This is a genomic window from Aestuariibaculum sp. M13 (genome assembly GCF_024723255.1).
GTDB classification, from domain to species: Bacteria; Bacteroidota; Bacteroidia; order Flavobacteriales; family Flavobacteriaceae; genus Aestuariibaculum; species Aestuariibaculum lutulentum.
The window spans coordinates 807,401-922,743 of record NZ_JANIAC010000002.1; the positions used below are offsets into that span (position 1 = coordinate 807,401).

Here is a 115,343-nt window from a genome sequence, read left to right on the forward strand (position 1 = left end):
ATTTCGAACAATCGATAAAATCGTAGAACGTATTTAACTTGGTTAACAGTTTTCCGTTTTCGTACCAGTCGCGTCCTAAATATTCTCCACCTCGAATATGCGCAATGGCATAAATAAATCCGCGATCTAACAAACTTAATCGTACCGATGAAAACGACGGATCAATAGTATGCCCATAAGAACCGTAGGCGTATTGTAATAAAGGACTTGTGCCATCTAACTTGGTCCCTTTTTTATAAACTAAAGAGATAGGTACTTTTACCCCGTCGCGTGCCGCAGCCCAGACACGCTTAGATTCGTAGTTTTCTTTATTGAACTTTCCGCCTAGAACTTCCTGTTCTTTTTTAATGTCTTTGGTTTTTGTTATAAAGTTATAATCAACCACCGAACTTGGCGAGGTTAAAGAATTATAACCATAACGTAACACATCACTATCAAAATCAGGATTATTACCTATATATGTTGTATACGCTTCGCTTTCGAATGGCAGATTGTAATCTTCACTTCCATCCCAACTGATTATTCTAAGATTATTTAATCCGTTTTCGCGTTCGTTAACGACTAAATAATCTTTAAAAATTTCAATATCTTCTAATAAAACATCTTTACGATGCGGAATAACCTCTTCCCAGTTTTCAATGCTTGTGGCATCTTCATGTGCTTTTAAAAGTTTGAAATTGGTCGCTCCATCATTATTTGCGATGATATAAAAATGATCATTGTAGTGTGCAATGCTGTATTCCAAATCACGCTGACGTTCCTGAAACATTCTAAATTCGCCATCGGGTGTATCGGCATTTAAAATACGATATTCTGTTGTTAAAGTACTTGAAGACCCTATAACAATAAATTTCTTAGACTTGGTTTTATAAACAAACGTATTAAAAGTATCATCGGCTTCATAAAACACCTCTACATCATCTTTAGCCTCTGCTCCTAATTTATGCTTCATAATTTTACTAGAACGCAACGTCACCTCATCTTTCACGCAATAAAACAAAGTCTTATTATCGCTTGCCCACGTACTGCTACTGGTTGTGTTTTCGATTTTATCTGGGTAAATTTCACCGGTAACCAAATTTTTAATTTGAATTGTGTATTGACGTCTTCCAACAGTATCTAATGAAAAACTCGCCATGGTGTTGTCCGGACTAATAGAAATGCTCCCTAAATTGAAAAACGAGTATCCTTCCGCCATAGCATTACAATCAAACAAAATCTCTTCAGGTGCCTCTAGTGTTTCTTTCTTTCTGGCATAAACAGGGTAATCTTTTCCCTTTTCGTAACGTGTAATATACCAGTAACCGTTTAGCTTGTAAGGAACCGTTGTATCATCTTCTTTAATTCGGCCTTTCATTTCTTCAAACAACTCCTTTTGGAATCCTTCGGTATGCTCCATAACCGATTTGGTATACGCATTCTCAGCATTTAAATAATCAATTACTTCAGGATTTTCTCTTTCATTTAACCAATAGTATTTGTCAATCCTTACATCGCCATGCATAGTAAGTTCTTTTGGTTTTTCGGTTGCCACAGGAGGCGTTGCTAAAACTTTGTTTTCTGTCATTTCGCTTCTTTTTTACACGAGTTTGCAAAATTAATGCTAATGATTAATATAATGTTGATGTTTTTCATTTTTCAGGAAATTTAATTTCAAATTGCTCTTGAATACCTAAATTTGTAACAAAAAATTACATACTATGTTTGGAGATATGATGAATATGATGGGGAAACTTAAAGAAACCCAACAAAAAGTTGAAGATACAAAAAAACGCTTAGACACCGTTTTAATTGACGAATCAAGCAGTGATAAAAAACTAAAAATCACGCTTACAGCTAATAGAACAATTAAAACCATTGACATAGACGACGAGCTTTTAGAAGACAAAGAACAACTTGAAGACTATTTAATTCTAACGCTTAACAAAGCCATTGAAAAAGCGACTAAGGTAAACGAAGCCGAGTTAGCCGCTGTAGCTAAAGAAGGCATGCCAAGCATTCCTGGCATGGATTTCTTTAAATAAAAAAAACCTCTAAAAGGTTTCAAGACATTCCAAAACCTTTTCATGCATAATATTGGTATAATCGAGGTGAGTTACCATGCGTAGCTTACCTCCTCCCATACCGATAATATGGATATTATTTTCCTCTAATTTATTTAGAAAAGCCTTTTCATTTACGTCTTTATTCAATTCGAAAATCACAATATTTGTTTCGATAGGCTCTACCAACTTAACTATTGATAATTTAGAAAGTGCTTCACCCAATTCCTTGGCCTTTTTATGATCTTCCGCTAAGCGGTTAATATTGTTTTCTAAAGCGTACAATCCGGCTGCTGCCAGATACCCCACCTGACGCATATTTCCGCCAAAAACTTTACGAACTCTTAAAGCTTCCTTCATAATATCGGAATCACCAACCAAAACAGAACCAACAGGACACCCCAATCCTTTACTTAAACACACAGAAATCGTATCGAACAAATCACCGTGCTGTTTAGGTGTTTCATTTTTCACTACCAGTGCGTGCCATAAACGCGCTCCATCCAGATGAAACCCTAAATTATGTGTTTTGCAAACCTGCATTATCTTTTTTAACGCAGCGTAATCCCAGCACGCACCCCCACCTTTATTCGTTGTATTTTCTACTTCTACCAAAGAGGTTTTAGCATAATAATAAGCATCCGGATTTATAGCTTCAAGAACTTGTTCGGCCGTAAACATCCCCTGATGTCCATCTAATAACCTGCACGACACACCACTATTAAAAGACGCTCCTCCCGATTCATAATTATAAATATGAGCATACTTATCGCAAATAACCTGCTCACCAGGATTGGTATGTAATTTTATTGCGGTTTGATTCGCCATGGTGCCACTAGGAAAAAACAATGCCGATTCCTTTCCGAACATATCTGCTATCCTTTTTTCCAGGACATTCATGGTCTCGTCTTCCCGAAATACATCATCGCCTACCTGAGCTTGCATCATAGCTTCAAGCATGTCTTTACTTGGTTTTGTAACGGTATCGCTTCGTAAATCTATTTTCATTTAATGGCTGTTTAAATCTCGAATATCGAGTAAATCTATAAAATTATCACTACAATACTTTTCTGCTCTTTCTTTAAATTTTATTTTTGTTGAAAATAAAAGCCAATAATTGGTAAACAATATAAAATTGACATATGATAACTCTTGATCAAATTAAAGATCTTAATACCCGCCTTGACAAACTAAGGCACTATCTTTGACGTAGATAAAAAACTTATTGAAATACAAAACGAAGAAGAAAAAACCTTCGACCCAAATTTCTGGAACGACCCAAAAACTGCCGAAACGATTATGAAATCGCTTCGTGTGAAGAAAAAATGGGTTGAAGATTACAATACCATCAAAACCCTTATTGAAGATTTAGATGTTCTTTATGAATTTTATAAAGAAGGGGAATCTACTGAAGAAGATGTACAAAATCAGTACAACAAAGCTGCTACTTTATTAGAAGATACTGAGTTTAAAAACATGCTTTCTGATGAAGGTGATAGCTTAAGTGCTGTACTACAAATTACCGCTGGTGCCGGTGGTACCGAAAGTTGCGATTGGGCAAGTATGCTGATGCGTATGTACTTAATGTATGCCGAAAAAAGCGGCTTTAAGGTTAAAGAATTAAACTTTCAGGAAGGTGACGTTGCCGGAATTAAAACGGTGACTTTAGAAATTGAAGGCGATTTTGCTTTTGGATGGCTTAAAGGTGAAAACGGGGTACATCGTTTGGTTCGTATTTCTCCGTTTGATAGTAATGCGAAACGACACACAAGTTTTGCTTCAGTTTATGTGTATCCTTTAGTTGACGATACGATTGAAATTGAAATCAATCCCGCCGATATTGAAATTACAACCGCAAGATCAAGTGGTGCTGGTGGGCAAAATGTAAATAAGGTAGAAACCAAAGTACAATTAACCCACAAACCTACAGGGATCCAGATTTCATGTTCAGAAACGCGTTCACAACACGATAACCGTGCAAGAGCTTTACAAATGCTTAAATCTCAACTTTATGAAATTGAGTTGCAAAAACAAATGGCACAACGTGAAGATATTGAAGCTGGCAAAATGAAAATTGAATGGGGAAGTCAGATTCGTAACTATGTGATGCAACCTTACAAATTAGTTAAAGATGTTCGCACCGGACACGAAACCAGTAACGTAGATGGCGTAATGGACGGCAACATTGGTCCGTTTTTAAAAGCCTATCTCATGATGATGGGACAAAAAGTTGAAGAAGATAATACACTATGATAAATACTATAATTTTCGATTTAGGCGGTGTGCTAATTGACTGGAATCCGGAGTATGTTTTTCTTGATGCTTTTAACGGCGATAAAGAAAAGTCAAAGTGGTTTTTAGAAAACATTTGTACCAGCGACTGGAATGAAAATCAGGATGCAGGCTATCCCTTAGCACAAGCCACCGAAGGTTTAGTCACTAAGTTTCCAGAGTACGAATCTTATATCCGTATGTTTTATGGTGATTGGGAAAAGATGCTGGGCGGGGCCATTGAAGGAACTGTAACTATTTTAGAAGAATTGATAAAATCTAAAAATCATAAATTGGTGGCTTTAACCAATTGGAGCAGCGAAACCTTCCCTATTGCACAAAAGCGTTTTGAATTTTTAAATTGGTTTGAAGGCATTGTCGTTTCTGGTGATGAAAAAACCAGAAAACCATTTAAAGATATTTATGAAATCACTTTGAAACGTTTCAATATCACTCCGGAAAACGCTCTTTTTATTGACGATAACCTTCGAAATATTGAAGCTGCAAAAGCTTTAAATATTAACAGTATTCATTTTAAAAGTCCAGAACAGTTAATTGAAGATTTAAAAACTTATAATATTCACATCTCATGATAAAAATATATCACAACAACCGATGCAGTAAATCGCGTTTAGGCCTTCAGTTTTTAGAAGACGCCGGTAAAGACTTCGAAGTTGTAAAATACCTTGAAGACGTTCCAACCGAAGCCGAATTAACCGAAATTATCAAGCTTTTAGGAATTTCTCCAATAGAATTGGTTAGAACAAATGAAGCCATCTGGAAATCGGATTATAAAGGTAAAGATCTTACCGATGCAGAAATCATTAAGGCCATGGTTGAAAATCCGAAGTTGATTGAGCGCCCTATCGTTATTAACGGAAATAAAGCCGTTATAGGCAGACCAACTGAAAAAATTGCTGAAATTTTTTAAATTCAGAAATCATATTTAGGAAGGTTTTTATTTATATTTATTTTTTAAATCAGACCTTCCTAAACATGAAAAAAGTACTGGCTTATATCCTCCCTTTGGTAATGCTAACGGCATTACTTTTTTTTACCTTAACTTCATATTCTAAAACAACCACAGTACCTGTTACTAAAATAGAAAATACAGAACAACTAGGCGGACGAGAGTTAGCAAAAAGATACTGCACAATGTGTCACCTTTTCCCTGAACCTAGCTTATTAGACAAAACTACATGGACAGAAAAGGTCTTACCTAATATGGGGCTTCGTTTAGGCGTTAAAGATCCTAAAACAAATCCTTATAAAGATTTAGATCCTAAAGAAATTCAAATTATAAAAAGCCTGAATATTTTCCCAAACAATCAAATTATTCTTGATGACGACTGGGAAAAAATCATAAAATACTACAAAACAGAAGCGCCTTCAAAACTTCCGATTGCCAAAAACAATACGCCTGTAAATAATAAATTAATGCCTTTTGAAGCCCAGTATATCACGGTAGGCGATAACAAAATGCCAATGGTTACCATGTTAGAATACAATAAAAAAACTTCAGAGTTATATATTGGAGATTTCAACAACCTTTATGCTGTTAAAAACACAGGAGAGCTAACCGGACACTGGAAATTAAACAGTCCGGCAACACACGCCGAATTTCGAGATAATAAATCTCCTTTAATTTTAGGTATTGGAAATTTTGCGCCGTCAGACCAAGAAAAGGGAATGCTTGCCAGTCTGTATGCATCGCCAAATGAAAAAGACAATATTTTTATTCAAAACCTAAAACGACCTGTATTTTTTGTTTCCGGCGATTTAAACAACGATAACAAAAAAGATGTGGTTGTTTGCAACTTCGGAAATTACACTGGAAAATTGTCTTGGTTTGATGGTTTCGATCCAAATAAAGAACATGTTTTAAGTTACCTTCCTGGCGCTCGTGTAGCATACATAAAAGACATGAATAAAGACGGAAAACCCGATGTGGTTGCTTTAATGGCACAAGCCTTTGAAAGAGTATCTATTTTTTACAATCAAGGGAATAATATTTTTGAAGAAGAAAAAATAGTTGAATTCCCTCCTGTTTATGGTGTTAGCTACCTGGAAGTTGTAGATATTAATAAAGACGGCTATAACGACCTAATAGTTAGTAATGGTGATAACTGGGATTTATCTCCTATCGAAAAGCCATATCATGGGTTTAGAATTTATTTAAACGACGGGAAAAATCATTTTAAAGAAAGTTACTTCTTCCCTCTTAGCGGTTGTAGTAAAGTAATGACGGGTGATTTTGATGGTGATAACGATTTAGATATTGTAGCAATTTCATTTTATTCGCAATTAGACAAGCCCAGCGAGAGCTTTGTTTATCTTCAAAACGATGGTAAAATGAATTTTACGGCTTCCTATTTACCACAAGCTAAAGACGGAAAATGGCTTACTATGGAAATAGCAGACTTTAACAATGATAAAAAGGATGATGTTCTGCTTGGCTCCTTTATCTATAACATTACAGAAATGGGAAAAGCGGCAACTTCAGCAGGTCATACCAATTTTTCACAAGTTTTATTATTAACTCAGAAAAAATAGCAAAACCCTGTAACACCAAGTTAACCTGCTAATTAACTTTATTTTAACAAAACCCTACTAAACTTATATGTTTTTTTGAAGTCTAACACTTTAAAAAACAACTATGACCAAATATCTACTAACTGCCTTTGCTCTTTTTGGCGCCGTATTATCGGCTTTAGCACAACCAAAAAGTACTGATCCAGTTGCCGAAAAAAACATCATTATAACCGGAAAGGTAATCGACAAAGACATGAATATGCCTTTAGAATACGCTACCGTTGCCTTTTTTAGTAAAGCTGAAAACAAAATAGTCGATGGCTGTATAACAGATACTAATGGTAATTTTAGCATTCCAGTTGCAAAAGGCATTTACGATATTTCAATTGAATATATTTCCTATAAAAAAATTACACTTAGCAATAAGAACCTCACAAAAAACGAAGATTTAGGAACCATAGGTTTAACCGAAGACCTTGCTACACTGGATGAAGTTGAAGTTATTGCTGAAAAAACCACCGTTGAAATAAAACTTGACAAAAAGATTTACAACATCGGAAAGGATTTAACTACTGCCGGAGGGACAGTAAGTGATGCTTTAAATAATGTGCCATCGGTTTCTGTAGATGTTGAAGGCGCTATTAGTTTAAGAGGAAATGAAAATGTAAAGATTCTAATTAACGGAAAGCCTTCAGCTATGGCAGGATTCTCCGACTCAAATATCTTCAGTCAATTACCTGCTTCAGCTATAGAACGTGTTGAAGTTATTACATCGCCTTCAGCGCGATATGATGCCGAAGGTACCGCCGGAATTTTAAACATCATTTTACGACAAAAAGAAACTTTAGGTTTTAATGGCTCATTCAATTTAACATTGGGAAATCCGGATAACGTAGGTGTTTCCGCTAACTTAAATTATCGTACAGAAAAATTCAACTTATTCTCTAATTTAGGATTTAGATACGCTGCTCCGCCAAGAAACAGTTTTAACGATAGTAAATATTCGGCAACTACAGTTGATGGCGTTACAACATTACCGGAGTACGAAAGAATTATTGAAGACCAGAATGTAGATCGTATAAACAGAAACTATAATGCTAATACTGGTATTGAATACTTTTTATCAGATAAAACTTCCATAACCGGTAGTGTATTTTACAACTTTGGTAATGACGACGATTTATCCCTTAACACCAGTGACCGCTATAACAGCGGAAGTATAGTCGAGCGAACGCTTAGAAGCGAACAAGAAAGTGAAGACGATAACAAATATCAATTTGCATTAAATTATATTACAAAATTTAATGATGAGGGGCATGAATTAACAGCTGATTTCCAATATGAAAATGGGTCTGAAGATAAATCAACCCGCATTAACGAAGACTATATTTTTACTGACAAAACTAATCCCGATGCCTTTCAGAATGAAAATATATTTTCGGTTGAAGATGAAAAAGAATACTTGTTACAAGCCGATTACGTTTTACCTATAAACGACAAATCTCGTTTTGAAGCAGGATATCGTGGAAACTTCAAAAACAAATCAACAGATTATGTTTTAGAGCAAGAAAACATTAATGATGGTAGTTTCTTTGTAAACGACACGCTTACAAATATTTTTGATTACACAGAAAACATAAATGCTGTGTACTCTCAATACGGGACTAAATTTGGTGAATTCTCATTCCTTTTAGGATTACGTTTAGAAAACACACAACTTAAGGGAAATATAGATTCTAGATTAACCGAAGAAGAATTACAAACAGCTTTTGGATATCCAATAGACACCGATTTTAACAACAACTATTTAGGTCTATTTCCTACTGTAAATTTAATTTACAATTTAGCAGGTAATAGTGACGATTCTGAAGAGAACATCTCTTTTGGGTACAATAGGCGTATAAACAGACCAAGAGGATTTTTCATTAACCCGTTCCCTTCTCGTTCAAGTAGAACAACTGTTTTTCAAGGAAATCCAAACTTAAGTCCTGCTTTTGCAAGTGCTTTTGATATTGGTTACTTAAAACGTTGGGATAAATTAACCTTAACTTCTTCTATCTATTATCAGTACGAAACTGATTCTTTCGAATTTATTCAGGAAAATACAGGTTACTATACTTCAGACGGCATTCAAATTACCAGAAGAATGCCAATAAACTTATCGAATAACACTAGAACAGGTGGAGAAATTGGCATCATGTATAATCCTGAAAAATGGTTGAGAATTAATTCCAGCTTTAACTTTTTCCAGTTTGAAAAAGAAGGTGAATTTAACGGAATAGATTACGGAACGAAAAATACCAGTTGGTTTGCACGTTTTAGTAGTAAAGTAAGCTTACCTTCAAATATAGATTGGCAAACTAATATGCATTATATGGGACCAAGCGCAAATGCTCAAGGCGAAACCGAAGGTATGTTCTCTATAGACTTAGCTTTTAGTAAAGACATCTTTAAAAACAATGCAACGATTTCATTAAATGCACAAGATTTATTGAACTCTAGAAAACGCCGTTCAACAAGATCCACAGAAGGTATTGAAACCTACAGCGAACACCAATGGAGACAACGTCAGGTAAATTTATCTTTAATCTACAGATTCAACCAACAAAAGAAACGTGAACGTCCTAACACCGGATTTGGTGGTGGCGATGACGATATGGGAGGTTTCTAAGACAAACCTCCCCAAACAAAAAAAGGGAAGCTAAATTTAGCTTCCCTTTTTTTATTAATATATTATCAAAAAAATGTTAGGCGTTTTGACGCTTAGCTTTTTTCTCTTCTCTAATTTCTTTCATTCTTTCAATTAAAGCGCCTCCAATCCAGTAAGGAATAACAAAGGTCATTAAGAAAATCATTAACCAAAACCCTATGGTTAAGATGGTTAAAAAAGCTAAAAATCCTAAATATTGGTCAAAATCGAACATAATTGTTAAGTGTCTTTAAAAAATATGAAGCAAAGATAATATAAAGCTTTTTGTAATACAATATGAAACTAAAATTTATTAACAGAGTTTTTAAGATTTTAAAAGATTACTGAACAGACTAACTATAAATTCTCAGACAATTCTTTTACTATTTGAAGTGCCTTAGGAAATGTTTTTTCAAAATACGATTGATATTCTTCAGCCGAATCCATGCCAACCTCAAGCGTTGTTATGCCATTTTCCTCTGTTAATGTATAATCTTCTTTAGCTCCAACCCAGTCTTTTGTTTTTTCATCTGGAGGTAACTCAACACCTTTTTCAAGCATACCTAAATGTTCAATTCCCATAAACTCATTGGTAATACGTTTATAAATTCGGCTAACCATACCGCTTCCCTCTCCATTTGTAAACAGCGCTTTACTGCCTTCTTCCCAATCGGTTTCTACCTGAGAATCTTCACTAAAAATCTTCGTCCATTTCGGATAAGTTTCTTTTCCCCAAAGCACGTCCCAAACTTTGGAATTTGCGGCATCAATATCAATCTTAAAATACACTCTATATAACATGGCTAAATTTTATAAAATGATGTTCTTAAAATTACCAATTAATTTAATTCTTAAAAACAAAAAGCATCAACTTTTAATGTCGATGCTTTACAATTTAAGTGTTAATCTAAATTGGGTTGTGGCGTCATCCTTAGATAAGGCTTAATTTCTTTATGTCCTTTAGGGAATAAACTCGGAATTTCCTCATTGGTAATCGCCGGAGAGATGACCACATCTTCACCACTCTTCCAGTTGGCTGGTGTGGCTACTTTATGGTAAGCCGTTAACTGTAAACTATCAATTACCCGTAATAATTCTTCAAAATTTCTTCCTGTTGAAGCCGGATAGGTTATAATCAGTTTTACTTTTTTATCGTCACCAATTACAAAAACCGAACGTACAGTAAATTTTTCACTGGCATTCGGGTGAATCATATCATAAAGTTCAGATACCTTTCGATCTTCATCTGCTATAATCGGAAAATTTACAGTTGTATTTTGTGTTTCGTTAATATCATTAACCCAGCCTTGGTGCGACTCTAAACCATCAACACTTAAAGCTACTACTTTAACGTTACGCTTTGCAAATTCATCTTTATATTTTGCTACAGTACCTAATTCAGTAGTACAAACAGGAGTGTAATCGGCTGGATGCGAAAACAAAATTCCCCAACTACCGCCTAACCATTCATGAAAATTAATATCGCCTTCGGTAGACTTTGCTGTAAAATTAGGGGCTGTATCTCCTAATCTAATTGTTGCCATAATTCTTCTTTTTTAAAATTTAATTCCTACTAAATTAATCAATTTACTAGAATTAATGTGATAAAATTTACTTTTAATTTTTAAGTTCAAAAAAAATAATAAAACTAACTTTTATCATGCCTTAAAACTTAGTAAAAAACTTAACTTTGTTACTTTAATTAAATCATTATTACGATGAGTTTTAGAATAGAAAAAGATACCATGGGCGAGGTAAAAGTGCCTGCCGATAAACTTTGGGGCGCACAAACCGAGCGTTCAAGAAACAATTTTAAAATAGGGCCTTCTGCTTCTATGCCTTTAGAAATTGTTTACGGATTTGCTTACCTAAAAAAAGCTGCCGCATTTACAAACTGTGAATTAGGGGTTTTACCTATTGAAAAGCGCGATTTAATCGCTGCTGTTTGTGATGAAATTTTAGAAGGAAAACACGACAATCAGTTTCCTTTAGTTATCTGGCAAACAGGTTCAGGAACCCAAAGTAATATGAATGTTAACGAAGTTATCGCTAATCGTGCTCAGCAATTAGCAGGTAAAGTAATTGGTGAAGGCGATAAAGCAATCCAGCCAAACGACGACGTTAATAAATCACAATCGTCTAACGATACCTTCCCTACAGGTATGCATATTGCTGCTTACAAGAAAATTGTAGAAGTAACATTACCAGGTGTAAAACAGTTACGCGATACACTTCAAAAAAAATCTGACGCCTTTAAAAATGTTGTGAAAATTGGTCGTACCCACTTAATGGATGCGACGCCTTTAACCTTAGGACAAGAGCTTTCTGGTTACGTGGCGCAATTAAACTACGGAATTAAAGCTTTAGAAAATACCTTACCTCACTTAAGTGAATTAGCTTTAGGAGGAACAGCTGTTGGTACTGGGTTAAATACACCAAAAGGTTACAGTAAGCGTGTTGCCGAATATATTGCTCAGTTTACTAAATTACCTTTTGTTACGGCTCCTAATAAATTTGAAGCACTAGCTGCACACGACGCTTTAGTTGAAACACACGGTGCTTTAAAACAATTAGCGGTTTCTTTAAACAAAATAGCTAACGATATTAGAATGATGGCTTCTGGACCAAGAAGTGGTATTGGAGAAATTATTATCCCTGCTAACGAGCCAGGAAGTTCTATTATGCCAGGAAAAGTAAACCCTACTCAATGTGAGGCTTTAACAATGGTTTGTGCTCAGGTTATGGGTAACGACGTAGCAGTTTCTGTTGGTGGTTTACAAGGACACTACGAGCTTAACGTATTTAAACCAGTTATGGCTGCTAATGTTTTACAATCTGCTCAGTTAATTGGTGATGCTTGTGTAAGTTTCGATGAAAACTGTGCGATTGGTATCGAACCAAACCACGAAGTGATTACAAAATTACTTAACAACTCTTTAATGCTTGTAACGGCTTTAAATACCAAAATCGGATATTATAAAGCTGCTGAAATTGCCAACACAGCACACAAAAACGGAACAACCTTAAAAGAAGAGGCTGTTAATTTAGGCTATGTTACAGCCGAAGATTACGACGCTTGGGTTAAACCAGAAGATATGGTTGGAAGCTTAAAATAAGCCATAAATCAAAATCTATAAAAACAAAAATCAGGTCATTAAAATGACCTGATTTTTTTTGTTGGTTGGTTAGCTATTAATCTTTCCTTGTTAGTTAATTAGGTATACTTAAGAAAGGAATTCCTGCCAAATATATTACTTAACAGCTTTCAATCAATTAACAAATGTTAATTGATTTCACTTTTTTTTCTAATGCGACTTAACTGAACTGGTGTAATTCCTAGATAGGAAGCTATGTGATATTGTGGAATAATCTTATCGACATCAGGAATTTGTTTCTGCAATTCTACATATCTATCTTTAGCTTCAAGCGATATTAAATCCACCAAACGCTTTTCATATAACACGTAAAACGATTGAAGTACTTTATTATATAATTTACTAACAGACAAATTTGTTTCAGCAAGTTCCATGACCTTCTTAAAATCGACTTCGTGAATTTCACAATCGGTAAGTGTTTCAAAAACAAATTGTGAAGGCTCGTTTTTCATTAAAGCCGTTAGAGAACCAAAAAAGCTATTCGACAGGTAAAAGCTTTTATTAAACTCCTTACCAGATTCTGTACATATATAACACCTAACAACACCTGATAACAACAGGTAAACCTTGTTAGGAATTTCGTTTATTTTAACCAGTTGTGTCCCTGGTTTCAATGTTTTTAACTCCGATACTTTTAAAAGTTCTTCAAATGTTTCATTAGAAATATTTGAAAAAGAATTTAGAATTTCTTCTTCTAATTGCATTCTATTAGTAAATTTTCAAGCATTAGTAAATGCCTATTTGGTATTAGTTAGTAATAACAGATGCATTATTAAACAAAAAGGGATGAGTTGCTATTAATCTCCTAAGTCATACAAATGCAGTGTATCATACCAAATGTAAAAGTTATGCTCATATATCACAACATTTCAATTAAAATTCGAGTAAGAGCAAATTAATTTCCTTCAAACGAAACAATATTGTATGAAAAAACCTCAAGATTTCACTTGAGGTTTTTATAATCTTGGGTATATACGTTTACTTAAGTGTAAATTCTGATGTAGATACTAAATCTTTTTCATTAAAAACATTCACAATGTAGCGTCCTTCATCGAAATCCTCATCACCGCGAGGCGCAATAAATTCACATACATTTAAGTTTGCATTTTCGTAATTAAACTTACTAATTAAACTGTAATTTAAAGTTACTTCATCAAACTGTACTTGCTCGTTTAAACCAATAATATTGTTTTTTGGGTCGATAACCTGAATATATAATTCCTGATCTCCAGCTTGTACTAATTTATTTTTAGCTACAATAAAACATACTCTAATTTTATCACTACGTCCGGCACGCTCGGTTGGAATTACCTTTCCTGAGGTTCTTACAATTACTCCTGAAGCTTTTAAATCTACTGCAGAAAGCACTGCTGCATTAGAAACCACTTCAGCCAAAGCTGTATTTTGAAGTAATAACGAATCGTTGAACATCGTGCGCTCTTCCAAACGAACACGAGTACTATCTAAAGACGTTGCTAAATAAGCATTGCTCACTTTTAACGAATCGTTTTGTGCTAACAACACATCCATCTCCTTTTGTAAAGACGCATACTTTTGTTTGTATCTCCATAAGCTTTTCACGTTGGTTTCTGAGATTTTTAGTGAATCCATTAACCCTTGAATACGTGCTCGAGCTTCAATTAAATTTTGGTTAGCCACTTCATTTTCACCTATGGCTTCGTCATACTGACTTGCCATTAGGCTTAACTCATCCATTACTTTTTGTTTTTCCTCAGTTAAGTCCTGCTGAACTTTGTTACTTTCTTGATACAAGTTCATTGAATAGAATGCCATGCCTAAAAATAGGACCACTGCAATCCCCAACGCAACCTTCAGACCGATACTGCTTTTGTTGTTTTCCATAATTGCTTGTTTTTAATGATTAAAATCTACGTTGTTTAATATTTTTTATTTTTATAATGCCACAAATAAATAATGATGTAATTTCGTTTCAAAATTTATTTACTCACATGGATAAACTTTCTTTATTCGATAAAAATAGTTTAAATAAACTATTAAACAAACGTTCCGGTGAATCCAAGTTCGGTCAGGAGATTAAGCTCTTAACCAGCATTTCAAATATATACGACCAACTTAAAAGTTTGGATGTCAAGTACGTAATTATTGGTTTACCAGAGGATGTAGGAGTGTTCGCAAACTACGGTAAAATTGGCACTTCCAAAACGTGGGAAATTACCTTAAAAACCCTGCTAAACATACAGAGTAACGAGTTTACAACGCCTCAAAACGTTTTAATTTTAGGGCATTTAAATTTTTCTGAAGAATTACAAAAATTATCACTTTTAAATCCTGATAAGAAGAAAAGTTTTATAAAAGCACGAGACATTGTAAAAGAAATTGATACCCATGTCGCTTACATAATTAATCAAATTGTTTTAGCTGGAAAAAAACCTATAATTATTGGCGGAGGACATAATAATGCCTACGGAAATATAAAAGGAACAAGTTTGGCTTTAGGCAAACCTATTAACGTGGTGAACATGGATGCGCATTCCGATTTTAGACCAGAAGAAGGTCGACACAGCGGGAACGGTTTTAGTTATGCCTATTCTGAAGGATTCCTGAAAAACTACAGCATTTTCGGATTACAAAGAAATTACACATCAAGAGCTTTATTTAAAACCCTGAAAAAGTTAGATAATATCCAGTACACAACCTTTGAAGATATTGAAGTGACGCATAAGGTAAAATTTTCAACTGCCATGAAAACTGCTTTAGATTTTGTTGGAGCAAGCCCTTATGGCATTGAGGTAGATTGTGATACTATTGAAAATATACCTAGTAGTGCCATGACCCCCAGTGGTTTTTCTGTAAACAATGCCAGACGATTTGTTAGCCATTTTGCCGAAAACCCAAATGCAAGTTATTTGCATATTTGTGAGGCTGCACCAACCGAAGAAACGGCATCGCAAGTTGGAAAACTTATAACCTATTTAATAACAGACTTTATAAGTGCACAAAACAACCTTTAGTTGTTTTGTGCTTCCATAAGTTTATGTATTAAAGCGTATTGTAGTAAGACTATGGTTCTGGTATCATGAATTTTTCCTGAGTTCAGCATATCGATGGCCTCGGAAAATGGTAATTCCAACACTTCGATATCTTCATGTTCATTCTCTAAGCCTCCGCCTTCATTCACTTTCATATCATCGGTATATTCTCCAATAAAAAAATGCATTTTCTCTGTCATAACACCTGGAGATGAATAGGCTTCATAGACTTTTTTTACTTCTTTTAATCGGTAACCTACCTCCTCCTCTGTTTCTCTAATAATACAGGCTTCGGGATTATCCTTATCTAACATACCCGCGCAAATTTCTACCAGATAACCATCAGTGTTATCATTTAAAAAGGTTGGCATTCTAAACTGTTTGGTTAAAATAACGGTTTGTTTTTCGGCATTATACAACAAAATGCCGGCACCATCTCCTCGATCGTAAACCTCTCGCATTTGAGTAACCCACTCACCGTTACTCATTAAATATTTAAAAGTTAATTTATTAAGTGTATAATAATTATCAGATAACAACTGGGTATTTATGTCCTTTACACGAATGTCTTTCATTACTAAAATAGGTTCTAAATGTTTTGAAAAGATAATACTTTTAAAAAAAATTCACGCCTTTAAAATCTGCCTAAATAATTGAAACCTCTTTAAAAATAAGGGATTCACAAGAAATACAAATAATACACTTCCTACAAAAAATAATCTAACAACATCATTTTTAATTATTTAATCAACAAAATATATTATATTTGATTAGCTATTAAATCATTCTAAAGCATCTGCTATGCTACCTATTAAACTATCGGCGTCTTGGCTTTTACTAAGCCAAATAGACATTGTAACTGTACTTGTTATAGTTGTTGTATTCTTTTCAATACTTCTTGTTTTAGGTATTAGAAAATCATACAAATTAAAAAAGGAAAATGAACGCCTCGACAAAATAAGCGAGGAAATGGCCCGAAAGGAAGAAAAATATAGAGATTTTACTGAAGGCCATATGTATAACAACAATTAAACTAATACCCCAAATAATTTATTATCATGAAGAATATTGCTACTTACATTTTTTTGTTCTTTCAAAATAATTCGGAATCTTTAGAACATACTAAACACTTATCAAATTTGGGAAAATTAATTAGTATATTATCCGTTGGTATTATTACTATATTATGTCTTTTAATAATAAACTTAATAAAAGTTTACAAACAAAATAAACTAATTAAAGAATTAAAAAGCCAATTGAATAAATTTTAATAAATAAAAAAGCCAGCTAAAAGCTGGCTTTTTTATTTCAGATGACTCTACTAAATTAGCGAACCAATTTTTTGTACTTAATACGTTTCGGTGTTAAATCACCTCCTAAACGTTTCTTTTTATTTTCTTCGTATTCACTAAAACTTCCTTCAAAGAAATACACTTGTGAATCGCCTTCAAAAGCCAAAATATGTGTACAAATACGATCTAAGAACCAACGGTCGTGAGAAATCACTACGGCACATCCAGCAAAGTTTTCTAAACCTTCTTCGAGTGCTCTTAAGGTATTAACATCAAGGTCGTTGGTAGGCTCATCCAGTAATAATACGTTACCTTCTTCCTTAAGAGTCATCGCTAAATGTAAACGGTTTCGCTCTCCACCTGAAAGCAACTTCACTTTCTTATTCTGTTCACCGCCTGAAAAGTTAAAACGACTTAAATACGCTCTTGAGTTCACCTCTTTTCCTCCCATTAAAACCAATTCCTGCTCATCACTAAAGTTTTGCCAGATGGTTTTCTCAGGATCTATATTCGAGTGACTTTGGTCTACGTAAGCAATCTTAGCCGTGTCTCCAACTTTAAACTCTCCTTTATCTGGTGTTTCTTCTCCCATAATCATTCTGAAGATGGTTGTTTTACCAGCACCATTCGGACCAATAACCCCTACAATCCCAGCTTGAGGTAAGTTAAAGTTTAAGTCTTCGTAAAGTAACTTGTCATCATAACCTTTACTTACACCAACCGCTTCAATAACATTGGTTCCTAAACGTGGTCCGTTAGGGATATAAATCTCTAACTTCTCGTCCAGTTGTTTTTGATCCTGACTTAATAATTTATCGTAGTTCTTTAAACGCGCCTTTTGTTTGGTTTGACGTCCCTTTGCTCCTTGACGTACCCACTCCAACTCACGCTCTAATGTTTTCTGGCGCTTAGAAGCCGATTTACTTTCTTGTGCTAAACGCTTCGCTTTCTGGTCTAACCAAGACGAGTAGTTTCCTTTCCACGGAATTCCCTCTCCTCTGTCTAACTCTAAAATCCAGCCAGCTACGTTATCTAAAAAGTATCTATCGTGCGTTACGGCGATTACGGTTCCTTTATATTGCGCTAAATGCTGCTCTAACCAGTGTACCGACTCAGCATCTAAGTGGTTGGTAGGCTCATCCAGTAATAACACATCCGGTTCCTGTAATAATAAACGACATAAAGCTACGCGTCGACGCTCCCCTCCAGAAAGTACACTAATCTTTTTATCCCCATCTGGCGTGCGCAACGCGTCCATAGCGATTTCTAATTTGGTGTCCAGTTCCCAGGCGTTAGAAGCATCAATCTGGTCTTGAAGTGCCGCTTGGCGGTTCATTAGCTTTTCCATTTTGTCCGGATCGCTATACACTTCCTCTAAACCAAACATATCGTTAATCTTATTGTATTCATCAAGAATGGCTACAGTTTCAGCGGCACCTTCTTTTACAATTTCCATAACGGTTTTATCCTCATCTAACTTCGGTTCCTGCTCTAAATAACCTACTGAATAGTCTTGTAAAAAGGTCACATCGCCTTGATAATTCTTATCTAATCCAGCAATAATTTTAAGCAAAGTCGACTTACCAGAACCATTTAAACCAAGGATTCCGATTTTAGCTCCGTAAAAAAAGCTTAAATAAATGTTTTTTAAAACAGGTGTATTAGCACCTTGAAATGTCTTGGTAACACCAGACATTGAGAAGATAACTTTCTTGTCGTCACTCATTATACTCTACCTTTTAAAGCATTAAAAACCCAAGCAACTGCAAAAAATCCAATACCAACGGCTGCAAAGCCCCAACCTGCTACGTCATCGTATCTAAAAGCACCAAGTGCGATTAAACTTAAACCTACAAAAATCATAATCCAAGTTGCCCATGATAACACGGTATTTTTATTCATTGCCATAATTAATTTTATTTTTTTAGTCTTAGGGTGCATCCTTGCCAAGCAAGGTCAGGTTTTACGCTGTATCTTTTAATTTGTTAATTAAAAGGATGCCGCTTCAACCCTTTGCGCAAAATTTTAAAGGACAAATATCGCACTTTTAACAGGAATTGGAAAACATATAAATTAATATTATTTCTATGTTATTTTTAATTATAGATTCTCTCTCCTTTTGTGCTTAATTTTCAAATCAATAAATCCTTCATTTCTTTATTTTGTTTCCTAGGAAACTATTTTTTAAGAATACATTAATTTTCCTAGGGAAATATCTAATTAAAATGAATAGAATCTACTTTAAATTCAATACTTTTTAATTAACATTTTTTTTACCATTTACAATGCTTTATCACCAGTAATTACAACTACTTTTGTCCCTTGGTTTACGCCAGAAACAAATTAAAATATCATTTTTTATGAATAAATCCTTATTGTCTTTAGCTATTGGTGGATTTGGAATCGGACTTACAGAATTTGTTATTATGGGAATTCTTCCTGATGTAGCTTCTGCCTTTTCTATTAGTATTCCGCAAGCAGGACATTTTATATCAGCCTACGCTTTGGGTGTGGTTGTTGGTGCTCCCCTTTTAACTGGGTTAGGTAGTAAATGGCCGGCAAACAAAGTATTGTTAGGTTTAATGCTATGGTTTACGGTATTTAATACCTTATCGGCTTTTGCTAAAGGCTATACGTCTTTCTTGATTCTAAGATTTCTATCTGGATTACCTCATGGCGCATTCTTTGGTATTGGCGCCGTAGTTGCCGGAAAGCTGTCAAAACCAGGAAAAGAAGCTCAGGGTATTGCTATTATGTTTAGCGGCTTAACCATCGCTAATTTGTTAGGAGTGCCGTTAGGAACCTATTTAGGAAAGCATTTTAGCTGGAACATCTCATTCCTTATGGTTGGTGTTGTTGGTATATTAGCAGTCACGGGTGTAAAACTTTGGATGCCGGCATTAAAACAATCTTCAGAAAATAGCTTTATTAGTGAATTTAAAATATTTAAGCGCGTTGAACTTTGGCTAATTATCCTTTTAACCACCATTGGTACCGGAGGATTCTTTGCCTGGTATAGCTATATTGCTCCTTTAATTACAGAAGTAGCAGGACATCCTGACCAAATGGTCTCTTTAGCAATGATTCTTGCCGGATTAGGTATGGTAATCGGTAATTTTATTGGCGCTAAAATGTCTGAAAAATTTGGTCCGATGCAGGCCATTATCATCACATTAGTGCTTATGGTAGTAGCATTAATTGCAAATACTTATTTAGCAACAGATAAAATTCTTGTTTTAGTGATGACCTTCTTAATAGGAACCATAACCTTTTGTATTTCAACACCAATTCAAGTCGCAATAATTAAAGTTTCTAAGGGTTCTGAAACTTTAGGATCGTCACTTAACCAAAGTGCTTTCAATATTGGTAATGCGTCAGGAGCCTATTTTGCAGGATTACCTATTGCTATGGGCTTTGGATATACCGCCGCCGATTGGGTAGGTGCAACCATGGCTGGAACAGGAATCATTATTGCTTTGGTTATTATGGCCATACGTCAAAAACAAACCAAACGTAAGAAAGCTTTGGAGGCTTGCTATTCATAATCTTAATAGACATAAATAAAAAAATCCCAACAATTTTGGTTGGGATTTTTTGCTATTAATCAACACCTTTAGAATTCCATAGGCACTTCAATAAATAAAATACTGGATTCTTCTTTGGCTTCAATATTAAAATCTAAAGTTTCCGAAACACCTATGGCATCTCTGGTTTCTAATGTTTTACCATCAACAAGAAATTCTCCGTAGATATTCATCACGTAAACACCGTGCTTATCACTTTTTAATTTATAGTTAAAGGTTTGGCCTTTATCTAAATCTATTCGAGATAATACCGCATCCTGATGAATTTTCAAACTACCTTCATGATTCTCATCAATGGAAGTCACTAAAGTTTGCAATTTGTTCTTTCTTTCTGTTGCATCAAATGATTTTTGATCGTATCGTGGCGCTACATTTTGTTTATCTGGAAAGACCCAGATTTGAAATAAGCCTAAATGTTCTTCAGCTGAACCGTTTATTTCAGAATGCTGAACGCCTGTTCCTGCTGACATTACCTGAACTTCTCCCGGTAAAACCGCCTGCCACTCATTATGCATAGAATCTCTGTGTTTCAACACGCCTTTTAATGGAATGGTAATGATTTCCATATTATCGTGAGGATGTGTTCCAAAACCCATACTTGGTGCAATCATATCATCATTTAACACACGTAAGGCTCCAAAATGTACTTTTTCCGGGTTATAAAAACCCGCAAAACTAAAGGAGTGGTTTGCCTGCAACCATCCGTGGTTGGCATACCCCCTGCTATCTGATCTATGAACTATTGTTTTCATCTTTTGTTTTCCTTTCTTTTTATCTCATTTTATCAAGCAGAAAACTTAATTGTTCTGCTTCTTCTTCAGTAAGATTTTTAATTAAATCTTTATTGAAATCATCCGGAACCGAAGCCAAAAGTTTCAATCCCTTTTCGGTTATTGCTATTTTCACTACACGTCTGTCGTGAGCGCAAGGCAATCGTTCTATAAATTCCTTAGCGCATAATTTATCCATTAATCGGGTGGCATTTGGTGCGCGTTCAATCATTCGGTCTTTTATCACCTGAACATTTAACGGTTCGCCAGCACCTCTTAAAATTCTTAAAATATTATACTGTTGCGGTGAAATACCATATGATTTGAAGAACTCGTTCTGACAGCTTGAAATCCAATTTCCTGTGTACATGATATTTACCAATGCTTTTTGCTTGTTATTGATAAATTTCGAGTTAATTTCTTTTGCTAAATCTCCCATAATTATTACGGATTTATTCGTTATTATACAGTCGCCTCTACCAATTTATTTTGAAACTGCTCTACTGCATTTTTTAACTGTGCACTATAATCTTCATTAGTGATTTTTCCTTCAGCAAAATTATTTCCGAAAAACGGCAAAGAAAATACCTCAACAATATCGGCATCATGATATGGAAATCTGCTTTTCGCAACATCTAATACCGATGCACCTCCTCGACCTCCTGGGGAAGTTGCCATTAACAACATAGGTTTATCGAAAAATGTTTTGCTTTCAATTCTTGACATCCAGTCAAATAAATTTTTAAACACCGTTGTATAAGCCCCGTTATGTTCGGCTAACGATAACAAAATACCATCTGAATTTTTAATGTATTCAATAAATTTATATGCGTTATCAGGAATACCGTGCTCTTGTTCGTAATCTACACCATAAAGTGGTAATTCAAAATCATTCAAGTCTAAAATGGTAACATCAGCACCTTCAACTAAACTTGCGGCATAGATTACTAATTCTTTATTAATGGATTGTTTACTATTAGTACCTGCAAATGCTATTATTTTTTTCATAACTATATTTTATATCTTAAATCTTAGTCAAAGATACAACAAATAAATTTATTTTCCAAGGAATATAATTCTAAGGAATATATTTTAATACAATCTTAACATTAAGATTTATATAATTTGAAACTTTTGTATTTTAGCCACAAAATACACATCAATGGATTTAAACTTCAATAAGAACGAAGATCACAATAAACTTTTAGTATCAGAACTTAACAAACGTTTGGCCAAAGTACATGTAGGCGGCGGAAAGAAAAGCATTGAAAAACTTCATGAAAAAGGTAAAATGACGGCACGTGAGCGTATTGATTATTTACTGGATGCTAAAGCTAAATCCATTGAAATCGGAGCCTTTGCCGGAGAAGATATGTATGAAGAGCACGGTGGTTGTCCGTCTGCAGGAGTGGTTGTTAAAATTGGCTATATAAAAGGTAAACAATGTATTGTTGTTGCTAATGATGCCACGGTGAAAGCCGGAGCCTGGTTTCCTATAACTGCTAAAAAGAATTTAAGGGCTCAGGAAATCGCTATTGAAAACCGATTACCTATTATTTATTTGGTAGATAGTGCTGGCGTGTATTTACCATTGCAAGATGAAATTTTTCCAGATAAAGAACACTTCGGACGTATATTTAGAAATAACGCCATTATGAGTAGCATGGGCATTACACAAATTGCTGCCGTTATGGGAAGCTGTGTGGCTGGTGGGGCTTATTTACCAATTATGAGTGATGAAGCTTTAATAGTAGATAAAACAGGTAGTATCTTTTTAGCTGGAAGCTATTTAGTGAAAGCAGCTATTGGAGAAACCATAGATAACGAAACCTTAGGCGGTGCTACAACACATTGCGAAATTTCGGGTGTTACAGACTATAAAGCGAAAGACGATAAAGATGCTTTAGATACCATAAAAAATATAGTTGATAAAATTGGGGATTACGATAAAGCCGGTTTTAACAGAGCAGAACCTAAAAAACCATTAGAAAACCAGGACGATATTTTTGGTATCCTTCCAAAATCGAGAGCCGATCAATACGATACCTATGAAATTATAAAGCGTTTGGTTGACAACTCGGAGTTTGATGAATATAAAGCAGGTTACGGAAAATCCATTATTACCTGCTACGCTCGTATTGATGGTTGGGCTGTGGGTATTGTAGCAAATCAGCGTAAACTAGTAAAAACCAAACAAGGCGAAATGCAGTTTGGTGGTGTTATTTATAACGACAGTGCCGATAAAGCAACCCGATTTATTGCGAATTGTAACCAAAAGAAAATCCCATTAGTCTTTTTACAGGATGTTACCGGATTTATGGTAGGTAGCAAAAGTGAACACGGCGGTATTATAAAAGATGGTGCTAAAATGGTAAATGCCGTTAGTAATTCTGTTGTGCCAAAATTCACGGTAATTATGGGAAATAGTTATGGTGCCGGAAATTATGCTATGTGCGGTAAAGCATACGATCCTAGATTAATTGTTGCCTGGCCAAGTGCGGAATTAGCAGTAATGAGTGGAAATTCGGCAGCCAAAGTATTACTTCAAATTGAAACAGCATCGCTTAAAAAGAAAGGAGAAACCATTACCCCTGAAAAAGAGGAAGCCCTTTACAACGAAATTAAATCGCGATATGATGCTCAGGTATCACCGTATTATGCTGCAGCTCGTATTTGGACCGATGCCATTATTAATCCGTTAGATACCAGAACATGGATTAGTATGGGTATTGAAGCTGCAAACCACGCCCCTATCGAGAAACCATTTAACCTGGGAGTGATACAAGTTTAATTGGCTTTTATGCTTTATTTTTCGTATCTTATTAGTTGAAAATCAATAAATTTCAATTATGGATACAATAAAAACACTTAATAAGTGGGCCAATGCGCATACTTATTTGCCTCTGGATTTATTACGTGTTGCTCTGGGTGTCTTTCTGTTTATTAAAGGCATTAGTTTTATGTCTGATAGCATGATGCTTACCGAATTATTTAAACCTATGCAGAACATGGCCGGCGGTATGATTGCCGTTCACTATGTGGCTCCTGCTCATTTTATTGGCGGTATGCTTATAGCTTTTGGGTTATTAACGCGATGGGCAATTATTGGACAGTTACCAATTTTAATAGGCGCCATACTCATTAATTTTGTCGGTGAAATGAGTTCCGGAAATTTAATGTTGGCTCTTGTTACGTTTGTAGTGTGTATGTTTTTCCTTTTCTACGGTTCTGGAAAACATTCCTTAGATTATTATTTTAAAATGCAACAATAAAAAAAGAGCGACCGTTAAGTCGCTCTTTTAGTTTAAAAGAAAATACACATTTCTCTATTTTATATCCAAACTATAAGGTACTAACAATTGAATCCCTTTACGCTGAGTCATAGTTTTAACCTGCTTTAATAAGGTATACGCATCTTCACCAAGTTCTTCTTTCATAATATCTTCTTTAGCTTCTGCTAACCCAAATTGTCTTAAGATTTTATCTAAATCTTTCTTATAAATAGGAAACTCTTTAATATTATACTCTGAAATGCCTGCTGCTTCAGCTGCATATTTAAGTGCTAAATCCAATCCTCCTAATTCATCTACCAAACCGATTTTTAAAGCATCTGTTCCTGTCCAAACGCGACCTTGAGCAATCTCTTTCACTGCATCTTGTTCCATACCACGACCTTCGGCCACACGGCCAGTAAACAATTCATAAATACTTATAATTTCTTCTTTAATAAAATCATGCTGCGCGTCATTTAAGGGCTCAAAGAAACTATAGGTTACCGAATTCTGATTTGTTGATACCTGTTCGGCATTAATCCCTATTTTACTTGCTAAAGCGTTTCCGTTTGGCAACATACCGAATACCCCAATACTACCAGTAATCGTTGTTGGTTCAGCAATGATTTTATCGGCATTACAGGCAATATAATACCCTCCTGAAGCCGCAACGTTACCCATTGATACAATAACAGGTTTTAGTTTCTTTGTCAATTCTATTTCACGCCAGATTAACTCACTTGCCAAGGCACTTCCTCCTGGTGAATTAATACGTAAAACCACGGCTTTAATTTTATCATTATTTCTGGCTTCAACCAATGATTTTGTCATGACGCCTTGCCCAACCGAGCCTTCGTCACCTTCACCGTAAATAATTTCACCTTCGGCATAGATAACAGCAATCTTATCTTTACTGTAATTGGTTAACATATTAGAAGCTGAATGTTCTGCATAATCAAAAATGGAAACCATCTCCAACTTTTTTGAAGCTTGAGTACCTGCCGCCGTTTTTAAACCCGCCAGATATTCATCATGATACGCAATTTTATCGATAAGCTTCGCTTGCTTTGCTAAGGGCGCATTACGTGCCAACAAACTATCTGCAATAATATTTAATTGTTCTGCAGAAACTCCTCTGCTCTCTGAAATCTCCGACTTAATTTCAGTCCAGATAGAGTTTAAAAATACTTCAACTTGTTCCCTGTTGGCTTCACTCATTTCATTTTCAAGAAAAGGTTCTACGGCACTTTTATATTTTCCAAAGCGCACAACTTCCATTTTCAATCCCGTTTTTTCCTGAAAATCTTTAAAATACAACTGCTCTGAAGACAAGCCTTTAAATTCCATCATTCCGGCAGGATTCATAAAAATCGTATCGGCAACAGAACTCAGGTAATAATCTTTTTGTGAATAAATATCGGCGTAAGCTGTAATGAACTTGCCAGATTCTTTAAACTTTATTAAAGCATCACGAATGGCTTTGGTTTGAGAAATTCCCGCATTAATAAAATTATTGTCGATGGAAATCCCTTTAATATTATCGTCGATAGCTGCATAATGAATAGCGTCGATAATATTGAATAACCCGTTTTTATCATCTTTATTTAAAAATTCGTAATGCTCAAATTCTGTTTTACCAGCATAATCTTTAATAGGAAAATCGAGTTTTAAATCGAGTACTGAATTCGGTTTTACTTTTACAATTTCCTCTGATGAAGACCCAAAAATTAGTCCGAAAACAATAAGTAATCCAAGACAAATACCTAAAAACACAAAGATGCCTGTAACGGTCGATAACACGCGTTTAATAAAGTTCATATAATATTTTTTCAATTATTTATAAAAGGTTGCTAATTGGTCTTAAAAAGAGACTTTTCGTTACAGAAAACTTATTTTTTTATTGACTGCAATGTCTTTTTTCGCTGAATTTTTCCTGAAGAAGTTTCTACAAATTCCTTTAAAGCATATACAGCTTTAGGTGTCTCGAATTTATCCAATTCTGAAAACACTTCAGAATTCAAATCATTTGTTTCACTTTCTACGACCAAAATAAGTTGTTCTCCTAAAACTTCGTTGGGCTCAGAGGTTATAAAAAATCTATCCTTTATTTTATTCTGAAGTTTAGCTTCTATTTGCTCCGGAAAAAGTTTAACGCCACCTGAATTAATCACATTATCGAAACGCCCTAACCATTCAAATTCTGATTTCGAATGAATTTTAACGATATCGTTAGTAATAATTTTTTCTTGGCATAACTTCGGAGCTTCAATCACCAAACAATCACGATCATCCTGAGAAATAGCAACTCCAGGTAACAGTTTAAAATTAGGCTTTGCAACTGAAGTATGATTAAATGGTTTTAAAGCGATATGCGTCACCGTTTCTGTCATACCATAAGTTTCAAAAACATGCGTTTTTAATTCCTGAATACTGGCTTTTAAATTATTGGAAGTCGGTGCTCCACCCACGATTAGGGTTTTAATATTATCAACTTTATCAAGTACCTTTTCCAACTGCATAGGAACCATAGCACAAAAATCGTAGACCTTATTACTGTCAAATTTTAAAGCAGAAGAAGGCTCCACAACATCCAGTTCCAAACCTAGAATTATAGATCTAACCAGCATCATTTTACCTGCAATATAAGTTGCCGGCAAACACATTAAAGCGGCATCACCTGGATTTAACTTAAAAAAATCACCCGTAGCTAAAGCAGAATTCACAATAGCCTGTTTCGATAATTCAACAACCTTTGGTGTTCCCGTTGAGCCTGAGGTTTTAACCTTTATAGTTTCGCTATGATCTAACCATTGAAACAAAAAATCACCAATTTCTCTTTCATAAGATTTGCCTTCCTTAACAAAATCGTATGCGAGTTCCAGCAGATATTCACTTGAATAGTGAAACCCATTAAACTTAAATTTCAGATGTACATTTTTATAAGTTGGTATCATTTCCGATGGCATCTATTTCTGATGTTAATAATACTGGTTCTTCAACTTTTCCGAATAGCTTTTCTTTCCAATCCGTCCATTTATAAATTTTAGATAGGATAAATAAAATGATTGGAAAGACTACAAATACCGGAACAAATATTTCGCTCAATGCCGTTTCTGAAGGATCGGACATATCTTTTAATATGGAATGCGTTTGGAATGCGGTCCAGTCCGCTGTCACTAAAAGAGCCGTGAATAAATTATTGGCAGCATGAAAGCCAAGCGACAATTCCATACCTTCATCCATAAGCGTCATAATTCCTAAAAACAATCCCGTACCAATGTAATAGATCATTATCATAGGCCCTAATTTTTCAACCTCCGGATTAGCTATGTGAAGCAATCCGAAAACACAGGATGTTATTATTAAAGGGGTTGATTTTCTTTTTACCACCTGATATAAAACATCATAACTTGATTGTTCTATTAACCTTTCTGATAATTCAGAGTTTAAAAATAATATTAGAATTATTGATGCTAAAACAAAAAAAACAAGCTTACCTAAAAAGCCTAATGAAAATATACTTGCTAATATTAAATAGCATAGTATTACTAACAACATATAAACTAATATAATTGGGAATTTTTTAGTTGTTACAGACACACCAATACCCTGCATTAAGTATCCTCTAAACATATACTCTTCAAAACTAGTTTGCAAAGGCACAAAAATGATCGCTATTACACAAAGTACGACAAACGGTTTAAGCTGAAAATTAAGCTGATAATGCTCTGGCGTCATGTAATAATCAGCTACAACCAATCCACTTGATATGATTCCCCAGAATAAAAAGATGAACCAAAAACGTTTCCAATCAATCTGTTTTCTTGACGTTGTTAATTCTGTAAAAGACTGTTTATGTAAATATTTTGCAACTAATAATAATGCTGCTAAACCAACTGCAAATGATAGTAACATCAGGAACAAATTCAGATTTGGTTCCAGATAACTCATCATTGCGGACTGATCTAATCCCGATGGGTTTTCACCATCTTTAAAAGCCTTCAACAATACGGCTGCTGTAAACGGTATCTGCCCTATGAAAACTCCAAATACAATTATAAATACACCTATAATGTAACGCCACCAATCGTGTAAGGTTTTAAATGCTTGTTCTATATACATCCTTTATATGTTAAAACTCCAATTTAGTGAATTATTATATTTCAACGCACCATTAATCACTTGTAAAGGCGAATCGAAATTATTAGTAAAAAGTCCACCTGTTCCCAGACCCTGAGGTAACGGACTTTGCTTCTGGTAAGTGTATTGCGCAATGGCGTTAAGCCCGATATTGCTTTCCAATGCACTCGTTATCCACCAGCCTATATTTTGGTTTTCAGCTATTGAAATCCACTCATCGCTACCTTTAAAACCACCAACTAAACTTGGTTTTAAAATAATGTACTGCGGCTTTATAGTTTGTAGTAATTTCTCTTTATCCGTTACATGAAAAACACCTATTAATTCTTCATCTAAAGCGATGGGTAATGGCGTTTGCTCACAAAGTCTTGTCATGTCTTCAATCTGACCCTGTTTAATAGGTTGCTCGATAGAATGCAGTTCTAAGTCCGATAAGATTTTTAGTTTTTCTAAAGCTTCTAAAGGTGAAAAAGCGCCATTAGCATCAACCCTTAATTCAATATCTTTTGCTGAAAAGTCCTTTCGAATAGATTTTAACAAATCGACTTCCGACTGAAAATCGATAGCGCCAATTTTCATTTTAATACAAGAAAAACCAGCTTTAAGTTTATCCTCTATCTGCTGTTTCATAAAAGCTTCAGATCCCATCCAGATTAATCCGTTAATGGCAATTGAATCTTGATCTTGAGTGAATTTTGAAGGAAATAATTCAAAACCATCTTGGCTTTCCAAAGATTTCAAAGCCATTTCTAAACCAAATTGAATACTTGGGTATTCTATTAATTCATAAAGTAAATCATCTAATCCTAAATGAATATTCTGGCAAGTCCATTTTAGTTTGCCTTCATAATCGGGCTTATCGTCTGCCGATAACCCTCTGAACACACCACATTCTCCTATTCCGGTTTTTCCGTTTTGGTCTAAAATAAGAAACCAAGTCTCCTTGGTTTTCAATATGCCTCTGGACGTCCCAGAGGCTTGTTTAAAATTTAAAATATATTTTTTGTACGAAGCGTTTATCATCTATAACTCTATACTTTCACCTATTTCTAATAACATTAAATCTTTGTCGTTATCAAAAAACTTACGTTTTGCCTCTTCGTGATCGATTTCAATATAACCAAAAGTGTCGAAATGATAACCTAAAACCTTATCGCACTCCACAAAATCACTTGCAGTAATAGCATCATCTACTCCCATTGTAAAATTATCTCCAATTGGAAGAATGGCTAAATCTAACTTGGTACGTAACGGAATTAACTGCATATCGTAAGTCAATGCCGTATCGCCTGCGATATAAATATTTTTATGTTCACCTTCGATAACAAAACCTCCCGGTTGCCCTCCATATGTCCCATCAGGGAACGATGATGAATGTAAAGCAACCACATATTTAACGGTTCCGAATTCAAAATCCCAGTGCCCACCGTGATTCATCGGGTGTGCTTCAAAACCCTTATTTTGGTAATAGGTTGCAATTTCAGCATTGGAAATAATAACAGCATTTGTACGTTTAGCAATAGCTTCAACATCTAGAATGTGATCCTGATGCGCATGGGTTACCAAAATATAATCGGCCTTTAACTCTTCGACATTGATATGAGAAGCTTTCTCGTTAGCCGAAATAAATGGATCGACAAGAATGTTCACATCGTTAACTTCTATTCCTAAACTGGCGTGACCGTAAAATGTAATTTTCATCTTTTATAATCTTAAAATTGAATAAAGAAAAATACGAAAAATCTATAACAAATGCCCTATCCCCATTAGAACAGCTAATAACACTGTTGTTAAAGCCACCTTCTTTAATTCCGGGTCTAATAATTTGGAATCTTTATTCATTACCACTTTTTTTATATGAAGGATTAACGGGATGTAAGCAACAAAAAACATCAAATTAAATATAGACGTATAATATAAAATCCCGAATAAAGCTGATAATACAATTGCTCCTCCAACAAGGAATAACTGATACTTTTTTGCATTCGAAATTCCAATTTTCACAGCCAAAGTAATTTTATTCGATTTCACATCAGATTCTATATCTCGCATGTTGTTTAAGTTCAATACCGCAGCACTAAGCATACCAACAGTAATTGCCGGTAAAAATACCACATGATCGATAGTTTTCGCGTACAGTACGTAACAACCAATAACACTAATTAATCCGAAAAAGATAAACACATAAACATCACCTAAACCCTTATATCCATAGGCATTATTTCCTACTGTATATTTAATAGCCGCAATAACACTCGCTATTCCTAACACAAAGAACAATAAGGTTAATAAAAAATGATTTACCCCAAACGATACAAAAATTAAAAAAAACGCTAATCCTATTGAAATTAACACATTTAATTTTATAGCATTAAACATTTGTTCTGGAGAAATATCACCAGATTGTATCGCACGATCTGGCCCTACTCGATCTTCATTATCGGTTCCTTTTACTCCATCGCCATAATCGTTAGCTAAGTTCGAAAGAATTTGAAAACTAAGCGTTGTTAAAATGGCCAAGGTAAAAATGAGCCAGTTAAAATATCCGTTGTAGGCTGCTAAACAAGAGGCTAAAATAATTCCAGAAATTGATAAAGGCAGCGTTCGTAAACGCATGGCTGAAATCCAAACAGAAACATTCTTCATATTATGGAATCCATTTTTTAGCAAAATTAGGCTTACGTTTTTCCAAGAAAGCATTTCGTCCTTCAATAGCTTCATCGGTCATATAAGCTAAACGTGTTGCTTCTCCGGCAAACACCTGCTGACCAACCATACCATCATCGGTTAAATTCATGGCGAACTTCAACATTTTAATAGATGTTGGTGATTTGGCTAATATTTCCTGAGCCCATTCGTATGCGGTTGCTTCCAATTCATCATGAGGAATTACGGCATTAACCATTCCCATTTCAAAAGCTTCCTGAGCAGAATAATTACGTCCTAAAAAGAAAATTTCACGCGCTTTTTTCTGTCCTACCATTTTTGCCAAATATGCAGAACCATATCCTCCATCAAAACTGGTTACATCAGCATCAGTTTGTTTAAAAATAGCATGTTCCTTGCTCGCTAAAGTTAAGTCGCAAACCACATGTAAACTGTGACCTCCACCTACGGCCCAACCTGGAACTACAGCAATTACAGCTTTAGGCATAAAACGGATTAATCGTTGAACTTCTAAAATATTCAAACGGTGATACCCATCTTCACCAACATAACCTTGATGTCCTCTTGCCTTTTGGTCGCCTCCTGAACAAAAGCTCCAAATTCCATCTTTAGTAGATGGCCCTTCGGCCGATAATAATACAACTCCGATATTTACATCTTCATTAGCGTCATAAAAGGCATCATATAATTCACTGGTTGTTTTAGGTCTGAAGGCATTACGAACATTAGGTCTGTTAAACGCTATTCTCGCAACTCCATTACATTTTTTATAGGTTATATCCTCGTATTCTTTAGCAACTTTCCAATTTATTTGCTCCATCATTTTATATTTTAGCCAAAAATAAATTATATTTCATTAATACCCTTGTTTCATTTTTAAAAATAACCTTTGGTTTTATAAATTGCTTTTATTTGATTCTCCATAAAATTTTTAAACTGTTGTTTTTCAAACAAAAAAGACAACAAATTTCACAAATAGCAATATAATTCGTCAAAATAACGATATTATTACTTACATTTTTATGTAAGAATAAAAAACATTTGAAAACATTTTTTTCTACAGATTAACAATATGAGTAAGAAAAAATTAAAAATTCCTTAATAAAAACAAAAAATAACAAAAATATTAACAGTAAATTCTGAAAATCAAAATAAGTACAACTGCGTATTGGTTTGTAGTCCTTTTATGAGTAAATTTGCTATAGTTTAACACTTAACGATTAAGTAATACCCTTTGAATATATTTTACTTATCTTGTCGTTAATCCAAACCACGTGCCTATGTTAGTGACTATTACTCTTTGTATTACTGCCCTTGTACTTGTAAATTTTTTACTTTTAAAATTTAGTTGCAACAAAACCCCAAAACCTACTAAAGCGAACAAAATGCCTGTTATTATTCGATCTGAAATTTCTTTAGCTCAAGATCAGGTATTAGCTCCGACAGGTAGCTAAACTCAGACGAGTTTTGTAAGTAACTTTATTATGGTTAAAAAAAACAAAAAGTGTAACTTTTATGAACTATCATGAAAGTTACACTTTTTTATTTCCTAAATAGCTTCTTAAAATTTTATTCAAAAATATTACCAGGTGATAACTTCTTTACCTAACTCTCGTAAAATTTCATTGGTCTTACTGAAATGTTTATTACCAAACCAATACCCTCTGTTTGCACTTAAAGGCGAAGGGTGTCCACTTATTAAAACATGATGTTTTTTTGAATCGATTAACTTCACCTTCTTTTTAGCATAACCTCCCCAAAGTAAAAACACTACATTATCTTTATAATCACTTATGGTTTTTATAACAACATCTGTAAAGGTTTCCCAGCCTTTCTTTTGATGACTTCCCGCCTGATGCGCTCTAACCGTTAAAGTTGCATTTAACAACAAAACACCCTGATCTGCCCAACGCTCCAGATTTCCACTTTCTGGATAAGCGACTTCCAAATCGGTTTCTATTTCCTTAAAAATATTGACTAAAGAAGGCGGATGTTTAATGCCGTCATTAACAGAAAAACACAAACCATTGGCTTGTCCCTCGTCATGATAAGGATCCTGACCAATTATAACCACTTTTACATTTTCAAAAGCACAATGGTTAAACGCATTAAAAATTTGATCTTTCGGAGGAAAGCATTCTGCCTCAGAATACTCTTTTTCAACAAACTCATTTAAAGCTTGAAAATAAGTTTTTTCAAATTCATCTTGTAAATAGGGCATCCAACTATTAAGCAATTGTGGTTTCATCATTTGATTTTATAATGCAAATAAAATAATACTATCTTTAATCCCAATAAATTCATACTAATTAACTGCTATAATTTATCTACCAGTCAATGAAAAAACTCAAATTCCCAACAGCACAAACCATTTTATTAATAATCGCAGCTTTAGTTGCCGGATTAACTTGGTTGGTTCCTTCAGGGAAATTTGATACATTAACCTATAATAAAGCCGAAAACACATTTACTAAAACAAGTTTAGGAGAAACTTCTAGTTTACCAGCGAATCAAAAAACGCTTGATGAATTGCAGGTAAAAATCCCTTTAGACAAATTTACTCATGGTGACATATGGAAACCTATTGGTATTCCTAATACTTACAAAGAGGTTGAAGCATCTCCTCAAGGTATTACAGCCTTCATCCAATCACCAATTAAAGGTATCATTGAAGCTTCAGATATTATCTTTTTAGTTCTTTTTATTGGTGGATTAATTGGTATTATGAATTTCACCGGAGCTTTTGATGCCGGAATCAACTGGTTGGCTCATGCTCTAAAAGGCAGAGAGTATCTATTAATTATTTTAGTCACAACCCTCATTGCCATTGGAGGAACCACTTTTGGACTAGCCGAAGAAACCATTGCCTTCTACCCCATCCTGATTCCTATTTTTCTAGCTGCTAAGTACGATGCCATGGTTGCTTTGGCGAGTATTTATATAGGATCATCCATCGGAACAATGTGTTCAACTGTTAATCCGTTTAGCGTAATTATTGCATCAGATGCTGCTGGAATAAACTGGACTACCGGACTAACTGCTCGTTTTGTTATTCTCTTAATAGGAACTCTTATTTGCATTCTATACATTATTCGATATGCCCAACGCGTAAAAAAAGACCCTTCAAAATCCATTATTTTCAATCAAAAAGAATCCATTGAAAAACTATTTGGAAATACAACAAACGCTACAGTGGTTTTAACTACGCGTCTTCGTTTCATTTTATTTGTTTTCGTAATGTGTTTTGTAGTTATGATTTTTGGCGTTTCTAATCTAAACTGGTGGTTTTTAGAAATGACAGTCGTCTTTCTTGTAGGTACGATAGTTATAGGTATTCTTGGAAAAATAAATGAGTCCACCTTAGTTGATACATTTGTAAAAGGTGCCAGTGATTTATTAGGTGTTGCTTTAATTATAGGTATCGCGAGAGGAATCACCGTTCTTATGGATGACGGTCAAATTAGTGACACGATGCTATACTATGCAAGTACAGCTACAAATGGCATGAACAAAGGACTATTTGTCAATGCGCTTCTTTATATTTTCGGTGGGCTATCATTCTTTATTCCTTCGTCTTCTGGAATGGCAGTACTAACTATGCCTATTATTTCACCGCTAGCTGATGGTGTAGGTATTGGTCGGGATTTGGTAGTGAATGCCTACCAATATGGTATGGGGCTTTTTGCTTTTATAAATCCAACAGGGTTAATTTTAGCTTCTTTAGCCATTGTAAAAGTTGGTTACGATAAATGGCTTAAGTTTGTTACTCCTTTAGTAATCATTCTAACCGTATTTATTATGATTGCCCTAAGCATTGCTGTTTACCTTTAAGAAAATATTTTCACCAACAATTCTTTAAGTAAATCGCCTTGTGATACAGAATTAGCTCCTACACCTTTACTTTTTACATCAAATTCGCGTAAGGTTGCTACCACCATACTAACCTGACGCATGGGGAAGTTTCTGGCAGCGGTAACATAATCGTTCACAAAATAAGGATTGACTTTTAATGCTGATGCTACATTTCGTGGAGATTTATCACTCAACCCGTGATAATGCAAAAGCTGAGAAAAGAAACTAAACAATAATGATACCGTCATCACCATTGGATTATCTTTCGGGTTATCTCCAAAATATTTCACGATTCGATGGGCTTTAACCACATCACGTTCGCCAATAGCTTTTCGCAACTCAAAATTATTAAAATCTTTACTAATACCAATGTTCTCTTCAATATGTTCTGGACTTATCTGACTTCCTTGAGGTAAAATAATTTTTAATTTTTCCAGCTCGTTATTAATCTTACTCAAATCGGTTCCTAAAAACTCAACAAGCATTTGTGCTGCCTTAGGTTCAATGCTATATTTTTGAGAAGCCAACACACGTCTAATCCAATCGGCAACCTGATTTTCATAAAGCTTTTTACTTTCGTAAATTACTCCCGAAGCTTTTAGCGTTTTATAAAGTGTTTTGCGCTTATCAATGGTTTTATATTTATAATTAATCACCAAAACCGTGGAAGGTTGCGGATTTTTAGCATAATCTGCCAGTTTTTCGATAGTTCGCGATAAATCCTGAGCTTCCTTAACAATCACCACCTGATACTCCGCCATCATAGGATAGCGCTTGGCGTTACTCACAATGTCTTCAATAGTAATGTCACGACCATAAAGCACCATTTGATTGAAGCCCCGCTCCTCTTCGGCTAACACATTATCTTCAATAAAATCTGAAATTCTATCAATATAATAAGGCTCTTCTCCCATTAAAAAATAAATAGGTTTCAGGTTACCATTCTTAATATCGCTTACTAATTGCTTTACTTCGTCCAAACTTGAAAAAATCGAAAATTATAAACACAAAACTCCAAAAACAGGCTTGGTAATTTGGTATTTGATTATTGTACATTAACTTTGAAATTATAAAAGAACAGCATTGCAAGACCTTAATTTTCCAAAGTTTTCGTTTCGATTCAAAAGTAGCGAAAATAAAATTTCTATATTCGATTGTATTCGTAAAAAGTTTGTGGTTTTACAGCCTGAAGAATGGGTAAGACAACATTGTCTTATGTATTTAATGGAAGTTAAAGGTTACCCTAAATCGTTAATAAATATAGAAAAAGAACTCATTGTTAACGACTTAAAAAAACGGTATGATATTGTTGTTTTTAACCCCGACGGCAGCATACATCTTATAGTAGAATGCAAAGCTCCGGCAATAACCATAAACCAACAAACCTTCGACCAGATTGCTCAATATAACCAGACGCTTAATGCTACATATTTAATGGTGACAAACGGTTTAAATCATTATTATTGCCAAATGGACTTTAAAAACGAACGTTACGATTTTTTAAGAGATATACCTGATTACAATTTATGAAACTAGCTATTGTTATATTAAACTGGAATGGAACAAAGCTATTAGAACAGTTTTTGCCCTCCGTTGTAGCTTTCTCAAAAGAGGCAGATATTTATGTTGCCGATAATGCTTCTACTGATGATTCTATTGCTTTTGTAAACAAGAATTATCCTGAAATTAAAATTGTAAGAAACGCCGAAAATGGAGGCTATGCAAAAGGTTATAACGATGCTTTAAAACATATCGATGCCGATATTTACTGTTTACTTAACAACGATATTGAAGTTACCGAGAACTGGCTCACTCCAATTATAGATACATTTCAAGCAGAACCCAACACAACCATTATTCAACCAAAAATTCTGGATTACAAAAACAAAAATCTGTTTGAATATGCCGGTGCAGCTGGTGGTTTTATAGATAAATATGGTTATCCCTATTGTCGTGGACGCATATTTAACACCATTGAAGCCGATGAAGGACAATATAATGACACCATTGAAATTTTCTGGGCATCGGGCGCATGCCTATTTATTAGACAAGATATTTTTAATGCTTTAGATGGTTTCGATGATTCCTTTTTTGCGCATATGGAAGAAATAGATTTGTGCTGGCGTGCTAAAAACCATGGCTACTCTATAAAGTACGTTGGAGCATCTACAGTTTATCATGTTGGTGGTGCTACACTGGAGACTATAAGCCCAAAAAAGACCTATCTAAACTTCAGAAACAGCCTCTTTACATTAACAAAAAATGCCACTGGACCAATTTTTACAAAAATTTTCATCAGATTGGTATTAGATGGCATTGCTGGCATAAAATTTGTGTGTGAGATTAAACCAAACCATACTTTGGCAGTCATAAAAGCACATTTCAGTTTTTATTACCACCTAATCAAGGTATTGAAACAACGAAAAAAATTAGAACAATTAAAAATTAAAACAAAATATTATGAGCGAACATCCATTGTTATGGATTATTTCGTAAATAGAAAAAGATACTTCAAGAATCTGGGAAAATAGTTGATAAAAGTTTGGTTAAAGTTGTTAAATCGGCCGTTTTTTACATATTTTTGTGGTAATAACTTAAAATATTAATCCTTAAATAATTATGAGAAAAGTCCTATTATTTGGCGCTTCTGCGATGCTTGTGCTAAGTTCATGTGTATCAAAAAAACAATTTACTGATCTTGAAGCAAAATACAAAGAGTCTCAAGATTTACTAAATTCTGCAACCGTAAAATTAAACTCTTGTTTAGAAGAAAGAGCTTCTGCATCTGCTAGAGCAAAAGCATTAGAAGAGCAAGTATCAGATTTAAGAAATTACAACGAAAACTTACAGGTATTATCTGCTAAAGGAGCTTCTAACATAGAGAAGACTCTTGAGAGTATGAAAGAGAAAGATTTAAAAATCACTCGTTTACAAGATGCTCTTACTAAAAAAGACAGTGTAACTTTAGCTTTAGTTACTAGCTTAAAACGTGAAGTTGGAATTAACGATCCAGACATTGAAGTAAATGTTGAAAAAGGTGTTGTTTACATTTCTATCGCTGACAAATTATTATTCAAGAGCGGTAGCTACAACGTAACTTCTCAAGCTAAAGATGTTTTAGCTAAAGTTGCTAAAGTTGTAAACAGCAAACCAGATTTCGAATGTATGGTTGAAGGACACACTGATAATGTACCTTACAAGAGTAATGGTGTAATCCTTGATAACTGGGATTTAAGTGTTAAACGTGCTACTTCTGTAGTAAGAGTTTTAGAAGACTTAGGTGTTAACCCAAGCCAACTTGTTGCCGCTGGACGTGCTGATTACGTGCCATTAGTAGAAAACAATACTTCTGAAAACAGAGCTAGAAACCGTCGTACTCGTATTTTAGTATTACCTAAAATTGATCAGTTCTACGACATGATCGAGAAAGAAATGAAAAACATGGAAGCTGGAAACTAATTAGCTTTCTAAAATAACATTGAAAAGCTCAACCATTTGGTTGGGCTTTTTTTGTTTCTAATACACGAATAATCAATTAAAAAACATCATGTTTTTTTATTATATTGAAAACCTAATCACAACATTTTCAATAATATGCCAACTAAAACCAACCGAGAAATTTATAACGAACGCATTCTTCAAGCCACATTAGACCGAGCTTACCACGCCTTTTCAAATCCGTCACACCTAAAAGAATGGTGGGGTCCTGAAGGTTTCACTAACACCATACATGAATTCGATTTACGTCCAGGAGGCAAATGGTTACTTACTATGCATGGACCCAATAATGTAAATTACGAAAACGCTTCGGTATTTAAAACTATCAAACCGCAACAGTTAGTTTCTTGGAGCAGAACTTCAAAACCATTATTTGATATGGAAGTTGAATTTATAGAACTTAATGATTCTGAAACTCAAATATCGTTTAGAATGATTTTTGAAACAGCGTCTGACTGTGAAAAACTTAGAACTTTTGTCGGTCCAAAAAACGAAGAAAATTTTGATCGCTTGGAAAAAGTACTTTTAAATGTAAGCGTATAAATTTAGTTTACAATACTTCTAAACTTCCTTTCCCCTCTCTAACTATAATTGCAGGATCTTCAGACATATCAATTACCGTAGACGGATTATTATCGCCATAACCTCCATCGATTACAATATCTACCAGATTATCCCATTTTTCCAGAATAAGTTCCGGGTCGGTAGTGTATTCTATCACCTCATCTTCATCACGAATAGAGGTAGAAATAATAGGATGGCCTAACTTTTTAACAATCTCTAAAGCAATCTTATTATCGGGTACACGAATACCTACTGTTTTCTTTTTCTTAAACGGATGTGGCAAATTCTTAGATCCCGGTAAAATAAAAGTATAAGGGCCTGGAAGCGCTCTTTTTAAAACCTTAAAAACAGAGGTATCTATCTGCTTCACATAATCACTCAAATGACTTAAATCGTGACAAATAAAAGAGAAATTAGACTTCTCAAGTTTCACTTGTTTAATACGAGCAACCTTTTCTAAAGCCTTAATATTACTTATATCACAGCCCAAACCATAAACGGTATCGGTTGGATAAATTATTAATCCTCCACGTTTTAAAACCTCAACAACTTTTTCAATTGCCTTTGGGTTTGGGTTTTCCTCATATATTTTTATAAACTCTGCCATAGATAGTGTATATTCACTTCACGGAACAAGTTAACGACATTTTTTGAATTGTAAAACAATATTTTCGTTTCTATATATCATCTATTCTGTAGAAATAAAAATCCTACAATTTATTTGTTTTTTCTCTTATTTGGGCAAGTTTCAAAAACATCATTTTCGTTAAAAAGACAATTATTTGATTTACTTATAGAGAGTGAAAAAGAAAAGAAAAAAAATAGTCTGCTTAATTACACAGGCTATTTTTTTACATCATTTATTATGGATTTAACCAATCACATCCAGTTTTGCAAAACGAAGTAATAGCTTTTTAACACCAACCTGCTGAAATTTAATTTCAGCTTTAACATCGGCACCTACGCCTTCAATTTTTAAAACTTCACCTTTGCCAAAACGCATATGGTTTACAATATTACCTGGCACCAATTTACCATCAAATAAATTAGCCTCTTGTCCTGCTGAACTTGAAGCTTCTACTTTGGTTAACTTCTTAGGCCCATTAGCCTGAAATTTAGGTTGTTCTTTTTGAGGCGTACCCTTTGTTAAGTTTACTTGTTTTGCCGGTTTAAAACGAATATTGTTATTAGATGTCACATGTTGTCTTGTATTCGGACTCACATCTCCAAAAATATCAGCATCCAGCATCGGGTTGATACGACGCTCCTCTATTGGTGTGGTAATATCTAAATATTGCTCATCAATTTCTGAAATAAATCGGCTTGGATCTGAATCCACCAATTTTCCCCAACGGTATCGAGACAGCGCATAGGTTAGATACGCCTGTTTTTCAGCACGCGTTAAGGCTACATAAAACAAACGACGCTCTTCTTCCAGTTCACTTCGGGTATTCATACTCATGGCACTTGGGAATAAATCTTCCTCTAACCCTACAATAAACACGTGTGGAAATTCCAATCCTTTCGCCAAGTGAATCGTCATTAACGCTACATGATCGACATCTTCTTTATCAGAATCTAGATCACTTGATAACGCCACATCTTCAAGAAATTCCGCTAAAGACGCTGTGGCATCAGCCACTTCCTTTTGTCCTTCAACGAAATCTTTCATACCATTAAGTAACTCCTCGATGTTTTCCATACGAGTCACTCCTTCAGGCGTAGCATCTTTCTTAAATTCCTTAATTAATCCACTGGTACGCGTCACATGCTCTGCCAATTCAAATACGTCGGCATTTTGATTCATAACCTGATAGCTTTCAATCATCGTTACAAAATCCAGAAGTTTTCCTCTAGTTCCTGAGTTTACTTTTATATCGGTTTTATCGATATTCTTCATCACCTCAAAAATCGAACGGTTATAACCATTGGCGGCAACTACCAATCTGTCTACAGTGGTGGCACCTATACCTCTTGGTGGGAAATTAATCACACGTTTTAAAGCTTCTTCATCAGCCGGATTGATAATCAAACGTAAATACGAAATCACATCTTTAATCTCTTTACGCTGATAAAACGATAAACCGCCGTAAATTTTATACGGAATATCACGTTTACGCAAAGCATCCTCTATCGCTCTTGACTGCGCATTGGTTCTATATAAAACCGCAAAATCTTTATTATCCAGCTGCTCGTTCATCTTGGTTTCCCAAATGGTACTGGCTACATAACGCCCCTCGTCTCCATCTGTTAATGAACGATTGACTACAATCTTTCCACCTTCATCGTTAGCCGTCCAAACCACCTTATCAAGCTTGGTCTGGTTTTTATCAATAATAGAATTGGCAGCGTTTACGATATTCTTTGTTGATCGATAATTCTGTTCTAATCGGAACAATTTTACATTATCGTAATCTTTCTGGAAATTTAAAATGTTATTGATGTTTGCACCACGGAAGGCATAAATACTCTGCGCATCATCCCCTACCACACAAATATTCTGAAACTTATCTGACAATGCACGTACAATTAAATACTGCGAGTGGTTGGTATCCTGATACTCGTCCACCAATATATATCTGAAACGATTCTGGTATTTCATCAACACCTCTGGGAATCGCGTTAACAGCTCGTTGGTTTTCAGTAATAAATCATCAAAATCCATTGCACCTGCCTTAAAGCATCTATCTACATAAGCTTTATAAATATCTCCCATACGTGGGCGTCTCGCCATGGCATCGGCTTCCTGCAATTCAGAATTCTGAAAATAAGCACGTACCGTTATCAAACTGTTTTTATACGACGATATTCTGGAACGAATGGATTTTGCCTTGTAAATATCTTTATCAAGCCCCATTTCACGAATAATGGAACCGATTAATTTATCAGAATCCTGTGAATCGTAAATCGTAAAATTGGTTGGGTAGCCTAATTTATCAGCTTCAATACGTAAAATCTTCGCAAAAATAGAGTGAAACGTCCCCATCCATAAATTTCTGGCTTCACTTTGTCCCACAATAGCAGCAATACGCTCCTTCATTTCACGAGCGGCCTTATTGGTAAAGGTTAACGATAGAATATTAAATGGGTCTATACCCTGACTCATTAAGTAGGCAATTCTAAAGGTTAACACACGCGTTTTTCCCGAACCCGCACCTGCAATCACAATCATCGGTCCATCTTTCTGTATGGTTGGTGCTAACTGCGCCTCGTTTAACTGACTTAAATACTTCTCCAAAACTAATTTCTATTTTAAAGGGTTAAAATTAAACATTGCCAACCGTTTAATTAAAAGGTTTTATTAATAATTATAAACAATTATAAATGCCCAAAGCATTTATTAAAATTTAAATATCTTTATCTTAAATTCTGAAAATTTATACAATTTATGTTCTCTTTTTTATCTGATATTTCTTGGTGGGGCTGGATTTTAATTATACTATTATTAGTTGCCATTCGCGATATTTTTATTCAAAAAGCACACACTATTAGCCATAACTACCCCATTATTGGTCATCTTAGGTATATGCTTGAAAAAATTGGACCCGAACTGCGCCAGTATTTAGTCGCTAACAACCGTGAGGAATTACCATTTAACCGTATTGAACGCGGCTGGATTTACGCCTCGGCTAAAAAAGAAAACAATTATGAAGGTTTCGGAACCGATACCGATATTTATGCACATCAGCATATTTTTATTAATAACGCGATGATGCCTTATAAGCCAAAAGAAAACCATCCTAACGAAATAGACAAAACCTTTTTACCATGTGCTAAAGTCATGGGATTACACAATAATAGAAAAAAACCATTTCGTCCGGCATCGGTTATTAATGTTTCGGCTATGAGTTTCGGTTCGCTTTCAGCAAAAGCAGTTGAGTCTTTAAATAAAGGCGTAAAAATGGCTGGCGCTTATCATAATACAGGTGAAGGCGGCCTGTCCCCTTACCACAGTCACGGCGGTGATGTTATTTTTCACTTCGGAACCGGTTATTTTGGTGTTCGAAATGAAGATGGGTCGTTTTCCTTAGACAAACTGGTAAAATTAGTAGAAGATAATCCATTTATTCGTGCTATTGAAGTAAAGCTATCTCAAGGTGCTAAACCGGGTAAAGGTGGTGTGTTACCAGCGTCAAAAATCACCAAAGAAATTGCAGCCATTCGTCATGTAGAATTAGGCAAAGATGTGTTGTCACCACCAAACCATTCTGCATTCTCAAATGTCGCTGAAATGGTAGATTTTATTGAAGAAATAGCTAAAGCTACCGGTTTACCTGTTGGCATCAAAGCTGCTATTGGTAAACTGGAACAATGGGAAGAGCTTGCCGATATCATGTTAAAAACAGGCAAAGGTCCAGATTTCATTACCGTTGATGGTGGCGAAGGCGGTACCGGTGCAGCTCCGCCAAGTTTTGCAGATCATGTGTCCCTGCCTTGGGTTTACGGGTTCAGCGACTTATACAAACTTTTTCAGCGTAAAGAACTCACCGAACGCATTGTCTTTATTGGTAGCGGTAAATTAGGATTCCCTGCCAAAGGCGCTATGGCTTTTGCCATGGGTGCCGACTGTATAAACGTGGCTCGAGAAGCTATGATGAGTATTGGCTGTATTCAGGCGCAAGTTTGTCACAACAACCGTTGCCCGAGTGGTGTTGCCACGCAAAGTAAATGGTTACAAAGTGGTATTGACCCGACGTTAAAATCGGCGAGACTGGCTCAGTATTTTAAAACCTTTAGAAAAGAATTTATTGAAATTACCCATGCGGCAGGTTACGAACACCCTTGCCAGTTTAAAATGAGTGATATCGAAATTAACGTAGATGATCACAATTTATCTAAAGAACTAAGCAAAACCTATATGTACAACAAAACACATGTACCATTTACAGGTATGCAGGATTTAAAAGATTGCATATATTTGGGAGGGAATAAATAAACTTAACACTACTTTTTATGGATTCGTCAAGAATTATCGATTTATTATTATTTGCTATTCCGTCCTTAATTACCGGACTTATAGCATATTATTTTTTTAAAGAACACACTAAAAATGAAGATGGTCGCAGACGCTTTTTACTACAAAAAGACCTGGAAGTAAGCGCCTTACCAACACGCCTGCAAGCCTACGAACGTATGACCTTGTTTTTAGAGCGCATTGCACCATCTAAACTTTTACTTCGAGTAGCACCAACCTCATCGGATAAAAACACCTATGAAGCCATGTTAATCCAAGCCATTGAGTCGGAATTTGAACATAATTTAGCACAGCAGATTTACGTAAGCGAACAGTGTTGGAGCATTATTAATACAGCTAAAAACGCCACCATACAACTGATAAGGAAAGCTAGTTTACTTGAAAAAGCTGATACCGCCGACAAACTACGCGAAGTGGTATTAACCGAAATGTTAGAACGCCGTGCCCCAAGCGATTTGGCCCTTTCGTTTATTAAAGATGAAGTGAAAAATATTTTATAAAACATGTACTCTTGAATATTAAAAAAGACAACCTCAATAGGTTGTCTTTTTTAATATTCAACATCACTTAATTCATTACCCCCCATATGCTTCTGCTTAGCATATTCAAAACCTTCTTCCCACCATTTGGTCATTAAGCGTTTACTAAATATTAATGAATTCTCGGTAAGCTGGGTTGGTGTATAGTATAAATTCAGTTTTACATTACGATGCTTTGCTGCGAGTTTACCAATAGCAATATCGGCCTTTTCGACCTGATCTAAAAGGTGACCAAACAAGTTAATCATCAAGGAAAAAGGATTTTTCCCTAACACTTTGTTGTATTCTAAATTTTCACTTTCCAAAACTATCGCATCAACTTCGGTAGCACCACGAAGAATGGCTTCACGAATAGGAATTACACATCCCAGTCCTCCATCGGCATACTCAAAGCCATCACGTTTTACCAAGGACATAAACGGAATGTAATTGCAGGAGATCCAAATCCAGTCGCAAAACTCTTCATAACTAAAATCGTTAATAGACTTATACTCCACCCGGTTTTTAGACAGGTTAGACACTGTAACCACTACATCTTCTTTCGTATCTCGAATTAAATTAAATTCTTCTTCACTAAAATGCTTTTTTATATGACGCCTTAAATTTTTACTTTCACCAAATGTACGTTTACGTTTTATAAATTGGAGAATGGAATTAAAGTAATTAATAGATACATACTCCCTGCCATCCTTTTTATGTTGCACAAACGGATTGATACTAAAAATGGTATTTTGCTTCACGTTGGTAAAAATCTCATGTAATTTACTCAGGCTATTGGTTGCTAAATGAGGTACCAGCAAACTACCTGTTGATGTACCGAGAAACATATCGTACTCTTTACCTTGTTCTTCCATTAAATATTGCGCTACACCACCAGCAAACGCACCTTTACTGCCACCTCCGGAAATTACTAATGCTTTCATATACTAATCTTCTAACGCGCTTACTTGTTTATTTTTAAACTTGGCAAAATTATAGCCACTTTGCCACCATTCGGTCATTTTTTCTTTGTTAAAGATTAATGAATTTGTGGTTAACACCGTTGGCGCGTAATAAAAATTAATAATGGCATTAGTATGGTTAGCCACATGTTTACCTATTTTTATATTTTGAGATTCGATTCTATCGAGCATAAATGTGAACATATTGGTCATTAAAGAAAAGGGGTTTTTTGACGGTAATCGGTTATATTGAGTCACTTCGGTTTGTAAAATTATAGCATCAACTTCGGTAGCGCCTCGATTTATAGCTTCCTCAATGGGCACCATATTTCCTAAACCGCCATCGGCATATTCGCAACCATCCTTTTTAACTAAAGTCATGAACGGTGTATAATTACTAGAAATCCAGATCCATTCACAAAATTCATCGTAATCAAAGTCTTTGATGCTTTTGTATTCCACCTGATTCAGTGAAATATTAGATACGGTAACTACAATGTCTTTGGCTGATTGCTTTAAAATTTCAAAATCTTCTGGTGTTAGTGTTCTTTTTATAAGGTCTTTCAAGTGATAGCTTTCACCAAAAGTCTTACTCCCGCGCAACATATTTAAAAGCACATTAAAATGATTAATAGCAATATTTTGATTGCCGTGTTTTTGTTTTACCACAAAAGGACACACGCTAAAAATATCGCTGTTTGTTACACTTGTATACACATGTTTTATACGTTCAATTTCCTTTAATGCCAGATGCGACACCAGTAAACTCCCGGTTGATGTTCCTATATAAATCTGGTAGTCCCGATTCATCTCTTCAATAAGATATTGTGCCACTCCACCAGCGAATGCCCCTTTACTACCGCCTCCTGAAATTACTAAAGCTTTCATTTTAATTTTGATTTAGGGCTTGTAACATCGATTTTGAAAATTTCGAAAATTGCCAGTTGTGATGCGTTGTAGCTTCCTTTAAATTTTCTCTGCATACTTCATTACAGGCTTGTATTTGCTGCAAAAACATAAACGCATTCTGTCGAATATCGAAACTGTATTTTGGAGATGTGTAGTCTGTTAATTCCTTGAAATATTCAGGCTTATTTTCCGGCTCAAAACCATCAGTAATCAATGCTAAAGTCAGCCACAACATCCTAACGTTTTTATCGTGAAACCCTACAATGCCTTTTGTTTGATTTAAATATTTATAGCGCTCTTGCGGAAAGTTTCGCCATAAATTCATTAAAGCGGCTTCAATAGTTACATACGATTCATCCTGTAATAATGATTCGTAATCCTGCTTTAATCGTTCAGGAATAATGGAGATCGATGTTGCAATGGCTTGACGCACTTTTATACTGGATTTAAAATTATCTGTTGTAATTTGATTTGGTATTTGCTCGATCACCTTAGCTTTAGCCTCATCTGAAATCCCTGAATTTAAATACTCGCCACATTTGGAGGTATACAATTCACAATCTACCATAAGATACTCTTGAATAAACACCGATTGTTTTAAACTTTCTAACATCAAGTTATAATTTAAATCTTTGTTTTCCAACCAAAGTGCCACAAACTTGCTTAAATCTTGTTTACTTGTCCGTTCAACCTCTGCTATAAAGTCTTTGGTTTTTACATTTTTAAAAGCATATTTATTTAAATAACTCTTTACTGCACTTTTAAAAGCATCATCTCCCACCTGTTCCCGAAGCAAATGCAAAACCCAGGCTCCCTTTTTATAAAATGTGGTACTACTAGACTTTGGGTTTAAAAGTGCCGTGCTTCCACCCGATTTATCCTGTACATCCAGCTCCTGTAAATATTCATATAAACGCCAGTAATAATAATTATCACCAAAAACATCGCGTTCAGCTAATAATGCATAATATGTTGCAAAACCTTCCTGCAACCAATGGTGTGTTCCTGAAGTTTCGGTTACCAAATCGCCAAACCACTGGTGAGCCAGCTCGTGCGCATTTACATTAACATAATTCTTATCTACAAAAGCCGTATCGTTAACCACAAAAGCATCAGAAAAAATAGTCGCACTGGTATTTTCCATGCCGGCATACAGAAAGTCTTTAACTGGTATTTGCTTATAATTCTGCCACGGATACGCTACCCCAATTTCCTCTTCTAAAAAATCGAACATCTGTTTTGTGTATCTATAAGTTGGTTCAAACTTTAAAGAATCTTCAGGATAGTAATACATCTCTAGAGTTATACCGCTTTCTGAATACTCGATTTGCTTATCATACTTTCCAATGGCTAAAGCCACTAAATAACTCGCCATAGGTTTTCGCATATCGTAATGCCAGGTCATTGTGGAATCGTTGATTTGCTTATCTATTAATTTTCCGTTGGCGATAACCTCGTAATTTTTATTAAAAGTAATGCTTAAATCGAACTCAATTTTATCATTCATATCGTCGATACTCGGCAACCAGTTACTCGTATATTTCCCCTGTCCCTGCGTCCAGATTTGCTTGTTTCCATCCGGATACTCCCAATCAATAAAATACAAGGCTTTCTTTGGTTGGGCTTTATATTCAAATTTTAATTCATAGGATTTCCCCTTTTTTAACTTACGCTTAATCCACAGTTTTTTTGAATCGCTTCGGAAGTCTACCGACTTTCCATTTAAAGACACCAGAGAGAATTCCATGTTTATGGCATCTAAAAAAATGGAGTCTCTAGATTTTAAAATATCTAATTTATAAGTCACCTCACCCAAAACCGTTTTCGCCTCAGGTTGAAATGTCACCCATACAGCTGCACTTTTAAAATCCACATAATCGGCTTGCTGGGCACACAAAAAACCAGTAATAAAAAAAATAAGGGCAAGTAGGTAGAATTTCATATTTATAGGGTTATAAATCCATGTCGGACAAGATTTTAAATAATTAAGCCATTTGACTCTAACAAGGATTAAGCCAAAATACGGAAATTTTCCATTTTTTGAATTGGTTGAAAAGGTTTAAATTCGTCCTGTTATGGCAATAAATCTACAAACTCCTATCGATTATTTAAAAGGCGTTGGCTCGAGCAGAGCCGATTTGCTTCGCAAAGAATTGGGTATTCATACCTATCAGGATTTGATGAATTTATTCCCAAACCGCTACATCGATCGTACGCAATATTACAAGATTAATGGATTGCCGCACAACAATGCCGATGTCCAGGTGATTGGTAAAATTATTTCATTTTCTGAAGTCGGACAAAACCGAGGCAAACGTTTGGTGGCAAAATTTCAGGACGACACCGGAACCATGGAACTGGTTTGGTTTCGAGGCCATAAATGGATAAAAGAAAGCTTAAAATTGAACACCCCTTACGTGGCGTTTGGGAAAACCAATTGGTTCAACAGCACCTTCTCCATGCCACATCCTGAACTGGAACCATTAGCTGAGCACGAAAAAAATTTAAGATCTGCTATGCAGGCTATTTATCCGTCAACTGAAAAGCTATCGAATCGAGGTATTTCTAATCGGGTAGTAAGTAAAATTATTCAGCAATTATTTATCGATGCCAACGGAAAATTTGACGAAACGCTTCCCGAATATTTGCGAAAAGAACTGCATTTAATTAATAAAAATGAAGCCCTTTTTAACATCCATTTTCCGAAGAGTCCGGAGCTGTTAACCAAGGCACAATTCCGATTAAAATTTGAAGAGCTTTTTTATATTCAGCTGCAGCTCATCATTAAAAATTTAGTTCACAAATCAAAAATTAAAGGCTTTCCTTTTGAACATATTGGCGAACATTTTAAAACCTTTTTTGAAGAACATTTACCCTTCGATTTAACTAATGCACAAAAACGCGTTCTAAAAGAAATACGTGCCGATTTAGGAAGCAATGCCCAAATGAATCGTTTGTTACAAGGTGATGTAGGTTCCGGAAAGACCATTGTAGCGCTAATGTCAATGTTAATGGCACTTGACAACGGTTTCCAGGCTTGTTTAATGGCTCCGACTGAAATTTTGTCAGTCCAACACTATAACGGATTACTTGAACTATGTAAAGAACTGAAAATCAGAATAAAACTTTTAACAGGTTCAACTAAAACTTCAGAACGAAGAGAAATTTTAGAATCTTTAAAAAATGGCGATTTAAACATCATTATCGGCACCCATGCGCTACTTGAAAACAAGGTAGAATTCCATAATTTAGGGCTCGCTATCATAGACGAGCAACATCGTTTTGGTGTCGCTCAAAGAAGTAAATTATGGCATAAAGGCCCACCTCAATCCTCCCAAAGGGAGGACGCTAAAAAGGTGCTTCAAAAATACATGACCGCCCGACCGTCAACGTATAAATTATTAAAAGAACTTCAGGCTGAAAATAAAAAAAGCAGCAGACAAGCCGAACAAATTTTATGGGAATCTTTGAGGAATAAAAATCTAAATCACAAATTTAGACGTCAACATATCATTGATGAATTTATTGTTGATTTTTTATGTTTGGAAAAGAAATTAGTTATTGAAGTTGATGGCGGTTATCATAATACCAAAGAACAAAAAGAAGCGGATAATTTAAGAACTCAAATTCTAAATGAAATCGGTTTTAAAGTCATTCGTTTTACCAATGAACAAGTTATAGTTGACACTGAAAATGTTTTAAAATATATTGAACAAACTTTAAAAAGCCTCCCCTCTGGGGAGGTTGGTGGGGCTCCTACCCCGCCACACATTTTAGTGATGACTGCAACTCCAATTCCACGTACGTTGGCGATGTCGGTTTATGGCGATCTTGACATCTCGATTATAGACGAATTACCAGCAGGAAGAAAGCCTATAAAAACGGTTCATCGCTATGATAAAAACAGACTGAATGTTTTTCGTTTTGTGAAGGAAGAAATTGCCAAAGGCAGACAGGTGTATATTGTGTATCCGTTAATTCAGGAAAGTGAAAAAATGGACTATAAAGATTTGATGGATGGCTATGAAAGTATCGCTCGAGATTTCCCAATGCCCAATTATCAAATTTCCATTGTTCACGGTAAAATGAAACCTGCCGATAAAGATTATGAGATGCAACGCTTTATAAAAGGCGAAACACAAATTATGGTCGCTACAACCGTTATCGAAGTTGGTGTAAATGTTCCTAACGCTTCGGTTATGATTATTGAAAGTGCCGAACGTTTTGGGCTGTCGCAACTTCATCAGTTACGTGGTCGTGTGGGGCGAGGTGCCGAACAGAGCTACTGTATTTTAATGACTGGACATAAACTAAGCAACGACAGTAAAACCCGTTTGGAAACTATGGTTAAAACCAGTGATGGTTTTGAAATTGCCGAAGTCGATTTAAAATTAAGAGGTCCCGGCGATTTAATGGGCACCCAGCAAAGTGGTGTGCTTAACCTTAAAATTGCCGATATCGTAAAGGACAAAGATTTATTACAACACGCCCGTTATCACGCAAAAAAGATCCTTAATGACGATCCGAAACTGGCTTCCACAGATAACGCAGTAGTTTTAGACACTTACAGAAAGCTTAGTAAATTTAAAAACATCTGGAATTATATTTCTTAGATTACCGAAAGCTTTATTTTTGTAAAAATTTAATTATGCTTCATTTACAACTGGAAACCGACCCGCGTTGGGCCAACCTGGCGGAATCAAATATAGAAGAAATCCTTACCGACCATGCCTGGTGTGAGCAAAAAGCAGCCACCAGCGCCATTACTTTAATTACTCAAAATCCGGAATACCCCGATATGGTAACCGAACTTCTAGAAATTGCGCAGGAAGAACTGGAACATTTTCAAATGGTTCACGACATCATTAAAGCCCGTGGGTACGAATTGGGCCCCGAGCGCAAAGACAGTTACGTTCATGAGCTTTTTAAATTTATGAATAAAGGCGGAAATCGCATTCAGCGTATGGTAGACAAATTGTTGCTTTCTGCTATGATTGAAGCCAGAAGCTGCGAACGATTCAAACTGTTATCAAACATCATAAAAGACGAAGAACTGGCTAAATTCTATTACGATTTAATGGTTAGTGAGGCGAGCCATTATACCACGTTCATAACCTTTGCCAGAAAATATGGTAAAGGGGTTGATGTAGAAAAGCGCTGGAAGCAATTAGTAGAGTTTGAAAGCTCTATTATAAAAAGCTACGGAACAGGCGAATCGCTTCATGGCTAAATCCAACTTTTAAAATCGATTATCAAGCAAAAATTGGGGCAAAACAAAGCTCAACCTAAACGAGTTGAGCTTTGCAAACTGTTCTATAGTTTGATTGATTGATGACGATTTTTTAAAACTTACACTTGTATTTTCAAACAGCATCTTCATACTCAACTTTGCAGTTGTAAGGTATTCACTATTTAAACACACCCTTGTTATTCTTTTGTTAAAGAATGAGTTACAAATGTTAATTAACATTTTTTAAGACAAGGAAATACCGCTATAAATTTACTTGCAGATTGTTTAACTTTGCCTCTTTCGTATTCATATTTAAAACAAAGAATGATTAACATTCACGACAAGACATTACAAGACTTAGAATTTCCAACCGTTTTACAACAAGTTAGCGAACATTGTATCACCCCACTTGGAAACGAAAGAGCTTTAGAAATAGCACCATACAGAGACAAAAAGGAACTGCTTAACAGTTTACAGTTAACTAACGAATATGTATCATCGTTTGCTAACGACAACCGTATTCCTAACCACAGTTTCGAGACCATATCTAAAGAAATTAAACTTTTAAATATTGAAAATGCTTTTTTAGAGGTCTTTAGTCTGAAAAAGATTGCGTCGATTTCAACCACATCAAACGAGATTGTGTTATTTCTTAATAAATTTGAAGAATACTATCCGAAACTTCATGAATACGCATCTCATATTGAAGTGACCAAAATAGTTATCGATAAAATTAACTCTATTATTGACCGTTTTGGGGATATTAAAGACAATGCTTCCGATAAACTTTACGAGTTGCGACAGTCTATCAATAAAGTAAAGGGGCAAATAAACAGCAGTTTCGTTACCGCATTAAACGCCTATCACAGTTCTGAGTATTTAGATGATATTCGCGAGTCTGTTCTGGAAAACCGACGTGTATTAGCTGTAAAAGCCATGTATCGCCGAAAGGTTAAAGGCACTATTTTAGGAAGTAGTAAAACGGGAAGTATTGTATACATGGAACCTGAGGCTACACAAAAATACACACGAGAACTTAATAATCTGGAATACGAAGAGAAAGAAGAAATTACACGTATTTTAAAAGAAGTTACTGAGTATATTCGTCCGTTTGTTGAGTTGTTTGCAAAGTATCAGGAGTTTTTAATAAACATCGATGTAATTTCGGCGAAAGCCAAATACGCACAATCATTAAACGCTATTCTTCCGGAAATTACAGAAGATCGCAGTATGTTTTTACGTGAAGCCTATCACCCGCTTCTATATCTTAACAATCTTAAAAAGAAAGCTAAAACCTTTCCGCAAACAGTAGAATTAAAACAGGACAGTCGCATTATCGTTATATCAGGACCAAATGCCGGCGGTAAAAGTATCACCTTAAAAACTGTTGGATTGTTGCAAGTTATGCTGCAAAGCGGTATGCTTATTCCTGTTCATGAGCGCAGTAAAGCCTGTTTGTTTGATCGCGTAATGAGTGATATTGGTGACAACCAGTCCATAGAAAACCATTTAAGCACGTACAGCTACCGATTAAAACAAATGAATTATTTCTTAAGGAAATGCAACAAAAACACCCTGTTTTTAATTGATGAGTTTGGTACAGGTAGTGACCCTGAATTAGGAGGCGCACTGGCGGAAACGTTTTTAGAGGAATTCTACCATCGGGAAGCCTTCGGAATTATCACCACACACTATTCCAACTTAAAAATATTGGCCAACGAACTACCAAACATGCTCAATGCCAATATGCTTTTTGACGAACGTACATTGGAACCGCTTTTTAAACTCGTAATTGGTCAGGCCGGAAGTAGTTTTACATTTGAAGTGGCTCAGAAAAATGGTATCCCTTTCGGATTAATAAACCGCGCTAAGAAGAAAATTGAGCGCAGTAAAGTCCGTTTTGATGCCACGATAGCAAAACTTCAAAAAGAACGCTCTAAACTTGAAAAAACAGGCGAATCTTTAAAACTGAATGAGAAGAAAAAAATTGAAGAAGCCGACAAACTCGAAGAAATCAATAATCGCATTCAAAAGAAACTGGAAAGCTATCAGGAACTTTACGACAGTAATCAGCGTTTAATTTATATCGGACAAAAAGTTGATGATTTAGCCGACAAATATTTCAACAACAAACAAAAACGCGCCTTAATGGATGAGTTATTCAAACTGGTTCAGGTTGAAAATTCAAAACGTCAAAAAGTTAGCAAGAAAGAAAAACAACAAATAAAAGCTAAAGAAAACAAGGTTAAAAAAGAAGTTGAGAAAAAGGTTGAAGTAATTCGTGAAAAGAAAAAAGAAGCGAAACAAAAAGCTATTGAAGCACCTAAACCAAAACCGATTCTAACCATTGGCGACCGCGTTCGACTGGAAGATGGTCGAGCGATTGGAACCATCGATAAAATAGAGAAAAACAAAGCTGTGGTTAACTATGGTATCTTTACAACCAATGTAAGCCTGGATCAGTTAGAACTTGTTGAACGCGTAAAGTAGTTCAACAAGTTTTATCTTTTTTATACCTTTAAAACATGAAGGTCGATTTACCAAAAAACAAACAACTTATTCTATTTGATGGGGTTTGCAACCTATGTAACTCGAGTGTTAACTTTGTTATAAAACACGACAATAAAAATAAATTCTTATTTACACCGCTACAAAGTGAATTAGCTAGTCAAATTGTAGAAGAATTTCAAATAGACAGAAAAAAAACTGATTCTATCCTACTCTACACCCCCGAAAAAGTCATCACCTATAAATCGACTGCTGCTTTAAAAATTGCATCTCATTTAGGCTTTCCAATTAATATCCTTTCTGTTTTTCTGATTATTCCTGCATTTATTAGAAACTGGATTTACGATTTTATTGCTAAAAACCGTTACAAATGGTTTGGAAAAAAAGAGGTTTGTATGATTCCTACTCCGGAATTAAAAAGTAAGTTTTTAGAGTAAATCTTAAAGTGTCCCCAAGATTTTAATCCTTTTAGATAAAGACATCCCGCCCGGATTACAACCTGGTTTACCTTCGGGAACTTCCATATTCAACTTCTTAAAATAGTCTTCCCATACTTTAAAATACGACTCCGAACCTGGTGCTTTGTATGTCATTGGAAACAACTTAAAAAATGGTTGTCCGTTTGCACTAAGAAAGCAATCGTAAATTAACTCGGAACAATAGTACTTGTCGTTATCGTATAAATAATTTACATCATAAGGTGTACCAAGTTGTTTTTTGCCAAAGTCAATAGCCTTTGCAATCAAGTTTCTATAACGTTTTTTTAAACGCCCAACATACATTGGATTTTTCGTCTTTAAAACAAAAGCATCATAAGGTGTTAAGGTCACTTCTGTTCCTGCAGCTTCCAAAATAAGTGTTTTATTATTTTGAATTACCACCATACCCATGTGATTAAAATCATGCCCTTTATAACCTTCTGTTACCTGATTAATTGCATCACATAACGGACCACAATCTATAGACTGAAATATTAAATCACCGTTTTGTAATTCAATATTTTGAGCATACCCAAAGCATACAAACAGAAAAACAGGTAAAAACAAAGACTTCATAAATTGTTTTTAATTGATTTTAGCTTTCGGTAAGACTTCCCCACTCTGTCCAAGAACCATCGTAAACCGAAATGTTTTTATAACCGGTCAGGTCTGCTCCCAAAGCCAGTACACAAGCTGTAATTCCTGAGCCGCAAGAAAAAATAATCGGATCCTCTTTATTCACCAATGAGGAAAACATCAATTCTATTTCTGCTTTCGATTTTAATTCGCCGTCTTTCAATAAATCTGTGAATGGTAAATTCACCGAATTCGGTATCGTCCCCATACGTAATCCTTCACGAGGTTCCGGTTCTTCGCAATTAAAACGCCCTCTGGAACGGGCATCAATAATAGTATGCGATTTAGTTGATGAAGCTTCCTGCATATCCTTAAAAAACTTCATTGTTTGCGGATTTAATTCAGCCTTAAAAGCTCCTGAATCTCCTTTAAATGGAGTCATCGCTTCAGTTGGGTAACCTGCTTTATTCCATGAAGGCAATCCTCCACTTAGCACTGCAATATTATGATGTCCGAAAGCTTTAAACAACCACCAAACACGTGCCGACGAATAAATACCTTTATCGTCGTAAACTACAATAGCACTATCTTTATCAATCCCTAAGGCTTGCGCTTCGGTTTCAAATTGTACTGCTGAAGGAAACGTACTTGGAAATGGAGCTCCCACTTCACTAAACTTGTTCTTTATATCAAAAAATCTTGTATTCGGAATTTGCTCCTTTGAAGCATCAAATACTTTATTAATGGTTCCGTCTAAAATCACCAGATTTTCAGCATCTAAATGATTGTAAAGCCAGTCGACTGTTACTGAAGACTCTTTTAATACAAGCTTAGCCATAATTAACTACTTTTTTAAATTATCGTCCCAGTTTTTAACATGAGGCTCGTGTAGTTTATCTAAAGATTTAGCGACCAACACCGATACTGTTGCATCGCCGGTTACGTTTACTACGGTTCTACACATATCTAATGGGCGATCTACCGCAAAAATAAGCGCTAAACCAATTGGTAATAATTCTGCCGGAAACCCGATAGATTCCAATACAATAACCAACATAACCATTCCCGCACTTGGTACCGCAGCACTTCCAATAGAGGCCAATAACGCCGTTAGCACAATCACTAACTGATTAGAAAATGTTAAACCTTCAGGCCAAATCACCTGCATAATAAAAACGGCAGCAATACCCTGATACAAACTGGTACCATCCATATTTACGGTGGCTCCAACAGGTAAAACAAAACCAGATACTTCTTTATCCACCCCAATATGTTCTTCAACACGCTCCATAGTTACCGGTAATGTTGCTGCACTGGAACTCGTTGAAAAAGCTAATAATTGTGCCGGACTAATTTGCTGTAAAAACCACAATGGAGATTTCTTAGCATAAATGCTAACCAGTAGCATATAGAATCCAATCATAATCACTAGACCACCAACGACACAGCCTGCGTAGTATAATAATTTAATTAAAATCTCAACATCATCGAAGGCTATAATCACGTTTGCCAGTAAGGCGAATACGGCGTAAGGCGCAAATAACATAATTAAGTCCACCATTTTCATAACGACTTCATTTAACGAATCGAAGAAGTTAATTAATGGCTTCGCTTTTTCCTCCGGAATTAATAACAAACAAATACCAACAAACATAGCAAAGAAAATAACCTGTAACATCGATGCCTCAGCAAAGGACTGGAAAATGTTACTTGGAAAAATATCGACTAAGGCTTGTAACGGTCCTGCATCTTTTTGAGCGCTGGCCTTGGCAAGTTTATCGACTACGCCAGCGTCATTTTCATATTTCGCTTTAATTTTTTCGATGGTATCCTGCGGCATACCAACACCTGGTCTCACCGTGTTTACAATACCTAAGCCAATAACAATAGCAACCAGCGTGGTGAAAATATAAATACTAATGGTACGTAAACCCATCGATTTAATTTTAGAAATATCTTTTAAATCTGAAATACCTTTGATTAAAGATGCCAGAATTAATGGAACTGCAATTAACTTTAGAAGATTGATAAAAATCGTTCCGAAAGGCGCAATCCAATCGGCTACAAAACCTTTACCACCATCGATACCGTTCATGATGAATCCGAAAATGATTCCCAGAACCATACCTATTATAATCTTCCAGTGTAATGCTAGTTTTTTCATATTGCTAAATAATTTCTTCTGTTTGGGATGAAGTTACTAAATATTATTAAAATGAATCGGAGCCTTAGCCCCGATTGAAGTGATATCCTTTTAATGCTTTAAGCAGAAAGGTTAAAGCATTAAAAGATTTAACGGAAAGCGGGAAACAGCTACAAATGCAAAGCTCTGTTCTGTAACCAGAAATCGGCAATTACCAATGCCGCCATGGCCTCAACAATAGGCACTGCACGTGGCACAACACATGGGTCGTGACGCCCTTTACCCTGCATTTCCACTGTGTTTCCGTCTTTATCTATGGTCTCGTATTTTTGAATTAAAGTCGCTACGGGTTTAAAGGCTACGTTAAAGTAGATATCCATACCGTTACTTATACCGCCCTGAATTCCTCCTGAATAGTTTGTTTTTGTAGAGCCATCGTTATTAAAGGCGTCGTTATGGTCGCTACCGTACATGGTGCTCCCTTCGAAACCACTACCGTACTCGAAACCTTTTACAGCGTTGATTGATAGCATGGCTTTACCTAATTCGGCGTGTAATTTATCGAAAACCGGTTCTCCTAAACCAATTGGCACGTTTTTAATCACACAGGTAACTACACCCCCAACCGTATCGCCTTTAGAGCGTACTTCTTTTATGTAGGCCTCCATTTTAGCAGCCATTTCGGCATCCGGACAACGAACAATGTTAGATTCTATTTGAGTTAAATCCAGTTCGGTGTATGGTTTATCTAATTTCATGGTACCAACGGCCGAAACGTAAGCAGTAAACTCAATGTTTTTCAACATTTGTTTTGCTACAGCACCTGCAACCACACGGCTTGCGGTTTCGCGCGCTGAACTGCGTCCACCTCCGCGATAGTCTCTAAACCCATATTTTTTATCGTAAACATAATCGGCGTGACTTGGACGATAACTATCTTTAATATGCGAGTAATCGTGAGATTTTTGATTGGTATTTTCAATCACAAAACCAATAGAGGTTCCTGTAGTTTTTCCTTCAAAAATTCCGGAATGAAACTTCACCGTATCCGGTTCTTTACGCTGTGTTACAATAGCCGATTGTCCTGGTTTTCTACGATCTAATTCATTTTGAATAGCTTCTAAATCTAACTCAATACCAGAAGGACAACCATCAATAACCCCGCCTAACGCAGGACCGTGAGATTCGCCATAAGTTGATAATGTAAATAGTTTTCCGAAGGAATTTCCCGCCATGTCTAAAAATTTTGTTTGCTAAAGTAAATTTATTCTAAGAGATACGAAAATGAAATTGCATGAAACACACACAAAAAGCACCAAAAACTGATAACACAGACTTAACAATAAACTGATATTTAAATAAATACTAGATAATGATTAGATAATATGTGTTCCCGTATTTTACATCAAACTTCCTCGTTAGCAACATTAAAGGCATTAAAAGACGCCAAAGTTCAATTTCGAGGCAAGCTTCGGAACATTTTAATCTCGATTATCGAGTAAACATTTTAAACACTTGAAGATTAAACGAAAAATAGAAATTGCCGTAATATCAGATGTACATTTGGGCACCTACGGATGCCACGCCAAACAGCTGTTAACCTATTTAAATAGCATTACTCCTAAAACGCTAATTTTAAACGGAGATATTATTGATGTATGGCAATTTAGCAAACGTTACTTTCCGAAATCACATTTAAAAGTTATAAAAAAGATTATGGATATGGCGGCCGATGGTGTTGAGATTATTTACATAACAGGTAACCACGACGAGATGTTACGTAAATTTAGTGGCACCTCTATCGGAAATATTTCCATTGTTGATAAACTGGTTTTAGACCTAAACGGAAAAAAAGCCTGGTTTTTTCATGGTGATGTGTTTGATGTTTCTATACAAAATGCGAAATGGTTGGCCAAATTAGGCGGCTATGGTTACGACTTATTAACCTTACTTAATCGTGGTGTAAACTGGTATTTAGAAAAACGCGGTAAGGAACGTTACTCGTTATCTAAAAAGGTTAAGAATGGTGTAAAAGGCGCCATAAAATATATTGATGACTACGAAAAAACCATTTCAGATTTAGCTATTGAAAATGGTTATGATTATGTGGTTTGCGGACATATACACCAACCAAAAATGGAGTATATTGAAAACAAACACGGAAAAACCATGTACCTAAATTCCGGCGATTGGGTTGAAAATTTTACGGCTTTAGAATACCAGTTTAAACGATGGAAAATCTACAATTACAGCAGCGACAAATTAGCTCCGTTTTATCCTGACGAAGAGTTTGAAGACAAGGAAATTAAAGACTTAATTGCGGCTATTACCATTGTGGAACAGCAAAAAAAGAAATCTTAGATTAACGCTTCACGCAAAATGGTTATTGGATGCTTTGCCTCACGATTTGTTCCATCTTTTATTTGATGTCTGCAACTGGTTCCGTTTGCCGAAATAATGGTCTCCATCGATGCTTTTCTAACAGCTGGAAATAAGGTTTGTTTACCAACGTTCATACTTACTTCGTAATGCTCCTTTTCATAACCAAAACTTCCAGCCATCCCACAACAACCACTCGGAATTATAGTGACTTTATAGTTTTTTGGTAAATTCAACACATCGAAACTGGATAACTGATTTCCAATAGATTTTTGATGACAATGCCCATGAAATTTAATGGTTTTAGATTCTGATGTAAACTGTTCCGACTTAATATTACCTGATTTTATTTCCATCTGAATAAATTCCTCAATTAAAAACACATGTTTGGCAATGGCTTCGGCCGAAGTTTTATCGTCTGCTAACTTTAAATATTCATCTTTAAAACTTAAAATCGCTGAAGGTTCAATACCTATTAATGGTGTTTCAGAAGAAATTAAACCTTTAAAAACAGTTACATTTTCATTCGCCACTTTTTTAGCCTTTTCTAACAATCCTTTTGATAAAAAAGTTCGTCCGGATTCGGCGTGATTAATCACTTTAACCTCATAATTTAAAGCGGTCAACAACTCGAAGGCATCTATTCCGATTGGTGTATCTAAATAATTTAAAAACTCGTCGTTAAACAGATAAACTGTTTTTATAGGCTTATTTATATAAGTTTTATCGTCAAGTTTTTTAAACACTTTTTTAAAACTTTTCTTCGAAATTAAAGGCAATTGACGCTCTTTAGCTATACCAAAAGTATTTTTTAACACAGAAGACGTCCATCCGTTTGAAAACATAAAATTTGTGAACGCAGGTGACACACTTCCAAAACGATTCAACTTATTATTATAGGCAAACAATTTGGTTCGCCACGATACACCATTAGCTTTTTGATACTGATACAAAAACTCTGCCTTTAAGGTTGCCACATCTACACTGCTTGGGCATTCGCTGGCACAGGCCTTACAGCTTAAACACAAATCGAATACAGTTTTTAACTCGTCGTAATCAAATTTATTTTCCTTATCTGAATTGGTTAAAAACTCACGTAAGGCATTCGCTCTGGCTCTGGTAGTATCTTTTTCATGTCGTGTAGCTCTGTAACTCGGACACATAACGCCACCAAACTCCGGAAGTTTTCTACAATCTCCGGAACCATTACATTTCTCGGTTTCTCTCAGAATACCTTGTGATCCCGAGAAATCCATTAAGGTTTTTATTTCCGGCTCTTTACGGTCGGGTTGATAACGCAAACTTTTATCCATAGGTAAAGCGTCGACAATCTTTCCGGGATTAAAAATATTATCAGGATCGAAAGCGTCTTTTATCCGTTTTAATATCTGATAATTGATATCGCCTATCATTAACGGAATAAACTCGGCACGCACGATACCATCACCATGTTCACCACTCATTGAGCCACCATATTTTTTAACTAAATGCGCCACATCGGTTGTGATTTTTCGAAACAACCCAACATCTTCCGATGTCTTTAAATTCAAAATGGGACGTAAATGCAACTCCCCCGCTCCGGCATGTGCGTAATAAATAGCTTCCTGATTATAGCCTTTCATTAAAGCCGTAAATTCTGAAATATAATTTGCTAAATCCGGCAATGCCACGGCGGTATCTTCAATACAAGCCGCCGATTTTTTATCGCCCACAATATTTCCCAACAAGCCCAATCCGGCACTGCGTAAAGTATTGGCACGATTAATATCTTCGCCAACCAATTTCGGGAAGGCATAACTTAATCCTGAAGCTTTAATACTCGCTTCTAATTTTTCGGCTAAAACATCAACTTCTTCTTTGGTGTTCGCACGAACCTCGCACATTAAAATGGCTTTTGGATCGCCTTCAATAAACCTGCGATTCTCCTTCTGAGTTCTGTTATTTTTTGTACAATCCAAAATGGTTTTATCCATCATTTCACAGGTGTACAAATTATGCGCCATGGTTAACTCCACGGCATTTAAACAGTTTTCTATACTACCAAAATGCGCCGCCACCATCACACTCTCCTGTGGAGGTAATTCGTCTAATTTAAGCGTAATCTGCGTTGAAAAAGCTAATGTTCCTTCACTTCCAGCCAGTAACTGACACATGTTAAAGTTTTCATCAGACTCGCTAAAAATATTCGATTTAATCAATTCATCAATCGCATAACCTGTGTTCCGTCTGTGAATCTCCGGTTTTGGAAACTTCTCTTTAATTTCCTGCTGTACACCTTTGGAATTTAACGCGCTAAACACACTTCTGTAAATATGCCCTTCCAATGAATGCTCTTTGGCTTTTTTATGAAAAACTTCAGGAGTTACTTCATGAAATATAGCTTCACTTCCATCACTTAAAACGGCCTGAACCTCGATAACTTTATCACGCGTAACACCATATTGAATAGATGTTGTTCCGGAGGAATTATTTCCAACCATACCGCCTATCATAGCGCGATTAGAAGTTGATGTTACCGGACTAAAAAACAAACCGAATGGCTTTAAATACTTATTAAGTTCATCGCGAATAACACCAGGTTGTACTGTTACGGTTTTAGCCTGTTCATCAAAACTTAAAATTTTGGTAAAATGACGCGACACATCAACGATAATCCCCTTTCCTACACATTGTCCCGCCAACGATGTTCCAGCTGTCCTGGGTATTAAAGATGTATCATGCGTTTTTGCAAATGCAATTAACAACTTTATATCCTCTTTATTTTTTGGATAAGCAACCGCTTCAGGTAACATACGATATACCGATGCATCGGTAGCATAAATCGCTTTTATTAAATCGTCAAAATATAATTCGCCTGATAACTTTTCGCTTAGTGTCTGTAAATGTGTCGTTAAGATCATTTGGAAGGTTTCATTTTCAATAATTCCTAAAAAAGATAAATATAATTACAATTTTCATCATATTTTTACAATTAGTTGTGGAGTACGAAAATTATAATCTTTTTATTAGAAATCTTCGTATATTCATTTAATAAACAAAACTTAAAACTTTATGAAAAAATTATTTTTAGTAACATTTGCAGTATTAGGATTTGTATTTGTCTCGAATGCACAAGACATTTCAAAACACGCTTTAGGTTTAAGACTTGGTGACAGCGATGGTTTCGGAGCTGAAATTTCTTATCAACATGCTTTAGGTACAGCTAACCGTTTAGAAGCTGACTTAGGCTGGAGAAGTGGAAACAACTGGGATGGTTTTAAACTTACAGGTTTATACCAATGGGTATTCCCTTTACAAAACCGTTTTAACTGGTATGTTGGTGCCGGTGGTGGTTTAGGGTCTTATAGCTGGGACGATGATGTACCTGGACACGATGGAGATAACGACACTTTTGTTTTTATCGCAGGTGACTTAGGTATTGAGTACAGTTTTGACATTCCGTTAATGTTATCTTTAGATTTCAGACCTGAATTAGGTTTTGGAGATTACCACGATGATTTAGATTTTGATATCGCTTTAGGTATTAGATACCAATTCTAATCGAAACAATATATTATTTTAAAAGCGCCAGAATTGGCGCTTTTTTTTGCCCTTATATCTCTTAAATTACATAGTTTAAAACCTTATTCCTATCTTTATAAGGTTAACTATAAATACTTTACTATGAATTTAGGAGCCTTCTCTGTAAGTTTAAATGTAAAAGATATAAAAGCTTCAAAACACTTTTATGAAACTTTAGGATTTTCTGTTTTTGCAGGAGATATGGATAAAAAGTATCTTATTATGAAAAACGGAAATGCCTTAATCGGTTTATTTGAGGGTATGTTTGAAAACAACATACTAACCTTTAATCCGGGGTGGGATGAAAATGCTAATACCCTTGATACTTTTGATGATGTTAGAACCATTCAAAAACATTTGAAAGCTTCAGGTATTTTATTAAAAAGTGAAGCAGACGAAACAACATCCGGTCCCGCAAGTTGTATACTAATGGATCCGGATGGTAATGCTATTTTAATCGACCAACATGTCTAGTTTATAACACTAAACACTTAGCTAAAGTATCTTCGTAAATTTTCTCGTATTGAGGAACAATGGTATGCACATCGAATTGCGCAGCGGTTTTGCGAGCGTTTTCCTTGAAAGTTTTTAATCGTTCTTCATCGCTTAAAATATAAAGTGCATTTTTAGTCATATCAGCTACATCGCCTACATCACTTAAAAACCCTGAAACTCCTTGAATATTTACTTCAGGTATTCCTCCAGTATTACTTGAAATTACAGGAACACCAGAGGCCATAGCTTCTAAAGCCGCTAAACCAAAACTTTCGGTTTGAGATGGTAGTAAGAATAAATCACTAAACCAAAGAATCTTATCTATCTCGTTACTTTTTCCTAAGAATACCACCTTATTATAAATACCTAATTCAACACAACGTGCTTCTATTTTTTCACGCTCTGGTCCTTCTCCAACTAACATTAATTTTGCTGGCATTTCCTTTTGAATGTTATAAAAGACATCAATAACATCTTCAACACGTTTCACCGGACGAAGATTACTTATGTGAGTTATAATTTTCTCATCGTCTTTCGCCATGATACTTCTTTGGCAATCCGAGAATAAGACATTGTGCTTATCTAAATCAATAAAGTTTGTTACGACATTAATTTCATTCTTAATATCGAACAAGCGTAAGGTATCATCTTTTAAACTTTGAGAAACTGCAGTTACGGCATCAGACTTATTGATACTAAAGGTTACTGCTGGTTTATAAAACGGATGACTTCCCACCAAAGTAATATCGGTACCATGCAACGTAGTTACGATAGGTACATAGATATTCTCTTCTATAAGCATTTTCTTTGCCATATAAGCCGCATAAGCATGTGGAATAGCATAATGCACATGTAAAATTTCTATACCATGAAGTTTCACCATATCTACCAACTTACTTGATAAAGCTAACTCGTATGGCTGATAATGAAACAACGGATATTCAGGCACATTCACTTCGTGATAATGCACATTATTGCTCAACAATTCCAACCTAACCGGTTGATTATAGGTTATAAAATGAATTTCATGACCACGTTTAGAAAGCTCTAAACCTAACTCTGTAGCAACAACACCACTACCTCCAAACGTTGGGTAACAAACAATACCTATTTTCATTTTTCTTGTATAACTACTTTAACTAATCGATAATCGCCTTATATATTAAGCTCTGAATATCGGTTCTAATATTTTCTTTTAACAACAGATTGTGATCTGCATTAGGGTAAGTTCTATTTGCCAAAAATACGTAAACTATTTCTTTTTCCGGGTCTGCCCATGCGTAAGTTCCTGTAAACCCCGAATGACCAAAACTAGACAAAGACACACATCCACAAGTTGGACCATCTCCGCTTAACTGTGGTTTATCGAAACCTACACCTCGTCTGTTATCTTTAGAACTATAATAACTCGTATTAAAACGATCTACTGTTTCTGACATTAAAAACTGCTTTCCACCATAATACCCCTTCTGCAAATACATTTGCATAATCTTAGCGACATCGTTAGCATTACTAAAAATTCCGGCATGACCACCAATACCATTTTGCATGGCTGCCCCCATATCGTGAACATATCCGTGCACCTCTCTGTAGCGGTAATAATTGTCGACCTCGGTAGGCACAATCTTCTTATTACTTATTTTATGATACGGATTGTACAACGTATAATTCGCTCCTAACGGTTCATAAAAATGACTTTGTACTAACTGTTCTAAGGTTCTGTCGTAATAGGTCTCAATAAATTTCTTTAAAATGTAATAAGGAAAGTCGCTATAGCGATATTTTAACTTTGGAAGTAACTCTGACTCTCTGATAATCTTCTGAATAGAATCAGGATAATCGGACCGTAAATACATATTTTTAGCGACCTCTACATCAAATTCCTTGCTGCGTTCCGTTCTGTAATATGTGTCACTTGGGCGTCCGGTTTCAGCATCTAAAGTTTTGTAATAAAACGGTTCCCAAGGTCTTAATCGCGCATAATGAGACAACATTTGCTTTATAGTAACATGTTCCTTATTTGAACCTTTGTATTCCGGAAGTAATTCACCTAATTCTGAATCTAATGAAATAATACCTTCTTCCTCCATTTCCATAACCAAAGGCAATGTTGCTAATATTTTTGTGAGCGAAGCCACGTCGTAAATATCATCCCAGGCCACTTTTTCCTTTCCATCGTAAGTGTGTTTTCCAAAGTTTTTACTGTAAATTACTTTTCCTTTTCTGGCAACCAATAACTGAATTCCAGGGGTCATTTTTCCATTTATCGCTTTAAAAGCTATAGAATCAATTTTATTTAATTTCTCAGAATCGACACCAACACGCTCAGGAATAGTATAACCTAAACGCTTAATCGCATGTCTGTGAATACCATGCCCCTGAGGGAAAGTTTGCCCTATAGAAACCGGTAGCACTCCCACTGCATCAATTGCTCCAAAAATTAATTGTGCTGATTTTTGCTGAGCAATTTCACTATTCTGATAGCTTACAATTATGCTTTCAATATTGGTAACAGACTTTAAGCTTGATAAGGCATAAGGCTTAACAAAAGCATCTAATACCACCGTATGCGATTTAGCAATGCTATCAATCCAGTTTAATTCGTCTTCAGTAAACTCGTAGCTTTTCCAAGGATTCGCATTCGAACGATGAAAGCCAATAATAACCGTATTGTAATCCTGAAGCTTAGCCGTTAATCCATCCAAAGTTGGTGCTTCAATATGATGTACTTTAGTATATTTCTTTAATTCATTAAAAAACGGCGTTCCATCGTCATCTCCTAAACCAACATAAGCAATAGTCTTGGTTTCCAATTGTTGAAATGGCAACAAATCTCTTTCGTTTTGCACTATGGTAATGGCATTTTCTAAAAGTTCTTCATAAAGGATATCATCTTTAAGTCGGTTTAAATCTTCAACCAAATGCTTAACTTCAATCGGCTTGTATTTGTTTAATCCAACTTTATATTTTGCCTTTAAAATTTTCTTTACCGAATAAGCTAAACGTTCCTCTGAAATTTCACCAGCGTAATACGCCTCAGTAATTTTAGCCACGCCAATGCCCACATCTTCCGACATTAACATCACATCGTTTCCTGCTTTGAATGCTGCCAAATCAATATCACCGGTTTCACTAAAATTAGCAGCTCCTTTCATTGTTAAAGCATCGGTGAATGTCAGACCTTGAAACTGTAATTTCTCTTTTAAAATATCGGTAACAATATGTTTTGATAAGGATGATGGATAGCCTTCTCGAGGTTCTAAACTGGGAACATTTAAATGAGCTACCATCACACTGGACAATCCTTCTTTTATGAGTTTTTTATACGGATACAACTCGATTGAATCGATACGTTTTTCATCAAAACTAACCGTTGGAAGGGTTTTATGAGAATCCTGATCGGTATCGCCATGTCCGGGAAAATGCTTGGCATTGGCCAAAACTCCTGCACTTTGCATCCCTTTCATGAAAGCTAGGGCTTTTTCGGTTACATTATTACGGTCTTCACCAAACGAACGATTTCCTATAATTGGATTTTTAGGATTGGTATTAATATCTACCACCGGTGCAAAGTTAAAATGTACACCTAATCGTTTGCAGTGCTCTCCTATTTGTCTTCCGGTTTGTTCAACCAATTTATTGTCCTTAATTGCCCCTAGCGTCATATTCCATGGAAAGGCATAGGTCGAATCTAAGCGCATGCTTAATCCCCATTCAGCATCCATACCCACTAACATCGGGACTTTCGATAAGGCTTGCAATTCATTATCTAATTTAGCCTGACGAACTGGACCTCCCAGAGAATAAATAACACCACCAATCTGATATTCCTTAATCAAATCGACGATTTTATTTTTGGTTGCCTGATCCTGATTAGACATAACCTGAACCATATACAACTGCCCTATTTTTTCTTTTAAGGACATACTATCGTATATACTATCTACCCATCTTTGCTGGGCATGACCATCTGGTGTTAGTAATGGGTTAATCGCATTTTGAGCAAAAATAGTGGCTGTTATGAATAGGGTATTAATTACAAAAAAGATTTGACGCATAAAAGTGGATTAATTTAGATGTTATTACTTGCATTAATATGCCGTAATAATCATGCCAAAATAACACTTTTAGTAGTAAAATCGAAGCTTTTTAATATAGATTTATAAAAGCTTATAAACAGACTAATCCATAATAAATTTAAACCCTGCCGAGACAATATTAGCTTTCAATCCTGTATTTCTTTTATAATTATTGTATTTTAAATCGATACTCTTTAAACCAAACTTCCAGATATGTGCTTTTGCAAAAATATCGGTATAGTTTACCCCAAAACCATATTGGTTGGCATTAAACTCCGATAAATCATAATCGGAAGTATAAAACTCGCTCGTTGATAAGTTCATTTCATAAGGCGCAAAATAATCGGCTGCTGTTTGTGTATAATATCGATATGATGGATACAAAGTGAATTTACTTGAAATCTTAATCGGCACTTCTACTTCGGCTGTATGCGAGGTAATGCCCCAATCATCTGAATAATATCGGTAATATGTTCGCAACACAAACATTTCATTCAAATAATAGTTAAGACGCATGCCTACCGGAATTTTAAATCGGCTATCCGGAAGACGTTCAATATCATCAGCTAATTGAAAGACATCTTTATTCGTTGTAGAGGTATAGTTTGGAATACTTGACGGATTTCCCATATAGAAATTACCGACATCACCGAAATAGACCCGTTGCATCGGGTTTGATAACCAGCCTTTTTGCTGTACCAAATCAAAAAACAATGAGAATTGCATATTTCTACTCAATATTTGAGAAAAACTTACCGAAACCGAATATGAATTTCTTGATTTATCTTCAATAAACGGTGACATAACTGGTTTCCAAGCAACAACTCCATTTTTGTTTATTTCGTTTCCTAGCTGATCATATATAGGTACATTTTGAAAAAAGCCATTATTCAAATTCCCGTTAGACTCATAATACGAATCCAACTCTGTAGGATAGCGTGGTCTCCAAGAATCTAAATACACCTTCCCACTAACGTTTAGGGTTGTATTTTTATCATTAAATAATTTAGTAATGCCACCTCCAAAACCAATAGAAGAATAATCGAACTCTGATGCAAAGGAAGCGTCTACGTTTAAAATAGTATTTCTATCATCCGAACTATGGCTATAATCTATCGTTACACTCCCCCACACATCACTTTGTGAAGCTCCTGACGAGGCCACCCAAGGAGAACCAATAGGCCCATTTGTATTGAAAACATCGTCATCTTCAAGATCATCTCCTCCTCCTGCTGAAGCCCCCGAACTACTGTCAAAAGGATTCAAATTACTCGATGACGCTGAAGAATACGCCGAAATACCGGCATCAACAGTTAAAACATCGTCTGCGTTTAAAGGCACACTTACCACAATAGTTGGTGTAAAATCGGTTAATTTTTCCGTTCCAATACCACCGGTAACCGAGGCATTGTTTCCATCCTGAGTATAATAACTCGTTAAGAAATCGACTTCGGTCGATTCTAAAACACGCTTTTTATAAACCGCTGTGGAGTCTTGAGCAAAAGCATTTACTGCAAAACAAAATACGGCTATAACTAATATCTTTTTCATCTTCTTATTCCTTTAGTTACAACCACATCCTCCTCCAGACTTCCCCCCGTTAGCACCCGAAGCTGCCTCACGATAGACCTGAAAATTTGTTATAAAACGATCTGACGGCTTTTTTGACAAAACCATATCAGGGTCGTTTAAATTCACCTTTTCGTATTCCTTCACCACCGTACACGAGGTAAACGTCACGCCCATAACAACCGATATTAATAGGAATTTCATATTATTGGGTTTGCTTTAAATTTATATTTTTTGAGGTTATGAGTTTATTATCCTTATCGACAATAATACACTCCACTCCTTTTAGTTGATTCACAAAATCAAGTCCTACATCAACACCCATAACAAAAACCGAAGTCGCCAAGGCATCTGCTAATTCGGCGTTCGCGGTAAAGATACTTACACTCAAAATCCCCGTACTCGGATATCCTGTTCTGGGATCTATAATATGGGTATACAACGTGTTATTGAAGCTTACATACTTTTCATAATTTCCTGAAGTCACCACGGCACTATTATGTACTGGTAACCAGGAAAACACTTTACCTTTATTCAACGGATTAACAATCGCGACCATCCAGTCCTTACCATCCGGTTGTGTTCCCCAGGCATTCAAATCGCCGGAAGCATTAATAATTCCTGCCGTAACGCCTTTATTCATTAGAAGCGCCTTAGCTTTATCTGCCGCATAACCTTTACCAATGGCTCCAAAGCCAATTTTCATTCCTTTATTTTTTAAAAACACGGAATGATCAGCCTCGTTCAAAATAATATTTTTATACCCTACTTTAGCTACCGATTGTTTTATCGCTTCCGCGGAAGGCATCTCGGTCATGCTCCCATCGAACTTCCAGATTTTATCCATGGATGCATAACTAATATCGAAAGCCCCATTAGTTAAATCTGAAATTTTAAGAGCACGTTTTATAAGTTGAAACAATTCATCATCAACTTGAACCGGTTGAATTCCGGCGTTTTTAATAATTTCTGAAGTTTGAGAATTGGCGTCCCATGAAGAAATAAGCTTTTCAATTCTGGAAATCTCATGAACAGCTAAATCTATATAAGTGTCGCCCTCTTGCTGGCTATTCGCTACCACCGAGATATCGAAACGACTTCCCATTAACTTTAGTGTTCTTTGATACACATGCTGCGCATAACAGAGTGTATTCATGAAAAACATAAGCATAAAACCGATGCCGATTTTACTTTTCAAAAGACGCTAATTTATTGTAATACTCAGTTGGAGACATTTTTTCGTAACCTGCATTACCCAAAACTTTTCCTTCTGGGTTTAACACGACAACAAAAGGGAAATACCCTTGCTGATTGTATTTTTCAGCAAGCATGCCATTTTGTTCCGCTATATCTTCGGGTAATTTATTGGCTTTTTTCCTTGGAAAATCGGCCTGCATCATGACAAAATGGTCTTTGGCTAATTCCTGAAATTCTGCGGTACTCCAGATTTCCTTATCCAGTTTAATACAAGGTGTACACCAATCGGAGCCCTGAAAAACCAATATAATATTGTGATGTGATTGAGATGCTTCTTGTTTGGCCTTATCAAAATTAGTAAACCAATCTTGAGCAAAACCACTAAAACCAAATGCTATAAAAAAAACACTTGCTATAAATACTTTTTTCATTAGTATGTTCTTTGAGAGAAGATGAAATTACAGTTTACATCTCTAATAAACTGTAACCTAAGTTACAATTATAAACGCTACTAAAAACAATATATTACAGCAAGTGTTAATTTAGAATTATTTTAAAAAACGGCTATGCCAGCTTTCGCTTGCAGGCACTTCCCAGTTTTCATTAAAATCGGCAATATTTGCCACCAGATTATTGAAAACTATGGTGTTTTTAGACACCGCCTTATCTTTAGCCATCTGTTTAAAATCGGTAAGCGATTTATAAGCAACATATTCACCTTGCTTATAAGACACGTTCATCTTATCCATTAAATCGACTTTATAATCTTGTTCTAACTCCTGAATAAAACGAACCGATGCATCTATTGAGCAGCCAGTCGCTTTGTTTAAATTCTGATTTAAACCTATAATGATAAAGCGTTTGTATTTTATAAGATAGCCGGCATTTAAATCACTGCCATGAGCGGTCCAGTTCTCTAAGAATACATTTAATTTTTCTTCTATTTCTGAAACCTCTTCGTCGGTAAACGAACGATTAGCCTGATATATCCAAACTCGGGATTCTTCTGGTAATGTATTAAAATCTACTAGCATTTTTTTCTTTTTAAGACGCTTAGCCTGCGCTCAGCTTACATATTTTTATTCTCCTTGTGCATTGGCAATTAATTCTGCCACATCTAATACCGATATCTCGGCTTCTTTTTCCTTTATTTTAACACCGTCGGTCATCATAGTATTACAATACGGACAACCGGTAGCAATAATATTAGGGTTGGTTTCAAGAGCATCTTCAGTTCTTAAAACGTTAATATCTTTATCGCCTTTTTCAGGTTCTTTAAACATTTGTGCTCCTCCTGCTCCACAACATAATGCCGTTTTACGGTGGCGTTTCATTTCAACCAATTCTACACCTAAAGTTTGTAGCAGAGCTCTTGGCGCTTCATACACATCATTAGCGCGACCTAGGTAGCAAGGATCGTGAAATGTGATGCGCTTTCCTTTAAAAGTATTTTCGCGTTCAACCTTTAAGCGCCCTGAAGTAATAAGTTCATTTATAAATTGGGTATGATGCAACACTTCATAAGTTCCACCTAACTGAGGATATTCATTTTTTAAAGTATTATATGAATGCGGACACGCTGTTACAATGCGCTTAACTTCGTAGGCATTTAAAATTTCGATGTTGGTTACCGCCTGCATTTGGAACAAAAACTCATTTCCGGCCCGCTTAGCAACATCTCCTGTACAACTTTCCTCGGTTCCTAATACTGCAAAATCAACATTGGCTTTATTAAGAATTTTAACGAATGCTCTGGTTATTTTTTTAGCCCTATCGTCATAACTTCCAGCTGAACCTACCCAAAATAAAATTTCAGGTTGTCTACCTTCCGCCATACATTCTGCCATGGTTGGCACCTTAAGTACTTCGCTCATTAGTTATTCCTTTTAATAAAGATTATGTCTTTAGTTTTGTTGTTCGTTTATCGTTAAAACAGAATCCTGCATCATATTATCTTCTCGTAATCTTGCAAAATCTCTTTTTGCTATTCTTATGTAAAGCGCGTGACGAAAAACACCCGTTGGCATTCTGAATTTCTTATCGTTTCTAACGAAGTAAGTTCGCCTAAGCGCCTCGTTGCCAATTTGTTCCTTTTGAAATTCTGTGCAATAATCACAAAATACCTTCTTCACTCTTATATCCTGAGCCCAATAATTCTGATATTCGACCTCTGTATACACCTTAATTTGTAAAGAATCCTTCTGATATCCAACCTGTGCAGAAACGTTTTTCAATGAAAACATAAAAATAAACGTTAATATGGCGGTTGAATATTTCATGTGTTCATCTATTCGTCTTTCCAATTTAAACGGTCCATTTGGCTATATGGCCATGGTGCACCATTATTTTCTATATTGGTCATCATGTTATTTAACTCGGTTGGTGCAGCACTTTGCTCCATTACTAAATAACGACGCATTTCTAAAATTATTGACAACGGATCGATGCTTACCGGACAGGCTTCAACACAGGCATTACATGTTGTACACGCCCACAATTCTTCGGTTGAAATATAATCACCTAATAATTGCTTGCCGTCATCTTTAAATTCACCATTATTGGCATCAATATTTTTTCCTACTTCCTCTAAACGGTCGCGGGTATCCATCATGATTTTACGAGGCGATAATTTCTTTCCTGTTAAGTTTGCGGGACACTCGCTTGTACATCGACCACACTCGGTACAGGTATAGGCATTTAATAACTGTACCCAACTTAAATCCTGAACATCACTGGCTCCGAATTTCTCCGGCATCGCCGCTTCAGCTCCTTCTGCAGGTGCTGCAAACGGATCGACATTCGGATCCATCATCATTTTCACTTCATTGGTAACAGATTCCAAATTATTCAATTGCCCTTTTGGCGCTAACTTACCGTAATACGTATTTGGGAACGCCAGAAGAATATGTAAATGCTTTGAAAAGTATAAGTAGTTTAGGAAAACTAAAATCCCTACAATGTGCAGCCACCAAGCACCACGTTCTATAACATGAAGCGCGCCTTCGGATAATCCGCTAAACCAAGGAGCTATAAACTGACTGATGACATTTCCTGAGTTCATAGCCTGAAAATGCACATCGGTAGCATTCATAACCAAAAACAAGGTCATTAATACTATTTCGAAGTACAAAATGAAATTACCATCGTTTTTAGGCCAGCTGGTCATTTCGGCTTTCCAGAAACGTTTCAGTTTAATAATATTTCTACGAATCCAGAATACCGTTACCGATACCAACACTAATAAAGCTAAAACTTCAAAAGCACCGATTAAAAATCCGTAAGTGGCTCCGATTCCTGAAAATATACGATGCGTTCCAAATAACCCATCAATGATAATCTCTAAAACTTCAATATTGATGATAATGAAGCCCAAATACACAACAATATGCAAAATACCCGCTACCGGCCTGCGTACCATTTTACTTTGCCCCAAGGCAATCATGGCCATGTTTTTAAAACGTTCAGACTTATTATCGCTTACGTCGACATCGCGTCCTAATTTTATATTACGTATTAGCTTCTTTACATTTTTAGCAAAATAGCCAATACCCGCAGCTAAAATGATAGCAAAAAGTACATTTGGCAAGTATTCCATTGGTAATTAGTTAGTTTCTTCGTTGGTATACGGAATTTCCTTTTTCGATAAAATTCTGAAATAACGTTTTGGGTGTAGTTTAATATCTCTAAGCAACTCTTCCATTTCTTTGGTTGCTCCTTCTATGTTATTGTATAAACCTTCGTCTTTCAGCAATTTTCCAAGCGTTCCTTCCCCCTGATCTACAGAAGCCAATACACTTTGAAGACTCTCTAAAGTTTTATTTAACGACGCTATGGTTGCTCCCATATCGGCCTCTTTCAAATCGGCCATCATCACAGATAAATCTTCACTAGACGATTTAAAATTACTTAAGGTAGCTTCGATGGTTTGTTTATTATCTACTAAATACCCATTAATATGTAATGAGGTTGCTTCGAAAGCTTTTAAAGTTTCATTCAGCTGTGCAACGGTATGTCTTAAACCTTGTTCAGACTGGTCGTTAACCACCTTATTCAAACTAACAATTAAAGAATCGGCAGATTCCAATGCAGAATTCAAATCCATACTCAAACCAGAAAAGTTTTTCGACAAACTGGTTACCAGTCCCATTTCAACTTCAGATTTTAATTTATCACCTGGTTTTGCCTGCTCGCCTTCTTCGCTAACTAAAATAGCTAATCCGTTACCGCCCATTAAGCCAGTTTCATACATTCGAATGGTTGAATTCTTTGAAAATCTTAAATTCGGGTTAACAGTAAAAGCTATATGGGTTTTTCCAGTTTCGTAATCGTAAGAGATATCCTGAACTTTCCCAACAGTATTTCCTTTCACCGTTACTATTGAAGATTTGGTTAATGCGTTATAATCGAAATCTGTATAGTAAAGATCTTCTGCTTCCAGTAAATTTCGTCCTTTTAAGTAGTTGTAACCAAAAACAAAAAGAACAATTCCCAATACTACTAATAAGCCTGTTTTAACTTCTCTTGATATTTTCAAAGTATATGATTTAGTTGCACAAATTTAAAATAAATTTAAAAAGAACGCTTTTAATTAGCAGTTGTTTTTAACGCCTCGGCAAGGCTTATTTTTTTACCATCTTTAAAAGCAACAATAAAACTGGACTTATACCCCTTTTGCTTTGCTACTTCTTCTTTTTGCTTTATTTGATTATAATCAGACGTGCTGGCATAAAAATATTTGTACAGACTCCCTTCCTTAACTCTTGAAATTTCATCGAGACCTTTAAAGTTATAAGGTTTTGGTTCTAATGCTTTAGAACTTGCTGCGATTTGTATTTTAAATGTGATATCGTCATGAATATCCTCTGCCACAACCTGAGTTGGGGTTTCCTCCTCTTCATTAGTTGCTGATTCTTCAATAAAGGCATATTCACCGATATTACCGTCAAGAATATGCTTGTATTCTAAAATAGCATCGGCAACTGCTGTAGACATTTCACGCTGACCTTTGGAAGAATTTAAATACCCTCCTTCTTCCTTATAGGTTAAAAACCCTGTTTCAATAAGCACACTTGGCATTACCGTTTGATGCAAAACAATAAATCCTGCTTGCTTTACTCCTCGGTTATTTCTTTTTAATCTATTTGTGAATTTCTTCTGAATTAAACTCGCCAGCTGAATACTCTGATCTAAATATTCCTCCTGACTAAACAAAATACTCATAACAGATTCCGGTGAATTAGGATCGAAACCAGCATATTTCTTCTCATAATCACTCTCTAAGAAGATTACCGAGTTCTCCTTTTTAGCAACTTCAAAATTGGTTTGATTTCTATGGGTTCCTAAAACAAATGTTTCTGTTCCGTGCGCCGACGAGTGGTGCGCATTACAATGCACCGACACAAACAAATCTGCATTGGCTTTATTGGCTATTTGTCCTCGAACAAACAAATCTACAAACACATCAGACTTACGTGTATACACCACTTTAATGTCCGGATTTTTTTCAATCATCTTCCCGACTTCCAGAACAATTTTTAATGCAATATCCTTTTCCTTGTATCCATTACCCATATTACCAGGATCGTGACCACCATGTCCTGCATCTAATACCACAACAAACTTCCCCCGTTCAGCATCCTTATCAGATGTTGTAAAAGCGGAAAATGTTAATACTAATATAAAAGATACGAAAAGTAATAGGCTGTTCGTTTTCATTTGGTAAATCATATTATTTTAAAATTATAAGATATGGCACAATTATGGCTGCAACTATAGCTTTAGACATAAAAATAAGACTATTTTAAAATTTAACGGTAAAAAAACACCCTTTATTACTCTAATAAATTACGTGTTCGCTTAATTTTAAAATTTAATTAATTTATAAATCAATCACAGAAAAATATATGTAATTTTGGCTTTTCAAAAACCGAGCCATACTTTTACAAAAATACATTTAAAAGCGTTGCATACAAACAACTTTAAAATACTTTTTGCATTAAGTTTTACAGTGTTTATAAACACGTTAAGCTTCGCACAAGACATCCCGAAAAAGGGCAAAACCATTGAACGAAGTGAGGAAACATTAACTATTAATGCAGATAGTATTATTGCCCCAGAACTATCAGAGAAATCACAAGATACCACTTTAACCGACTCTGTTAAACCTAAAAAAGAATTACTGGAACACACGGTAAAATACCATGCTACCGACTATACAAGATTCAACAAAACAGAGCATAGACTCTATTTACATAACGAAGCGAGTATTGATTATGGTGACATGAACATTAAGGCGGGAACCATTATTATCGACTACACCAATAACACCGTTCATGCTAAAGGAATTACCGATACTATAAACGGCTACACCCAAAAACCTGTATTCACACAAGGTAGCAATGTTGTAGAACCTGATTCTATTATTTTTAATACGAAATCTAAGAAAGCCTTAATTTATAACTCACAGACTGAACAAGGTGAAGGTACCGTTATTGCCAAAGTCACTAAAAAGCAAAACGACTCTGTTTACTTTTTAAAAGAGGCTAAGTATACCACTGCCGAAGACCTTGACGATCCTGAATATTACTTTAGACTTCGCAAGGCTAAAATTGTACCAGGCAAGAAAATTGTAACCGGATTTACTAACCTTTATATTTACGATGTGCCAACACCGGTGGCTTTACCATTCGGATTCTTTCCGCAATCGGAAAAACAGACATCGGGAATTATTATACCAAGTTTTGGGGAGCAAAACAACCGCGGTTACTTTTTACAAAACGGAGGATATTATTTTGCTATTAGCGATTATGTAGACTTAGCCGTTTTAGGAGATTATTACACCAATGGTAGTTACGGTATGCGATTAGAAAGCACCTATGCCAAGCGTTATAAATTTAGAGGAAATGTTGGCTTTAGATATGAAAACCTAATTAACAGCGAACGCGGATTTCCAGATTATTCTAGAAACACCATATACAACCTTCGCTGGTCGCACAGTCAGGATTCTAAAGCAAGTCCGAATTCAAGATTCTCGGCATCGGTTAACCTAGGTAGTAGTAAATACTACAGAAACTCGATTAACCAAATCAACTCCGGTTCGTTCTTAAACAACACCTTATCGTCATCGGTATCCTATTCTAAAACCTTTTTAGGAGAACCTTCTGTAAATTTTAGTTTAACGGCCACGCACTCACAAAACACAAATACAGAAACCATCAACATGACCTTACCTACCTTTCAGGGTAGTGTTGGTAGAATTTATCCTTTTATACCAAAAACCGGAACTAAAAAAGGATTGTTTCAGAACATTAACTTACAGTACAGTGTTCGTGGAGAAAACCGAATTACAACAACTGACGAGTTTTTCTTTAAAAGCGAAATGTTTGACGATGCGCGCGCCGGATTTCAGCACAGCATTCCTTTAAGCACCAACTTTAAATTATTTAAATACTTTAGTGTTAGTGCAAGTACAAACTATAACGAAGTTTGGACTTTTAAAACCGAAAAAGAAACGTATAATGCGGCTGAAGGAAAAGCAGAAACCGAAACATTAAATGGTTTCGATGCCTTTAGAACTTATAATTTTAGCACCAGTTTAGGAACAACTGTATACGGTATGTTTAACTTTGAAAAAGAAGGGAAAGACCGAAAAATAAAAGCCATTCGTCACGTGATGCGTCCTTCTGTTAGTTATAATATCAATCCAGCTTTCGATAAATATTACGAATCTGCCGAAGTGGTTAATGCCGATGGTTTAACTCAAGGCGAACTTGATGCGATTTATGAGGGCGTGGATTTAGAGTATACGCGTTTCCAAAATGGTATTTTCGGTTCACCCAATAAAACCTTTTCAAGCTCCATGGGTATTTCGGTATCGAATAACTTAGAAGCTAAAGTTCGCGATAAAGACTCTACTGCAAAAGAAGCTAAGAAAATTGTACTTTTAAACAACTTAAACTTTTCAACATCTTACAACTTTGCTGGCGATTCATTACAATGGAGCCCGGTAAGAATGAGCGGTGGAACCCAGTTCTTTAATAACAAAATGAGTGTTAACTTTGGTGCCACTTTAGATCCTTACGCCTTAGATAACAACAATCAAAAAATTGATAAATTTAATATCGATAACGGCGGAAGTCTTTTCAGATTAACCAGTGCGAACCTGACAACCAGCTGGTCTATTTCCAGTAAAAATGGAAAATCCAGAGACAAAAGTAACGACCGCGGTATCCAGGAAAACATTCGTAGTGGTGGTCGTGATGATGACATGTTTGGGGTTTCTGAAGATTTCGCTAACCAGCAATTCAGTGAAGAAGGCGAAGAAAGTGATGGCGCTGAAAACGGATTATACAGCTATAGTATTCCTTGGAGTTTACGTATTGCCTATGCTGTAAACTATTCGAATTCGCGTCGTGAAAACCAGATTTCGTCACACTCTTTAATGTTCTCTGGAGACGTTAAACTATCCGACAAATGGTCGATTGGTTATTCTTCCGGTTACGATTTAAAAAATGCAGGATTCACTTATACGCAATTACGTTTTGAACGCGATTTAAAAAGTTGGCGCATGAACTTTAGCTGGATTCCTTTTAGTGACAGAACTTCCTGGAATTTCTTTATCGGAATTAAATCAAGTATGCTAAAAGACTTAAAGTACGAGAAACGCAGACAACCGGATATTACATTATAATAAGCACATAATTTCCTTATAAATTAGAAATGAAACAAATAATTACAACTCCCAAAGCCCCTGCTCCTATTGGTCCTTACAACCAAGCTGTTTTAACCGGAAATACGCTTTACACCTCTGGACAAATAGCTTTTAATCCGGAAACCGGAGAATTGGTTCTTGACGATATTAAAACCGAGACTAAACAAGTTATGGAAAACCTGAAAGCGGTTTTAGAGGCTGCCGGTATGACTTTTGAAAATGTGGTTAAAGCCTCGATTTTTATTAGCGATATGGGCGAGTTTGTAAACATTAACGACGTTTACGGAAGCTACTTTAATGAAGAAACAGCACCTGCGCGTGAAACTGTTCAAGTGGCTTGTTTACCTAAAAATGTAAATGTAGAAATTAGTGTTATTGCAGTAAAATAGACTGTAATTAACTTACCTTTTTTTGAGCTAAAAGGTATTTTATCAAAATATCTTTTAGCTTATATATGTCAATTGGTTTAGATAAGAAAGCATTCAAACCAAGCTCCTTCACTTTTAACTTATCTTCTTTAAAATCACTCGCAGAGACTGCTATTATTGGTGTTTTACTTATCCGATATTTATCAGTCTGTTTAATGGCTTTTGCAGCTTCAAATCCATTCAAATCCGGCATATACAAATCCATAAAAACCAAATCGAAATCCAGTAACTTATACAATTCAACAGCCTCTACCCCATTTTTTGCAAACGTACAATCAACACCTTGTTGCTCCAGCAAATACTTAAGTACACGACGATTCATTCTGCTATCTTCTGCCACTAAAACATTTCGCTTTTTAACCAATAATGGCTCAGACACTTTAGTTTCAACCTTCACATTTAAGGTCTTTTTCAATTGCAAACTAAAGTAAAATGTTGTTCCTTCATTTTCCTGGGTTTCTATTTTCAGTTCACCTCCCATCAACTTCACCAGTTTATGACAGGTAGACAAGCCTAAACCGCCGCCACGATATTCCTTGGTTAAAACGGTTGCTTCAGTCTTAGAACTATTAAAAATCTGTTTTACCATTTCAGTAGGCATCCCAACACCAGTATCCTTCACATAAAAGGTTACAATTTGTTCATCATTTATGGCTATAGTTTGATCTACAATAATGGAAATTTTTCCTTTATTGGTGAATTTAATAGCATTATTTACCAAATTAATTAATACCTGCTGAATTCGTAATTCATCACCTATTAAGGAAAATTTTGGTTCATCAGATTTCAAAAATTTATAATCGAAAGTCAATCCTTTTTCCCATGCCTGATAGTCGAACACTTTGAACAGGTTTATTAATTCAGTATTTAAATCGAAAGGAACTTCATTTAAAACAATGTCGCCGTTATTAACTTCATAATTACTCGAAAACATATTTACCAACTGATGCATATACTTCGATGAAATGTTAGCGATTTCCAGCTGCATATGTTGTGCTTCATCCAAATCGGTTTTCTTAAGCATTTCTATCATACCCAAAACCGTACTTAAAGACGTTCTAAACTCATAACTTATGTTCGCTAAATATTCAGCACTAAAGTCAGCTTCCTTATTAGCCTGAGCTAACTTCTGCTTTAAATCGTCTATTAATACTTTAGAATGCTTACGCTTCGTCCTGTTCTTTAATTCGTTTTTATAAAAATACTGAAGTAACAAAACCTGAATCACGACCATTCCGAATAGAATTATAGCAATGGTTTTTACAGGTAGTTTTTGTTCTACAAAACAATATCCCAAAAAAATGACACCAGCAACAAAGGCTAATAATATTGAAGAAATTGCGGTTTTTAATTTTACACGTTTTTTACCTGGGACAAATCGCATTTAAAAAGTCTTTTAACAAACATATCCATAATTATACGAATTAACAAGTGTATTACAGGCATTTAAACCTATATAATTATTTTGTTTTTTTTAAATTTATAACAAGATACATGTCACAACCCTAATCAATTATTTATGCGCATAGAATATGATATAAAACTTGGATTTAAAGATGTTATGATTCGTCCGAAACGATCTACTTTAAAAAGCCGTTCGGAAGTGAGCTTAGAACGCGAATTCAAATTTTTACACAGCCCATTAGAATGGTCAGGCATTCCAATTATGGCTGCTAATATGGATACCGTTGGCACTTTTGAAATGGCTAAAGCCTTATCTGAAAAACAAATCTTTACCGCCATACACAAACATTATTCTATTACCGATTGGAATGTTTTTTCATCTAAGCTGCCTGAAAACATTGAAAAATATATTGCTGTTAGCACAGGAATAAGTGAGCAGGATTCCGAAAAACTAGCCTCTATTTTTAAATTCAACCCTTACTTAAAATTCATTTGTATTGATGTTGCTAATGGCTATTCTGAACACTTTGCTGAATTCGTAAAGAAAACTCGTGAACAATACCCTGATAAAGTTATAATTGCCGGAAATGTAGTTACCGGTGAAATGGTGGAAGAGCTATTACTTTCCGGAGCCGATATCGTTAAAGTTGGTATAGGACCTGGATCGGTTTGTACAACCCGCGTTAAAACCGGAGTGGGATATCCGCAACTATCTGCTATAATAGAATGTGCCGATGCAGCGCACGGATTGGGCGGACAAATTATAAGTGATGGAGGTTGTACCATTCCCGGAGATATTGCCAAAGCCTTTGGTGCCGGTGCCGATTTTGTAATGCTTGGCGGTATGCTGGCAGGACATACTGAAAGTGGCGGAGAAATCATCGAAAAGAATGGCAAACCGTTTAGAAAATTCTATGGTATGAGTTCGTCAACCGCTATGGAAAAACATGTAGGTGGTGTTGCAGAATACCGTGCCAGTGAAGGTAAAACAGTAGAAGTTCCATATCGTGGTGATGTTGAAAATACGGTTCAGGATATTTTAGGCGGATTGCGTAGCACCTGTACTTATGTGGGAGCTCAACGCTTAAAAGAATTAACGAAACGTACCACATTTATTCGCGTAAACGAGCAGGAAAACAGAGTTTACACCGAATAAACCAAATAACAAACCACTAAACTAATGAAACAAATCATCACATTTGGAGAAGTATTAATGCGCTTATCTCCAGAAGGCAACAAGAAATTCATGCAGGCTAACTTATTGGAATTCTACTTTGGAGGCACAGAAATTAACGTAGGGATTTCAATAGCCAATTTTGGAGAAAAGGTAAAACATATCAGCTGTGTTTCTAACGATTTTGTTGGAGACACAGCCATTTCATACATTCAGAAGTTTGGGGTTAGCACTTCAGCTATTGTAAGATCCGATCGGCCTCTTGGCGTTTATTTTCTTGAGGTTGGTGCCGTAATGCGTCCAAGTTCCATTTCCTATAATCGTGCACATTCTTCCTTTGCCGATATTCGCCCTGAAATGGTAGACTGGGAAACGATTTTAAGAAAAGCCAAATGGATTCACTGGACCGGGATTACACCTGCGCTTGGGAAAGGAGGCTACGACACCTTAAAAGCCGGATTACTTTTGGCAAAAGAAAAAGGCATTCAGGTTTCAACCGATCCTACCTATAGAAAAGGCTTATGGAAATACGGTGAAAATGCAAAAGATGTACTTACCGACCTAATTTCGCTATCAACCATTTTTATAGGCGGCGTTAATGAAATTAATGAAGTTTTGGGCACGAATTACTCCTACTCTAACGACGATTTCATAGAAGCCTCAAAACAACTTATGAAACGTTTTCCCAATATTGAAAAAGTATTCGATAAAATAAGAACATCTATAAATGCATCATGGCATAAAATAAGAGCCCGCATGTGGAATGGTAAAGAATTTCGAGAAACTACCGATTTTGATATCACCCATATTATTGACCGTATAGGTACAGGTGACGCCTTTGCTGCCGGGCTTATTTATGGATTACAGTCTTTCGACGATTGTAAAGCCATGGAATTTGCCAGTGCCGCCTGTGCTTTAAAACATACTTACGAAGGCGATGTAAATTACGCCACAGTCGATGAAGTTATGGCAATATTAAATGGTGATGTTTCCGGACGTGTAAACCGATAACATCAGCCTATTTTATTTCCTTTAACCGCAAAAAATCAAGGTCTAAATTATTCACATAATAAATTAAACAACAGAAATTTAAGCATTTTACATTCTTAATCGTTTTTTAACACTCACCTTCTCGTTTAGTCAAAAAAACACTTAAATTGTATTACAATTTAATCGTAACTCTATGGCTTTAAAGATTGTAATCTCTCATAAAACAAAATACAAATACGACCGTCCGGTTTCCCTTTCACCACATATTTTCAGACTACGCCCTGCCCCACACAGCAGAACACCGATTGAATCTTACAGTATAAAAATTGAACCCAAAGAACAGTTTTTTAACTGGCAACAGGATCCGTTTGGAAACTATGTGGCACGTTTGGTATTTCCTGAGAAAACCAAAGAACTTTCTGTAGACGTTGAGATTATAGCCGATTTACAAACCATCAATCCGTTTGACTTTTTTGTTGAAGAGTATGCTGAAGAATATCCGTTTAAATACGACAAAACAGTAAAAAAAGAACTGCTCCCCTATTTAGAAATCACCGACGACGGTCCGCTATTAAAGAAGTTTCTTAAAACTGTAGATTATACGCCTAGAAAAACCATTTTCTTTTTAATTGATATCAATCGAAAAATTTACGAGTACCTGAATTACAATATTCGCATGGAACCGGGAGTTCAATCCTGTGAAGAAACCCTTAAACTTAAAAACGGATCTTGCCGGGATTATGCCTGGTTACTGGTACAGGCTCTGCGCCATTTAGGTTTTGGTGCGCGCTTTGTTTCCGGATATATCGTTCAGCTTAAATCCGACGAAAAATCATTAGATGGTCCTTCAGGTCCTGAAGAAGATTTTACCGATTTACATGCCTGGGCTGAAGTGTACATTCCCGGAGCCGGCTGGATTGGTTTCGATGCCACTTCCGGATTGTTAGCGGGTGAAGGTCATATTCCTCTGGCCTGTACACCTTCATTTGAAAGCGCTGCCCCGGTAGTGGGTATGACCGATAAATGTGAAACTGAATTTGAATTCGAGAACACTGTAACCCGTATTTTCGAATCTCCTCGTGTTACAAAACCCTATACCGAAGAGCAATGGAATGCCATTTACAAACTGGGACACAAAGTTGAAAAACAGCTTCAAAAAGGCGATGTTCGATTGACCATGGGTGGCGAGCCTACTTTCGTTTCTATTGACGACATGGAAGCTCCTGAATGGAATACCGAAGCCGACGGGCCTCATAAACGTGAACTGGCAAAAAACCTTTCTGCAAGACTCTATGAATCTTTTGCGAAAGGGGCTATAATTCATCAGGCTCAGGGTAAATGGTATCCCGGAGAACCTTTACCGAGATGGCAAATTGAAATCTGCTGGCGAAAAGACGGCAAGAAAATATGGAACAATAAAAAGCTGTTTTCTATATTTTCAGAAAAAGCTAAAATCCCGAAGAATGCAGATAAATTATTTTTACAAACCCTTACAAAACATCTGGGAGTAACCGATAAAACTATTATTCCAACTTACGAAGATGCTTTCTATTTTCTGTGGCAGGAAGGACAAATGCCTATAGACATTGACCCGACCAAAGAAGATGGAAACATGCTGGTTAAAGAGAAACTTCAGCAAATATTAAAAGACGGAAAATCGAAACCTACCGGACATGTCATTCCGCTCAACAATACCGGAGGCGAATGGTATACCTGCAACTGGGCATTTAGAAGGGAACATTTGTTTTTAATTCCTGGAAACTCGCCTATCGGACTTCGGTTACCTTTAAATTCATTACTAATTAAATCAAATGATGAGGAATTTCCGGTGTACCAACCCGATAATTTCTCAAAAAAGAAAACATTACCAAGCTATCAGCGTATTGTTTCAAAACGTATAAAGGACCTTGAAAAGCATGGCATACCAAAAAAGAAAACAAACTATTTTATAAGAACGGCTTTATGTGCCGAAATCAGGGACGAAAAACTGCATCTCTTTTTACCTCCTTTAGATAGCATTGAAATCTTTTTAGACTTAATGGCTTCCATCGAGGCCACAGCAAAAGCCTTATCTATTCCTGTGGTTTTAGAAGGTTACGACGCCCCAAAAGACCACCGATTAGACTCCTTGAAGGTAACTCCAGATCCTGGAGTTATTGAAGTAAATGTGCAGCCAGCAAACAATTGGGAGGAATTGTGTCAAAATACTTTCACCTTATATAGTGAAGCTAAAAAATCAAGATTAGGAACCGAAAAATTCATGCTTGATGGTAAACATACTGGCACAGGTGGTGGAAACCATGTTACTTTGGGAGGAACTTCTCCTGCCGATAGCCCGTTGCTAAGAAAACCGAGTTTATTACGAAGTCTATTGACTTTCTGGCAACATCATCCGGGATTATCCTATTTATTCTCTGGTGCCTTTATTGGAGCCACAAGTCAGGCGCCTCGTATTGATGAAGCCCGAATGGAAAACCTCTATGAACTGGAAATTGCATTTAGTCAAATTCCTAAAGGAGGTGATGTTCCGTTTTGGTTAACCGACAGATTATTTCGCCATCTGTTAACCGATTTAACGGGCAATACACACCGTGCCGAATTTTGCATTGATAAATTATACTCCCCGGATTCATCTTCGGGTCGTTTAGGTATTTTGGAGCTCCGTGCTTTCGATATGCCGCCGCACCCTCAAATGAGTTTAATGCAAAATTTACTGGTTAGAACCTTAGTTGCCTGGTTTTGGAAAAAACCTTACGAACACAATTTAGTGCGTTGGGGCACCGAATTACACGATAAATTTTTAATCGAACATTTTGTTCGTGAAGACATTAAAGACATCGTTAATCAGTTAAACAGAGCAGGATACGCCTTTAAAGAAGATTGGTTTAATCCGTTTTTCGAATTCCGTTTCCCGCTTCATGGTATGGTTGAAATCAATAATATGCATCTGGAATTACGCGCCGGAATAGAACCCTGGAATGTTTTAGGTGAAGAAGCTACCGGACAAGGTACAGCTCGTTATGTGGATTCTTCAGTTGAACGCCTTCAGGTTAAGGTTAATAATTTTAACAACGACCGTTATGTATTAACTTGTAACGGCATAAAAGTCGATTTAAAAAGCACCTCTAAAAAAGAAGAATATGTTGCTGGTGTAAGATATAAAGCATGGAATCCGTATTCAGCATTGCACCCAACCATTGGAGTTGATACGCCTTTAGTCTTCGATATAGTAGACACCTGGAACCGACGGTCTATAGGTGGTTGCACCTATTTTGTTTCGCATCCTGGTGGTCGTTCGTACGACGCTTACCCTGTAAATAGTTTTGAAGCAGAATCGCGACGCATCAGTCGTTTTTGGGAATTTGGACACACTCAGGGGGGTGTTGAAAATATATCTCAGGAAATCGAACCTTCAACAAAACGTGTTCAGGAAAAAGAAAGTGCGAAAAAATTCAGTTTTAAGGTGTTACCTGCTAATTTAGAATTTCCAAATACCTTAGATTTGCGAAAGAAATAAACTAAACTAATACATGACCACAGATTTAAACATATTATTTCAGAATTATTTTTCGAAAGCGAAAAATTATGATGAAGCTTTAAAATCTGATATGTCCTTAAATCCGAATTGGAAAAAATTACTAAGTAATATTTCTGAAATGGATTTAAAAACATTAACTGCCAAGCAAAATGAAATTGACTGGTTAATGGATGAAAACGGTGTAACTTATAATGTTTACAACGATCCTCAAGGTATGCAACGCACCTGGGATTTAAACATTATCCCCTTTTTAATAAATAAAGAGGAATGGCGCACCATTGAAAAAGGCCTAAAACAACGTGCCGAACTTTTAAACTTAGTTTTAAAAGACATTTACGGTAAACGAGAACTTATAAAAAAAGGAATCATTCCTCCTGAGGTGATTTTCGCCCATCGCGGCTTTTTAAGACAATGCGACCAGATTCAATATAAAACGGCTAAAAACATATTAATCTATTCATCAGATTTAGCGCGCGGACCAGACGGACGTATGTGGGTGGTTAACGACAGAACACAAGCGCCTTCCGGCATGGGTTATGCCCTGGAAAACAGGTATTCTATGAACAGAGTACTGCCGGGCTTATTTAAAGATATTAACGTAAAACAACCATCTGGCTTCTTTTACGACTTTAACCAAATGCTTATTGAGGCCGCACCTCAAAATAAGGAGAATCCGAGTATAGTAATTTTAACCCCGGGTCCTTTAAACGAAACCTATTTTGAGCACGCCTATATGTCTTCATTCTTAGGTTATCCGCTGGTTAATGGTAACGATTTAGTGGTTAGAAACGGAAAAGTTTATTTAAAAACACTTAAAGAACTAAAACAGGTTGATGTGATTTACCGTCGTGTAGACGACGTTTTTATGGACCCTTTAGAGCTTCGAGAGGATAGTTATCTAGGGGTTACGGGCTTACTCGATGTGGTAAGAAACCAAAATGTGGCTATAGTAAACCCTATAGGTAGTGGTGTTTTAGAAAATTCAGGATTAATTCCGTTTATGAATGCTATTTGTAATTATTTCTTCAATGAAGATTTAATCCTTCCTCAGATCGCTTCCTGGTGGTGCGGACAGGAAAAGGAGCGCGATTATGTTTTTAAAAACATTAAAAACCTTGTGGTTAAACGCATTGATCGTTCTAACCGCGAAAGCTTATTTTTCTGTGAATTCTTGAGTCCTGAAGCTTTAGATAAACTTAAAAAAGATATTTCGGCAAATCCATATCGCTATGTCGCTCAGGAAAAAATTACTTTTTCAACTTCGCCGGATTTTGTAAATGATCATTTAGAAGCCAGAAAAGTAATGTGCAGAACGTTTGCCATTTCAAAAAAGGAAAGCTATAAAGTCATGCCCGGTGGATTAGTAAGGGTAGCTCCCGAACGTGAAAATCTGTTTGTTTCGAATCAGCGTGGTGGAATGAGTAAAGATTTATGGGTCTTATCTGATGAAATTCAAAATAACATCAAGCATTACGCCTGGGATAGTTCCTGCAAAATTTCTATTTCCGATATTAACGATTTACCGAGTAATACTGCTGAAAACTTGTTCTGGTCCGGACGCTATTTAGGTCGCGCTCTGGTAACAGCACGTTATATTAGAATGGTGCTTAATAAAATGACGGATGAGCAGTACAGTGCCAAAGAAAACAATTCTGAAAGCCTAAAATACTTACTGCAATCCTTAACAAATATCACCTCTACTTTCCCGGGATTTGTTGGTGAGCATAGTGATATCTTATTGGAGAACCCATTACCTGAAATTATATCATTAATATTCGATAAAGAGCGTATGGGTAGTTTGGCGCAAACCTTGACCAGCTTTAACAATTCATACTACTCGCTTCGCAACCTTTGGTCTAAAGACATGTGGCGCGTATTCGACAGTATAAAAAAACTATGGCGTAAATTTGATGAAGCCGATCTATATACAGTTCCGGCGCTTACTAAATTACTCGATCGCACCATTACACGACTCATTGCCTTTATGGGATTAATTGAGGAAAGTATTCTGGTGCAACAAGGCCTGTTGCTTTATTTTATAGGGCTTCAAACCGAACAAGCCATGATGCAAATCTCAAAATTCAGATCATTAATGGTTTTCAATTATGAAGAACGTCTGCAATACGACATTCTGGAATCCTTATTAAGCAGTGACGAAAGTTTAAATATTTATCGCTACAGTTACCGATCGTATTTAAGTCTTGAAAATGTGATTAATTTAACTTTACTTGACAAGGAATACCCTAAATCCTTAACCTACAGACTAAAACGTATTCAAAAGGATATTGATCGTTTGCCGCATTCTGAATTGATTGGTTTTTATACCGAATGCCAGAAACTAATCGCAACGGCTAATAACAAAATTACAAGTCTAAACATTACAGGTTTAATGACTTTAAACGAAGACCGAACACTTCGCGAAAAATTAGATGAAGAATTAACTGATTTAAGCGATATGTTACACGAAACGTCATTAGCAATTTCAAATACGTATTTTAATCACTCGTACCGCCAAACCCAATTGGTTAATCAAAATTTCCCGTTATAATTATGGTATTTCAAGTTTCACATACTACCAGTTACGATTACGAAAACGATGTTACCTTTTGCCATAACATAGCCACATTAAAACCTAAAACCTTAGCCGGACAAGTGCTACTAGATTACCAACTGGAGATTACCCCAACCCCTTCAGAATTAACAGAGCGTGTTGATTTCTTCGGAAACTACATCACTCGGTTTTCGCTTCAAAAAGAGCATAAAAAACTAAAAGTTACTGCAATAAGTAGGGTTTCAAGAAACTACGAAGAACAACCTGATATAAACACTTCAGAAAAAGGAAAAAGCATCACGCTTAAGGAAGCTTTAGGTGCTCTTAAAAGTAATGAAGAACATATTATAGATGCTCGCCAATATATTCTGGAATCTATTTTAATCGCTAAAATAACTCCTGAAATTAAAGCTTACGCCGAAGTATCTTTTAAGCCCAATCGGCCGGTATTTGAAGCAGCTTTCGAATTGATGCAGCGTATTTATACCGAATTTGATTTCGACCCTACATTTTCTAACGTGGCTACCCCCATACACGAAGTGATAAAAGCTAAAAAAGGGGTTTGTCAGGATTTTGCTCAAATTGCCATTGCCTGTGTGCGTTCCGTTGGGTTACCAGCAAGGTATATTAGTGGCTATATTGAAACACTACCGCCTCCTGGAAAAGAAAAACTAATAGGTGCCGATGCCTCGCATGCCTGGTTTTCGGTTTATATTCCTGGTTTTGGTTGGGTAGACTTCGACCCTACAAATAATCAAATACCCAAAAACCAACACATCATTGTAGCTTGGGGACGCGATTACTACGACGTACCTCCATTAAAAGGTGTTATTTACAGTACAGGAAAAAATAAAATGAATGTGTCTGTTGATATCAGACCTTTTGAAGATATTAAATCTTAACCACTTGCCCTGTAGAACCAGTTTCATGAGGTGTTAACTGATATATAAAATCAGGATTTAATCCCGCTTCCTTTCTATGTGACACATACAAAATGGCTGTTTCAGTTTCTGATGCAATCTTATTTATTAATTGCGTAAACAACTTTACGTCGGCATCATCCAAACCATTAGTTGGTTCGTCTAAAATAAGTAATGGTGGATGCTTTACCATGGCACGAGCTATTAAAACCAGACTTTGATATCCTTTTGATAACGATAAAAAATCCTGTTTTCTAATATCGAACATATCTAAAACACGTAACCAGTGTTGTGCAATTTTAATCTGCTCGTTGGTTGGTGTTTTATAGAGTCCGATAGTGTCAAAAAAACCGGAAACAATCATATTACCAATAGAATCCAAGCGTGTAAATCCGCGTAACATATCGGAAGAAAAGTATCCTATTTTCTGTTTAATCTCCCAAACACTCTCACCGCTTCCCTTCTTCACTCCAAATAAGACGATATTCTGACCAAAAGCCTTGGGATTATCACCAAAAATCATACTTAAAATGGTACTTTTCCCAGAACCATTTGGCCCCATTAGTTGCCAGAACTCACCTTTTTTAATTTCCCAGTTGATGTTATTCAAAATTGGGCGCTCTCTGTAGTGAACCGATACATCTGTAAATTTTACTATAGGATTGATTTTCTCTGAAACTGGTCGGTAAGCCTTCGGTAAGTCTTCTAAAAAAGATTCGGCAATAGCGTCATCTGATTCTTCAAGTTTTAACTCTACAAGTTCTTTCCCTTCTAAATGATAAACCTTACCAATAAAGGATAGAATATCTTCTTTACGTTTAGTAATTTGTAAAATACCAATCTTTGAACTTAACTTGTTTAGAGTTTGCTCTATTTCAGCCTGTGCCTGAATATCTAAATTCCCAAAAACATTATCGACAATAATGGCTTCGGGATTTTGAGATATTATATGGTTTAAAAGTGCTTTTTTTCGTTCACCTTGGGATGAATTACTCAATAGATTTCCTGTTGGCGTAACGACATCACAAAAACCATGAATACGTTCTTCCTGAATTAATTTATTGATAGTAATTTCAGAAAAAAGTACTGCCTTAGGTTTTGAAAAATCACTTAAAATATTTCCGTCCTGAATACGCTCAATAAAATCTTGCTTATGGTCTTTATTAGAAATATAAACCGCTATATGCCTATTCAAAAGGGAAATAATTTAGTCTTATTACTTTAAATTTTTAACATGGAAATCTACCAGACCTTCAATTGGTCTGCGTTCAAAGTTACCAACGGTAAAGCCCATTTCTTCCGCAACCTGCTTAATTTCGTCTTTAGCAAAGTAAGCAATAGAACCTGCAAAATGTACCGGAACGGTTTTTAATTCTTCAGCATATTGAAAAATCATACTTTCAGCAAACAGACGAATACCTTTTTTAATAAGTTCTACACAATATTCAGAATCCTTGTTTAAGAACATAAATTCAGCAAAGTGTGCTAAATACGCATTAGGATTTGGTTTTTTATAAAGGTTGTATTTAATATAATCGGTATCCATATTGTACTTACTTTCGAAAGCGACACGAATATTTTCAGGCATGTTATTAAAGTAGTAATCTCTAATTAACTGACGACCGTAGTAATTTCCAGAAGCATCATCCATAATAATATACCCTAAAGAATTGACACGTTGATGCAATACTTTACCATCGTAATAACTACAGTTAGATCCGGTTCCTAAAATACAAACCACTGCAGCTTCGGTTTGTGTATTAATTGTTGAAAATACAGCTGCCATGGTGTCTTCATGAACATGAACCTCTGCGTTAACAAAAACCTCTTGCAAAACGCCTTTAACTACATTCTGTGGTTTTTCGGTACCACAACCTGCTCCATAGAAAAATACGTGCGACACAATTTTTCTATTGGCCTTTAAATCCTCATGACCTTTAATTATCTTTTTTATTTTTTTATCGGATATAATTTCTGGATTAAGCCCCTTTGTGCGCATTTTTTCCAGCATTTTATTACCTTTTCTATCTACTGCTATCCAGTCTGACTTCGTAGAGCCACTATCAACAATTAAAATCATGAGTTTTTAAATAAAAAACCCCACAGACCGTTGTGCTTTAAATACAATAACCTGTGGAGTTGTTAATACTATTATAATATACTTGTTAAATTAGATTTTGCTAATGTATTGAGCAAGATCGATTAATTTAGTTGAATAACCAAATTCATTATCGTACCAAGATACTAATTTAAAGAAATTATCATTTAAAGCAATACTTGCATCTGCATCGAAGATACTTGTCATTGGCTCAGATACGAAATCCTGAGAAACCACAGCTTCTTCAGTATATCCTAACACACCTTTTAATGGTCCGTCTGCAGCTGCTTTTAAAGCGGCTTTAACTTCATCCCAAGATGCTGCCTTTTCTGTTCTTACTGTTAAATCTACTACAGAAACATCTGGAGTTGGAACACGGAAAGCCATACCAGTTAATTTTCCATTTAATTCAGGAATTACTTTACCTACAGCTTTAGCAGCTCCTGTTGAAGAAGGAATAATGTTAGCCAATGCACTACGTCCACCTCTCCAGTCTTTTCTTGAAGGACCGTCAACTGTCATTTGCGTTGCTGTAGTTGCGTGAACTGTAGTCATTAAACCTTCAACAATACCAAAGTTATCGTTAATTACTTTAGCGATAGGCGCTAAACAGTTTGTAGTACAAGATGCGTTAGAAACGATGGTGTGCTCTGCAGTAATTTTATCGTTGTTAACACCCATTACGAACATTGGTGCATCGGCAGATGGTGCAGAAATTGCAACTTTCTTAGCTCCGGCTGTGATGTGTTTTTGAGCACCTTCTAAAGTTGTAAAGATACCAGTACAATCTAAAACAACCTCAGCTCCTACAGCATCCCATTTTAAATCTTCCGGGTTACGTTCAGCAGTAATTCTAATTTCGTTTCCGTTAACTACTAAGTTTCCGTTTACGATATCAATAGTTCCATCGAATCTACCGTGAACAGAATCGTACTTTAATAAGTAAGCTAAATGCTCTACATCTAATAAATCGTTGATACCTACTATTTGTATATCTGGTCTTGAAGCCGCTACTCTAAACGCAATTCTACCTATTCTTCCAAATCCGTTGATTCCTAATTTTAATTTTGACATAATCTTTGTTATAAATGTTAAGTGCTCATAATGTCTGAGACACGCAATAATTCTAAATTTATTTTTGTTTTACCTTTAATAGCTTTTTCAATTGGAGTTAATTCCATTTTTCCGTTTAGTAAGCCCACCATATAGTTGGTTTCTCCTTTTAATAAGGATTCTACAGCTTTTACTCCCATTCTACTGGCAAGAACACGATCGAAACACGATGGCGCTCCACCACGTTGCATATGACCTAAAACAGATACTCTTACATCGTAACCTTCCATATTTTGATCTACGTAATCCTTAAGCTCGAAAATATTCTTTCCTATTTTATCACCTTCGGCTACGATTACAATACTTGAGGTCTTACCTGTACTTTTACTACGGTTTAAAGAGTCTACCAAACGATCTAACCCTAAGTCTTCCTCAGGAATTAAAATCTCTTCGGCTCCACCAGCAATACCAGCGTTTAATGCAATATGCCCAACATCACGCCCCATAACTTCGATAAAAAATAATCGGTTATGAGAACTCGCGGTGTCACGTATTTTATCAATCGCATCAACAACTGTATTTAATGCTGTATCAAAACCTAAAGTATGGGTTGTTCCGAAAATATCGTTATCAATAGTTCCTGGAATTCCCATTACAGGAAAGCCAAACTCCTGATTAAAAATCATAGCTCCTGTAAACGATCCATCTCCACCAATAACCACTAAGCCTTCGGCTCCAACTTCTACTAATTTATCGTAAGCTTGTTTTCTTCCTTCTTCTGTTCTGAAACGATTGGAACGAGCAGACTTTAAAAATGTTCCTCCTTTGTTAATAATGCCTTTAACACTACGTGCGTTAAGTTCTTCGAAATCACCATCGATTAAGCCTTCATAGCCACGATAAACGCCAAGACATTCTATATTATGGTAAGAGCAGGTTCTAACGACAGAACGAATGGCTGCATTCATTCCCGGAGAATCACCTCCCGATGTTAAAACTGCAATTTTCTTTATTTTATTCGACATAAATTGATTAGTATATGAAGTAAAATTAGTAAAGAAAAACCATATATCTATGGCATTTATTGCATTTTAATGACGCTTTTAAAACTATAACGTTTTAGTTAATAAAAAAAACAAATTATAGCTGAAAAATTATGATTTCCGAAATGTAAACAGGTGATTTATTTCTATTTAGAACTTTTTAAGCGAATAAACTCGGGAATTGCACTCTCTTCATTTTCTTCCGATTTTTCGATAAGCACGGGGTCTGGTTTTTCAGATTTTTTAAACAAACTCTGAATCAATTCTTTAAAGGTATCAAAATCCACACTATATGAAACTCCCACCCCTTGTGTGTAGCCTATAGCTTCACCAAAATTACGAATACTATTTTCTCTATTAAATACGGTCGCTGTTAAAGTACCATCTTCATTTAATAAAAAGTCGATTTCAACGTCTCCGGCAATGACAGTTTCGGTAGCACCGGCACCACCTACAGGCACCCCTACTTTACCGTTAATTAATACACGATCGGTAATTTTCGTTTGAAGTGTTACCCCAAAACGGTCTCCTGTCTGATAATCTGGCCTATTGGCTCCAGCTTCATAATTTAGTCCAACATTTACTTTACTATCTCCAGAAGTAAATATGCCGTTAATAATACCGTTAAGTCTATCGGCAATGGTTCCTGAAAAATTAAGTCCGCTCAAACCTCTTGAAAACGATCCTGTAGAAATTAAAAATAAGGCCTGATTTTGTCTATCATCTGAAGACTCTAAACTATATTGAAGTTCTGACTTAATGGTTGAATTAACGTTAGGAAATTTAAAGCTAAATTCTGGTTGAGGCTGCTCAAGGTCTCCCGTTAAATCGATGTATAACTCTACAGGAATACTTCTATTAATCGGGTTTTCAAGTAACGGTGACGGATTGGTTTGTTCTTTAAGAACTGCCTGCATATTAATTTGAGCCTTTAACGGGTCGCCTTCCCATGCAATAGTTCCTCCCGGCATCACATTGAATTCCTTTTGAATCAATCCGCCGTAAGCAAAATTATAAACCCCTTCAAACACGGAGAAATCTCCCCACATATTAAATTTACCATTGGTATTGATTTCTACAAGTAATCCGCCACTACCACGACCTCTAAGCGAATGCCCTGAGTTTTTATCAATAATAATTTCCAATTCAGCATCTTGCGTAACATCTAAATCGAAGTCTAACTCTAAGCCTTCTATTTCATTAAAAACAATTTCTTTACCACTACGTCTGGCTTCTTTTTCTTCTTTTGTAATAAAATGGATATAAGTATTATCTCCGAATGATTCGGTGTCGCTAAGCGGAATTTTAAATACGGTTCCAGGCTTTGTTTCTCCTAAAACACTAATCACCAATTGCTCCGTAGGTCCTTTTAAAGAAGCATAACCACTCATAAATGCCGTTCCATAATACAAGGCATCTTCGGTTTCTTTGGTGTCTAAAACCAATAAATTAGGTGTTCGTATATCTAAATCTAAATTCCAGTTTGAAAAATTCACGTGGCTAATCGATCCGTTTAACTGACCTTTAGAATTGTATTTGCTATCGGATATTGGTATTTTATTAAACTTAAACGTCTGATCGGTTAAAGACACCGATGCATTTTGTGCAAAGTCATAATCGACATTTAAATACGGAATGCCCAAGCCTGCGTTATTTAGTTTTACATCCCCGTTAATATCTGGCTTATTTAAATTACCAACAACATGCACCACTCCTGTTGCCAAACCACGAATATTCGACAACACATCCTGCAATAACGGATTTAATGGTTGTAAATTGAATTCGTTAAATTCTAAATTTACATCAATACTCGACTGCTCTCCTAAAGCATTAATATCACCCACAGCTCTAAAAGACTTTTTCTCGTCATCTTTTATCGAAATATCCACATTATAATTAGTAAGATTTTCATTTCCTGTGATAGAAGCATCAAACGAACCTAAATCAAAGCGATTAACTTTAAAGTCCTCAATAACAATTGTTGAATTAGGCAAATAACTTCCATTTTGCTGTAAAATATCAAGCTTCCCATTTACACGACCTTCGAGTGACAAACTATCAATATCAGGAACTATCTTAGTCAGACTTACATTTTTAAAATCGAGTTTAATATCCTTTTGAGTAGAATCCTTAATCATACCGGAAAGCCTGACTTCTTCATTCCCGTGAGTAACCACGAATTTGTCGATATCAAACGTAGAAACATCTCTATCAAAAGACACCTTATTATTAAGGTCATTCTCCTCGTTAATATACCAGGTGTAATCTTTTATCGTAAAATCTGATTTTTTAAAGCCAATTACCGATTTATTCTCTTCGTTTATAGTGTGATAAAAACTCAGATTAAAAATATCCTTATTACGTTTTCCTCCCTGAAACTCAGTACGCATAAATAAGGTATCATTTACAGTTACATTAATCAGGCTAAATTTAGAAACATCGTAATACTTGGTATTTAAACTATCGGCCTCTACATAGGTATTAAACAGCGGATTACTATTATCTACCTGTAATTCAATATTATTCACAAAATGGTCGAGCAATTTAATTTCAGGAGACTTGAATGTTAGTCTAAACTGACTTTCATCACTCTCTACACGACCACGAATAAACGTATTCTTTCCTAATTCGACTTCAGGATAAAATACCTCAACGATTTTATTGTAAATTTTAAAATTGAAATCGATAATCTGGTCGGTTGACACCTTATACGGTTCGTAATTTGTGTAAATATACCCTAACGAGTTTTGAAACAATTTCTTTAAATCTCTGAATCTAAATCGTCCTTTTAATTCGCCTTCAACAATATCTGGGGAATTAATCCCAATGTAACGCATATTGTTTTCGAAACGGGAAAAGACTTCAAACTTATCGAAAGTATAGGTGTCATTTTGATTTCTATAAGACGTATTTTCGAATATAACTCGACCATAGGCATCATCGTAACCACTGGCATTCATATTCATTTTCACATCACTTCTAAAAATGGAAATGCTATCCTTTTTTACAAAATTCAACACATTTAAATTGGCATAACCCACATTAGCCACAAAGTCGTACTTACTAACAGCATCTGAGAAATCAACCAACCCTAAAAAGTTTAGTTTTAAATTTCTATCGTTTGAAATTAAATTACCATCGAAAATCTTATTTCTTACATTTCCGGCAACCTTTATTCCGTGATAATTGTACCCATTGTACATCACTTCAAAAACATCACCTTTTACCTGTGTGTTTATAGTTTCGGTAACGAAACCTTTACCTTTTACATCGAAATTTAATGAAGCCTCACCTATCTCTTCAGACTCTAAGAAGGTTCCGAAATCGAACTTATCAAAAATGATATTTCCTTTGTAAGAGGCGTTATCAATATCATTAATAGTAGTAATTTCCAGATCGGAATCTACCAAACCAAGATCGGTTTCTATCTTAACATCAGCTACCACTGTTGACGCTGTTACCTGCGTATTCCCTGTAATTGTAAATTGCCCCAAACGGCCCAATGAAGACGGCAATGAAGCTCCTAAAACATTTGGCAGCAATGCTTTTAAATCACTGTACGTTGAGCTTAAATTAGAAAGGTAAGCATTCATTGAGAAATCGTCTTCCTCTTTGCTAAACAGGTTTTTGAAATTAATATTTCCGTAGATTCTGGTATTTCTACTCGTATTTAATCGTAAGTTTTTCGTTTGTAAATCGTTTAATGTACCGGATAAGTCCACGCTAAAATGAGCTTCCTGTCCTTTACCAAACTCATCGTAAAACGTATTAAGTTCGTCCAGTAATACAGATGAATCTTCAAAACTTGCAGTTACCAAAACCTTATCGGTAAAATACTGAAGGTCTTCTCTAAGATATTCAAACTTCAAGTCACCTTTTAAGCGAGAATTTGGCGTTTTTATATCCAGATTCGCAAAGGTCATATCGGTTAAAGTATAAGCGAAATTCGTGGTTAAATTTTTCACTTTAACCCCCCGACTATCAATAAAATTTAGCGTATTAACACGCATACTCACATCACTTCCGTTTATTAAGAAGTTAGTTGCATTGATATTTAGATTATAAAATTCGAGAAGTTTTGTGCTTTCCTTATTTTCATCCAATAGTCTGAAAACACCATCATAAATGGACACATCGCTAGACGACATTAAAAAACTACTTTTTTCAGATCTAGGGTTATCATCTTCAAACTTGTTCACGAAAACATCTAAATTCGTTTCGATCGCATCCTTATACGTCACAATATTGAATACCAAGCCTTCTAAATCAATATCTCCGAAAACCAGTTTTCCTTCCGATAGATTTTTAAAACTTATAATGGATGTATTTAATTCTGACACACTAATTAAGGTGTCCTGCTTGTAATCCTGAATATAAATATCTTTCAACTCAATATCTCCATTAAGTTGCATACTTACCCGGTCTATATTTATGTTGGTTTTAAACTCGTCGTTAAGCTTTTTAGTGGCATAATTTCCCAGCTGAGTTTGCACAAAAGGAATTGTTAACACCAAAACCAGAATGATGAACATAAGCACAAATAGTGCTAAAAGTTTTAGTATTATTTTGAGGACTTTTTTAATATGCTGCTGAGTTAAAATTTAAAAAACCAAGGTTCTATTTATCATTTAAGCGTTTATCCTCAATTCAGACCTTAGATAAAACACATTCACCATTTTTACATTTCTATTAATAAAATAATTAAGTAGTTTTGTAATTACGATGAGTCCTATAAAATAGATGACTTATTGGTTTTCAAAATTAACAATTATTATGCCTAAATCTTATTAATGGCGACACAAAATATTTACATTCTTGGAATTGAGTCTTCCTGTGATGATACAGCAGCAGCTGTAATGCATAACGGACGCATTTTAAGTAACATCATTGCGAACCAGAAAATACACGAAGAATACGGTGGTGTGGTGCCCGAACTGGCATCGAGAGCACACCAGCAAAACATAGTTCCAGTAGTGCATCAGGCTTTAAAAAAAGCAGGAATTACCAAAGAACAACTAAACGCTATTGCCTTTACAAAAGGACCTGGTTTAATGGGATCGTTATTGGTGGGAACTTCTTTTGCGAAATCTTTAGCTTACGGACTGGACATTCCTCTAATCGATGTAAACCACATGCAAGGTCACATTCTAGCCCATTATATTGACGAAGAAGGCTTTGAAAAACCTCCATTTCCGTTTTTAGCCATGACTATTTCTGGAGGACATACCCAAATTGTCCGTTGTGATAGTTATTTTGACATGACTGTTATTGGTGAAACAATTGATGATGCGGTTGGTGAAGCCTTTGATAAAAGCGGAAAAATTCTGGGCTTAGGCTACCCTGCTGGACCAGAAATAGACAAACGAGCTAAATTAGGAAATCCGAAAGCCTTTAAATTTACCAAACCTAAAGTTGATGGATTAAACTTCAGCTTTTCTGGATTGAAAACTGCAATTTTGTATTTCATTCAAAATGAAACCAAGAACAACCCGAATTTTGTTGAAGAAAACCTCAACGACATTTGTGCTTCAATTCAACACACCATTATTGGTATTTTAATCGATAAACTAAAACTGGCATCGAAAGAAACCGGTATTAAACATATTGCCATTGGTGGCGGTGTATCGGCCAACTCCGGAATTCGTCAGGCTTTAAAAGATGGAGAGAAAAAATTTGGCTGGACCACCTACGTTCCTAAATTTGAATTCACAACCGATAATGCAGCCATGATTGCCATTGTTGGCCATTTAAAATATTTAGAAAATGAATTTGCTGATCAAAGTGTCGCAGCTTCAGCACGTTTAAAAATTTAAGTTTAATTAAATCCCCAAAACTACCTCTATGATTAAAAAACTACTTACCTACAGTTTGTTTTGTTTTACCGTTTCTGCTTTGGCTCAAACTTCTACAGAAGAAGATTTAATTACCATTGAAAGCACGAAACAGATAGACTCATTTTTACAGGCTAAAAAACACAAGGGCAACAAAGTTGTAACCTTTAATGAAGAAAAGCACAAAACCATTTTGGCTAAAGAGCTTTTTAGTATGTCTCGAGGCGCTGTAAAAATTAAAGAAAATGAATTTGAAAAGACCTTTTATAAGGTTCTTGAAAAAAACAAAACACCATATTACAGGGTAAGTTATATTTACTTAGATGGTGCACAACGAACTGAAGACGACATTACAAATTTACGTTCAGAAATTGTTACAAAATACAATAACGGTATTCCGTTTTCATATTTAGCAAAACAGTATTCGATGGATGCATACGCTAACAAAGGTGGTGATTTAGGTTGGTTTACTGAAGGCAAAATGCCTATAGAATTTGAAGCCGAAGTCATTAACGGAAACCACAGTTTAGAAGATATTTTTAGTGTACACATACCAGAAACTAATGCCCATTATTTGGTATTACAAACACACGAACCAAAACATATTGCCGAAATAAAAGTTTTAAAAATTGTTGAAGCCATAAACTAATGCAGTTATTTTATAATCCAGATATTACCGAAAATACAGCTCAATTTTCTTTCGATAAAGAAGAAAGCAAACACATTGTAAAAGTCCTTCGAAAAAGCATTGGAGACACTTTACACATTACCAACGGAAATGGCTGGTTATTTACTGCTGAAATTACTGTGGCTGACATAAAAAACTGTTTGGTCAAAATAACATCAAAAACGTTACAGCCAAAGCGCAATTGTCATTTGCATTTGGCTGTAGCGCCTACAAAAATGAACGACCGCTACGAGTGGTTTTTGGAAAAAGCTACCGAAATTGGTATTGAAAGCGTAACTCCCGTATTTTGCGACCACAGCGAACGTAAAGTTATTAAAGCCGATAGGTTTGAAAAGATTTTACAATCGGCTACCAAACAATCTTTAAACTGTTACATGCCTAAACTTAATGAGGCCATTTCATTTAAAGAATTTATATCTCAAAACTTTGAAGGCGATTTATTCATCGCTCATTGCGAGGAAACCGATAAAAAATCATTAAAACAGGAACTAAAATCCAATACCAACGTGACCATTCTAATTGGTCCGGAAGGCGATTTTAGTACCAAAGAAATTGAATTGGCTATAGCTAATAAATTTATTCCTGTAACTTTGGGAGAAACCCGTTTACGAACCGAAACAGCGGCTATTGTTGCTTGCCACAGTGTTGCTTTTGTAAACGAAACAATTTAAACGATGATGAAACGAGTTTTACCCCTATTGTCTTTACTCCTATCCTTCGGTGGATTTGCTCAGGAACTCGCTTTCGTAAAATATAAAGGTGGCGGCGACTGGTATGCCAACCCAACATCGTTACCAAATTTGATTACCTATTGTAATAAAAACATCAACACTCAGATTAATCCAAAACCACAAACGGTTGAAGTGGATAGTCCAGATTTATTTCAGTTTCCATTAGTTCACATGACCGGGCATGGCAATGTTTTTTTTAGTGATAATGATGCTGAAAATCTTCGAAATTATTTAATCTCAGGTGGCTTTTTACATATCGACGACAATTACGGTATGCAACCCTATATTACCAAAGAGCTAAAAAAAGTATTTCCTGATAAGGATTTAGTAGAATTACCCGCTAACCATGAGATTTTCAATATAGCTTTCCCTTTTCCTGATGGTTTACCAAAGATTCACGAGCACGATGGTAAGCGCCCTCAAGCGTTTGGATTATTTCATGAAGGCCGATTGATGCTTCTGTTTACTTTTGAAAGTGATTTAGGAGATGGTTGGGAAGACCCGGAAGTACATAACGACCCTGAAAATGTTAGAGAAAAAGCATTAAAAATGGGTGCTAATATTGTTAAATACGCATTTGAACACTAACATGCAACTCACCCATTACACTTCAAATTTTAACAAAAGAACATTCCCAATAACCGTGGTTGGAGATAATGTTACCAATGCACCAAATATTGGGAGCTTGTTTAGAATGTGTGACGCCTTTGGAATTGAAAAATTAATACTTTGTGGAGAAGGTATTACACTTGGCAGAAAAACAGCTAAAACTTCACGTGCCACCGAAAAAGTGGTGCCTTACGAAATTCACGAATCTGCTTTAGACCAAATGGAAAGTCTAAAAAAAAATCATTTCATCATAGCTCTTGAAATTACAAGTACAAGTCAACCAATTCATTCCTTTCAACTCCCAACAGAAAAACCCATTGTCTTAGTGGTTGGCGATGAAAACTTTGGTGTTTCCGAAGCTATTTTAAATTTCGCTGATGCCATTATTCATATCGATATGTTTGGTCAAAATAGCAGTATGAATGTGGTACAAGCTACAAATATTGCTTTATACGAAATGACAAAACAACTTTTATAAAAAAGTACACCTCTAAGAAGAGAATATTACCCTCTTTTTTATTTTTTTTAGCTTCTTTGTAAACAAACACAAACCATACAATATTTATAATAATGAATTACCCCATTAAACTTAACTTAAAACCAATCTATTTCGTAACCCTTTTATTTTGTTCATTAGGTTTCGGACAAGAACACATCCTGTGGTACGACCAACCTGCAAGTAATTGGAACGAAGCACTTCCGTTAGGAAATGGCAAAATTGGCGTTATGGTTTTTGGTAATCCCACTAACGAACGCATCCAGTTAAATGACGATTCCATGTGGCCTGGTAATGATCCGGACTGGATTGAACCAGAAGGAAACAAAAAGGACCTTGAACACATCAGACATTTATTATTTGAAGGCAACAACAAAGCTGCCGACAGTTTGTTTGTAGCTAAATTTTCAAATAAAACCATCGTAAGATCTCACCAAACATTAGGCGATTTATTTATCGATTATAAACACGACAACATCACCGATTATCGTCGTGAACTGAATATTGAAAATGCCACCTCTCAGGTTTCTTTCAAATCTAATGGCTATTTAATTACTGAAAACATCCTGGTCTCTCATCCACATAAAGTCATTGTTATTGAATTGGCTACCAATGCTCCTGAAGGCATCAATGCTAAACTAAAACTTAGCAGACCTCAGGATGCCGGTTTCGAAACTGCAAGGTCTTTTACAACAGAAAACGGACTTCTTCTTATGCAAGGTGAAGTGACACAACGTGAAGGTAAATTTAATTCGCAACCTAAACCCATTACGCACGGCGTTAAATTTGAAACAGCTTTAAAAGTAATTAATGAAAAGGGAACTGTTTTAACCACACAAGACTACATAGAACTAAAAAACGTCAAGAAAGCCACTTTATATATTGTAAATAACTCATCATACTATTTTGATGATTATAAAAAACAAAATCAAAAGGATTTAAAGGCCATTGGCTCTAAATCGTTCGACGACATTAAAAAAGTTCATATTAAAGATTATCAAGAATTTTATTCACGAGTAAAACTTCAAATAAACCAAGAAGATTTCAGTAGCATTCCAACAGACCAAAGAATTGAAGCTGTAAAAAATGGTAATATCGATACTGGTTTGGAAACCTTGTTATTTAATTACGGCCGTTATTTATTAATTTCTTCTTCCAGAGAAGGCACTAACCCTGCAAATCTACAAGGGTTATGGAATCAGCATTTAAAAGCCCCATGGAATGCCGATTACCATGCGAACATTAACCTCCAAATGAATTACTGGTTAGCCGATGTTACCGGACTTGGAGAACTTAACAATCCGCTTTTCAACTATGTTGACATGCTGGTTGAAAACGGAAAAACGACGGCTAGTAAAAACTTTGGTTGCAGTGGGTCCTTTATTCCTCATGCCACCGATTTATGGGGACCAACATGGTTACGTGCCCCTACAGCATACTGGGGTTGTTCTATGGGTGCTGGAGGATGGCTTATGCAGCATTACTGGCAACATTACAGATTTACAAAAGATAAAAATTTCCTGAACAAACGCGTATATCCTGCGCTTCATGAAGTCACTAAATTTTATAGCGATTGGATTATTGAAGATCCTCGAGACGGCATTTTAATTTCAGCCCCCTCTACTTCGCCAGAAAACAGATTCATAAATGAAAAAGGTGATCAAGTAGCAACTTGTCTAGGAAGCGCCATGGACCAACAAGTCATTCATGAAGTTTTCGAAAACTACCTAAAAACCTGCGAAATTTTAAATATTGACAACGACTTTGTTAGAAAAATAAAGCAACAGAAAAGTCAGTTGCGTCCGGGGTTTGTTTTAGGTGATGATGGCAGAATTTTAGAATGGGACAGACCCTATGAAGAACCGGAACCTGGCCACAGGCACATGTCTCACCTTTATGGGTTTCATCCAGGAAACATCGTAACAAAAGAGAATGCGCCAGAATTATTTAATGCCGTTAGAAAAACTTTAGACTACCGTTTAGAAAACGGAGGAGCTGGTCCGGGTTGGAGCCGGGCCTGGTTAATTAATTGTAGCGCCAGACTTCAAGATGCCGAAATGGCTCACGAGCACATTCAATTCTTGTTTAAAAAATCTATAGGTAAAAACCTTTTCGATTTACACCCGCCTTTTCAGATTGATGGTAATTTTGGCTATACCGCAGGAGTTGCTGAAATGCTTTTACAATCTCAAGAAGAAAACGTCATTCGTATTTTACCTGCTTTACCAAAAGCATGGAAAGACGGCTCGGTGTCAGGTTTAAAAGGACGTGGTGGATTAACCTTCGATATTGTTTGGAGTAATAGCCAATTAGACAAAGTAACAATTACCTCAAAATTCAATCATCAGTTCAAATTAATTTATAAGGATACTGTAAAAAATCTTCATTTAAAAAAAGGAGAAACTTTTATTGTTGAATTATAAAAATTTTAAATCAAATGAAAATATCAACCTCAAATTTAAATCGAACCAATTTCTTAAAAACTCTTTTCCTTCTGTTTTTAATCAATATTTCTTATGCTCAGCAGGGATTAAAGTCATTTGCCGATCAATGGGAATTTGTTGGCATTGCAGTAGAAGAGCCAGGGTATACTATTTGGGGCACTTCTCCTATAATTGATGACAATGGTAAAACTCATTTATTTGTTGCCAGATGGCCGGGAAATACTGTTGAACCTGGATGGAGAACACATAGTGAAATTGCACATTATATTGGGGATTCTTCAGAAGGTCCTTTTAAATTTGTTGACATTGCTATTAAAGGCCAAATTGAAAACAAACTAAATTCAACAGATTCGCCATCAAATAAAAACATTTTTGCTCCTCACAATCCTACCATAAAGAAAATAGGTGATGTCTATGCTTTATTCTACATTGTTAACAACGGAATAAAAGAACATCCATCAAACCAATATATCTGTCTGTCAACATCAAAAAGCTTAAACGGACCCTGGGAACCTGTAAATACTGACGGTGCTATTTTACGACCTTCACAAAACAAAGATTACTGGAACTACAATGCCAGTAATGGGGTTAACAACCCTACCCTATTACAGCACCCTAAAGGCGGTTTTTTCCTGTATTACAAATCGGAAAAAGCAAGAATGGGTTTAGCTATAGCCGAGCACTTGGAAGGGCCATATGTTCAAATGCCGTTCCCAGTGACTGTAAACGACAGAAATATTGAAGATGGTTACGCATTTATGTTTAATGATAAATTTGCCCTACTAACAACAGACAATCATGGTATCGTAGAAGAAGGCGGAGGTATTCTATGGACATCTAATGATGGTATACACTTTGACTCTAGCGAAAAAGGATTCCATCGCATAAATGATTATACACCTATAAATATGAAAGACGCTAAAGTGCACTATGGTCCTAAAAACAAATCTTACGCAAAATTTGAACGTCCGCAGATTTTATTAATTAACAACAAACCTAAATATTTATACGTTGCATCAGGTACTAATATCTATGGAGGTGACGCACCGGTAAGCTACGTTTTAAAAGCTAAGGATAAATAATGCATAACCTAAAAAATACGAAAGCAGTAATTCGGGTGTATTTTTTGTGTTTAGTTTTTAATTATATTTACTAAATGAACTCAAAAATCATCGCCAACGGTATTCTTAGAGCGATAGCTATTCTTTTAGGTGTGGCTCTATTGCTTTTCTTCCTTTATAAAATTCAATCGGTTATTAGCTATTTGGTTATCGCCTCTGTAATTTCCTTAATCGGGCGACCTATCGTTTTATTTCTAACCAACCGATTAAAATTTAAAAGTACGTTGGCCGTTGTGGTAACCATCGTCTTTTTACTAGGTTCAGTTATTGGTTTAGTAACTATGTTTGTGCCTTTAATTATTGAGCAAGGACACAAATTATCGTTGTTAAACATCAATCAATTGCAAACCAATATTGATGATTTATATACTGAAATTATTCACTATTTCGATTTGCGAAAAATCGATGTACGCCAGTCTCTTGAAGAAACGAAACTTTTATCTAAGTTAGATTTATCAATGATTCCTTCTTTCTTAAACTCGGTCGTAAGTGGTCTAGGTAGTTTTAGCGTTGGTTTATTCTCCGTTTTATTTATTTCCTTTTTCTTTTTAAAAGACAGTAAATTATTCGAGCATGGAATTTTGATTTTTATTCCGGACAACAAAGAATCACAATGGAAAAACTCTTCAACAAAAATTAAAGATTTACTATCAAGATACTTTGTAGGACTGATTCTTCAAATATCTATTCTATTTGTAATTTATACAACAGGCTTACTTATAATTGGGATTGAAAACCCCATTGTAATTGCGTTTTTATGCGCTTTATTAAACCTGATTCCTTATGTTGGACCACTTATTAGTGTGGTTTTAATGCTGACTCTAACCATGACCAGTCATTTAGGTGAAGGTTTCAGTGATGTTATTCTACCAAAAACATTTTGGGTATTTATTGTGTTTTTAATTGGTCAGTTAGTCGATAATTTTTTCAGTCAGCCCTTTATATTTTCAAAAAGTGTCAAATCACATCCACTGGAAATTTTCCTGGTAATTTTAATAACAGGCATATTATTCGGGGTTATTGGCTTAATTTTGGCAGTTCCGGCGTATACCGCTATTAAAGTGGTTTTAAAAGAATTTTTATCGGAAAACAGCATCGTAAAAAAATTGACTAAAGATTTATAATCCCTTTTGAATACCGACATTTTAAATACCGAAGTTCAGGAATTTATTAATCAACATTTAAATTCAGACATCACCTCGCTAATTCTGAAAGGCTCCCCGTTTCCTTCAATAGATACTAAAGAACTTATTGAACAAATTGAAGCCAAAACCCGTTGTGAAAAGAAATTACCGTCGTGGTTTAATGCGGAACAGATTTATTATCCAAACAAATTAAACATTGAACAAACGTCCTCAGAGGTCACAGCAGTATATAAATCGAGTTTACTTTCAGGGGAATCTATCATCGATTTAACAGGTGGTTTTGGAGTAGATTGTTTTTATTTCTCGAAAGTTTTTAAAAGTGTTGAACATTGCGAGATTAACACATCTCTTTCTGATATAGTAAAGCACAACTACAAACAGTTGGGGGTAAGTAATATTGAAACTCATGCCATAGACGGCATGGAATTTCTAAAAAACACCAACAAAACCTACGATTGGATTTACATCGATCCTTCACGACGTCATGATAGCAAGGGCAAAGTTTTCTTTTTAAACGATTGTCTGCCCAATGTACCAGAACATTTAAATCTTCTGTTTAAACGTTCAAAAAATATATTAATAAAAACATCTCCATTGCTTGATTTTTCGATTGGTATCGATGAATTAAAACACGTTAAAACCATTCATGTAGTAGCTTTAAACAACGAGGTTAAAGAACTTCTTTGGGTTTTGGGACAAGATTTTTCCGGAGACATTTCTATTGAAACCGTGAATCTGAAAAATGACAAAAATGAAGTCTTTAATTTTTCATTTGGTGCCGAAAAAATTCTGGAATCTAATTATAATGATCCCCTCACTTATTTATACGAACCAAACAGTGCAGTTTTAAAAGCCGGCGGATTTCACTCAATAAGCAATCAATTAAAGGTTGATAAACTACATAAGCATTCTCATTTATACACCAGTAATGAGCATATAGAATTTCCCGGCAGATGTTTTAAAATCGAATCCATAGTTAATTACAATAAAAAAGAACTTAAAAAACTCGGAGTAACCAAAGCTAATATTACCACGCGAAACTTTCCAGAAACGGTTGAACAACTTCGAAAAAAGCATAAAATTAAAGACGGAGGAAACACATATCTGTTCTTTACCACCGACTTAAACAATAACAAAATTATTTTAGTAACGAGTAAATTGTAATCTCTTTAAGATCTCGGTTTATCTATGCCTCGATCGTACATTACTATACTTCCTGCAACAGAAACATTAAGGCTTAATTCTGACTTAAACTTCACTAAAAAGTGTGATTTTTCAATGGCTTGTTTAGACAATCCGTGATCTTCGGCACCTAACAAATAAACGCAACGCCTTGGATGATGAAAGGTTTCTAAAGGCACGGCTTCATCGGTAAGTTCAACTCCTACTAATCTTGCGCCTTTTGGCAAATTATTAAAAAAATCGTCGAAGGTTTCGTAATGAAAATATGGCATGGCTTTAACGGCGTTATGGGTATCGCAAGCCTGTTTCGCATAGCGGTTACCTATTGTAAAAATAAAACTGGCTCCTAAGTTTTGAGCCGAACGCCATAACACCCCTAAATTTTCAGGTGTTTTCCCATTTTGAATTCCTATTCCGAAGTATTCATTTGTAAAATTGTCCATGGCGCAAAAATAGACATTTAAAGCTTTAAATGGAAGATGAATTCCCAACCTCACTCAAAGGTACACAGGGCTCATAAACACCCGGAAACGGATTATAATTTAAAATTTCTTTACCTACTACTTCCGAAGTATAATAACCATATAGCGTATAATGCCTTATAAAAGTTAAATATTTGTACGTATAGTATAATTCTTTGTTTTCAACGTCGTCTTCAGACTTAGCCAGAATTTTAAAAATTTCCTGTTGCTGGTCTTCCGAAACCTCAAAATAAGCCGTTAATAATTCTAAGAATTCAACTTGATCGCCTTGAAAAACTTCCTTTTGAAAAACACTTTTAAACTTATTCTCAAAATATGTTTGTCCTTTAATAAATTGTTCTTGCTCTGTTTTATTCAATACTTGTTCCAATACACGATCTATAAACAACGGTACATTAACATCTAATGCCCCAACCGTATCTGAAGCCGGCAAGATAATATCAACCAAATGATGAATTATAATACTTTGCTCCTTATTTAAAAATGATAAAGTGTTATGTCCTGACTTAGAATCTTCTTTACAAGACACCAAAACATTAAACAAAGTAGATGATGCCACAACGCCTCCCAAAATAACAGGCATGGTTTTTAATACTTCCCTCCTAAGCATCCTGATTTCCTTTTATTTGATTAACGGCGTGTTGTGCTGCTCTGGCGGTTAATGCCATATAGGTTAACGACGGATTTTGATACGCTGAAGACGTCATACAGGCGCCATCGGTAACATAAACATTAGGTACGGCATGAATTTGATTATATTTATTCAAGACTGATCTTTTAGGGTCGTGTCCCATTCTAGCCGTTCCCATTTCATGAATGGCGTGTCCCGGATGACACTCAATATCGTAACCTTCCACATTTTTAAATCCTGCCTTTTCAAACATCGCTACAGCCTGCGCCTGCATGTCTTTACGCATTTCCTTTTCGTTTTCTTTAAACTCACAGTCAAACTTAACGGTAGGTTGCCCCCATCGGTCTAACTTCTCGTAATTCAACGTCATCTTATTTTCATGATACGGTAAACATTCACCAAAACCAGACATACCAATTTTCCAAGGTCCCGGTTTAAACAAGTCTTCCTTTAGTTTTGAGCCAAAGCTTAACTCCGGAATGGCACTTTGCCAGTTTTGTCGGCTCGCACTACCTTGAAAGCCGTAACCTCGTAAAAAGCTTTTCTCTTTATTTTCGGAATTTAAATTTCTAAATCTCGGAATATGAAAACTCGCCGGACGACGGCCTTTATAAAATTTATCGTCAAAACCTTCAACCGTAGCTGTGGCTCCCACTCTAAAATGATGATCCATTAAATTATGTCCCAATTCGTCACTATCATTTCCTAAACCATTTGGAAAACGATCGGATTTTGAATTAAGCAAAATCGCGGTTGATGCCACAGTTGAAGCACAACAAAAAATAACTTTCGCTTCGAAAACCAGTTTTTCATTGGTGTTCACATCAATAACCTCAACACCAGTAGCTTTGCCTTCTTTTTCGTTATAAATAATCTTAGAAACAATAGAAAACGGACGTAAAGTCATATTGCCAGTTTTTTCGGCTGCCGGAAGTGTTGACGCATTACTACTAAAATACGCCCCAAACGGACAACCACGCATACAACGATTTCTGTATTGGCATTTTCCGCGACCTTCAAAGTTTTTATCTCCTGTTAGGTTTGCAAAACGCCCAATAGTTAAATGCCTGTCGGGGTATTGTTCTTGTATTTTATTTCGAAATTCAGTTTCTACACAATTTAAATCCATAGGCGGTAAAAACTCTCCATCTGGTAAGTGCTCCAGTCCTAAAGATTCACCAAAAACACCTATAAACCGCTCCACCTTATCGTACCAAGGCGCAATATCTTTATACCTGATAGGCCAGTCTACGGCAATGTTTTCCTTTTTGTTCGCTTCAAAATCTAAATCGCTTAACCGTAAACATTGACGCCCCCAGGTTAAAGAGCGTCCGCCAACATGATAGCCACGAATCCAGTCGAAACGTTTGTCTTCTTCATACGGATTTTCTAAATCATCAACAAACCAATGTTTAATAGATGGATGAGTCACAAAGCCTGTTCGGACTTGTTTATGTTGCTTTTTAAGTTCTTCGGTGGTATTAAGACCTCTGTTTTCAAATTCCCACGGATCAGTATTCCAGGTCGGATAATCTTCAACGTGTTTTACATCTCTTCCACGTTCTAAAACCAAAGTTTTCATGCCTTGCTCGCATAATTCTTTGGCAGCCCATCCGCCGGAAATTCCTGTTCCTATAACTATCGCATCGTACATTGGCTCCTGTAATTCTTCATTTTCACACTTCGTGCAAATAAAATAATTTTAAGAGATATTTATGGAGACTATTCATTTAAAAAAGGTAGACATATTCGGAAAACAAAAAACGGCTTGATAAAACACCAAGCCGTTATATACTGTAAATCAGAATTTTTAATTATAAAGTCACCTCTACCGGCTGTCCTTTTCTAATTACCTTAAAGGTTAAGTTTTCCTTTTGTTGTAATTTTGAAATTTCGCTCGCCGTTAACTCATTAGACAATTTTCCTTCAATACTAATAATACGATCCCATAATTTAAGTGGATCCTTATCACTAGCATCAGTTCCTTCCTCTGTTGTTAAATTGCGCTTTACAACCAACACATTATTTACAAAGCCTATTAAATAATCGTTAACCACAAAGTCTAATGGCAACATTTCTGCATTCATTTTTGTGTACAGATTATAGGTGTTTAAATCGATAACCCAGTTGAATCGGCGTAAAAACTGAATACCAATAGACCCCAATACATTATGCCCGTTGTGTCTTGCTTCTTCATACGACTCTACTGCTAAACTCGAATTTTCAAAGGTTAAGCCGGCAAAACTTATACTATCAACTAAACCTATTTGAACCGGAGTTTTATGCCCTACGCTTACGTTATATGTATTAAATAAAGGTGTCATGCTTTTAACCAGTAAATCTTCATTTTGTAATTTTGTTCCTGATCCAAACATAATGGCTTGATAACCTGCTCCGGCATCTAAAATAAATTCAGATTCGAATGTATTGCCTCTGGCAGAAATGGTTAGCGGAATGGTTGGTACGCCTTCAGAATATCTAAATATTGTTGTGTTATAATCTTTAAAAAAGTCATTTTCACCAAAGGAATACAGAATAATTTCATGACGCTCGAAATTAACTTCTGTGATATAACTTCTGAAAAAATTAGAACCTCCAATAATTCCATCTAAACCCGGTTTTATTTTAGGAAACATCACCATATTTTGATTTTTAAGTACAAAATCGTCTAAAATCAATGTGTTTCCTGAAGAATAGTTAACTGTCATTTCTCCACCAGGCACAAACACTTTACGAGCCTCAGTAATTTTAACACCTATTTCTTCTTGTAAATCTGCTTTTAACGCCAACCCATCGGCTCCAGTATCAAACAACATATTCAACACTTTATCGGAATCATTTAATTTAGCTTTTAAAATAATAGAGCCTCGATCGTAAATAAAAGGGAATGTTGCTATTTTTTTTGATATTCCGTAACGATTAAAATTAAAACCTTTTTGGTCTAAATAATCAGAATACAGCAGTTTACCTTCTTTTGAAAATACTACATTTGAAATCTCTTCTTTTTCACCAAAAACATAGTGAACCTTACAAGTTCGCTGTCCATTTATTTCTGAAACGGCATCCCAATACATCGTATTTGGCTTTCTAGCCTTTTCTATAAAATCTTTAAATGAATTGGTTGCCACAGGATGTTGATAGACTGCAAATCTAAAATCTTTCGAAATAAACTCATCAATTAAAGTTTTATCTCCTTTTAGCAAACAGGATTTATAGACGTTAAGTGTGTTAAACTCTTGTTCTGTTCCTTGAGAAAACACCTTTAGTGAAATAAAAATGGATAGTGTTAAAGTAAAAATCTTCATAAATTTAGTTTGTTAGTTATTTAAAAAAAAGGGTTACTACCAGGGTAACCCTTTTTACTTCTTCACTTAGTTTTGAGTGACTAATTCAAATTGTATATTATGAAAAAATATAGTTCAGTGAGAAGTCTAAAAATCATCAGCTTTCATTTTCCTCTCTCATAAAAAACTTCGGCAGGAGATTTTTATGAAAACGCTTAAAAAGATAAATACCCTTATAGCAATTTTTAATTTTATGATATTTTTAAGATATCGAGGATTAATAAAAACTGAACCAACTTAGATAATCATATGGATGTGACTATTATCACTAATTTTGTTACGAAGTTATTAAAAACAAAAAAGCTCCACTATTTCTAGTGAAGCTTTTGTGATCGCGACAGGATTCGAACCTAATCTCTCCTGCCCTATATTTACTACATCACTTAACTTTCAAAACAACAACTGTTAACCGAATTGTTGACCGAAATAGAATACTAATGGATTTTCAATAAAACACAAATATACTGAACAAACAGATTGTAATTAGAAAAAAGAAAAATTACAAGATTATTTAAATCTCTTGATCAATTTCAAAGTTTATAGCTTTCGCATATTCTGATAAATCAATAGCAGCTACCGTTCCAATACTTTGCTGTAAATATCTCGAGAGCTGAAGAAAAAAAGTAACCAAAGAATTATATTTATAACTAAACTCTATTGTATCGAAGGTTCTATCATTATAAAATTCTAAAAACTGTTTGTTATATATTTCAGCTGAATCTGCTTTGCTTTTTAAAATACTATCATCTTTAATATAATCAACATAGAAACTTTTATAGTTTACCGCACAACCAATATCTAATGACTTAAGTCCCTTTAAAGATTTCAAATGCTTCTTAATTGTATCATCTTTTTTAATTTTAGATTCAAATGAAAGAACACCTCCTAATATTTTTGTTAAGCTAATAGGATCTCTCTTTTGCCCCCTATCTATTATGCTTGCCGATGTTCTAAATAACTTCCTTACGCTTTCAATTTTGTCTCCCGCGTATAAAATGTAGTTTTTATTTAAATCTGGTTTTACCTCAAAAACCGCATAGACTCCTTCAGCTGGTATATATTTTGTGTTTTTTTGAATAAATACAAATGGTGTATACGTTTGATCGTAGATTACTAAATCAATTTGCATACTCTTATTACCCTTTGAATCAATAATAATTGCTTTGTCAACGCAATATCGACTTGGTAAATATGTTTTCAAGTAATCAATCCATATATCTTCAAAAGCATCTCCTTTAGTTGTAGAATGTTCAATAAATTCTCTATTAGTTTTCATTTCAGAAATCATTTGAGATTGAAGGCCATTGAATAAACCTCTTAAATCTACTTTTTCACTCATACTTTCTTAACTTTTTATTTGAATACACAAAGAGCTCTTTTCCATATGGTACACTTCCTATTTGTGCTATCATTAATAACGGCTCATCAATTGTAATGTTTTTATCTTTTGCTATTTCTTTCATAGCGTTTAAATCAACCTTACTCGGGGAGGTTGGGCCATCTGGATGAGAATGCCATTCTCCTAAATAACCAATTTTACCATTAGTTAATTTATGAATATTTTTTAACCTATCATTTAGTGAACCAGGATGTCTAACAAAAACTGTTTTTCCATTTTCATATTTATCAGGTATCAAAATATTTGTGATTATAAAGTTTTTATTTTCCTTAAAACCAATAAATACACCTCCGAACTCTTTAGGATAATGAGTAGTTATGTTTTCTTCTATTTTTCTTAAAACGTTTCTTGATATATGTATAGAACTATCATTATAACTACAAGTATAATATTCATATTCTTCAATATCTAT

At 35.5% G+C, this 115,343-nt stretch carries 98 protein-coding genes (2 of these 98 running past the window's edge); 42 read left to right on the forward strand and 56 right to left on the reverse strand.

Features of this window, described 5'->3' with window-relative positions; genetic code table 11:
- Positions 1-1,567, reverse strand: partial view of a S9 family peptidase gene (locus tag NO995_RS10540; protein ID WP_258227481.1) — the 5' portion only. The gene continues 506 nt to the left of window position 1, outside the view; the window shows 1,567 of its 2,073 coding nt (coding positions 1-1,567); the start codon lies at positions 1,565-1,567; its stop codon lies beyond the left edge, outside the window.
- 133 nt (positions 1,568-1,700) lie between these two features.
- Here NO995_RS10540 and NO995_RS10545 point away from each other — a divergent pair, with 133 nt between their 5' ends.
- Positions 1,701-2,024, forward strand: coding sequence for a YbaB/EbfC family nucleoid-associated protein (locus tag NO995_RS10545; protein WP_240572970.1), 324 nt, complete (start codon positions 1,701-1,703; stop codon positions 2,022-2,024).
- Positions 2,025-2,033: 9 nt separating this feature from the next.
- Here NO995_RS10545 and NO995_RS10550 read toward each other — a convergent pair whose 3' ends face one another.
- The gene (locus NO995_RS10550; protein ID WP_258227482.1) at positions 2,034-3,050 is read right to left on the reverse strand and encodes a low specificity L-threonine aldolase; all 1,017 of its coding nucleotides are present in this window, start codon (positions 3,048-3,050) and stop codon (positions 2,034-2,036) included.
- A gap of 134 nt (positions 3,051-3,184) precedes the next feature.
- Between NO995_RS10550 and prfB the strand changes: the two genes are divergently transcribed.
- The 5 genes from prfB to NO995_RS10575 all read left to right on the forward strand — a co-directional run bounded on the left by prfB (position 3,185) and on the right by NO995_RS10575 (position 9,516).
- A protein-coding gene (gene prfB / locus NO995_RS10555) for a peptide chain release factor 2 (RefSeq protein WP_258227483.1) occupies positions 3,185-4,295 on the forward strand; the annotation gives its coding sequence in 2 pieces (ribosomal slippage) (positions 3,185-3,247 and positions 3,249-4,295; 1,110 coding nt in all).
- A complete protein-coding gene (locus NO995_RS10560) occupies positions 4,292-4,906 on the forward strand; it encodes an HAD family hydrolase (RefSeq protein WP_258227484.1) in 615 nt (204 codons plus the stop codon). Before prfB ends, NO995_RS10560 begins: the two co-directional genes overlap by 4 nt.
- Positions 4,903-5,244, forward strand: coding sequence for an arsenate reductase (glutaredoxin) (gene arsC, locus NO995_RS10565; RefSeq protein WP_258227485.1), 342 nt, complete (start codon positions 4,903-4,905; stop codon positions 5,242-5,244). The genes NO995_RS10560 and arsC overlap by 4 nt, the downstream gene beginning before the upstream one ends.
- Positions 5,245-5,309: 65 nt before the next feature.
- On the forward strand, positions 5,310-6,866 hold the full coding sequence (locus NO995_RS10570) for a VCBS repeat-containing protein (protein ID WP_258227486.1): 1,557 nt from the start codon (positions 5,310-5,312) through the stop codon (positions 6,864-6,866).
- Positions 6,867-6,969: 103 nt separating this feature from the next.
- Entirely contained in the window at positions 6,970-9,516 is a 2,547-nt protein-coding gene (locus tag NO995_RS10575) for an outer membrane beta-barrel protein (protein ID WP_258227487.1), read from the forward strand.
- 76 nt (positions 9,517-9,592) lie between these two features.
- Here the strand turns inward: NO995_RS10575 and NO995_RS10580 are convergent, their stop codons facing one another.
- The 3 genes from NO995_RS10580 to NO995_RS10590 all read right to left on the reverse strand — a co-directional run bounded on the left by NO995_RS10580 (position 9,593) and on the right by NO995_RS10590 (position 11,078).
- Positions 9,593-9,769, reverse strand: a complete 177-nt coding sequence (locus NO995_RS10580) for a hypothetical protein (RefSeq protein WP_258227488.1) — start codon at positions 9,767-9,769, stop codon at positions 9,593-9,595.
- 122 nt (positions 9,770-9,891) lie between these two features.
- Positions 9,892-10,335: an SRPBCC domain-containing protein gene (locus NO995_RS10585; RefSeq protein ID WP_258227489.1), complete on the reverse strand. Its 444-nt coding sequence runs from the start codon at positions 10,333-10,335 to the stop codon at positions 9,892-9,894.
- 101 nt (positions 10,336-10,436) lie between these two features.
- Positions 10,437-11,078: a peroxiredoxin gene (locus NO995_RS10590; RefSeq protein WP_258227490.1), complete on the reverse strand. Its 642-nt coding sequence runs from the start codon at positions 11,076-11,078 to the stop codon at positions 10,437-10,439.
- Positions 11,079-11,252: 174 nt separating this feature from the next.
- Here NO995_RS10590 and fumC point away from each other — a divergent pair, with 174 nt between their 5' ends.
- Complete coding sequence (gene fumC, locus NO995_RS10595) at positions 11,253-12,650, forward strand: class II fumarate hydratase (protein ID WP_258227491.1); 1,398 nt, start codon at positions 11,253-11,255, stop codon at positions 12,648-12,650.
- A gap of 167 nt (positions 12,651-12,817) precedes the next feature.
- On the opposite strand, the gene NO995_RS10600 is transcribed toward fumC, so the two are convergent.
- Positions 12,818-13,393 (reverse strand): Crp/Fnr family transcriptional regulator, encoded by a 576-nt coding sequence (locus tag NO995_RS10600; RefSeq protein ID WP_258227492.1) that lies wholly within the window; start codon positions 13,391-13,393, stop codon positions 12,818-12,820.
- Positions 13,394-13,667: 274 nt separating this feature from the next.
- Entirely contained in the window at positions 13,668-14,552 is an 885-nt protein-coding gene (locus NO995_RS10605) for a chromosome partitioning protein ParA (RefSeq protein ID WP_240572959.1), read from the reverse strand.
- A 107-nt stretch (positions 14,553-14,659) separates the two neighbouring features.
- On the opposite strand from NO995_RS10605, the gene NO995_RS10610 reads away from it, so the two are divergent.
- Positions 14,660-15,682, forward strand: coding sequence for a formimidoylglutamase (locus NO995_RS10610; RefSeq protein ID WP_258227493.1), 1,023 nt, complete (start codon positions 14,660-14,662; stop codon positions 15,680-15,682).
- On the opposite strand, the gene NO995_RS10615 is transcribed toward NO995_RS10610, so the two are convergent.
- The gene (locus NO995_RS10615; RefSeq protein ID WP_258227494.1) at positions 15,679-16,275 is read right to left on the reverse strand and encodes an NUDIX domain-containing protein; all 597 of its coding nucleotides are present in this window, start codon (positions 16,273-16,275) and stop codon (positions 15,679-15,681) included. The two genes, NO995_RS10610 and NO995_RS10615, sit on opposite strands and share 4 nt — an antisense overlap.
- Positions 16,276-16,501: 226 nt before the next feature.
- On the opposite strand from NO995_RS10615, the gene NO995_RS10620 reads away from it, so the two are divergent.
- The gene (locus NO995_RS10620) at positions 16,502-16,732 is read left to right on the forward strand and encodes a hypothetical protein (RefSeq protein ID WP_258227495.1); all 231 of its coding nucleotides are present in this window, start codon (positions 16,502-16,504) and stop codon (positions 16,730-16,732) included.
- Positions 16,733-17,026: 294 nt separating this feature from the next.
- Here NO995_RS10620 and ettA read toward each other — a convergent pair whose 3' ends face one another.
- The gene (ettA, locus tag NO995_RS10625) at positions 17,027-18,718 is read right to left on the reverse strand and encodes an energy-dependent translational throttle protein EttA (RefSeq protein ID WP_240572955.1); all 1,692 of its coding nucleotides are present in this window, start codon (positions 18,716-18,718) and stop codon (positions 17,027-17,029) included.
- Complete coding sequence (locus NO995_RS10630) at positions 18,718-18,900, reverse strand: CAL67264 family membrane protein (RefSeq protein WP_188215789.1); 183 nt, start codon at positions 18,898-18,900, stop codon at positions 18,718-18,720. The genes ettA and NO995_RS10630 overlap by 1 nt, the downstream gene beginning before the upstream one ends.
- A 452-nt stretch (positions 18,901-19,352) precedes the next feature.
- On the opposite strand from NO995_RS10630, the gene NO995_RS10635 reads away from it, so the two are divergent.
- Entirely contained in the window at positions 19,353-20,537 is a 1,185-nt protein-coding gene (locus tag NO995_RS10635; RefSeq protein WP_258227496.1) for an MFS transporter, read from the forward strand.
- A 68-nt stretch (positions 20,538-20,605) separates the two neighbouring features.
- Here NO995_RS10635 and NO995_RS10640 read toward each other — a convergent pair whose 3' ends face one another.
- Genes NO995_RS10640 through NO995_RS10650 form a run of 3 tightly spaced genes read right to left on the reverse strand, consistent with a single transcriptional unit; the run spans position 20,606 to position 22,354 of the window.
- On the reverse strand, positions 20,606-21,328 hold the full coding sequence (locus NO995_RS10640) for a pirin family protein (protein ID WP_240572953.1): 723 nt from the start codon (positions 21,326-21,328) through the stop codon (positions 20,606-20,608).
- Positions 21,329-21,347: 19 nt separating this feature from the next.
- Complete coding sequence (locus tag NO995_RS10645) at positions 21,348-21,785, reverse strand: MarR family winged helix-turn-helix transcriptional regulator (protein ID WP_240572952.1); 438 nt, start codon at positions 21,783-21,785, stop codon at positions 21,348-21,350.
- Between the two features lie 23 nt (positions 21,786-21,808).
- Positions 21,809-22,354, reverse strand: a complete 546-nt coding sequence (locus tag NO995_RS10650; protein ID WP_258227497.1) for an NADPH-dependent FMN reductase — start codon at positions 22,352-22,354, stop codon at positions 21,809-21,811.
- Between the two features lie 154 nt (positions 22,355-22,508).
- Here NO995_RS10650 and NO995_RS10655 point away from each other — a divergent pair, with 154 nt between their 5' ends.
- Complete coding sequence (locus tag NO995_RS10655; protein WP_258227498.1) at positions 22,509-24,137, forward strand: acyl-CoA carboxylase subunit beta; 1,629 nt, start codon at positions 22,509-22,511, stop codon at positions 24,135-24,137.
- A gap of 58 nt (positions 24,138-24,195) precedes the next feature.
- On the forward strand, positions 24,196-24,618 hold the full coding sequence (locus NO995_RS10660; RefSeq protein ID WP_258227499.1) for a DoxX family protein: 423 nt from the start codon (positions 24,196-24,198) through the stop codon (positions 24,616-24,618).
- Positions 24,619-24,672: 54 nt separating this feature from the next.
- Here NO995_RS10660 and sppA read toward each other — a convergent pair whose 3' ends face one another.
- From sppA to NO995_RS10700, 8 genes are all read right to left on the reverse strand, one after another.
- Positions 24,673-26,436 carry a signal peptide peptidase SppA gene (gene sppA / locus NO995_RS10665; RefSeq protein WP_258227500.1) on the reverse strand — a complete coding sequence of 588 codons (1,764 nt, stop codon included), beginning with the start codon at positions 26,434-26,436 and terminating at the stop codon, positions 24,673-24,675.
- A 71-nt stretch (positions 26,437-26,507) separates the two neighbouring features.
- Positions 26,508-27,572 carry an AMP-binding protein gene (locus tag NO995_RS10670; RefSeq protein ID WP_258227501.1) on the reverse strand — a complete coding sequence of 355 codons (1,065 nt, stop codon included), beginning with the start codon at positions 27,570-27,572 and terminating at the stop codon, positions 26,508-26,510.
- Positions 27,556-28,740, reverse strand: a complete 1,185-nt coding sequence (locus NO995_RS10675; RefSeq protein WP_258227502.1) for a type II CAAX prenyl endopeptidase Rce1 family protein — start codon at positions 28,738-28,740, stop codon at positions 27,556-27,558. The genes NO995_RS10670 and NO995_RS10675 overlap by 17 nt, the downstream gene beginning before the upstream one ends.
- Positions 28,741-28,743: 3 nt before the next feature.
- Positions 28,744-29,781, reverse strand: a complete 1,038-nt coding sequence (locus NO995_RS10680; protein ID WP_258227503.1) for an o-succinylbenzoate synthase — start codon at positions 29,779-29,781, stop codon at positions 28,744-28,746.
- Positions 29,782-30,459, reverse strand: coding sequence for a metal-dependent hydrolase (locus NO995_RS10685; protein ID WP_258227504.1), 678 nt, complete (start codon positions 30,457-30,459; stop codon positions 29,782-29,784).
- Between the two features lie 42 nt (positions 30,460-30,501).
- Positions 30,502-31,404, reverse strand: coding sequence for a 1,4-dihydroxy-2-naphthoate octaprenyltransferase (menA, locus tag NO995_RS10690; RefSeq protein ID WP_258227505.1), 903 nt, complete (start codon positions 31,402-31,404; stop codon positions 30,502-30,504).
- Position 31,405: 1 nt separating this feature from the next.
- Positions 31,406-32,245: a 1,4-dihydroxy-2-naphthoyl-CoA synthase gene (locus NO995_RS10695; protein WP_258227604.1), complete on the reverse strand. Its 840-nt coding sequence runs from the start codon at positions 32,243-32,245 to the stop codon at positions 31,406-31,408.
- Between the two features lie 762 nt (positions 32,246-33,007).
- The gene (locus NO995_RS10700; RefSeq protein WP_258227605.1) at positions 33,008-33,673 is read right to left on the reverse strand and encodes a uracil-DNA glycosylase; all 666 of its coding nucleotides are present in this window, start codon (positions 33,671-33,673) and stop codon (positions 33,008-33,010) included.
- 89 nt (positions 33,674-33,762) lie between these two features.
- On the opposite strand from NO995_RS10700, the gene NO995_RS10705 reads away from it, so the two are divergent.
- On the forward strand, positions 33,763-35,256 hold the full coding sequence (locus tag NO995_RS10705) for a YfcC family protein (RefSeq protein WP_258227506.1): 1,494 nt from the start codon (positions 33,763-33,765) through the stop codon (positions 35,254-35,256).
- Here the strand turns inward: NO995_RS10705 and holA are convergent.
- Positions 35,253-36,257, reverse strand: a complete 1,005-nt coding sequence (gene holA, locus NO995_RS10710) for a DNA polymerase III subunit delta (RefSeq protein ID WP_240572941.1) — start codon at positions 36,255-36,257, stop codon at positions 35,253-35,255. The genes NO995_RS10705 and holA overlap by 4 nt on opposite strands.
- 103 nt (positions 36,258-36,360) lie before the next feature.
- Here holA and NO995_RS10715 point away from each other — a divergent pair, with 103 nt between their 5' ends.
- From NO995_RS10715 to NO995_RS10730, 4 genes are all read left to right on the forward strand, one after another.
- Positions 36,361-36,807, forward strand: coding sequence for a type I restriction enzyme HsdR N-terminal domain-containing protein (locus tag NO995_RS10715; RefSeq protein WP_240572940.1), 447 nt, complete (start codon positions 36,361-36,363; stop codon positions 36,805-36,807).
- A complete protein-coding gene (locus tag NO995_RS10720) occupies positions 36,804-37,808 on the forward strand; it encodes a glycosyltransferase family 2 protein (protein WP_258227507.1) in 1,005 nt (334 codons plus the stop codon). The genes NO995_RS10715 and NO995_RS10720 overlap by 4 nt, the downstream gene beginning before the upstream one ends.
- 88 nt (positions 37,809-37,896) lie before the next feature.
- Positions 37,897-38,736: a flagellar motor protein MotB gene (locus NO995_RS10725; RefSeq protein ID WP_240572938.1), complete on the forward strand. Its 840-nt coding sequence runs from the start codon at positions 37,897-37,899 to the stop codon at positions 38,734-38,736.
- A gap of 135 nt (positions 38,737-38,871) precedes the next feature.
- Positions 38,872-39,318: an SRPBCC domain-containing protein gene (locus NO995_RS10730; protein ID WP_258227508.1), complete on the forward strand. Its 447-nt coding sequence runs from the start codon at positions 38,872-38,874 to the stop codon at positions 39,316-39,318.
- 7 nt (positions 39,319-39,325) lie between these two features.
- Here NO995_RS10730 and NO995_RS10735 read toward each other — a convergent pair whose 3' ends face one another.
- Together NO995_RS10735 and NO995_RS10740 are read right to left on the reverse strand one after the other, a co-directional pair.
- Positions 39,326-39,946, reverse strand: a complete 621-nt coding sequence (locus NO995_RS10735; protein ID WP_240572936.1) for an L-threonylcarbamoyladenylate synthase — start codon at positions 39,944-39,946, stop codon at positions 39,326-39,328.
- A 264-nt stretch (positions 39,947-40,210) separates the two neighbouring features.
- Positions 40,211-42,577 (reverse strand): ATP-dependent helicase, encoded by a 2,367-nt coding sequence (locus NO995_RS10740; RefSeq protein ID WP_258227509.1) that lies wholly within the window; start codon positions 42,575-42,577, stop codon positions 40,211-40,213.
- A 150-nt stretch (positions 42,578-42,727) separates the two neighbouring features.
- Between NO995_RS10740 and NO995_RS10745 the strand changes: the two genes are divergently transcribed.
- Both NO995_RS10745 and NO995_RS10750 read left to right on the forward strand, forming a co-directional pair.
- Positions 42,728-44,275: an FMN-binding glutamate synthase family protein gene (locus NO995_RS10745; RefSeq protein WP_258227510.1), complete on the forward strand. Its 1,548-nt coding sequence runs from the start codon at positions 42,728-42,730 to the stop codon at positions 44,273-44,275.
- A gap of 17 nt (positions 44,276-44,292) precedes the next feature.
- Positions 44,293-44,814: a hypothetical protein gene (locus NO995_RS10750; protein WP_258227511.1), complete on the forward strand. Its 522-nt coding sequence runs from the start codon at positions 44,293-44,295 to the stop codon at positions 44,812-44,814.
- Positions 44,815-44,864: 50 nt separating this feature from the next.
- On the opposite strand, the gene NO995_RS10755 is transcribed toward NO995_RS10750, so the two are convergent.
- Genes NO995_RS10755 through NO995_RS10765 form a run of 3 tightly spaced genes read right to left on the reverse strand, consistent with a single transcriptional unit; the run spans position 44,865 to position 48,645 of the window.
- A complete protein-coding gene (locus NO995_RS10755; RefSeq protein ID WP_258227512.1) occupies positions 44,865-45,776 on the reverse strand; it encodes a patatin family protein in 912 nt (303 codons plus the stop codon).
- A gap of 3 nt (positions 45,777-45,779) precedes the next feature.
- Positions 45,780-46,682 carry a patatin family protein gene (locus NO995_RS10760; RefSeq protein WP_258227513.1) on the reverse strand — a complete coding sequence of 301 codons (903 nt, stop codon included), beginning with the start codon at positions 46,680-46,682 and terminating at the stop codon, positions 45,780-45,782.
- Position 46,683: 1 nt separating this feature from the next.
- The gene (locus NO995_RS10765) at positions 46,684-48,645 is read right to left on the reverse strand and encodes a M1 family metallopeptidase (RefSeq protein WP_258227514.1); all 1,962 of its coding nucleotides are present in this window, start codon (positions 48,643-48,645) and stop codon (positions 46,684-46,686) included.
- Between the two features lie 133 nt (positions 48,646-48,778).
- On the opposite strand from NO995_RS10765, the gene NO995_RS10770 reads away from it, so the two are divergent.
- From NO995_RS10770 to NO995_RS10785, 4 genes are all read left to right on the forward strand, one after another.
- Entirely contained in the window at positions 48,779-51,316 is a 2,538-nt protein-coding gene (locus tag NO995_RS10770) for a DUF559 domain-containing protein (RefSeq protein ID WP_258227515.1), read from the forward strand.
- 35 nt (positions 51,317-51,351) lie between these two features.
- Positions 51,352-51,933: a tRNA-(ms[2]io[6]A)-hydroxylase gene (locus NO995_RS10775; protein ID WP_258227516.1), complete on the forward strand. Its 582-nt coding sequence runs from the start codon at positions 51,352-51,354 to the stop codon at positions 51,931-51,933.
- Between the two features lie 324 nt (positions 51,934-52,257).
- The gene (locus NO995_RS10780) at positions 52,258-54,423 is read left to right on the forward strand and encodes a DNA mismatch repair protein MutS (protein ID WP_258227517.1); all 2,166 of its coding nucleotides are present in this window, start codon (positions 52,258-52,260) and stop codon (positions 54,421-54,423) included.
- 35 nt (positions 54,424-54,458) lie between these two features.
- Positions 54,459-54,878, forward strand: a complete 420-nt coding sequence (locus NO995_RS10785; RefSeq protein WP_258227518.1) for a thiol-disulfide oxidoreductase DCC family protein — start codon at positions 54,459-54,461, stop codon at positions 54,876-54,878.
- A 3-nt stretch (positions 54,879-54,881) separates the two neighbouring features.
- Here NO995_RS10785 and NO995_RS10790 read toward each other — a convergent pair whose 3' ends face one another.
- The 4 genes from NO995_RS10790 to aroC all read right to left on the reverse strand — a co-directional run bounded on the left by NO995_RS10790 (position 54,882) and on the right by aroC (position 58,874).
- Entirely contained in the window at positions 54,882-55,496 is a 615-nt protein-coding gene (locus tag NO995_RS10790; protein WP_258227519.1) for a YiiX/YebB-like N1pC/P60 family cysteine hydrolase, read from the reverse strand.
- Between the two features lie 19 nt (positions 55,497-55,515).
- Complete coding sequence (locus NO995_RS10795; protein WP_258227520.1) at positions 55,516-56,334, reverse strand: sulfurtransferase; 819 nt, start codon at positions 56,332-56,334, stop codon at positions 55,516-55,518.
- A gap of 6 nt (positions 56,335-56,340) precedes the next feature.
- A complete protein-coding gene (locus NO995_RS10800) occupies positions 56,341-57,660 on the reverse strand; it encodes a dicarboxylate/amino acid:cation symporter (protein WP_240572922.1) in 1,320 nt (439 codons plus the stop codon).
- 149 nt (positions 57,661-57,809) lie between these two features.
- A complete protein-coding gene (gene aroC / locus NO995_RS10805; RefSeq protein WP_240572921.1) occupies positions 57,810-58,874 on the reverse strand; it encodes a chorismate synthase in 1,065 nt (354 codons plus the stop codon).
- Between the two features lie 280 nt (positions 58,875-59,154).
- Here aroC and NO995_RS10810 point away from each other — a divergent pair, with 280 nt between their 5' ends.
- Positions 59,155-60,000 carry a UDP-2,3-diacylglucosamine diphosphatase gene (locus tag NO995_RS10810; RefSeq protein ID WP_240572920.1) on the forward strand — a complete coding sequence of 282 codons (846 nt, stop codon included), beginning with the start codon at positions 59,155-59,157 and terminating at the stop codon, positions 59,998-60,000.
- Here the strand turns inward: NO995_RS10810 and NO995_RS10815 are convergent.
- The gene (locus NO995_RS10815; RefSeq protein WP_258227521.1) at positions 59,997-62,918 is read right to left on the reverse strand and encodes an FAD-binding and (Fe-S)-binding domain-containing protein; all 2,922 of its coding nucleotides are present in this window, start codon (positions 62,916-62,918) and stop codon (positions 59,997-59,999) included. The genes NO995_RS10810 and NO995_RS10815 overlap by 4 nt on opposite strands.
- 151 nt (positions 62,919-63,069) lie before the next feature.
- Between NO995_RS10815 and NO995_RS10820 the strand changes: the two genes are divergently transcribed.
- Both NO995_RS10820 and NO995_RS10825 read left to right on the forward strand, forming a co-directional pair.
- Positions 63,070-63,558, forward strand: a complete 489-nt coding sequence (locus tag NO995_RS10820; protein ID WP_240572918.1) for a hypothetical protein — start codon at positions 63,070-63,072, stop codon at positions 63,556-63,558.
- Positions 63,559-63,681: 123 nt separating this feature from the next.
- Entirely contained in the window at positions 63,682-64,053 is a 372-nt protein-coding gene (locus tag NO995_RS10825; RefSeq protein WP_258227522.1) for a VOC family protein, read from the forward strand.
- Position 64,054: 1 nt separating this feature from the next.
- Here the strand turns inward: NO995_RS10825 and bshA are convergent, their stop codons facing one another.
- The 12 genes from bshA to NO995_RS10885 all read right to left on the reverse strand — a co-directional run bounded on the left by bshA (position 64,055) and on the right by NO995_RS10885 (position 76,634).
- Positions 64,055-65,191 carry an N-acetyl-alpha-D-glucosaminyl L-malate synthase BshA gene (gene bshA, locus NO995_RS10830; protein WP_258227523.1) on the reverse strand — a complete coding sequence of 379 codons (1,137 nt, stop codon included), beginning with the start codon at positions 65,189-65,191 and terminating at the stop codon, positions 64,055-64,057.
- 22 nt (positions 65,192-65,213) lie between these two features.
- Positions 65,214-68,132 carry a glycoside hydrolase family 3 N-terminal domain-containing protein gene (locus NO995_RS10835; protein WP_258227524.1) on the reverse strand — a complete coding sequence of 973 codons (2,919 nt, stop codon included), beginning with the start codon at positions 68,130-68,132 and terminating at the stop codon, positions 65,214-65,216.
- A gap of 123 nt (positions 68,133-68,255) precedes the next feature.
- A complete protein-coding gene (locus tag NO995_RS10840; RefSeq protein WP_258227525.1) occupies positions 68,256-69,704 on the reverse strand; it encodes a DUF3570 domain-containing protein in 1,449 nt (482 codons plus the stop codon).
- A 12-nt stretch (positions 69,705-69,716) separates the two neighbouring features.
- Positions 69,717-69,926 (reverse strand): DUF4266 domain-containing protein, encoded by a 210-nt coding sequence (locus tag NO995_RS10845; RefSeq protein WP_258227526.1) that lies wholly within the window; start codon positions 69,924-69,926, stop codon positions 69,717-69,719.
- A gap of 1 nt (position 69,927) precedes the next feature.
- Positions 69,928-70,878: an FAD:protein FMN transferase gene (locus tag NO995_RS10850; RefSeq protein ID WP_258227527.1), complete on the reverse strand. Its 951-nt coding sequence runs from the start codon at positions 70,876-70,878 to the stop codon at positions 69,928-69,930.
- 31 nt (positions 70,879-70,909) lie between these two features.
- Positions 70,910-71,350 (reverse strand): thioredoxin family protein, encoded by a 441-nt coding sequence (locus tag NO995_RS10855; protein WP_258227528.1) that lies wholly within the window; start codon positions 71,348-71,350, stop codon positions 70,910-70,912.
- Positions 71,351-71,467: 117 nt separating this feature from the next.
- Entirely contained in the window at positions 71,468-71,953 is a 486-nt protein-coding gene (locus NO995_RS10860; protein WP_258227529.1) for an ABC transporter ATPase, read from the reverse strand.
- A gap of 45 nt (positions 71,954-71,998) precedes the next feature.
- Positions 71,999-72,793, reverse strand: a complete 795-nt coding sequence (locus NO995_RS10865; protein WP_258227530.1) for a (Fe-S)-binding protein — start codon at positions 72,791-72,793, stop codon at positions 71,999-72,001.
- A 30-nt stretch (positions 72,794-72,823) separates the two neighbouring features.
- Positions 72,824-73,198: a hypothetical protein gene (locus NO995_RS10870; protein WP_258227531.1), complete on the reverse strand. Its 375-nt coding sequence runs from the start codon at positions 73,196-73,198 to the stop codon at positions 72,824-72,826.
- A gap of 8 nt (positions 73,199-73,206) precedes the next feature.
- Positions 73,207-74,514: a (Fe-S)-binding protein gene (locus NO995_RS10875; RefSeq protein WP_258227532.1), complete on the reverse strand. Its 1,308-nt coding sequence runs from the start codon at positions 74,512-74,514 to the stop codon at positions 73,207-73,209.
- Positions 74,515-74,520: 6 nt separating this feature from the next.
- Complete coding sequence (locus NO995_RS10880; RefSeq protein WP_240572907.1) at positions 74,521-75,453, reverse strand: MlaD family protein; 933 nt, start codon at positions 75,451-75,453, stop codon at positions 74,521-74,523.
- A gap of 50 nt (positions 75,454-75,503) precedes the next feature.
- A complete protein-coding gene (locus tag NO995_RS10885; protein WP_258227533.1) occupies positions 75,504-76,634 on the reverse strand; it encodes an N-acetylmuramoyl-L-alanine amidase in 1,131 nt (376 codons plus the stop codon).
- Positions 76,635-76,830: 196 nt separating this feature from the next.
- Here NO995_RS10885 and NO995_RS10890 point away from each other — a divergent pair, with 196 nt between their 5' ends.
- The gene (locus NO995_RS10890; protein WP_240572905.1) at positions 76,831-79,608 is read left to right on the forward strand and encodes a putative LPS assembly protein LptD; all 2,778 of its coding nucleotides are present in this window, start codon (positions 76,831-76,833) and stop codon (positions 79,606-79,608) included.
- 29 nt (positions 79,609-79,637) lie between these two features.
- The gene (locus NO995_RS10895) at positions 79,638-80,018 is read left to right on the forward strand and encodes a RidA family protein (protein ID WP_258227534.1); all 381 of its coding nucleotides are present in this window, start codon (positions 79,638-79,640) and stop codon (positions 80,016-80,018) included.
- Between the two features lie 7 nt (positions 80,019-80,025).
- Here NO995_RS10895 and NO995_RS10900 read toward each other — a convergent pair whose 3' ends face one another.
- Positions 80,026-81,441: an ATP-binding protein gene (locus NO995_RS10900; RefSeq protein WP_258227535.1), complete on the reverse strand. Its 1,416-nt coding sequence runs from the start codon at positions 81,439-81,441 to the stop codon at positions 80,026-80,028.
- Positions 81,442-81,576: 135 nt separating this feature from the next.
- Between NO995_RS10900 and NO995_RS10905 the strand changes: the two genes are divergently transcribed.
- The 5 genes from NO995_RS10905 (at position 81,577) to NO995_RS10925 (ending at position 90,616) form a co-directional block, all read left to right on the forward strand.
- Positions 81,577-82,617, forward strand: a complete 1,041-nt coding sequence (locus tag NO995_RS10905; protein ID WP_258227536.1) for a GMP reductase — start codon at positions 81,577-81,579, stop codon at positions 82,615-82,617.
- A 24-nt stretch (positions 82,618-82,641) separates the two neighbouring features.
- On the forward strand, positions 82,642-83,646 hold the full coding sequence (locus NO995_RS10910; RefSeq protein ID WP_240572901.1) for a sugar kinase: 1,005 nt from the start codon (positions 82,642-82,644) through the stop codon (positions 83,644-83,646).
- 172 nt (positions 83,647-83,818) lie between these two features.
- Complete coding sequence (locus NO995_RS10915; protein WP_258227537.1) at positions 83,819-87,142, forward strand: DUF2126 domain-containing protein; 3,324 nt, start codon at positions 83,819-83,821, stop codon at positions 87,140-87,142.
- 13 nt (positions 87,143-87,155) lie between these two features.
- Positions 87,156-89,711, forward strand: coding sequence for a circularly permuted type 2 ATP-grasp protein (locus NO995_RS10920; protein ID WP_258227538.1), 2,556 nt, complete (start codon positions 87,156-87,158; stop codon positions 89,709-89,711).
- A 2-nt stretch (positions 89,712-89,713) separates the two neighbouring features.
- On the forward strand, positions 89,714-90,616 hold the full coding sequence (locus NO995_RS10925; protein ID WP_258227539.1) for a transglutaminase family protein: 903 nt from the start codon (positions 89,714-89,716) through the stop codon (positions 90,614-90,616).
- Here the strand turns inward: NO995_RS10925 and NO995_RS10930 are convergent.
- From NO995_RS10930 to NO995_RS10950, 5 genes are all read right to left on the reverse strand, one after another.
- Entirely contained in the window at positions 90,606-91,829 is a 1,224-nt protein-coding gene (locus NO995_RS10930; protein WP_258227540.1) for an ATP-binding cassette domain-containing protein, read from the reverse strand. The two genes, NO995_RS10925 and NO995_RS10930, sit on opposite strands and share 11 nt — an antisense overlap.
- 21 nt (positions 91,830-91,850) lie before the next feature.
- Positions 91,851-92,714, reverse strand: a complete 864-nt coding sequence (locus tag NO995_RS10935; protein WP_240572896.1) for an N-acetylglucosamine kinase — start codon at positions 92,712-92,714, stop codon at positions 91,851-91,853.
- Positions 92,715-92,804: 90 nt separating this feature from the next.
- Positions 92,805-93,806 (reverse strand): type I glyceraldehyde-3-phosphate dehydrogenase, encoded by a 1,002-nt coding sequence (gene gap, locus NO995_RS10940; RefSeq protein ID WP_240572895.1) that lies wholly within the window; start codon positions 93,804-93,806, stop codon positions 92,805-92,807.
- Positions 93,807-93,823: 17 nt separating this feature from the next.
- The gene (gene pfkA / locus NO995_RS10945) at positions 93,824-94,810 is read right to left on the reverse strand and encodes a 6-phosphofructokinase (RefSeq protein WP_240572894.1); all 987 of its coding nucleotides are present in this window, start codon (positions 94,808-94,810) and stop codon (positions 93,824-93,826) included.
- A 164-nt stretch (positions 94,811-94,974) separates the two neighbouring features.
- Positions 94,975-99,360: a translocation/assembly module TamB gene (locus NO995_RS10950; protein WP_258227541.1), complete on the reverse strand. Its 4,386-nt coding sequence runs from the start codon at positions 99,358-99,360 to the stop codon at positions 94,975-94,977.
- A gap of 258 nt (positions 99,361-99,618) precedes the next feature.
- Here NO995_RS10950 and tsaD point away from each other — a divergent pair, with 258 nt between their 5' ends.
- From tsaD to NO995_RS10995, 9 genes are all read left to right on the forward strand, one after another.
- Positions 99,619-100,641: a tRNA (adenosine(37)-N6)-threonylcarbamoyltransferase complex transferase subunit TsaD gene (tsaD, locus tag NO995_RS10955; RefSeq protein WP_240572892.1), complete on the forward strand. Its 1,023-nt coding sequence runs from the start codon at positions 99,619-99,621 to the stop codon at positions 100,639-100,641.
- Between the two features lie 28 nt (positions 100,642-100,669).
- Entirely contained in the window at positions 100,670-101,308 is a 639-nt protein-coding gene (locus NO995_RS10960; RefSeq protein ID WP_258227542.1) for a peptidyl-prolyl cis-trans isomerase, read from the forward strand.
- Entirely contained in the window at positions 101,308-102,018 is a 711-nt protein-coding gene (locus tag NO995_RS10965; RefSeq protein ID WP_258227543.1) for a 16S rRNA (uracil(1498)-N(3))-methyltransferase, read from the forward strand. The genes NO995_RS10960 and NO995_RS10965 overlap by 1 nt, the downstream gene beginning before the upstream one ends.
- Positions 102,019-102,024: 6 nt before the next feature.
- A complete protein-coding gene (locus NO995_RS10970) occupies positions 102,025-102,666 on the forward strand; it encodes a DUF4159 domain-containing protein (protein WP_258227606.1) in 642 nt (213 codons plus the stop codon).
- A 1-nt stretch (position 102,667) separates the two neighbouring features.
- Positions 102,668-103,165, forward strand: a complete 498-nt coding sequence (locus tag NO995_RS10975) for a TrmH family RNA methyltransferase (RefSeq protein WP_258227544.1) — start codon at positions 102,668-102,670, stop codon at positions 103,163-103,165.
- Between the two features lie 92 nt (positions 103,166-103,257).
- Complete coding sequence (locus tag NO995_RS10980; protein ID WP_258227545.1) at positions 103,258-105,606, forward strand: glycoside hydrolase family 95 protein; 2,349 nt, start codon at positions 103,258-103,260, stop codon at positions 105,604-105,606.
- Positions 105,607-105,620: 14 nt separating this feature from the next.
- Complete coding sequence (locus NO995_RS10985) at positions 105,621-106,709, forward strand: glycoside hydrolase family protein (RefSeq protein ID WP_258227546.1); 1,089 nt, start codon at positions 105,621-105,623, stop codon at positions 106,707-106,709.
- A 74-nt stretch (positions 106,710-106,783) separates the two neighbouring features.
- Positions 106,784-107,872, forward strand: a complete 1,089-nt coding sequence (locus NO995_RS10990) for an AI-2E family transporter (protein WP_258227547.1) — start codon at positions 106,784-106,786, stop codon at positions 107,870-107,872.
- A gap of 6 nt (positions 107,873-107,878) precedes the next feature.
- Positions 107,879-109,057, forward strand: coding sequence for a class I SAM-dependent methyltransferase (locus tag NO995_RS10995; RefSeq protein WP_258227548.1), 1,179 nt, complete (start codon positions 107,879-107,881; stop codon positions 109,055-109,057).
- Positions 109,058-109,062: 5 nt separating this feature from the next.
- On the opposite strand, the gene NO995_RS11000 is transcribed toward NO995_RS10995, so the two are convergent.
- The 6 genes from NO995_RS11000 to NO995_RS11025 form a co-directional block, all read right to left on the reverse strand.
- On the reverse strand, positions 109,063-109,518 hold the full coding sequence (locus NO995_RS11000) for an RNA methyltransferase (protein WP_258227549.1): 456 nt from the start codon (positions 109,516-109,518) through the stop codon (positions 109,063-109,065).
- A gap of 25 nt (positions 109,519-109,543) precedes the next feature.
- Positions 109,544-110,140 carry a gluconate 2-dehydrogenase subunit 3 family protein gene (locus NO995_RS11005; protein ID WP_258227550.1) on the reverse strand — a complete coding sequence of 199 codons (597 nt, stop codon included), beginning with the start codon at positions 110,138-110,140 and terminating at the stop codon, positions 109,544-109,546.
- A gap of 19 nt (positions 110,141-110,159) precedes the next feature.
- Positions 110,160-111,842 (reverse strand): GMC oxidoreductase, encoded by a 1,683-nt coding sequence (locus NO995_RS11010; protein ID WP_258227551.1) that lies wholly within the window; start codon positions 111,840-111,842, stop codon positions 110,160-110,162.
- A gap of 160 nt (positions 111,843-112,002) precedes the next feature.
- Positions 112,003-113,493, reverse strand: coding sequence for a retropepsin-like aspartic protease (locus NO995_RS11015; RefSeq protein ID WP_258227552.1), 1,491 nt, complete (start codon positions 113,491-113,493; stop codon positions 112,003-112,005).
- Positions 113,494-114,043: 550 nt separating this feature from the next.
- Complete coding sequence (locus NO995_RS11020; protein ID WP_258227553.1) at positions 114,044-114,871, reverse strand: DUF6602 domain-containing protein; 828 nt, start codon at positions 114,869-114,871, stop codon at positions 114,044-114,046.
- A protein-coding gene (locus NO995_RS11025) for a ThiF family adenylyltransferase (RefSeq protein WP_258227554.1) crosses the window boundary here: on the reverse strand, positions 114,864-115,343 show its end. Its footprint extends 1,671 nt past the window's final position; the window shows 480 of its 2,151 coding nt (coding positions 1,672-2,151); its start codon lies off the right edge, out of view; it ends in the stop codon at positions 114,864-114,866. The genes NO995_RS11020 and NO995_RS11025 overlap by 8 nt, the downstream gene beginning before the upstream one ends.

Excerpts from the sequence above, each read along its gene's own strand:
- NO995_RS10990 (WP_258227547.1), top strand. The coding sequence starts at position 106,784 with ATGAACTCAAAAATCATCGCCAACGGTATTCTTAGAGCGATAGCTATT.
- NO995_RS10860 (WP_258227529.1), bottom strand. The coding sequence starts at position 71,953 with ATGCTAGTAGATTTTAATACATTACCAGAAGAATCCCGAGTTTGGATA.
- aroC (WP_240572921.1), bottom strand. The coding sequence starts at position 58,874 with ATGGCGGGAAATTCCTTCGGAAAACTATTTACATTATCAACTTATGGC.
- NO995_RS10645 (WP_240572952.1), bottom strand. The coding sequence starts at position 21,785 with ATGGGAGATTTAGCAAAAGAAATTAACTCGAAATTTATCAATAACAAG.
- NO995_RS10960 (WP_258227542.1), top strand. The coding sequence starts at position 100,670 with ATGATTAAAAAACTACTTACCTACAGTTTGTTTTGTTTTACCGTTTCT.
- NO995_RS10785 (WP_258227518.1), top strand. The coding sequence starts at position 54,459 with ATGAAGGTCGATTTACCAAAAAACAAACAACTTATTCTATTTGATGGG.
- NO995_RS10925 (WP_258227539.1), top strand. The coding sequence starts at position 89,714 with ATGGTATTTCAAGTTTCACATACTACCAGTTACGATTACGAAAACGAT.
- arsC (WP_258227485.1), top strand. The coding sequence starts at position 4,903 with ATGATAAAAATATATCACAACAACCGATGCAGTAAATCGCGTTTAGGC.
- NO995_RS10820 (WP_240572918.1), top strand. The coding sequence starts at position 63,070 with ATGAAAAAATTATTTTTAGTAACATTTGCAGTATTAGGATTTGTATTT.
- NO995_RS10655 (WP_258227498.1), top strand. The coding sequence starts at position 22,509 with ATGGATTTAAACTTCAATAAGAACGAAGATCACAATAAACTTTTAGTA.
- NO995_RS10855 (WP_258227528.1), bottom strand. The coding sequence starts at position 71,350 with ATGAAAAAAGTATTTATAGCAAGTGTTTTTTTTATAGCATTTGGTTTT.
- NO995_RS10750 (WP_258227511.1), top strand. The coding sequence starts at position 44,293 with ATGGATTCGTCAAGAATTATCGATTTATTATTATTTGCTATTCCGTCC.
- NO995_RS10700 (WP_258227605.1), bottom strand. The coding sequence starts at position 33,673 with ATGAAACCACAATTGCTTAATAGTTGGATGCCCTATTTACAAGATGAA.
- NO995_RS10760 (WP_258227513.1), bottom strand. The coding sequence starts at position 46,682 with ATGAAAGCTTTAGTAATTTCAGGAGGCGGTAGTAAAGGGGCATTCGCT.
- NO995_RS10735 (WP_240572936.1), bottom strand. The coding sequence starts at position 39,946 with ATGGCAGAGTTTATAAAAATATATGAGGAAAACCCAAACCCAAAGGCA.
- NO995_RS10755 (WP_258227512.1), bottom strand. The coding sequence starts at position 45,776 with ATGAAAGCATTAGTAATTTCCGGAGGTGGCAGTAAAGGTGCGTTTGCT.
- NO995_RS10635 (WP_258227496.1), top strand. The coding sequence starts at position 19,353 with ATGAATAAATCCTTATTGTCTTTAGCTATTGGTGGATTTGGAATCGGA.
- NO995_RS10905 (WP_258227536.1), top strand. The coding sequence starts at position 81,577 with ATGCGCATAGAATATGATATAAAACTTGGATTTAAAGATGTTATGATT.
- NO995_RS10965 (WP_258227543.1), top strand. The coding sequence starts at position 101,308 with ATGCAGTTATTTTATAATCCAGATATTACCGAAAATACAGCTCAATTT.
- NO995_RS10705 (WP_258227506.1), top strand. The coding sequence starts at position 33,763 with ATGAAAAAACTCAAATTCCCAACAGCACAAACCATTTTATTAATAATC.
- pfkA (WP_240572894.1), bottom strand. The coding sequence starts at position 94,810 with ATGTCGAATAAAATAAAGAAAATTGCAGTTTTAACATCGGGAGGTGAT.
- NO995_RS10885 (WP_258227533.1), bottom strand. The coding sequence starts at position 76,634 with ATGAAAACGAACAGCCTATTACTTTTCGTATCTTTTATATTAGTATTA.
- NO995_RS10725 (WP_240572938.1), top strand. The coding sequence starts at position 37,897 with ATGAGAAAAGTCCTATTATTTGGCGCTTCTGCGATGCTTGTGCTAAGT.
- NO995_RS10790 (WP_258227519.1), bottom strand. The coding sequence starts at position 55,496 with ATGAAGTCTTTGTTTTTACCTGTTTTTCTGTTTGTATGCTTTGGGTAT.
- ettA (WP_240572955.1), bottom strand. The coding sequence starts at position 18,718 with ATGAGTGACGACAAGAAAGTTATCTTCTCAATGTCTGGTGTTACCAAG.
- NO995_RS10640 (WP_240572953.1), bottom strand. The coding sequence starts at position 21,328 with ATGAAAACAATAGTTCATAGATCAGATAGCAGGGGGTATGCCAACCAC.
- NO995_RS10670 (WP_258227501.1), bottom strand. The coding sequence starts at position 27,572 with ATGATACCAACTTATAAAAATGTACATCTGAAATTTAAGTTTAATGGG.
- sppA (WP_258227500.1), bottom strand. The coding sequence starts at position 26,436 with ATGAACTTTATTAAACGCGTGTTATCGACCGTTACAGGCATCTTTGTG.
- NO995_RS10650 (WP_258227497.1), bottom strand. The coding sequence starts at position 22,354 with ATGAAAAAAATAATAGCATTTGCAGGTACTAATAGTAAACAATCCATT.
- NO995_RS10900 (WP_258227535.1), bottom strand. The coding sequence starts at position 81,441 with ATGCGATTTGTCCCAGGTAAAAAACGTGTAAAATTAAAAACCGCAATT.
- NO995_RS10680 (WP_258227503.1), bottom strand. The coding sequence starts at position 29,781 with ATGATAAACGCTTCGTACAAAAAATATATTTTAAATTTTAAACAAGCC.
- NO995_RS11015 (WP_258227552.1), bottom strand. The coding sequence starts at position 113,493 with ATGAAGATTTTTACTTTAACACTATCCATTTTTATTTCACTAAAGGTG.
- NO995_RS10560 (WP_258227484.1), top strand. The coding sequence starts at position 4,292 with ATGATAAATACTATAATTTTCGATTTAGGCGGTGTGCTAATTGACTGG.
- NO995_RS10770 (WP_258227515.1), top strand. The coding sequence starts at position 48,779 with ATGGCAATAAATCTACAAACTCCTATCGATTATTTAAAAGGCGTTGGC.
- NO995_RS10600 (WP_258227492.1), bottom strand. The coding sequence starts at position 13,393 with ATGCAATTAGAAGAAGAAATTCTAAATTCTTTTTCAAATATTTCTAAT.
- NO995_RS10980 (WP_258227545.1), top strand. The coding sequence starts at position 103,258 with ATGAATTACCCCATTAAACTTAACTTAAAACCAATCTATTTCGTAACC.
- NO995_RS10585 (WP_258227489.1), bottom strand. The coding sequence starts at position 10,335 with ATGTTATATAGAGTGTATTTTAAGATTGATATTGATGCCGCAAATTCC.
- NO995_RS11010 (WP_258227551.1), bottom strand. The coding sequence starts at position 111,842 with ATGTACGATGCGATAGTTATAGGAACAGGAATTTCCGGCGGATGGGCT.
- NO995_RS10970 (WP_258227606.1), top strand. The coding sequence starts at position 102,025 with ATGAAACGAGTTTTACCCCTATTGTCTTTACTCCTATCCTTCGGTGGA.
- NO995_RS10630 (WP_188215789.1), bottom strand. The coding sequence starts at position 18,900 with ATGGCAATGAATAAAAATACCGTGTTATCATGGGCAACTTGGATTATG.
- NO995_RS10575 (WP_258227487.1), top strand. The coding sequence starts at position 6,970 with ATGACCAAATATCTACTAACTGCCTTTGCTCTTTTTGGCGCCGTATTA.
- NO995_RS10780 (WP_258227517.1), top strand. The coding sequence starts at position 52,258 with ATGATTAACATTCACGACAAGACATTACAAGACTTAGAATTTCCAACC.
- NO995_RS10615 (WP_258227494.1), bottom strand. The coding sequence starts at position 16,275 with ATGAAAGACATTCGTGTAAAGGACATAAATACCCAGTTGTTATCTGAT.
- NO995_RS10845 (WP_258227526.1), bottom strand. The coding sequence starts at position 69,926 with ATGAAATTCCTATTAATATCGGTTGTTATGGGCGTGACGTTTACCTCG.
- NO995_RS10730 (WP_258227508.1), top strand. The coding sequence starts at position 38,872 with ATGCCAACTAAAACCAACCGAGAAATTTATAACGAACGCATTCTTCAA.
- NO995_RS10840 (WP_258227525.1), bottom strand. The coding sequence starts at position 69,704 with ATGAAAAAGATATTAGTTATAGCCGTATTTTGTTTTGCAGTAAATGCT.
- NO995_RS10545 (WP_240572970.1), top strand. The coding sequence starts at position 1,701 with ATGTTTGGAGATATGATGAATATGATGGGGAAACTTAAAGAAACCCAA.
- NO995_RS10835 (WP_258227524.1), bottom strand. The coding sequence starts at position 68,132 with ATGCGTCAAATCTTTTTTGTAATTAATACCCTATTCATAACAGCCACT.
- NO995_RS11005 (WP_258227550.1), bottom strand. The coding sequence starts at position 110,140 with ATGCCTGTTATTTTGGGAGGCGTTGTGGCATCATCTACTTTGTTTAAT.
- NO995_RS10675 (WP_258227502.1), bottom strand. The coding sequence starts at position 28,740 with ATGTATATAGAACAAGCATTTAAAACCTTACACGATTGGTGGCGTTAC.
- NO995_RS10935 (WP_240572896.1), bottom strand. The coding sequence starts at position 92,714 with ATGATTTTAATTGTTGATAGTGGCTCTACGAAGTCAGACTGGATAGCA.
- NO995_RS11020 (WP_258227553.1), bottom strand. The coding sequence starts at position 114,871 with ATGAGTGAAAAAGTAGATTTAAGAGGTTTATTCAATGGCCTTCAATCT.
- NO995_RS10915 (WP_258227537.1), top strand. The coding sequence starts at position 83,819 with ATGGCTTTAAAGATTGTAATCTCTCATAAAACAAAATACAAATACGAC.
- NO995_RS10815 (WP_258227521.1), bottom strand. The coding sequence starts at position 62,918 with ATGATCTTAACGACACATTTACAGACACTAAGCGAAAAGTTATCAGGC.
- NO995_RS10610 (WP_258227493.1), top strand. The coding sequence starts at position 14,660 with ATGGATAAACTTTCTTTATTCGATAAAAATAGTTTAAATAAACTATTA.
- NO995_RS10745 (WP_258227510.1), top strand. The coding sequence starts at position 42,728 with ATGTTCTCTTTTTTATCTGATATTTCTTGGTGGGGCTGGATTTTAATT.
- NO995_RS10695 (WP_258227604.1), bottom strand. The coding sequence starts at position 32,245 with ATGGAGCAAATAAATTGGAAAGTTGCTAAAGAATACGAGGATATAACC.
- menA (WP_258227505.1), bottom strand. The coding sequence starts at position 31,404 with ATGAAGAATGTTTCTGTTTGGATTTCAGCCATGCGTTTACGAACGCTG.
- NO995_RS10920 (WP_258227538.1), top strand. The coding sequence starts at position 87,156 with ATGACCACAGATTTAAACATATTATTTCAGAATTATTTTTCGAAAGCG.
- NO995_RS10580 (WP_258227488.1), bottom strand. The coding sequence starts at position 9,769 with ATGTTCGATTTTGACCAATATTTAGGATTTTTAGCTTTTTTAACCATC.
- NO995_RS10850 (WP_258227527.1), bottom strand. The coding sequence starts at position 70,878 with ATGAATACACTCTGTTATGCGCAGCATGTGTATCAAAGAACACTAAAG.
- NO995_RS10550 (WP_258227482.1), bottom strand. The coding sequence starts at position 3,050 with ATGAAAATAGATTTACGAAGCGATACCGTTACAAAACCAAGTAAAGAC.
- NO995_RS10865 (WP_258227530.1), bottom strand. The coding sequence starts at position 72,793 with ATGAGCGAAGTACTTAAGGTGCCAACCATGGCAGAATGTATGGCGGAA.
- NO995_RS10950 (WP_258227541.1), bottom strand. The coding sequence starts at position 99,360 with ATGTTCATCATTCTGGTTTTGGTGTTAACAATTCCTTTTGTGCAAACT.
- gap (WP_240572895.1), bottom strand. The coding sequence starts at position 93,806 with ATGTCAAAATTAAAATTAGGAATCAACGGATTTGGAAGAATAGGTAGA.
- tsaD (WP_240572892.1), top strand. The coding sequence starts at position 99,619 with ATGGCGACACAAAATATTTACATTCTTGGAATTGAGTCTTCCTGTGAT.
- NO995_RS10685 (WP_258227504.1), bottom strand. The coding sequence starts at position 30,459 with ATGAAAATTACATTTTACGGTCACGCCAGTTTAGGAATAGAAGTTAAC.
- NO995_RS10800 (WP_240572922.1), bottom strand. The coding sequence starts at position 57,660 with ATGAAAAAACTAGCATTACACTGGAAGATTATAATAGGTATGGTTCTG.
- bshA (WP_258227523.1), bottom strand. The coding sequence starts at position 65,191 with ATGAAAATAGGTATTGTTTGTTACCCAACGTTTGGAGGTAGTGGTGTT.
- NO995_RS10875 (WP_258227532.1), bottom strand. The coding sequence starts at position 74,514 with ATGGAATACTTGCCAAATGTACTTTTTGCTATCATTTTAGCTGCGGGT.
- NO995_RS10775 (WP_258227516.1), top strand. The coding sequence starts at position 51,352 with ATGCTTCATTTACAACTGGAAACCGACCCGCGTTGGGCCAACCTGGCG.
- NO995_RS10825 (WP_258227522.1), top strand. The coding sequence starts at position 63,682 with ATGAATTTAGGAGCCTTCTCTGTAAGTTTAAATGTAAAAGATATAAAA.
- NO995_RS10620 (WP_258227495.1), top strand. The coding sequence starts at position 16,502 with ATGCTACCTATTAAACTATCGGCGTCTTGGCTTTTACTAAGCCAAATA.
- NO995_RS10590 (WP_258227490.1), bottom strand. The coding sequence starts at position 11,078 with ATGGCAACAATTAGATTAGGAGATACAGCCCCTAATTTTACAGCAAAG.
- NO995_RS10765 (WP_258227514.1), bottom strand. The coding sequence starts at position 48,645 with ATGAAATTCTACCTACTTGCCCTTATTTTTTTTATTACTGGTTTTTTG.
- fumC (WP_258227491.1), top strand. The coding sequence starts at position 11,253 with ATGAGTTTTAGAATAGAAAAAGATACCATGGGCGAGGTAAAAGTGCCT.
- NO995_RS11000 (WP_258227549.1), bottom strand. The coding sequence starts at position 109,518 with ATGGACAATTTTACAAATGAATACTTCGGAATAGGAATTCAAAATGGG.
- NO995_RS10870 (WP_258227531.1), bottom strand. The coding sequence starts at position 73,198 with ATGAAATATTCAACCGCCATATTAACGTTTATTTTTATGTTTTCATTG.
- NO995_RS10605 (WP_240572959.1), bottom strand. The coding sequence starts at position 14,552 with ATGGAAAACAACAAAAGCAGTATCGGTCTGAAGGTTGCGTTGGGGATT.
- NO995_RS10910 (WP_240572901.1), top strand. The coding sequence starts at position 82,642 with ATGAAACAAATCATCACATTTGGAGAAGTATTAATGCGCTTATCTCCA.
- NO995_RS10795 (WP_258227520.1), bottom strand. The coding sequence starts at position 56,334 with ATGGCTAAGCTTGTATTAAAAGAGTCTTCAGTAACAGTCGACTGGCTT.
- NO995_RS10895 (WP_258227534.1), top strand. The coding sequence starts at position 79,638 with ATGAAACAAATAATTACAACTCCCAAAGCCCCTGCTCCTATTGGTCCT.
- NO995_RS10975 (WP_258227544.1), top strand. The coding sequence starts at position 102,668 with ATGCAACTCACCCATTACACTTCAAATTTTAACAAAAGAACATTCCCA.
- NO995_RS10720 (WP_258227507.1), top strand. The coding sequence starts at position 36,804 with ATGAAACTAGCTATTGTTATATTAAACTGGAATGGAACAAAGCTATTA.
- NO995_RS10570 (WP_258227486.1), top strand. The coding sequence starts at position 5,310 with ATGAAAAAAGTACTGGCTTATATCCTCCCTTTGGTAATGCTAACGGCA.
- NO995_RS10985 (WP_258227546.1), top strand. The coding sequence starts at position 105,621 with ATGAAAATATCAACCTCAAATTTAAATCGAACCAATTTCTTAAAAACT.
- NO995_RS10660 (WP_258227499.1), top strand. The coding sequence starts at position 24,196 with ATGGATACAATAAAAACACTTAATAAGTGGGCCAATGCGCATACTTAT.